The organism is Buttiauxella sp. B2 (genome assembly GCF_006376615.1).
Taxonomy (GTDB): Bacteria; Pseudomonadota; Gammaproteobacteria; order Enterobacterales; family Enterobacteriaceae; genus Buttiauxella.
In genome coordinates, this window is sequence record NZ_VEXQ01000001.1 from 397,652 (window position 1) to 512,994 (window position 115,343).

Annotated in this window: 109 protein-coding genes and 1 pseudogene (1 of these 110 cut by a window edge); 34 read left to right on the forward strand and 76 right to left on the reverse strand. The window is 48.4% G+C overall.

The genetic code is table 11. The annotated features are described in order from the left end of the window. The first annotated feature begins 204 nt into the window (after positions 1 to 204). Genes FH968_RS02115 through FH968_RS02135 form a run of 5 tightly spaced genes read left to right on the forward strand, consistent with a single transcriptional unit; the run spans position 205 to position 3,594 of the window. Positions 205 to 1,680: a RecE family exodeoxyribonuclease gene (locus FH968_RS02115; RefSeq protein ID WP_139876758.1), complete on the forward strand. Its 1,476-nt coding sequence runs from the start codon at positions 205 to 207 to the stop codon at positions 1,678 to 1,680. Then, the gene (locus tag FH968_RS02120) at positions 1,677 to 2,042 is read left to right on the forward strand and encodes an Rrf2 family transcriptional regulator (RefSeq protein WP_139876760.1); all 366 of its coding nucleotides are present in this window, start codon (positions 1,677 to 1,679) and stop codon (positions 2,040 to 2,042) included. Before FH968_RS02115 ends, FH968_RS02120 begins: the two co-directional genes overlap by 4 nt. Beyond that, positions 2,030 to 2,215, forward strand: coding sequence for a DUF1187 family protein (locus FH968_RS02125; protein WP_139876762.1), 186 nt, complete (start codon positions 2,030 to 2,032; stop codon positions 2,213 to 2,215). Before FH968_RS02120 ends, FH968_RS02125 begins: the two co-directional genes overlap by 13 nt. A gap of 46 nt (positions 2,216 to 2,261) precedes the next feature. Next, positions 2,262 to 2,537: an excisionase gene (locus FH968_RS02130; protein ID WP_223271266.1), complete on the forward strand. Its 276-nt coding sequence runs from the start codon at positions 2,262 to 2,264 to the stop codon at positions 2,535 to 2,537. Then, a complete protein-coding gene (locus FH968_RS02135) occupies positions 2,515 to 3,594 on the forward strand; it encodes a tyrosine-type recombinase/integrase (protein ID WP_139876766.1) in 1,080 nt (359 codons plus the stop codon). The genes FH968_RS02130 and FH968_RS02135 overlap by 23 nt, the downstream gene beginning before the upstream one ends. A gap of 344 nt (positions 3,595 to 3,938) precedes the next feature. On the opposite strand, the gene FH968_RS02140 is transcribed toward FH968_RS02135, so the two are convergent. From FH968_RS02140 to yobA, 3 genes are read right to left on the reverse strand one after another with little or no spacing between them, the layout of a single operon-like run. After that, a complete protein-coding gene (locus FH968_RS02140) occupies positions 3,939 to 4,280 on the reverse strand; it encodes a YebY family protein (protein WP_139876768.1) in 342 nt (113 codons plus the stop codon). A gap of 26 nt (positions 4,281 to 4,306) precedes the next feature. After that, positions 4,307 to 5,179, reverse strand: coding sequence for a copper homeostasis membrane protein CopD (gene copD / locus FH968_RS02145; protein WP_139876770.1), 873 nt, complete (start codon positions 5,177 to 5,179; stop codon positions 4,307 to 4,309). A 5-nt stretch (positions 5,180 to 5,184) separates the two neighbouring features. Beyond that, entirely contained in the window at positions 5,185 to 5,559 is a 375-nt protein-coding gene (gene yobA / locus FH968_RS02150) for a CopC domain-containing protein YobA (RefSeq protein ID WP_139876772.1), read from the reverse strand. 263 nt (positions 5,560 to 5,822) lie between these two features. Between yobA and FH968_RS02155 the strand changes: the two genes are divergently transcribed. From FH968_RS02155 to exoX, 3 genes are all read left to right on the forward strand, one after another. Further along, the gene (locus tag FH968_RS02155) at positions 5,823 to 6,053 is read left to right on the forward strand and encodes a DNA polymerase III subunit theta (RefSeq protein WP_034495983.1); all 231 of its coding nucleotides are present in this window, start codon (positions 5,823 to 5,825) and stop codon (positions 6,051 to 6,053) included. 129 nt (positions 6,054 to 6,182) lie between these two features. Further along, on the forward strand, positions 6,183 to 6,914 hold the full coding sequence (locus FH968_RS02160) for a carbon-nitrogen hydrolase family protein (RefSeq protein WP_139876775.1): 732 nt from the start codon (positions 6,183 to 6,185) through the stop codon (positions 6,912 to 6,914). Positions 6,915 to 6,952: 38 nt separating this feature from the next. Then, a complete protein-coding gene (exoX, locus tag FH968_RS02165) occupies positions 6,953 to 7,615 on the forward strand; it encodes an exodeoxyribonuclease X (RefSeq protein ID WP_139876777.1) in 663 nt (220 codons plus the stop codon). A 16-nt stretch (positions 7,616 to 7,631) separates the two neighbouring features. On the opposite strand, the gene ptrB is transcribed toward exoX, so the two are convergent. The 3 genes from ptrB to FH968_RS02180 form a co-directional block, all read right to left on the reverse strand. After that, the gene (gene ptrB, locus FH968_RS02170; protein ID WP_139877258.1) at positions 7,632 to 9,680 is read right to left on the reverse strand and encodes an oligopeptidase B; all 2,049 of its coding nucleotides are present in this window, start codon (positions 9,678 to 9,680) and stop codon (positions 7,632 to 7,634) included. Positions 9,681 to 9,773: 93 nt separating this feature from the next. Beyond that, the gene (locus tag FH968_RS02175) at positions 9,774 to 10,457 is read right to left on the reverse strand and encodes a tellurite resistance TerB family protein (protein WP_139876779.1); all 684 of its coding nucleotides are present in this window, start codon (positions 10,455 to 10,457) and stop codon (positions 9,774 to 9,776) included. A gap of 117 nt (positions 10,458 to 10,574) precedes the next feature. Next, positions 10,575 to 10,925: a YebG family protein gene (locus FH968_RS02180; RefSeq protein ID WP_139876781.1), complete on the reverse strand. Its 351-nt coding sequence runs from the start codon at positions 10,923 to 10,925 to the stop codon at positions 10,575 to 10,577. Positions 10,926 to 11,063: 138 nt separating this feature from the next. Here FH968_RS02180 and purT point away from each other — a divergent pair, with 138 nt between their 5' ends. After that, a complete protein-coding gene (purT, locus tag FH968_RS02185) occupies positions 11,064 to 12,242 on the forward strand; it encodes a formate-dependent phosphoribosylglycinamide formyltransferase (protein ID WP_139876783.1) in 1,179 nt (392 codons plus the stop codon). 33 nt (positions 12,243 to 12,275) lie between these two features. On the opposite strand, the gene kdgA is transcribed toward purT, so the two are convergent. The 3 genes from kdgA to zwf form a co-directional block, all read right to left on the reverse strand. Beyond that, entirely contained in the window at positions 12,276 to 12,917 is a 642-nt protein-coding gene (kdgA, locus tag FH968_RS02190) for a bifunctional 4-hydroxy-2-oxoglutarate aldolase/2-dehydro-3-deoxy-phosphogluconate aldolase (protein WP_139876785.1), read from the reverse strand. Between the two features lie 64 nt (positions 12,918 to 12,981). Further along, positions 12,982 to 14,793: a phosphogluconate dehydratase gene (gene edd / locus FH968_RS02195; RefSeq protein ID WP_139876787.1), complete on the reverse strand. Its 1,812-nt coding sequence runs from the start codon at positions 14,791 to 14,793 to the stop codon at positions 12,982 to 12,984. Between the two features lie 447 nt (positions 14,794 to 15,240). Then, on the reverse strand, positions 15,241 to 16,716 hold the full coding sequence (zwf, locus tag FH968_RS02200; protein WP_139876789.1) for a glucose-6-phosphate dehydrogenase: 1,476 nt from the start codon (positions 16,714 to 16,716) through the stop codon (positions 15,241 to 15,243). Positions 16,717 to 17,075: 359 nt separating this feature from the next. Here zwf and FH968_RS02205 point away from each other — a divergent pair, with 359 nt between their 5' ends. Further along, a complete protein-coding gene (locus FH968_RS02205; RefSeq protein ID WP_139876791.1) occupies positions 17,076 to 17,945 on the forward strand; it encodes a MurR/RpiR family transcriptional regulator in 870 nt (289 codons plus the stop codon). Positions 17,946 to 18,076: 131 nt separating this feature from the next. After that, positions 18,077 to 19,519, forward strand: coding sequence for a pyruvate kinase (gene pyk, locus FH968_RS02210; RefSeq protein ID WP_139876793.1), 1,443 nt, complete (start codon positions 18,077 to 18,079; stop codon positions 19,517 to 19,519). Between the two features lie 40 nt (positions 19,520 to 19,559). On the opposite strand, the gene lpxM is transcribed toward pyk, so the two are convergent. From lpxM to znuA, 3 genes are all read right to left on the reverse strand, one after another. Then, a complete protein-coding gene (gene lpxM, locus FH968_RS02215) occupies positions 19,560 to 20,534 on the reverse strand; it encodes a lauroyl-Kdo(2)-lipid IV(A) myristoyltransferase (protein WP_139876796.1) in 975 nt (324 codons plus the stop codon). Between the two features lie 123 nt (positions 20,535 to 20,657). Then, a complete protein-coding gene (gene mepM / locus FH968_RS02220; protein ID WP_139876798.1) occupies positions 20,658 to 21,980 on the reverse strand; it encodes a murein DD-endopeptidase MepM in 1,323 nt (440 codons plus the stop codon). Between the two features lie 15 nt (positions 21,981 to 21,995). Beyond that, positions 21,996 to 22,940 (reverse strand): zinc ABC transporter substrate-binding protein ZnuA, encoded by a 945-nt coding sequence (znuA, locus tag FH968_RS02225; RefSeq protein ID WP_139877260.1) that lies wholly within the window; start codon positions 22,938 to 22,940, stop codon positions 21,996 to 21,998. Between the two features lie 79 nt (positions 22,941 to 23,019). Between znuA and znuC the strand changes: the two genes are divergently transcribed. Then, complete coding sequence (gene znuC / locus FH968_RS02230) at positions 23,020 to 23,775, forward strand: zinc ABC transporter ATP-binding protein ZnuC (protein WP_139876800.1); 756 nt, start codon at positions 23,020 to 23,022, stop codon at positions 23,773 to 23,775. Continuing rightward, positions 23,772 to 24,557 (forward strand): zinc ABC transporter permease subunit ZnuB, encoded by a 786-nt coding sequence (gene znuB, locus FH968_RS02235; protein WP_139876804.1) that lies wholly within the window; start codon positions 23,772 to 23,774, stop codon positions 24,555 to 24,557. Before znuC ends, znuB begins: the two co-directional genes overlap by 4 nt. 316 nt (positions 24,558 to 24,873) lie before the next feature. On the opposite strand, the gene ruvB is transcribed toward znuB, so the two are convergent. From ruvB to aspS, 6 genes are all read right to left on the reverse strand, one after another. Continuing rightward, positions 24,874 to 25,887 carry a Holliday junction branch migration DNA helicase RuvB gene (gene ruvB, locus FH968_RS02240; RefSeq protein ID WP_139876806.1) on the reverse strand — a complete coding sequence of 338 codons (1,014 nt, stop codon included), beginning with the start codon at positions 25,885 to 25,887 and terminating at the stop codon, positions 24,874 to 24,876. Between the two features lie 8 nt (positions 25,888 to 25,895). Continuing rightward, on the reverse strand, positions 25,896 to 26,507 hold the full coding sequence (ruvA, locus tag FH968_RS02245) for a Holliday junction branch migration protein RuvA (RefSeq protein ID WP_139876808.1): 612 nt from the start codon (positions 26,505 to 26,507) through the stop codon (positions 25,896 to 25,898). Between the two features lie 71 nt (positions 26,508 to 26,578). Beyond that, positions 26,579 to 27,100: a crossover junction endodeoxyribonuclease RuvC gene (ruvC, locus tag FH968_RS02250; RefSeq protein WP_139876809.1), complete on the reverse strand. Its 522-nt coding sequence runs from the start codon at positions 27,098 to 27,100 to the stop codon at positions 26,579 to 26,581. Positions 27,101 to 27,143: 43 nt separating this feature from the next. Continuing rightward, entirely contained in the window at positions 27,144 to 27,887 is a 744-nt protein-coding gene (locus tag FH968_RS02255; RefSeq protein ID WP_139876811.1) for a YebC/PmpR family DNA-binding transcriptional regulator, read from the reverse strand. 23 nt (positions 27,888 to 27,910) lie between these two features. Continuing rightward, positions 27,911 to 28,354: a dihydroneopterin triphosphate diphosphatase gene (nudB, locus tag FH968_RS02260; protein ID WP_139876813.1), complete on the reverse strand. Its 444-nt coding sequence runs from the start codon at positions 28,352 to 28,354 to the stop codon at positions 27,911 to 27,913. Continuing rightward, positions 28,354 to 30,126, reverse strand: coding sequence for an aspartate--tRNA ligase (gene aspS / locus FH968_RS02265; protein ID WP_139876815.1), 1,773 nt, complete (start codon positions 30,124 to 30,126; stop codon positions 28,354 to 28,356). The genes nudB and aspS overlap by 1 nt, the downstream gene beginning before the upstream one ends. Before the next feature lie 260 nt (positions 30,127 to 30,386). On the opposite strand from aspS, the gene FH968_RS02270 reads away from it, so the two are divergent. The 5 genes from FH968_RS02270 (at position 30,387) to cmoB (ending at position 33,985) form a co-directional block, all read left to right on the forward strand. Further along, positions 30,387 to 30,953, forward strand: a complete 567-nt coding sequence (locus FH968_RS02270) for a hydrolase (protein WP_139876816.1) — start codon at positions 30,387 to 30,389, stop codon at positions 30,951 to 30,953. Beyond that, a complete protein-coding gene (locus FH968_RS02275) occupies positions 30,950 to 31,768 on the forward strand; it encodes a DUF72 domain-containing protein (RefSeq protein WP_139876818.1) in 819 nt (272 codons plus the stop codon). The genes FH968_RS02270 and FH968_RS02275 overlap by 4 nt, the downstream gene beginning before the upstream one ends. Before the next feature lie 70 nt (positions 31,769 to 31,838). Next, positions 31,839 to 32,234 carry an MAPEG family protein gene (locus FH968_RS02280; RefSeq protein ID WP_139876820.1) on the forward strand — a complete coding sequence of 132 codons (396 nt, stop codon included), beginning with the start codon at positions 31,839 to 31,841 and terminating at the stop codon, positions 32,232 to 32,234. A 39-nt stretch (positions 32,235 to 32,273) separates the two neighbouring features. Continuing rightward, complete coding sequence (cmoA, locus tag FH968_RS02285; protein ID WP_139876822.1) at positions 32,274 to 33,017, forward strand: carboxy-S-adenosyl-L-methionine synthase CmoA; 744 nt, start codon at positions 32,274 to 32,276, stop codon at positions 33,015 to 33,017. Beyond that, on the forward strand, positions 33,014 to 33,985 hold the full coding sequence (gene cmoB, locus FH968_RS02290) for a tRNA 5-methoxyuridine(34)/uridine 5-oxyacetic acid(34) synthase CmoB (protein WP_139876825.1): 972 nt from the start codon (positions 33,014 to 33,016) through the stop codon (positions 33,983 to 33,985). The genes cmoA and cmoB overlap by 4 nt, the downstream gene beginning before the upstream one ends. 34 nt (positions 33,986 to 34,019) lie before the next feature. Here cmoB and fumD read toward each other — a convergent pair whose 3' ends face one another. The 7 genes and pseudogenes from fumD to cutC all read right to left on the reverse strand — a co-directional run bounded on the left by fumD (position 34,020) and on the right by cutC (position 40,210). Next, complete coding sequence (fumD, locus tag FH968_RS02295; RefSeq protein WP_139876827.1) at positions 34,020 to 34,232, reverse strand: fumarate hydratase FumD; 213 nt, start codon at positions 34,230 to 34,232, stop codon at positions 34,020 to 34,022. Between the two features lie 79 nt (positions 34,233 to 34,311). Further along, positions 34,312 to 34,575 (reverse strand): annotated as a pseudogene (gene tolA / locus FH968_RS02300) (cell envelope integrity protein TolA); the annotation flags it as partial. A 457-nt stretch (positions 34,576 to 35,032) separates the two neighbouring features. Beyond that, complete coding sequence (locus FH968_RS02305; RefSeq protein ID WP_139876831.1) at positions 35,033 to 35,251, reverse strand: acyl carrier protein; 219 nt, start codon at positions 35,249 to 35,251, stop codon at positions 35,033 to 35,035. 18 nt (positions 35,252 to 35,269) lie between these two features. Further along, positions 35,270 to 36,706, reverse strand: coding sequence for an AMP-binding protein (locus FH968_RS02310; protein ID WP_139876834.1), 1,437 nt, complete (start codon positions 36,704 to 36,706; stop codon positions 35,270 to 35,272). Continuing rightward, on the reverse strand, positions 36,703 to 37,824 hold the full coding sequence (locus FH968_RS02315) for an MBOAT family O-acyltransferase (RefSeq protein ID WP_139876836.1): 1,122 nt from the start codon (positions 37,822 to 37,824) through the stop codon (positions 36,703 to 36,705). Before FH968_RS02315 ends, FH968_RS02310 begins: the two co-directional genes overlap by 4 nt. A gap of 127 nt (positions 37,825 to 37,951) precedes the next feature. Further along, positions 37,952 to 39,091 (reverse strand): D-alanyl-lipoteichoic acid biosynthesis protein DltD, encoded by a 1,140-nt coding sequence (locus tag FH968_RS02320; protein ID WP_139876838.1) that lies wholly within the window; start codon positions 39,089 to 39,091, stop codon positions 37,952 to 37,954. 381 nt (positions 39,092 to 39,472) lie between these two features. Then, positions 39,473 to 40,210, reverse strand: a complete 738-nt coding sequence (cutC, locus tag FH968_RS02325; protein ID WP_139876840.1) for a copper homeostasis protein CutC — start codon at positions 40,208 to 40,210, stop codon at positions 39,473 to 39,475. Between the two features lie 215 nt (positions 40,211 to 40,425). Here cutC and FH968_RS02330 point away from each other — a divergent pair, with 215 nt between their 5' ends. Next, positions 40,426 to 41,568 carry a MalY/PatB family protein gene (locus tag FH968_RS02330; protein WP_139876842.1) on the forward strand — a complete coding sequence of 381 codons (1,143 nt, stop codon included), beginning with the start codon at positions 40,426 to 40,428 and terminating at the stop codon, positions 41,566 to 41,568. Position 41,569: 1 nt separating this feature from the next. Here FH968_RS02330 and FH968_RS02335 read toward each other — a convergent pair whose 3' ends face one another. Further along, a complete protein-coding gene (locus FH968_RS02335) occupies positions 41,570 to 42,133 on the reverse strand; it encodes a VOC family protein (protein WP_139876844.1) in 564 nt (187 codons plus the stop codon). A gap of 250 nt (positions 42,134 to 42,383) precedes the next feature. Here FH968_RS02335 and argS point away from each other — a divergent pair, with 250 nt between their 5' ends. Then, positions 42,384 to 44,117, forward strand: coding sequence for an arginine--tRNA ligase (gene argS, locus FH968_RS02340; protein ID WP_139876846.1), 1,734 nt, complete (start codon positions 42,384 to 42,386; stop codon positions 44,115 to 44,117). A 46-nt stretch (positions 44,118 to 44,163) separates the two neighbouring features. On the opposite strand, the gene lpxA is transcribed toward argS, so the two are convergent. From lpxA to FH968_RS02355, 3 genes are all read right to left on the reverse strand, one after another. Further along, positions 44,164 to 44,955: an acyl-ACP--UDP-N-acetylglucosamine O-acyltransferase gene (lpxA, locus tag FH968_RS02345; protein WP_139876848.1), complete on the reverse strand. Its 792-nt coding sequence runs from the start codon at positions 44,953 to 44,955 to the stop codon at positions 44,164 to 44,166. A gap of 294 nt (positions 44,956 to 45,249) precedes the next feature. After that, the gene (locus tag FH968_RS02350) at positions 45,250 to 46,389 is read right to left on the reverse strand and encodes a glycoside hydrolase family 105 protein (protein WP_139876851.1); all 1,140 of its coding nucleotides are present in this window, start codon (positions 46,387 to 46,389) and stop codon (positions 45,250 to 45,252) included. Then, positions 46,389 to 47,978: an MFS transporter gene (locus FH968_RS02355; protein ID WP_139876853.1), complete on the reverse strand. Its 1,590-nt coding sequence runs from the start codon at positions 47,976 to 47,978 to the stop codon at positions 46,389 to 46,391. Before FH968_RS02355 ends, FH968_RS02350 begins: the two co-directional genes overlap by 1 nt. Before the next feature lie 131 nt (positions 47,979 to 48,109). Between FH968_RS02355 and FH968_RS23620 the strand changes: the two genes are divergently transcribed. Continuing rightward, a complete protein-coding gene (locus tag FH968_RS23620) occupies positions 48,110 to 48,256 on the forward strand; it encodes a hypothetical protein (RefSeq protein ID WP_189388966.1) in 147 nt (48 codons plus the stop codon). On the opposite strand, the gene FH968_RS02360 is transcribed toward FH968_RS23620, so the two are convergent. The 15 genes from FH968_RS02360 to FH968_RS02430 form a co-directional block, all read right to left on the reverse strand. Beyond that, positions 48,243 to 48,635, reverse strand: coding sequence for a flagellar protein FlhE (locus FH968_RS02360; RefSeq protein ID WP_139876856.1), 393 nt, complete (start codon positions 48,633 to 48,635; stop codon positions 48,243 to 48,245). The two genes, FH968_RS23620 and FH968_RS02360, sit on opposite strands and share 14 nt — an antisense overlap. After that, a complete protein-coding gene (gene flhA / locus FH968_RS02365) occupies positions 48,635 to 50,716 on the reverse strand; it encodes a flagellar biosynthesis protein FlhA (protein ID WP_139876859.1) in 2,082 nt (693 codons plus the stop codon). The genes FH968_RS02360 and flhA overlap by 1 nt, the downstream gene beginning before the upstream one ends. Next, the gene (gene flhB, locus FH968_RS02370) at positions 50,709 to 51,860 is read right to left on the reverse strand and encodes a flagellar biosynthesis protein FlhB (RefSeq protein WP_139876861.1); all 1,152 of its coding nucleotides are present in this window, start codon (positions 51,858 to 51,860) and stop codon (positions 50,709 to 50,711) included. The genes flhA and flhB overlap by 8 nt, the downstream gene beginning before the upstream one ends. Before the next feature lie 166 nt (positions 51,861 to 52,026). Next, positions 52,027 to 52,671 (reverse strand): protein phosphatase CheZ, encoded by a 645-nt coding sequence (gene cheZ, locus FH968_RS02375; protein ID WP_139876863.1) that lies wholly within the window; start codon positions 52,669 to 52,671, stop codon positions 52,027 to 52,029. A gap of 10 nt (positions 52,672 to 52,681) precedes the next feature. Next, positions 52,682 to 53,071, reverse strand: a complete 390-nt coding sequence (cheY, locus tag FH968_RS02380) for a chemotaxis response regulator CheY (RefSeq protein WP_139876865.1) — start codon at positions 53,069 to 53,071, stop codon at positions 52,682 to 52,684. Positions 53,072 to 53,088: 17 nt separating this feature from the next. Next, the gene (locus FH968_RS02385) at positions 53,089 to 54,138 is read right to left on the reverse strand and encodes a chemotaxis response regulator protein-glutamate methylesterase (protein WP_139876867.1); all 1,050 of its coding nucleotides are present in this window, start codon (positions 54,136 to 54,138) and stop codon (positions 53,089 to 53,091) included. Beyond that, a complete protein-coding gene (gene cheR / locus FH968_RS02390; protein ID WP_139876869.1) occupies positions 54,135 to 55,001 on the reverse strand; it encodes a protein-glutamate O-methyltransferase CheR in 867 nt (288 codons plus the stop codon). Before cheR ends, FH968_RS02385 begins: the two co-directional genes overlap by 4 nt. 19 nt (positions 55,002 to 55,020) lie before the next feature. Then, on the reverse strand, positions 55,021 to 56,628 hold the full coding sequence (locus tag FH968_RS02395; RefSeq protein ID WP_139876871.1) for a methyl-accepting chemotaxis protein: 1,608 nt from the start codon (positions 56,626 to 56,628) through the stop codon (positions 55,021 to 55,023). 48 nt (positions 56,629 to 56,676) lie between these two features. Beyond that, complete coding sequence (gene tar, locus FH968_RS02400) at positions 56,677 to 58,338, reverse strand: methyl-accepting chemotaxis protein II (RefSeq protein ID WP_139876873.1); 1,662 nt, start codon at positions 58,336 to 58,338, stop codon at positions 56,677 to 56,679. A 178-nt stretch (positions 58,339 to 58,516) separates the two neighbouring features. Then, the gene (locus tag FH968_RS02405; protein WP_139876875.1) at positions 58,517 to 59,842 is read right to left on the reverse strand and encodes a carbohydrate porin; all 1,326 of its coding nucleotides are present in this window, start codon (positions 59,840 to 59,842) and stop codon (positions 58,517 to 58,519) included. 310 nt (positions 59,843 to 60,152) lie between these two features. Next, positions 60,153 to 61,124 carry a spore coat U domain-containing protein gene (locus tag FH968_RS02410; RefSeq protein WP_139876877.1) on the reverse strand — a complete coding sequence of 324 codons (972 nt, stop codon included), beginning with the start codon at positions 61,122 to 61,124 and terminating at the stop codon, positions 60,153 to 60,155. After that, on the reverse strand, positions 61,121 to 63,517 hold the full coding sequence (locus FH968_RS02415) for a fimbria/pilus outer membrane usher protein (protein WP_139876879.1): 2,397 nt from the start codon (positions 63,515 to 63,517) through the stop codon (positions 61,121 to 61,123). The genes FH968_RS02410 and FH968_RS02415 overlap by 4 nt, the downstream gene beginning before the upstream one ends. Beyond that, positions 63,493 to 64,245 carry a molecular chaperone gene (locus tag FH968_RS02420; RefSeq protein ID WP_139876881.1) on the reverse strand — a complete coding sequence of 251 codons (753 nt, stop codon included), beginning with the start codon at positions 64,243 to 64,245 and terminating at the stop codon, positions 63,493 to 63,495. Before FH968_RS02420 ends, FH968_RS02415 begins: the two co-directional genes overlap by 25 nt. A gap of 14 nt (positions 64,246 to 64,259) precedes the next feature. Continuing rightward, a complete protein-coding gene (locus FH968_RS02425) occupies positions 64,260 to 64,733 on the reverse strand; it encodes a spore coat U domain-containing protein (RefSeq protein WP_139876883.1) in 474 nt (157 codons plus the stop codon). Between the two features lie 101 nt (positions 64,734 to 64,834). After that, on the reverse strand, positions 64,835 to 65,383 hold the full coding sequence (locus FH968_RS02430) for a spore coat U domain-containing protein (RefSeq protein ID WP_370451463.1): 549 nt from the start codon (positions 65,381 to 65,383) through the stop codon (positions 64,835 to 64,837). A gap of 428 nt (positions 65,384 to 65,811) precedes the next feature. Here FH968_RS02430 and FH968_RS02435 point away from each other — a divergent pair, with 428 nt between their 5' ends. Next, a complete protein-coding gene (locus FH968_RS02435) occupies positions 65,812 to 67,074 on the forward strand; it encodes a dicarboxylate/amino acid:cation symporter (RefSeq protein WP_139876887.1) in 1,263 nt (420 codons plus the stop codon). 115 nt (positions 67,075 to 67,189) lie between these two features. On the opposite strand, the gene cheW is transcribed toward FH968_RS02435, so the two are convergent. The 6 genes from cheW to flhD all read right to left on the reverse strand — a co-directional run bounded on the left by cheW (position 67,190) and on the right by flhD (position 72,623). Continuing rightward, on the reverse strand, positions 67,190 to 67,693 hold the full coding sequence (cheW, locus tag FH968_RS02440; protein WP_139876889.1) for a chemotaxis protein CheW: 504 nt from the start codon (positions 67,691 to 67,693) through the stop codon (positions 67,190 to 67,192). A gap of 14 nt (positions 67,694 to 67,707) precedes the next feature. Next, positions 67,708 to 69,732 (reverse strand): chemotaxis protein CheA, encoded by a 2,025-nt coding sequence (cheA, locus tag FH968_RS02445; RefSeq protein WP_139877262.1) that lies wholly within the window; start codon positions 69,730 to 69,732, stop codon positions 67,708 to 67,710. Positions 69,733 to 69,742: 10 nt separating this feature from the next. Then, positions 69,743 to 70,672, reverse strand: coding sequence for a flagellar motor protein MotB (motB, locus tag FH968_RS02450; protein ID WP_139876892.1), 930 nt, complete (start codon positions 70,670 to 70,672; stop codon positions 69,743 to 69,745). Continuing rightward, a complete protein-coding gene (motA, locus tag FH968_RS02455; RefSeq protein ID WP_139876894.1) occupies positions 70,669 to 71,562 on the reverse strand; it encodes a flagellar motor stator protein MotA in 894 nt (297 codons plus the stop codon). Before motA ends, motB begins: the two co-directional genes overlap by 4 nt. A gap of 127 nt (positions 71,563 to 71,689) precedes the next feature. Then, a complete protein-coding gene (gene flhC, locus FH968_RS02460) occupies positions 71,690 to 72,268 on the reverse strand; it encodes a flagellar transcriptional regulator FlhC (protein ID WP_139876896.1) in 579 nt (192 codons plus the stop codon). Positions 72,269 to 72,272: 4 nt separating this feature from the next. Then, a complete protein-coding gene (flhD, locus tag FH968_RS02465; RefSeq protein ID WP_223271274.1) occupies positions 72,273 to 72,623 on the reverse strand; it encodes a flagellar transcriptional regulator FlhD in 351 nt (116 codons plus the stop codon). 805 nt (positions 72,624 to 73,428) lie between these two features. On the opposite strand from flhD, the gene uspC reads away from it, so the two are divergent. Beyond that, positions 73,429 to 73,851 carry a universal stress protein UspC gene (gene uspC, locus FH968_RS02470; protein ID WP_139876901.1) on the forward strand — a complete coding sequence of 141 codons (423 nt, stop codon included), beginning with the start codon at positions 73,429 to 73,431 and terminating at the stop codon, positions 73,849 to 73,851. Positions 73,852 to 74,011: 160 nt separating this feature from the next. Here uspC and otsA read toward each other — a convergent pair whose 3' ends face one another. The 10 genes from otsA to FH968_RS02520 all read right to left on the reverse strand — a co-directional run bounded on the left by otsA (position 74,012) and on the right by FH968_RS02520 (position 86,763). After that, positions 74,012 to 75,436 (reverse strand): alpha,alpha-trehalose-phosphate synthase, encoded by a 1,425-nt coding sequence (gene otsA / locus FH968_RS02475; RefSeq protein ID WP_139876903.1) that lies wholly within the window; start codon positions 75,434 to 75,436, stop codon positions 74,012 to 74,014. Beyond that, the gene (gene otsB, locus FH968_RS02480; protein ID WP_139876905.1) at positions 75,411 to 76,214 is read right to left on the reverse strand and encodes a trehalose-phosphatase; all 804 of its coding nucleotides are present in this window, start codon (positions 76,212 to 76,214) and stop codon (positions 75,411 to 75,413) included. Before otsB ends, otsA begins: the two co-directional genes overlap by 26 nt. Positions 76,215 to 76,367: 153 nt before the next feature. After that, positions 76,368 to 77,633, reverse strand: a complete 1,266-nt coding sequence (locus FH968_RS02485) for an HAAAP family serine/threonine permease (RefSeq protein WP_139876907.1) — start codon at positions 77,631 to 77,633, stop codon at positions 76,368 to 76,370. A 201-nt stretch (positions 77,634 to 77,834) separates the two neighbouring features. Further along, positions 77,835 to 78,824, reverse strand: a complete 990-nt coding sequence (gene araH, locus FH968_RS02490) for an L-arabinose ABC transporter permease AraH (RefSeq protein WP_139876909.1) — start codon at positions 78,822 to 78,824, stop codon at positions 77,835 to 77,837. 14 nt (positions 78,825 to 78,838) lie between these two features. After that, complete coding sequence (gene araG / locus FH968_RS02495; protein WP_139876911.1) at positions 78,839 to 80,353, reverse strand: L-arabinose ABC transporter ATP-binding protein AraG; 1,515 nt, start codon at positions 80,351 to 80,353, stop codon at positions 78,839 to 78,841. A 152-nt stretch (positions 80,354 to 80,505) separates the two neighbouring features. After that, complete coding sequence (araF, locus tag FH968_RS02500; RefSeq protein ID WP_139876914.1) at positions 80,506 to 81,495, reverse strand: arabinose ABC transporter substrate-binding protein AraF; 990 nt, start codon at positions 81,493 to 81,495, stop codon at positions 80,506 to 80,508. Positions 81,496 to 81,830: 335 nt separating this feature from the next. After that, complete coding sequence (locus FH968_RS02505; RefSeq protein ID WP_139876916.1) at positions 81,831 to 82,388, reverse strand: DJ-1/PfpI family protein; 558 nt, start codon at positions 82,386 to 82,388, stop codon at positions 81,831 to 81,833. A 45-nt stretch (positions 82,389 to 82,433) separates the two neighbouring features. After that, positions 82,434 to 83,639: a glycoside hydrolase family 88 protein gene (locus FH968_RS02510; RefSeq protein WP_139876918.1), complete on the reverse strand. Its 1,206-nt coding sequence runs from the start codon at positions 83,637 to 83,639 to the stop codon at positions 82,434 to 82,436. 14 nt (positions 83,640 to 83,653) lie between these two features. Then, positions 83,654 to 84,934, reverse strand: coding sequence for an oligosaccharide MFS transporter (locus FH968_RS02515; protein ID WP_139876920.1), 1,281 nt, complete (start codon positions 84,932 to 84,934; stop codon positions 83,654 to 83,656). Next, positions 84,931 to 86,763 carry a DUF2264 domain-containing protein gene (locus tag FH968_RS02520; RefSeq protein ID WP_139876922.1) on the reverse strand — a complete coding sequence of 611 codons (1,833 nt, stop codon included), beginning with the start codon at positions 86,761 to 86,763 and terminating at the stop codon, positions 84,931 to 84,933. Before FH968_RS02520 ends, FH968_RS02515 begins: the two co-directional genes overlap by 4 nt. Before the next feature lie 228 nt (positions 86,764 to 86,991). Between FH968_RS02520 and FH968_RS02525 the strand changes: the two genes are divergently transcribed. Continuing rightward, complete coding sequence (locus FH968_RS02525) at positions 86,992 to 87,870, forward strand: AraC family transcriptional regulator (RefSeq protein WP_139876924.1); 879 nt, start codon at positions 86,992 to 86,994, stop codon at positions 87,868 to 87,870. Positions 87,871 to 88,139: 269 nt separating this feature from the next. Further along, positions 88,140 to 88,643, forward strand: coding sequence for a non-heme ferritin-like protein (locus FH968_RS02530; protein ID WP_139876926.1), 504 nt, complete (start codon positions 88,140 to 88,142; stop codon positions 88,641 to 88,643). A gap of 100 nt (positions 88,644 to 88,743) precedes the next feature. On the opposite strand, the gene FH968_RS02535 is transcribed toward FH968_RS02530, so the two are convergent. The 5 genes from FH968_RS02535 to FH968_RS02555 form a co-directional block, all read right to left on the reverse strand. Further along, positions 88,744 to 89,880 (reverse strand): alginate lyase family protein, encoded by a 1,137-nt coding sequence (locus FH968_RS02535; RefSeq protein ID WP_139876930.1) that lies wholly within the window; start codon positions 89,878 to 89,880, stop codon positions 88,744 to 88,746. Between the two features lie 10 nt (positions 89,881 to 89,890). Beyond that, a complete protein-coding gene (locus tag FH968_RS02540; protein WP_139876933.1) occupies positions 89,891 to 90,979 on the reverse strand; it encodes an ABC transporter ATP-binding protein in 1,089 nt (362 codons plus the stop codon). A gap of 10 nt (positions 90,980 to 90,989) precedes the next feature. Continuing rightward, positions 90,990 to 91,829, reverse strand: a complete 840-nt coding sequence (locus tag FH968_RS02545; RefSeq protein WP_139876936.1) for a carbohydrate ABC transporter permease — start codon at positions 91,827 to 91,829, stop codon at positions 90,990 to 90,992. 10 nt (positions 91,830 to 91,839) lie between these two features. Further along, the gene (locus FH968_RS02550; protein ID WP_139876939.1) at positions 91,840 to 92,718 is read right to left on the reverse strand and encodes a carbohydrate ABC transporter permease; all 879 of its coding nucleotides are present in this window, start codon (positions 92,716 to 92,718) and stop codon (positions 91,840 to 91,842) included. 76 nt (positions 92,719 to 92,794) lie between these two features. Beyond that, the gene (locus FH968_RS02555) at positions 92,795 to 94,087 is read right to left on the reverse strand and encodes a sugar ABC transporter substrate-binding protein (RefSeq protein ID WP_139876942.1); all 1,293 of its coding nucleotides are present in this window, start codon (positions 94,085 to 94,087) and stop codon (positions 92,795 to 92,797) included. Between the two features lie 558 nt (positions 94,088 to 94,645). Between FH968_RS02555 and FH968_RS02560 the strand changes: the two genes are divergently transcribed. The 3 genes from FH968_RS02560 to FH968_RS02570 all read left to right on the forward strand — a co-directional run bounded on the left by FH968_RS02560 (position 94,646) and on the right by FH968_RS02570 (position 99,409). Beyond that, on the forward strand, positions 94,646 to 95,860 hold the full coding sequence (locus FH968_RS02560; RefSeq protein ID WP_370451464.1) for an alginate lyase family protein: 1,215 nt from the start codon (positions 94,646 to 94,648) through the stop codon (positions 95,858 to 95,860). 20 nt (positions 95,861 to 95,880) lie between these two features. Beyond that, a complete protein-coding gene (locus tag FH968_RS02565; RefSeq protein ID WP_139876947.1) occupies positions 95,881 to 97,905 on the forward strand; it encodes a heparinase II/III family protein in 2,025 nt (674 codons plus the stop codon). 160 nt (positions 97,906 to 98,065) lie between these two features. Further along, the gene (locus tag FH968_RS02570) at positions 98,066 to 99,409 is read left to right on the forward strand and encodes an anaerobic C4-dicarboxylate transporter (RefSeq protein ID WP_139876950.1); all 1,344 of its coding nucleotides are present in this window, start codon (positions 98,066 to 98,068) and stop codon (positions 99,407 to 99,409) included. A gap of 42 nt (positions 99,410 to 99,451) precedes the next feature. On the opposite strand, the gene FH968_RS02575 is transcribed toward FH968_RS02570, so the two are convergent. The 7 genes from FH968_RS02575 to azuC all read right to left on the reverse strand — a co-directional run bounded on the left by FH968_RS02575 (position 99,452) and on the right by azuC (position 105,521). Continuing rightward, positions 99,452 to 99,703, reverse strand: coding sequence for a DUF2766 family protein (locus FH968_RS02575; protein WP_139876953.1), 252 nt, complete (start codon positions 99,701 to 99,703; stop codon positions 99,452 to 99,454). Positions 99,704 to 99,768: 65 nt separating this feature from the next. Further along, on the reverse strand, positions 99,769 to 100,749 hold the full coding sequence (locus tag FH968_RS02580; protein WP_139876956.1) for an ABC transporter ATP-binding protein: 981 nt from the start codon (positions 100,747 to 100,749) through the stop codon (positions 99,769 to 99,771). After that, complete coding sequence (locus FH968_RS02585) at positions 100,736 to 101,719, reverse strand: ABC transporter ATP-binding protein (protein ID WP_139877264.1); 984 nt, start codon at positions 101,717 to 101,719, stop codon at positions 100,736 to 100,738. Before FH968_RS02585 ends, FH968_RS02580 begins: the two co-directional genes overlap by 14 nt. Further along, positions 101,712 to 102,557 carry an ABC transporter permease gene (locus tag FH968_RS02590; protein ID WP_139876958.1) on the reverse strand — a complete coding sequence of 282 codons (846 nt, stop codon included), beginning with the start codon at positions 102,555 to 102,557 and terminating at the stop codon, positions 101,712 to 101,714. The genes FH968_RS02585 and FH968_RS02590 overlap by 8 nt, the downstream gene beginning before the upstream one ends. A 4-nt stretch (positions 102,558 to 102,561) precedes the next feature. Beyond that, complete coding sequence (locus tag FH968_RS02595) at positions 102,562 to 103,515, reverse strand: ABC transporter permease (RefSeq protein ID WP_139876960.1); 954 nt, start codon at positions 103,513 to 103,515, stop codon at positions 102,562 to 102,564. 128 nt (positions 103,516 to 103,643) lie between these two features. After that, entirely contained in the window at positions 103,644 to 105,236 is a 1,593-nt protein-coding gene (locus tag FH968_RS02600; RefSeq protein ID WP_139876962.1) for an ABC transporter substrate-binding protein, read from the reverse strand. Positions 105,237 to 105,437: 201 nt separating this feature from the next. Further along, entirely contained in the window at positions 105,438 to 105,521 is an 84-nt protein-coding gene (azuC, locus tag FH968_RS02605; RefSeq protein WP_015386592.1) for a stress response protein AzuC, read from the reverse strand. Positions 105,522 to 105,736: 215 nt separating this feature from the next. Here azuC and FH968_RS02610 point away from each other — a divergent pair, with 215 nt between their 5' ends. Together FH968_RS02610 and FH968_RS02615 are read left to right on the forward strand one after the other, a co-directional pair. After that, the gene (locus FH968_RS02610; RefSeq protein WP_139876965.1) at positions 105,737 to 107,155 is read left to right on the forward strand and encodes an MFS transporter; all 1,419 of its coding nucleotides are present in this window, start codon (positions 105,737 to 105,739) and stop codon (positions 107,153 to 107,155) included. 70 nt (positions 107,156 to 107,225) lie between these two features. Further along, a complete protein-coding gene (locus tag FH968_RS02615; protein ID WP_139876967.1) occupies positions 107,226 to 107,495 on the forward strand; it encodes a hypothetical protein in 270 nt (89 codons plus the stop codon). 67 nt (positions 107,496 to 107,562) lie between these two features. On the opposite strand, the gene FH968_RS02620 is transcribed toward FH968_RS02615, so the two are convergent. Together FH968_RS02620 and FH968_RS02625 are read right to left on the reverse strand one after the other, a co-directional pair. Beyond that, a complete protein-coding gene (locus FH968_RS02620; RefSeq protein ID WP_139876969.1) occupies positions 107,563 to 108,201 on the reverse strand; it encodes an RpiB/LacA/LacB family sugar-phosphate isomerase in 639 nt (212 codons plus the stop codon). A 162-nt stretch (positions 108,202 to 108,363) separates the two neighbouring features. Beyond that, a complete protein-coding gene (locus FH968_RS02625; protein WP_139876971.1) occupies positions 108,364 to 109,518 on the reverse strand; it encodes a methyl-accepting chemotaxis protein in 1,155 nt (384 codons plus the stop codon). A gap of 341 nt (positions 109,519 to 109,859) precedes the next feature. On the opposite strand from FH968_RS02625, the gene yecR reads away from it, so the two are divergent. From yecR to galE, 4 genes are all read left to right on the forward strand, one after another. Beyond that, positions 109,860 to 110,204, forward strand: coding sequence for a YecR family lipoprotein (yecR, locus tag FH968_RS02630; RefSeq protein ID WP_139876973.1), 345 nt, complete (start codon positions 109,860 to 109,862; stop codon positions 110,202 to 110,204). Between the two features lie 216 nt (positions 110,205 to 110,420). Continuing rightward, on the forward strand, positions 110,421 to 110,918 hold the full coding sequence (gene ftnA, locus FH968_RS02635) for a non-heme ferritin (RefSeq protein ID WP_139876976.1): 498 nt from the start codon (positions 110,421 to 110,423) through the stop codon (positions 110,916 to 110,918). A 624-nt stretch (positions 110,919 to 111,542) separates the two neighbouring features. Next, positions 111,543 to 112,466, forward strand: coding sequence for a hypothetical protein (locus FH968_RS02640; RefSeq protein WP_139876978.1), 924 nt, complete (start codon positions 111,543 to 111,545; stop codon positions 112,464 to 112,466). 110 nt (positions 112,467 to 112,576) lie between these two features. After that, positions 112,577 to 113,593, forward strand: a complete 1,017-nt coding sequence (gene galE, locus FH968_RS02645) for a UDP-glucose 4-epimerase GalE (RefSeq protein ID WP_139876980.1) — start codon at positions 112,577 to 112,579, stop codon at positions 113,591 to 113,593. Positions 113,594 to 113,652: 59 nt separating this feature from the next. On the opposite strand, the gene FH968_RS02650 is transcribed toward galE, so the two are convergent. Then, the gene (locus FH968_RS02650) at positions 113,653 to 115,047 is read right to left on the reverse strand and encodes a DUF4832 domain-containing protein (RefSeq protein ID WP_139876982.1); all 1,395 of its coding nucleotides are present in this window, start codon (positions 115,045 to 115,047) and stop codon (positions 113,653 to 113,655) included. An 84-nt stretch (positions 115,048 to 115,131) separates the two neighbouring features. Continuing rightward, positions 115,132 to 115,343 carry the 3' portion of a hypothetical protein gene (locus FH968_RS02655; RefSeq protein WP_139876985.1) on the reverse strand. 196 nt of this gene lie beyond the right edge of the window, so only the last 212 of its 408 coding nucleotides appear in the window; its start codon lies off the right edge, out of view — the gene reads right to left on this strand; it ends in the stop codon at positions 115,132 to 115,134.

Below are 115,343 nucleotides of genomic sequence, written 5' to 3' on the forward strand. Positions count from 1 at the left end.
CTCTAATTGTAATAAACAACATGACGAATCAGAAATGCTTTCATGTCAGGAGCGCGGTCGAATGGGTTTTCACACCAAATATTTTTGTCGCGACACCAACTGTTATAAAGAGCATTTAAGAAAAAAATCAGTGCGTTCAGTATATCGTAAAACTATTTACGCTCGCGCCGGAATCTCTCGCTACTAACATCAAAGGGTAATCAAATGGAAGTTTTTTCTTATCTAATCAAAGCAAAGAAAACTAGCGGCAAAAAACATCTCTTTATCTGGATTGAGGCCAAGAATGAATTAGCCGCAGAACGCAAGGTTATGGTTATTCTGGATGATGCTGATATTGAGACGGGTAAAGGTGGAGACTATTTCTCTCCAACTCGTACGGAATATTGCGCATTTGATGATATGCCTCTGGCAGAAGTGTTGGATGATACCTGGTGCGACCGTTACCAGTTGGGTGAAGATAATATTACGTGGAACCTGCTCCAACCCAGTGTAAGCGGCGAATGTTCAACAGCAGTCGAGACAGTCAAGGAATCCAGCCCCCCAGTCTTAAAAACAGTCGCGACACTCTCCTTTCGTCATCGTGTGCTGGCTCATTACATCAGCACAGGATATCAATATCATGTGGATCAACAGCAACTGACCGCCATCGTTGCTCTTGAGATGGATACAGATAATAAATTCACTCAAAACCTGATGCTGGCTTGTGAGAATACCAATGAGCTGAAGGACTATAGCGACTTCAATCTTTTCACCATCATCGATAGCGTTAAAACCATCTTCCCTTCTGATAAGCCAGCTCCACCATTCAATGACATGCTCACTTTCATGAAGAAGTACGCTAGTACTGAACACATCGATCGTAGCCTGATGATGCAAGCCTGGATAAAGGGGAACCGCGACTTTAAATCAGAACAAAAATTGACGTCCCCGGATGCTAAAGGCCTGAATAAGACAGATCGAGGCACGGGATTTACCATGACTCATGACATTTTGGCACTTGAAGTTGCACTCGGGCTCCTCGGCCGAACAATGGATTTTGATATTTACAACTTGCCCGGCAGCATCGTTAACCGCGCACGTGAAATCATCAATACAAAAGAGAAACCCTTTCCACAGTGGCAAGACGCGTGGCGCAACGTGCCAGAATGCCTGCAGTATTCTCGAGCCTCCGTCATCCAGTCAGTTAAATGTGCTCCGGAAGGTCTACCACTTGCCCCGGGCAAACTGATGCACTACCTAAACAAAACACTCACTGAAACCGATCATGAGCATCCTGCAGCAGGCATCGTTGCAGCAGCGTGCGGCATCGAGCAAATACAGACAGCCAGTAATGATCCAGCACTTTCTACAGGAACAGCGGTTGAAGAGCTTAATGCTGGCCCTGATAAAACCGCTACGGTTATTGAAATGGACCAAACTGGCCAGAGTAGCGCCCCTGCGGACAAGAAACAGGTAAATGGCAACCAAAAGGAGCCAAAATCCGGCAACGTGATACCAGTATTTCCTACCAGCACACCAGTTACTGTAAATATGGCCACCTTATCTTACCAGCAGCAGTTAACCATCGCGGCTTTGAAGGGCTTATGTGCTAACCCAGCTTGTATCGGTACTTTTGATGATATTGCCGCCATGGCTATGACCCTGGCTAAGTCGATTGGGAAGGTCGAGGCAAGCGTATGAAAATCTCAAGCAAGCACGATGCAGCTACAGCAATTTTGCTGGCCCTAACTGACAAACCGCAAACGCTAACGGCAATCTCCAGGGTGACCTGTCTTTCGATCAGCTACCTGGAGCAGTTGGCATCCGATTTACGCAAGGCAAAACTCATCGTTCCTCATCGCGGCCCGGGTGGTGGGTATACCCTTTCCCGCCCACTGTCTGAAATTACTGTTGCGGATATTTTTTCAGCTATGGACACCGGCTCCCAACGTAAAAGTAGCGGCTTATTTGCTGAAATAAGGCGCCGTGTGGCGCTTGTAGTTTTAAGTGATTTCAGTGCCGGGGATAAATGCAACGCTGAAGCTCAGCCATGTACAAAGTAACCGCGACAATCTTAAAACCGGGTGGTCTGCCTGTCACATGGACGCACATGACGAAGGAACGGCTGACGAGCGCTCAGTGTGAAAAGATGCTTTCCAAAGGGAAAGAGGCAGGCAAGACCGCCGGTGAGATAGTGAAAGTTTCTGACTTTAAGTGCGTGAGTGATTTTCAATAATCAGATTTAAACCGGCTCAGCTTGTAGAGTTTGAGTCGGTCATGAGGTGAATATGTCTAAATACGTTTCTCTGATTACCTGGGCTGGCATGTACTACGAAAATCCTCCAAGCCGGGACACATTGCGCCGCTGGGCGCGTAACGGAAATATTTACCCGGCTCCTGAATTACAGGGAAGGGAATATCTGGTTTTACCGGAAGCTTTTTACATCAAACCGAATAAATGTGCGATAAGGCTGGAACAGCATCAGCCTAATGGTCGCATCGGTAGAAAAAGCTCGCTGCTGGAAAAGTTGATCAATGAGTCGGAGAAAAAACTATGACGCCAATTTGCCGAGAAATCTTACCTATCGGGCTAAATACAAAGCTTACTACTGGCGAAATCCTCTGACAAAAAAGGAAATTCCTCTTGGCCAAATCTCCCGCCGCGACGCGGTTACTCAGGCTATAGAAGCGAACAATTTCATTGAGCAACAATTTACGCCGGTGGCGTTGATGGAAAGGCTAACGGGTGAGCACGAATTTACTCTCACCGAATGGCTGGAACGATACGAGGCTATCCTGTTACGCCGTGAGTTGGCTGTTAACACGTATAAAGTGAGATCGGGACAAATCAAAACTATCGGGGAAAAATTGGGGGATATGGTGTTATCGAAGGTCACGACTCTACATGTCGCAGAATTTCTAGAACCATGGATTATTGAAGGGAAGAAAACGATGGCGGGGGCTATGCGTTCAGTTCTTTCTGATATTTTCAGAGAAGCCATTGTGGGGGGACGAATTACCATAAATCCGGTAGAGCCCACTAGAGCACCGAAAATAACAGTGTCGCGCCAGCGACTTTCGCTTGAACAATTCCAGGCTATTCGGCATGCAGCTGAGCACCAACCAGCATGGTTTGGCCTGGCAATGGATCTGGCGCTGGTAGCCGGGCAGCGGCGTGAGGATGTTACAAAGATGAAGTTCAGCGACATTTACGATGACCGGCTGCATGTAACTCAGGTTAAGACCGGAGCAATGATCGCCATTCCGCTATCACTGACGCTGAATAGCGCAGGATTAAAACTCGGCGCCCTGATTGATTGCTGTCGCCTGGCCAGCCGCAGTGAATTTTTGGTCAGTGCCGGAATCCGGAAAAACAGCCCAGATGGTTCCGTTCACCCGGATAGTTTGACCAAAGGTTTTGTCAAAGCGCGCATTAATGCCGGAATAGAATTAAGCGGCACACCTCCAACATTTCACGAGATCCGCAGCTTGTCCGGACGGCTTTATGAGAAAGTATTTGGAAAGGAATTCACTCAAAAGTTGTTAGGACATAAGTCAGAAAAAATGACTGAAAAGTATTTGGACTCGAGGGAAAAAGCGTTTACATTGCTTTAAGAGGGAAAAAGACCGAATACGGGATTTCGTGGATTTTTCGTGTAATTTCGTGCATCAGGCAGTAACCATTTGATTTATAAGAAGAATAAAAAAAGACCGAATACGATTCCTATATTCGGTCCAGGGAAATGGCTCTTGGGAGAGAGCCGTGCGCTAAAAGTTGGCATTAATGCAGGCAAACATCGCCTTGCCTTCTAAGAATAGATTACCGGAGCAGGTTTTCCAGTCCGGCGCAAAAGTGTTCGGAAAAAAACCGCGTTACAGGTGACATTTTAGAAAAAGACCGCAATGCCCGTACTACGGATATTGCGGTTTTTTATTATTGATGAATAGCTTAGCGCGTTTTAACTACATAACTTCTCTGCACGTTCAATAAACGGAGTAAGACTCATTTTTTGCCCTGGCTGCTTAGGATCGTCTATTTGAATCACAGAAATTGGCTGGCCAGTCGTTTTGCCGCTGCTAACTTGTTGCTGGGCTGCATCGTTCAACGGGTATTGCATCAGCGTACTAGGGTTGATCGCAAATAATGCATGTCCCGGACGGCAACTTAGCATCACCTCTTCACGGTTAAATGCCCAGTTATCTTTACCCATTTCAAAACGGCTAACAGTGATAATTTGTGGTGCTGCCAATGCACTACCCGCACAGGCCAGCAATAACAACGTCAGAATACTTTTTTTCATGAATATCTCTTGAGCTAACAACGCCTTCAGTACGGTTCCCAGGTAGCGAATACGCTAACCGCCATGAGTACCAATGCTGACAAAATAACTTCCAGCCAGGTCAACTGGATAAACTGTTTTGTTGCCGTTGGCGCCCGGTTAAATCGTGGCACCAAAAAATAGCGGTTATAGAGTGCGATGATAACCATCATTGCGACAAAGACAACTTTCACGCCCAACAAGCGAACGTAGTTGCTTTCCATTGGCAATGACCAACCCAGAATCATCAAGCTATTAATTAATCCGCTCAGTAATACGGCAGCAACGGCTATATGTCCGTAACGAGAAAAGCGCATCATTGCAGTAATAGCAGCTCTCTGCCAGCGTGGTTTTCTCGCCATACGCATACACATCAGCAACGGCAATAACCCCCCCACCCACCAGCCTGCGCTAAGAAGATGTACGGCGTGGTTCATTCGTTGTAAACCGCCAACAGTCCCTTCTCGCATCGCAGCATGCCCTACACCCGCCAGCAAAATCAGTTGCGCGGCCGCAAGAATGAGTAGCATCGCTTGTAAAGTTCGCGGTTTGAGCAGTAACACCACAACCGTCACCACACCGAGCAATATCTGCCATAGCCAAACTGAGCCAAAACGCGTGCCCAGGACTGCCTGCCAAATTTGCGGGTTGATTGCATCGTGCCATCCGCTCCCCATTATCCCGGCCTGAGCACATAACAGCAAAGTTGCACTCAGCATTGTCATCCACACGGCAGAGTGCCACAACCATTTCAGCCTGCGAATGAGTACCGGTTTAAACGCTTGCGGGGCTAATAATGAGCAAGCTATGGTGCTACCCAGCAGCACCATGAGAGCAGTGAAATGAATGAATCGCAGCGCGATATAGAAACCAGATAACATTCGGTTTATTTCACCGAGAAGTGATACTTCCCTTTAGTTTTGTGGCCATCAACAGACACCACATGCCAGTTAACCTGGTAGTCACCCGGTTTCAGAGGTTCTTCAACCGGAACAATAAGTTGTTTTTCATCTTTCTCATTACGCTTTGCTGTACCGGTTTTCACCGCAGCTTGCTGTGGCCCGGTAAGCGTGAGTCCGCTAAAATTCGCCTCAACACCTTCGGAGAAATTAAGGGTAATAGCCTGTGGTGACGCGGTTACCGCAGCATCTGCCGCAGGGTATTGATGCTTTAAATGTGCGTGTGCAATAGCGGAGCCGGAAGCTGTCAGAGCGGTAAAGAGTGTAGCGATGGTAAAGAGACGAGAGCGAGTGAAAGCCATATCAACTATTCCTTTTTCTTATTCGAGACGGCAAAAGGATAACCTTGAGTCCTGGCTAAGTCGAGATGAGAACAGCTATCAATGAATGTCTATCCTAAATAATTTACATTACGACAAGGGGGCAAATCACCAGAAGCGACTTTAGTCACTGATTGGGTTTGTGAGTGCAAACAACGCAGCGGCAACTTAAAATATGACGGGTATAAAGACTTGTCATCAACGGCATCACAAAGTACCTTTGCGGCACAAAACGGGAGGCCAATATGAATCACAACCTAGCTGAATTACCCCAGGACGAAATGGATAAGATCAATGTGGATCTTGCAGCGGCAGGCGTCGCATTTAAAGAACGCTACAATATGCCAGTCATCGCCGAAGTGGTGGAACGCGAGCAGCCAGCTCACCTGCGTGACTGGTTCAGAGAAAGATTGATTGCGCATCGTTTGGCATCGGTCAATTTGTCGCGTTTACCGTACGAACCTAAGGTTAAATAAATTTCTGCAGCATTAAGTTTCCTTACATAATTGATGTTAAGATTTTTCTAGGTTTTAGATAAAAACACAGAATTATCTGTTACGTCCATAGGATGATGGCCGTTGGGTTGACTGATTAAGGAAGAACGTATGCCTGTCTGGAATATTGCCGCGGCGCAGTATGGCGCCACGCAAAATGACCTCGATGCAAACATTTTGCATCATTTAGATTTTGTTCGTTGTGCAGTTGCTGAACAAATAGATCTCCTGATTTTTCCCGAACTTTCTCTCTCCGGTTTCAACACAGAAAATCACCACGATTGTGCTCTTGCCTTCACTGATGAACGTTTAAATCCCCTGCAAAATGCCGCTGTTGAGCACCATATGACTATCGTCGTAGGATTGCCTTTGCGTTGCGAGAAAGGGGTTTCACCAGGCTCTGTAGGCTTTTTGCCTGATGGTTCCCGAGTTGCCTGTTGTAAACCGTTTAGTTTTGATATGGATGCTCCAGTGCAACACACTCCGCTGGTCGGGCTGCATAATCGCAGTGTCGCAATGGGTTTTAGTACCGGCAGTGATGAAGAAACCTGGCCACGAAGTGCCGCCGAAATGGGGGCCAGTCTTTATGCCACCGGAAAATTCATCAACGAAATCAGTTATCAGCATGATGAAATGTATCTGCAACGTTGGGCCCATAAATACAATTTACCCGTTTTGCTGGCTAATCATGCCTACTCCACAGGGAAATACCGTTCGGCCGGGCGTAGTGCATGCTGGGATGATCGCGGCGAATTAGTGGTGCGCGCCGATCATGGCGAGTTATTAGCTGTTGGCAGGCGTGATGAGAAAGGTTGGCACGGCGAAATCATTCCATTACGCTAACGCATTAATAAAACCCGCGAAGGTGAGATGGAGTAAGTATGCTGCGCATTATTGATACGGAAACCTGTGGCTTGCAGGGTGGCGTGGTGGAAGTTGCGTCTGTCGATATTGAAAACGGCAAAATTGTGAATCCGATGAGCGACCTGGTGCGTCCGGATCGCCCAATTAGCCACCAGGCCATGGCAATCCATAAAATTACCGAAGCTATGGTGGCGAATAAGCCGTGGATTGAAGATGTCATTCCACGTTATCACGGCAGCCCATACTACGTTGCCCACAACGCCAGTTTTGACCAACGGATGTTACCCGACTTGCCCAACAGTGAATGGATTTGTACGGTAAAACTGGCTCGCCGTTTATGGCCCGGCATCAAATACAGCAATATGGGTTTGTATAAATCACTCAAGCTGGAGGTTGAAACGCCAGCGGATCTTCATCACCACCGCGCGTTGTTTGACTGCTATATCACTGCTGCCTTGCTGCTGCGTATTATGGAAGAATCAGGCTGGACACCAGACCAGATGGTGACAATTACCGGCCGTCCGGCATTAGTGAGTACCATGGCTTTTGGCAAATATCGCGGTAAACCTATTTCCGAAATCGCCGAACAAGATCCGGGTTATTTACGCTGGATGTTAAACAACATCAAAGAATTAACACCGGATCTCAGAATGACGTTGAAGCATTATCTCGAAGGATAAAAACAACGAATCCCGATTACCCTGGCAAAGTTCCTTGAGCCAGGGCAATCAAGAAAGCAAATTCTAGCGCGACCCCCTCGTAAGATTTGAATCGCCCCGATTTCCCTCCATGCCCCGAATCCATATCGGTACACAGCAACAGCAAGTTATCATCAGTACGCATTTCGCGCAGTTTCGCCACCCATTTTGCCGGTTCCCAATATTGCACCTGCGAATCATGCAACCCGGTCGTCACTAAAATATGTGGATAATCCTGTGCCGTGACTTGATCGTACGGACTGTATTGTTTGATGTAATGGTAATACTCAACATCTTGCGGATTCCCCCACTCCTCAAACTCGCCAGTAGTTAACGGAATTGACTCATCAAGCATTGTGGTGAGGACATCAACAAACGGCACCTGGGCTACCACACCGTGGAATAGTTCAGGTCGCATATTGATTGCCGCCCCCACTAATAACCCACCGGCGCTACCCCCCATCGAATACAGCAAGTTTTCGTCACCATATCCCAGTTTTAGCAAACCATCGCAGACATCCAAATAGTCATTGAAGGTATTCATTTTTTTGAGGTATTTTCCGTCTTCGTACCATTGTTGGCCGAGTTCACCGCCTCCACGAACATGCGCAATAGCAAAGACAAAACCACGATCTAACAGGCTTAAACGGCTGCTGCTAAAATCAGCATCCATGCTACTCCCGTATGAACCATATCCGTAAACAAGTAACGGATTTTTCCCACGCTGGAAATGTTCACGATGATAGACCAGTGAAACGGGTACCTGCACACCATCACGTACCGTAATCCATAAATGTTCGCTGCGATAATGGCTGGCATCAAAACCCGCTACTTCAGTTTGTTTAATGACGCGCCGCTCGCCAGTATCCATATCCAGCTCAAACAACGTATCGGGCGTTGTCATTGACGAGTAACCATAGCGCAGGCGAGAAGATTCTGGCTCCGGGTTGTGGCCAATCCAGGTTACATAGGCAGGGTCATCAAACGCAATACCCGTCACTTCGCGGGTTTTGCGATTAATTTGTCGTAAGCTGGTTAGCCCTTGTTGGCGTTCCTGTACAACCAGCCAATCAGTGAACAGCGTAAATCCTTCCAGCATGACCTGTTCGCGCGGAGCAATCAGCACTTCCCATTGATTTTCATCACGCACTTTAGAGCGATATAAACCAAAGTTTTTGCCATCACGATTAGAGCGCAGGTAGAAATTGTGTTGGAAATGATCGAGAGTATATTCGTGATCTTTGCGGCGCGGTGCAAAACACTGCGGCTGTGCATCCACCAGTTCGGCGTCCATCAATAGCACTTCGCTAGTCGTGGAGCTGCTGAGGTAAATTAAAACGAAGTGTTTCGAGGTGGTTTTATGAACGCTGACGTAAAACATTTCGTCTTTTTCTTCGTAGACAAGCTGATCCTCGGAGGAAGGATACCCCACGGTGTGTCGCCAGACCTGGTATGGCAACAACGTCTTAGGATGTTTACGGACGTAGTAAAGTGTGGCGGAATCATTCGCCCAGACAAAACTGCTGGAGACATTTTCCAGAACTTCCGGATACCAGTTCCCGGTCTCCAGATTACGGAAACGCAAACCGTATTGGCGACGTGAAAGAAAGTCTTCCGCCAGCGCCATTACCGCGTTGTCCGGCGTAATGCTCATACCACCCATGGTGTAAAACTCGCTGTGGGCGGCTCGGTGATTGCCATCAACCAGCGTGCTCCACTCTTCCCACTCGGATAACACTACGGACTGGCGTTGATAAATGGCGTATTCATTACCTGTTTCAAAAATCTGGCGGTAGCGGTAGCCATTTTGTGTAAAGGGCGCGGAGATATCGCGTTGAGGGATACGGTCGATCATCTCTTTGAGCAGACGTTCTTGTAGTGCCTGCTGCGAACTCATCACTTGGCGACCGTAGTCATTCTCCTGATGGAGATAATCAAGTACCTGCGCATCAGCACGATCATCATCGCGCAACCAATAATAGTTATCGATGCGAGTATCACCATGCACGGTCATGGTATGCGGAATTTTTTTGGCTTTTGGTGGCATGTCGATTTTCATTTTTGAGTTAACACCCTGTAAGGGTGGCAAATTCAGACAGCCTTGCAAGCGAAACGTGGGATTTTGGGGAAAAAGCCGGGTTTAACCCGGCAGGTTGAGTTTTTGTTGCTGGATATCTTGTTCAATACCTTCCTGCACATCTTGAGGGATTTTTAGAGCATCGCCCAGTGCGTTTAAATAACTGCGTTCCATGAAGTGGTCGATATCGATTGCCGCACAGCTCAGGAAATAAAGCTCCAGAGCTTCTTCTTCGTTATTAACGCCTTGCACCAAACGTTGCGGGTCGAGTGGTTGGTCAATTGCCTGCTGGATAAGGTTGCGTCCAGGCCCTTCAATCCCCGCATCACGCAATTGCTGCTCGATAACCTGGCGTTCTTTGTCATCAATGTGACCATCACTTTTAGCGGCAAATACCAGTGCCGTTATCAAACGTTGTGTACGCACATCAACTGGTGTCTGTTGTTGGCCAAACTGCGGTTCGCCTTGATGGGCATCGCGTACGCGATCTTTATATTTGTTCCACAACACGCTTCCCGCTACCGCTCCGCCGCCCACCAATAGAGCACTAGTACCATATTTAGTTAGCAATTTACGGGATGATTTACTTGCCAGCAGCAAACCTGCCAAACCACCCAATGCGCCGGGAACCAGCAATTTACTCAGCCCCTGAGGACTATTCCCTTGAGGGCTGCCAGAAGATTGATTTTGACCGGATTGCGTCGCTTGTCCCAACATGGATTGAAGCTGCTGTAACCAATTGCTCATAAGACACACCCTTTATTAGGTACTTAACATCTGAGATTAAGCTAAAGGCTGTCAAGAAGTGTCTGATCAGGCTAAAGATGGGAAAAGAATCGCGCCGGGGATCCGACGCGAAAAAACTCAGGCGGCCTTGGTGCGCTTGCGTGGATGCTCAGCAACTTTATCGTCGGATGCGATCTCTTCGGTGTTCACGTCTTCAGCGACGGTTGCATCAACAGTCTCGGTGTTTTCCAGCTCAGGCAGTTTGCCGCTTTTCAGCACGGTAGAAAGCACATCTCTATTTTCTGCCATCCACATCGCCAGTACATCATTTTGCCCTTCCTCGAGAGCAACAGGGCTATGAATAAGCCACTCACTCAGCACTTCTGCCAGGTCGAGCATTTTGTCATAGGCGTCTGCATCCTTCTTATTTGCGAATGACATTTTTTCTTGCCCCTCTCGTACTACGACGTATTTGATTTCAACCGCCATTTTGCAGCTCCGATTTAACTGTTTATTTAAACAGTATAATGATATTACCCCTGCACCGCAAGCGGGAAAACCACTGCGAACGCAAACGTTTTCGTTTATAATCCGCCAGTCTATTTTCTCCGTTCGGGTATACAGATTATGTCAATTTTGGGAACAGCGCTTCGTCCTTCAGCTACACGTATCATGTTGTTAGGTTCAGGCGAATTAGGAAAAGAAGTGGCTATCGAATGCCAGCGTCTTGGTCTGGAAGTGATTGCCGTAGACCGTTACGCCGATGCCCCTGCGATGCATGTCGCACACCGCAGCCATGTCATTAATATGCTGGACGGAGCTGAGCTTAAAAAGCTGGTTGCCGCTGAAATGCCAGACTTCATTGTTCCCGAAATTGAAGCCATTGCTACAGATATGTTGGTTGAGCTCGAGCAGCAAGGCCAGTGCGTTGTGCCTAGTGCAAGAGCCGCGAAACTCACCATGAACCGTGAAGGCATTCGCCGTCTGGCGGCAGAAGAATTATGCATTCCAACGTCCAGCTACCGTTTTGCTGATAGCGAAGAAGCGTTCTTGCAAGCGGTTGAGGAAATAGGACTTCCCTGTATCGTTAAACCGGTCATGAGTTCTTCTGGCAAAGGGCAGAGTTTTATTCGCACGGCGGATCAACTGGCGCAAGCCTGGGAATACGCACAAATGGGTGGCCGCGCAGGTAAAGGACGTGTGATTGTCGAAGGTGTGATTAATTTTGATTTTGAAATCACCCTGCTGACCATTAGCGCTGTCGATGGCGTGCATTTCTGTGACCCAATTGGCCATCGTCAGGAAGATGGCGATTATCGTGAATCCTGGCAACCGCAAAAAATGAGTGATGCTGCACTGACTAGTGCGCAAGAAATCGCTGCAAAAGTGGTAAAAGCGTTAGGGGGTTATGGACTGTTTGGTGTCGAGCTGTTCGTATGTGGCGACGAAGTCATTTTTAGTGAAGTCTCCCCTCGTCCGCACGACACTGGCATGGTAACGCTGATTTCTCAGGACTTGTCAGAGTTCGCATTGCATGTTCGCGCTTTCCTCGGCCTGCCAATTGGCGATATTCGTCAGTATGGACCGGCTGCTTCTGCGGTGATTCTTCCTGAGTTGGTCAGTGATAACGTGCAGTACAGCAATGTGGGTGCAGCGCTTGGCGCAGGTTTACAGGTGAGATTGTTTGGCAAACCGGAGATTAATGGCAAACGTCGAATGGGTGTGGCACTGGCGACAGGGACGAGTGTGGAAGATGCTATTGGACGTGCAATTGCGGCAACAAAAGCTGTGAGCGTCAAAGGATAAAAAACCGCTCCCTTTTTAGGGAGCGGTTTCGAATTACAGTTTTGCGCCTTCTACAGCTTCACGAGCAAGCTTGGTGATACGATCATAATCACCTGCTTCCAGTGCGTCTGCCGGCACTAACCATGAACCACCGATACACAGAACACTTTTCAGCGCCAGGTAGTCACGGTAGTTAGCAGGTGAGATGCCACCAGTTGGGCAGAAACGAACCTGAGAGAATGGGCCTGCGATAGCTTGCAGTGCTTTGGTACCGCCGTTCGCTTCAGCCGGGAAGAATTTGAATTCCTTCAAGCCGTAGTCCAGACCCAGCATCAACTCAGAAACAGTGCTGATACCTGGGATCAATGGGATAGAGCCTTCGGTTGCTGCTTTCAGCAATGGTTCGGTCAGGCCTGGGCTAATTGCGAACTGTGCACCAGCTTCGGTAACTTCAGCCAATTGTTGTGGATTCAGAACAGTACCCGCGCCGATAATCGCTTCAGGTACTTCTTTAGCGATTGCACGAATTGCGTCCATCGCACATGGAGTACGCAAAGTCACTTCCAGAACTCGCACGCCGCCAGCAACTAACGCTTTAGCCATTGGTACTGCGTGTTCCAGTTTGTTTACTACGATAACCGGAACGACCGGTCCTGTTTTCAGGATCTGTTCCGCAGTAGTTTTCCAGTTTTTCATCTTAAGAGCCTCTTCAACCAACTTTATAATTCGTTTCCAGTGCAGCAATTGCTACGTCCGGTCCTTAAAATTTAATGCAGGTCGCGCCTTGTTCCGCGCCAGATAACTGTTCGCGTAACGCGCTAAATAATTCACGGCCTGTTCCAACGCGATCTGCGCTGAGATCCGGGTGGTATGCAGTGCGTTTTGCAAGCTCAGCATCGTCGACCAGCAACATCAATTCACCCGTTTGACCGTTCACGCGAATCATATCGCCATCACGGACTTTTGCCAGCAGCCCACCATCATAAGCTTCTGGGGTAACATGGATTGCAGAAGGCACCTTACCTGAAGCACCCGATAGTCGTCCATCAGTCACTAACGCAATTTTGAAACAGCGGTCCAATAATACCCCAAGTGGCGGCATAAGTTTATGTAATTCTGGCATGCCGTTCGCTTTTGGCCCTTGATGACGCACAACAACGACGCAATCACGGTCAAGTTTGCCCGCTTCAAACGCCGGTAAAACATCGTGCTGGCTTTCGAAAATGACGGCTGGGGCTTCAATGATTTGATTTTCTTCCGGCACCGCAGAGGTTTTCATCACTGCTCGGCCCAGGTTACCGCTGAGCACTTTAGTGCCGCCGTGTTTGGAGAATGGTTTTTCGAATGTCGCGATAACGTCGCTATCCAGCGCGGTGGTTGCACCTTCACGCCATGCCAGCTGGCCGTTATCCAGCCACGGCTCCATGGTGTAGTGATGCAGACCAAAGCCCGCGACGGTATTCACATCTTCATGCAGCAAACCACCTTTGAGCAATTCGCGCATCAACACGGGTACACCGCCCGCAGCCTGGAAGTGGTTAATATCGGCCGGACCATTCGGATACAGACGCGCTAACAATGGCACCACATCAGACAGGTCAGAGAAATCATCCCAGTTGATAATAATGCCCGCCGCACGTGCCATTGCCACCAGATGCATGGTGTGGTTGGTTGACCCGCCGGTCGCCAGCAATGCAACAATGCCGTTTACCACAACTTTTTCGTCAATCATTTTACCGATTGGCATCCACTCATTACCGTTTCCGGTAAGACGAGTCACCTGGCGTGCTGCCGCGGCAGTCAATTCGTGGCGTAATGGTGCATCTGGATGAACGAAAGAAGATCCGGGCAACTGCATGCCCATAAACTCAACCACCATTTGGTTGGTATTGGCTGTGCCGTAGAAAGTACAAGTACCCGGTGCATGATAAGACGCAGCTTCCGATTCGAGCAGCGCCAGACGGTCAACTTTACCTTCCGCATACAGCTGGCGAATTCGCACTTTTTCTTTATTTGGCAAGCCACTCGCCATTGGGCCTGATGGCACAAAGACCGCTGGTAAATGGCCGAAGGAAAGTGCTGCCATGGTCAGGCCTGGGACAATTTTGTCGCACACCCCAAGATATAGCGCGCCATCAAACATATTATGTGACAAGCCAATCGCCGTAGACATCGCAATAATTTCGCGGCTCAGCAGTGACAACTCCATCCCATCCTGCCCCTGAGTCACTCCATCGCACATCGCAGGCACACCACCAGCGACTTGCCCTACCGCGCCAACAGAGTGCAATGCTTTACGAATCTGGTCAGGGTAATACTCATATGGCTGATGAGCAGAAAGCATATCGTTGTAGGACGTGATGATCGCAATGTTGTTACGCAGCATGCTTTTCAGCGCGGCTTTATCTTCAGGCTGACAAGCAGCAAAACCATGAGCCAGATTCCCGCAAGCTAACTCTGAGCGATGGACGGTTTTGGTCTTCGCTTTTTCAATGCGTGCCAGATAATTTTCGCGAGTCTGGCGGGAACGTTCAACGATGCGTTTTGTTACGCGTAACAAATTAGGATTCATAACAAGTCCTCAAAAAGTGGCTGCCGTCGCTTTGGGCAGGTGGTCGACGTTACCGGCTCTATTTTCTTCTCAGGAGGCGGCAATCCGTACCATCAGGGCATAATCGCTTCAGCTAGTGTAAATAAAAAAGCCCCGCTGGTGAATCCAGTCAGGGCTTTTAAATTAAAAAATTTACACCACTTTGGTGTTAGATCATGTTACCGGTAAAATACAAACCTTTTGTTACACGGTTTTTGCACAATTACACCGATTTCATCCGCTAAATCATTCGTGTTGCATTGAGGCCGCGAAGCAGTGACAAATTCGTCGGGAACGAATTTGACCAGCCAAAGGCTGGCCTCCGGTGAGAGACAGGAGTCTCTCATTAATTCCCAGGAGCTTACATTAGTAAGTGACTGGGGTGAGCGAGGAAAGCCAACAAAGAGGCAACTCGAAGGATGACACGGATTATTCGAACTCATTCCATGAACGCCCATCACGGGTGATCATCGCAACTGATGCTACTGGGCCCCAGGTGCCGGCCTGGTAAGGTTTAGGTGCATCGTTGTCTGCAGCCCATGCTTCGGTGATGGAGTCGACCCATTTCCATGCTTCTTCTACTTCGTCACGGCGCACGAACAGTGCCTGAATACCACGCATAGTTTCCAGCAGCAGGCGCTCATAAGCATCTGCCAGATGTGTTTCATTGAAGGTTTCGGAATAGCTCAAATCCAACTTGGTCGTTTGCAGATTGTGCTTGTGTTCAAGCCCTGGCACTTTGTTGAGCACCTGAATATCCACGCCTTCGTCCGGTTGCAGACGAATGGTGAGCTTGTTTTGTGGCAAATCTTGCCAGGAGTCTTTAAACAGATTCAATGGTGGGCTTTTGAAATAGACCACAACTTCAGAGCATTTGGTCGGCAGACGTTTACCGGTACGCAGATAGAACGGCACACCCGCCCAACGCCAGTTATCGATATCAACACGGATAGCGACAAATGTTTCGGTGCTGCTGTTTTTATTTGCACCTTCTTCTTCCAGGTAACCAGGGACTTTTTTGCCCTGGGCGAAACCAGAAGTGTACTGACCACGAACGGTTTTCTCGCGAACATTGCTGCGATCAATACGACGCAGTGATTGCAGCACTTTTACTTTCTCATCGCGGATATGATCAGCAGTAAGGTCAGATGGCGGGGACATCGCAATCATGCACAGAATTTGCAGCAGGTGGTTTTGAATCATGTCGCGCATCTGGCCGGCCTGATCAAAGTAACCCCAACGCCCTTCGATACCAACTTCTTCAGCCACGGTGATTTCCACATGATCGATGGTTTTGTTATCCCAGTTATTCGCAAACAGGGAGTTAGCAAAACGCAGCGCCAGCAGGTTCAGTACAGTTTCTTTACCTAAGTAGTGGTCAATACGATAAACCTGACACTCTTCAAAATACTCGCCAACCTGGTCATTAATTTCCTGAGATGTCGCGAGTGAAGTACCGAGCGGTTTTTCCATGACAACACGAGCAGGTTTAGCGTTCAGCTTCGCCTTGCCCAGGCCTTTACAGATTGCGCCAAACGTACTTGGTGGCATGGCAAAGTAATTAATGGTGACGCGATTTTGCTGGTCGAGCATCTTACCGAGTTTGGTAAAAGCTGCGGTGTCGTTAACATCCAGGTTGCAAAAATCGAGACGGCCGCTCAATTTATCCCACAGGCTTTCATCGATCTTTTCCTTCATGAAGGTTTCAATCGCTTCACGCACCACTTTGGTGTACGCCTCTTTATCCCAGTCTGCGCGGCCCACACCCAAAATGCGTGTATCAGGGTGGATCTGCCCAGCCTTTTCTAACTGATACAGGGATGGCAGCAGTTTCCGGCGCGCAAGGTCGCCTTTTGCACCGAAAATCACCAGGTCACATGCCTGAGCTGTCTGTGTTACCGCCATTTTTGTCTCCTCGTTTCGGATGTCCGGGATTCTGCACCGGCCCGTTTGTAATTTTATTACAGAACAATGTACTGCTTTTGATGAATCCTGGTAAACCACTGCCCATTATTTGATCGCTTTGGTGCGCAGCATTTGCCCGTCAGTGCCACTTTTAGCGATGAATCGTGGAATTCTCTGACGTTTTGTAGTCGATGTATATCATGCCTAAAGTTAGACACTGATCATGTAATGAAAAAAAACAACATCATTACAGCTGTTAACTTCCCCTTTCGTTTATGGGCAAGCGTATATTCTTGCTAAATCGTGCCACGATTTCTCCATTTGTTGAAATCGACAAAATCCATGAGTGCCGGACACCTATGAATATGCTGGACAAAATCCAGTCTCAACTGGAACACCTTAGCAAATCAGAACGTAAAGTCGCAGAAGTGATTCTTACCGCACCGCAAGATGCCATTCACTCAAGCATTGCCACGCTCGCCCGCAGTGCTGACGTTAGCGAACCGACAGTCAACCGTTTTTGCCGCCGCCTTGAAACCAAAGGCTTCCCTGATTTTAAATTACATTTAGCGCAAAGTCTGGCGAATGGCACTCCCTATGTAAACCGGAATGTTGACGAAGACGATAGCGTTGAAGCTTATACCGGCAAAATCTTCGAATCCGCCATGGCAAGTCTGGACCAGGTTCGGCAATCACTGGATATGGCCGCAGTCAATCGCGCGGTAGATTTGCTAACCCAGGCCAAGAAAATTGCCTTTTTTGGTTTGGGTTCTTCTGCTGCCGTCGCCCATGACGCAATGAACAAATTCTTTCGTTTTAATGTGCCGGTTATCTATTCCGACGATGTTGTTTTGCAGCGCATGAGCTGTATGAATTGCAGTGAAGAAGATGTCGTTGTGCTCATTTCACATACCGGGCGCACTAAAAATTTAGTTGAACTGGCACAACTGGCCCGCGAAAACGATGCCATTGTGCTGGCAATAACCTCAGAAGGCTCACCGCTCGCCCGCGAAGCAACGCTCTCTTTATTACTTGATGTGCCAGAAGATACCGATATTTATATGCCGATGGTGTCACGCCTTGCGCAGTTAACGGTGATTGATGTGCTGGCAACTGGTTTTACTTTGCGTCGCGGAGCGAAATTCAGAGATAACTTGAAGCGAGTCAAAGAAGCACTAAAGGAATCGCGTTTTGATAAGGACCTGTTTATCTCGCTCGATAAACCTTAAGACTTTATAACAAAGCTGTAACTTTTTAGGTCATTCGGTTAAGTTGTTGCTTTGCGTTTTTCAGCGCATCCTGATTTACCGAATCTTTTGTTAACACAACACCAAAGTTGTTTCAGTCAACGGAGTAATACATGTCCAGACGGCTACGTAGAACCAAAATCGTTACCACTTTAGGCCCGGCTACCGATCGCGACAATAATCTGGAAAAGATTATCGCAGCTGGCGCTAACGTGGTACGTATGAACTTTTCCCACGGTACCGCAGAAGATCATCAGATCCGTGCTGACAAAGTTCGTGAAATTGCTGCGAAACTGGGTCGTCATGTCGCTATTCTGGGCGATTTGCAAGGACCAAAAATTCGTGTTTCTACCTTCAAAGAAGGTAAAGTTTTCCTTAACATCGGCGATAAATTCCTGCTTGATGCCAACATGGGTAAAGGCGAAGGCGACAAAGAAAAAGTCGGTATCGACTACAAAGGTCTGCCTGCTGATGTCGTCACCGGTGACGTCCTGTTACTCGACGATGGCCGCGTACAGTTAAAAGTGCTCGACGTTCAGGGTATGAAAGTCTTTACCGAAGTCACTGTTGGTGGCCCGCTGTCGAACAACAAAGGTATCAATAAGTTGGGTGGTGGCCTTTCTGCTGAAGCGCTGACCGACAAAGACAAAGCGGATATTCTGACTGCCGCGAAAATCGGTGTTGATTATCTGGCCGTTTCCTTCCCGCGTTGTGGCGAAGACCTGAACTACGCCCGCCGCCTGGCGCGTGAGGCAGGCTGTGACGCTAAAATCGTCGCTAAAGTTGAGCGTGCTGAAGCAGTATGCAGTGAAGAAGCAATGGACGACGTTATCCTGGCATCCGACGTTGTGATGGTTGCACGTGGTGACCTGGGCGTTGAAATCGGTGATCCTGAGCTAGTTGGTATTCAGAAAACCCTGATTCGTCGTGCTCGTAAGCTAAACCGTGCGGTAATCACCGCGACTCAGATGATGGAGTCAATGATTACCAATCCAATGCCTACCCGTGCTGAAGTAATGGACGTGGCGAACGCCGTTCTGGATGGTACCGATGCAGTAATGCTTTCTGCTGAAACTGCAGCAGGTCAATACCCGGCTGAAACCGTTGCCGCAATGGCACGTGTTTGCCTGGGTGCTGAAAAAATCCCAAGCATCAACGTTTCTAAACACCGTCTGGACGTACAGTTCGACAACGTAGAAGAAGCGATTGCAATGTCTGCAATGTATGCGGCAAACCACCTGAAAGGGGTAACTGCAATCATCACCATGACAGAATCAGGTCGTACCGCGTTGATGACTTCACGTATCAGCTCCGGTCTGCCGATTTTCGCCATGTCTCGCCATGAACGCACACTGAACCTCACCTCTTTATATCGTGGTGTGACGCCGGTGCACTTTGACAGCTCAAGCGACGGCGTTGCCGCAGCAAGCGATGCTGTGAATCTGTTACGTGATAAAGGCTACCTGGTTTCTGGCGATCTGGTTATCGTTACCCAGGGCGATGTGATGAGTACTATTGGTACAACCAACACCACGCGTATTCTGTGTGTTGAGTAACTCATCTGCATGATGACAAAGGGGCCAGTCGGCCCCTTTTCTATTTCTTCGGATACAACTCTTTGCGTCGGTAAGGTTCAGTCTCCCCTTCCTTGCGCGTTTTGAGCAGTTTAAGAATCCAGGTGTATTGTTCAAGATTCGGCCCTACCAAAATCTCAACTTCTTCATTCATGCGCCGGGCTATGGTCATGTCATCAGCGTCGGCTAAATCGTCCATCGGTGGGCGAATATGAATATCCAGACGATGCGTCTTGCTGTTATAAACCGGGAACAGTGGTACGACACGAGCTCTCGACACTTTCATCAATCGGCCAATCGCAGGCAATGTCGCTTTGTAAGTGCCGAAGAAATCGACGAACTCACTGTGTTCAGGGCCGTGATCCTGGTCTGGCAGATAATATCCCCAATACCCCTGACGGACTGAGCTGATAAACGGTTTAATCCCATCATTACGTGCATGCAGGCGGCCACCAAAACGGCGACGCACTGTATTCCACATGTAATCAAATAGCGGATTGCCCTGGTTATGGAACATCGCAGCCATCTTCTGGCCCTCTGATGCCATCAGCATTGCAGGAATATCCACTGCCCAACCATGGGGAACGAGAAAAATCACGTTTTCTTCGCGCTGCTTTAGTTCATCGATAATTTCTTTACCGTGCCAGTCAACGCGCTGCATGATCTTTTTCGGATCTTTAATTGCCAGCTCAGCCATCATCACCATCGCTTGAGGCGCTGTGGCAAACATCTCGTCGATAACGGCTTCACGGTCGGCTTCCGGCATATCCGGGAAGCAATACAGTAAGTTAATTTGCGCACGACGACGGGCACTTTTACCCAAACGCCCGGCAATACGCCCCACTTTACCCAATAACGGGTCTCTTAATGATGGCGGTAGCATCGCGAGGCCTGCAAAAGCACCCACACCTAACCAGGCGCCCCAAAACTTCGGGTGCAAGAAGACCTTTTGAAATTCAGGAATGAACTCACTGTGACTTTTTTTTGCTTTTTCCATGCATATTCTCAGTACAGCATCAAATCATTGATGACATGAATTTGTAAGTATCTTAGCGGGGTAATGCTCATCAGACAAAGAAAAAGCCGGTAACTGAGTACCGGCTTTTTTCATAAGACTTAATTAATCAAACTTAAGCTGTGGTGTGACTTCACGAACCTGCGCCAGGTAATCGGTACGGTCCGAGCCAGTCAGCCCTTCGGTACGTGGTAATTTCGCATTTAACGGGTTCACCGCTTGCTGGTTAATCCACACTTCATAATGCAAATGCGGCCCAGTCGAACGCCCTGTGTTGCCTGAAAGTGCAATACGGTCTCCACGTTTAACTTTCTGGCCTGGTGTTACCAGTAATTTCTTCAGGTGCATATAACGAGTGGTGTATGTGCGACCGTGTCGGATAGCAACGAAATAACCCGCAGCCCCGCTACGTTTTGCCATCACAACTTCGCCATCACCCACTGCCAGTACCGGAGTGCCCTGTGGCATCGCAAAATCCACACCTTTATGTGGTGCAACTCGCCCGGTTACCGGATTCAGACGGCGCGGGTTAAAGTTTGAGGAGATACGGAATTGTTTGGCTGTTGGGAAGCGCATAAAGCCTTTCGCAAGACCGGAACCGCTGCGATCGTAGAATTTGCCATCTTCCGCGCGAATTGCGTAGTAATCTTTACCGCTGCTGCGTAGACGAACACCCACCAATTGGCTCTGTTCGCGTTTGCCTTCCAGCATTTCACGAGACATCAGCACCGAGAATTCATCGCCTTTCTTCAGCTTACGGAAGTCCATTTGCCACTGCATCGCTTTAATCACTGCGCTGATTTCGGCACTGGTCAATCCTGAATCTTTTGCGCTGCTGACAAAGCTATTACCCACCGTGCCTTTGAGCACGTTGTTCACCCACTCACCTTGCTGCATTTCGCTGCTGAGTTTGAATGTGCTACCTGAACGGTCATAGGTACGCGTTTCGCGGCGCGACATTTCCCATGTCAGACGCTGTAATTCGCCGTTATCGTTCAACGTCCAGGAGATCTGTTGGCCTATTTTCAGGTTACGTAGGTCTTTATCCACGGCGGCAAGCTGGCTGATATCACCCATATCAATGCCGTACTGGTTCAGAATGCTGCTAAACGTATCCCCTGTAGACACGACATATTCGTGAACGCCCGTTTCACCGGCTGTTTTATCATCCAGTTCATCTTGTGGAATAGTGTCGTCTTCGGCGTCAGGAGATTGATCCAATGGTTCACTGGCTTCAGGAAGTAACGAATGAATTTCGCTTTTCTCAAGCTCAATGGTTTTAATAATGGGGCTGGCTTCAGGATGATAGACGTACGGTCGCCAGACAGCGACCGCAAGTGTAAGAACTGTAAGAGACCCCAACATAACGCGATGGGGTCGGGACAAATTGTCGAATGCCAGGGCGACAGAGCGGGCTATCTGTTGCACGTATTCACTTCCTCATTAATCTCCTTTCAGGCAGCTTGCATATTGATTCGCAAGCCCGCTCAAAAACTGCATATAGCTGTCTTTGCCGAGCTTAATGTCAATCCCCAGCGGGTCCAGCGTTCCGGAACGAACGTTAGTACCTCTGGCAACGGCATTAATTACTGCTGGCCTGAACTGTGGTTCAGCAAATACGCACACGGCTTTTTGCTCAACCAACTGTGTTCTGATGTCATGTAAACGCTGCGCGCCGGGCTGGATTTCAGGGTTAACGGTAAAATGACCGAGTGGCGTTAGACCGTAGTGTTTTTCAAAGTAGCCATAAGCGTCGTGAAAAACGAAATACCCTTTACCTTTTAGCGGCGCGAGCACGCTACCAACTTGCTTATCGATGTTGGCTAATCCTAACTCGAAAGTTTGCAAGTTGGCGTCAAGTTTGGCTCTATTTTGGGGCATAAGTTCCACTAATTTATCGTGGATTGCAACCGCTGACAGGCGCGCTACCTCTGGCGAAAGCCAAATATGCATGTTGTATTCACCGTGATGGTGATCTTCGTCACTATTTTCGCCTTGATGGTCATGTCCTTCATGGCCATGATCGTCGTCATCCACCCCCTTCATGAGCAACGGTTTCACACCTGCAAGTGCAGACAATTGTACTTGTTTTTGTTCAGCTAATTGATGAACCGACTTCTGCATGAAGGCTTCCATTTCTGGTCCGACCCATACCACTAAGTCCGCGCTTTGTAAGCGTTTTACATCAGATGGACGAAGTGCATAATCATGCTCAGAAGCACCATCCGGTAACAAAACTTCGGTTGGCGTGACACCCTCTGCAATTGCAGCGGCGATGAAACCCAAAGGCTTGATAGAGGCAACCACAGCGGCTTGAGCCGGGGTGACAGAAGTGCCTAAAAATGCAGTTGTTAAAGCTGCGCAAAGAAATGCGTTTTTATGTAACATAATGCGACTTTTCATCGTTATGAATTCGAGATGTGTGATATTATAACATCCGCTAACTTCTGCAACCCCTGAAATTGTCATGACTAATCTGGTATCACTGGAAAATATTTCTGTTTCATTCGGACAACGCCGCGTGCTGTCTGATATTTCTCTCGATCTTAAGCCGGGCCGAATTTTGACGCTGCTTGGCCCAAATGGTGCTGGGAAATCAACGCTGGTTCGCGTGGTGCTTGGCCTGGTAGCACCTGATGAAGGTGTTATCAAGCGTGACCGCAATTTGCGTATTGGCTATGTCCCGCAAAAATTGCATCTGGACGCCACTCTGCCGCTAACCGTTAGCAGATTTATGCGCCTTCGCCCAGGTGTGAAGAAAACGGATATTTTGCCCGCACTCAAACGCGTGCAGGCAGCCCATCTTATTGATGCCCCAATGCAAAAACTCTCCGGTGGTGAAAACCAGCGTGTGCTGTTGGCGCGTGCGTTGTTGAACAACCCGCAACTGCTGGTACTCGATGAGCCAACTCAAGGCGTTGATGTCAACGGTCAACTAGCACTCTATAACCTAATCGATCAGCTGCGCCGCGAGCTTGATTGCGCGGTGATGATGGTTTCTCACGATCTGCATCTGGTGATGGCGAAAACCGACGATGTGTTGTGTCTCAATCACCACATCTGCTGTTCCGGCACGCCGGAAGTTGTTTCAATGCATCCAGAATTTATATCGATGTTTGGTCAGCGAGGCGCCGAAGAGCTGGGTATCTATCGCCATCATCATAACCATCGTCACGATCTTACTGGACGTATTGTGCTGCGCAGAGGGAATGGTCAGTCATGATTGAATTGTTGTTACCCGGTTGGTTAGCCGGGGTTTTGCTGGCCTGTGCGGCTGGTCCGCTGGGTTCGTTTGTGGTCTGGCGTAGAATGTCCTATTTTGGTGATACTTTAGCTCACGCTTCCCTGTTGGGTGTGGCGTTCGGCTTGTTGCTGAATGTAAATCCATTTTACGCAGTGATCGCCGTTACGCTGATGCTGGCGCTTGGGCTGGTGTGGCTGGAAAAACGCCCTCACCTTGCGATTGATACTCTGCTTGGCATTATGGCGCACAGCGCGTTGTCGCTCGGCCTGGTCGTAGTGAGTTTGATGTCCAACGTACGCGTTGATTTAATGGCGTATCTGTTTGGCGATCTACTTTCCGTCACCTTTCCCGACATTATTTCTATCGCTCTTGGCGTAGCCGTGGTAATTGGCGTGCTGGCATGGCAATGGCGCAACTTGTTATCGATGACGATAAGCCAGGATCTCGCCCACGTTGACGGCGTTAATATCCAGCGCACCAAAATGCTGTTGATGCTGGTCACCGCGCTGACTATTGGTGTGGCGATGAAGTTTGTTGGCGCACTGATCATCACCTCATTACTGATTATCCCCGCAGCAACTGCCCGTCGTTTTGCCCGTACTCCGGAGCAGATGGCCGGTGTTGCCGTTATTGTTGGGATATTAGCGGTCACCGGCGGCCTGACTTTTTCTGCGTTTTACGACACGCCAGCCGGCCCTTCTGTTGTGCTGAGCTCGGCCGTGCTGTTTGTCATGAGCATGATGAAAAAGACAGCAAGCTAATCTTTAACGTCGGAATAGCCCTTAAAGGTTATTCCGACGACTCCTCGATTAAATCCCGTTCATCTATTGAATTGTGGGTTTTATCCGCGAATATTATTGGTATTACCGGGCAACAAACCTCTTCACTTATGAGTTTATGCCAGCATATTTTGCCAATACGTCATGTTGCACACCCAGTCGACCTCAATAAAATAACCGAGTCTTTTTCTATTTCATGGGTGTTTGATTATATTTATCTGTCATTACTAAAAGAGAATTACAGTGCAGATTAACTGTGATGACATTCAGAACCTGGCGTTACCAGGCCCTCAAATAATCACATCGGTGTGGCTGGAGGAATTATTCCAAAGTGCGTCCACGCTCTTGGCGTGGCGATACGTCCACGTGGAGTCCGTTGCAGGAAACCTTGTTGGATAAGAAAAGGCTCCAGCACGTCTTCAATGGTTTCACGCTCTTCACCAATTGCCGCCGCCAGGTTATCCAGCCCTACTGGGCCGCCGAGAAACTTATCGATAACCGCCAGCAACAGCTTGCGGTCCATATAGTCAAAGCCTTCGGTATCGACGTTGAGCATGTCCAGCGCCTGCGAAGCAATATCGCCATTGATCGTGCCATCATGTCGTACTTCCGCAAAGTCGCGCACACGACGCAATAAACGGTTGGCAATACGTGGCGTACCGCGCGCGCGCTGGGCAATCTCAAGCGCACCCTCTTCGCTAAGCTCCAGTCCCAATACACCAGCGCTGCGGCCAACAATGTGCTGCAAATCCGCAACCTGGTAAAACTCAAGGCGCTGCACGATACCGAAACGATCGCGCAACGGTGACGTCAAAGACCCCGCACGCGTAGTGGCACCAATCAAGGTAAAGGGTGGCAAGTCGATTTTTATCGAACGCGCCGCAGGGCCTTCGCCAATCATGATATCCAATTGGTAGTCTTCCATTGCTGGATACAGCACTTCTTCTACAACCGGCGACAGACGATGGATTTCATCAATGAACAGCACGTCATGCGGCTCGAGGTTAGTCAGCATTGCCGCCAGATCCCCAGCCTTTTCGAGCACCGGACCGGACGTAGTACGCAGATTCACGCCCATTTCGTTGGCGACAATGTTTGCCAACGTGGTTTTACCAAGCCCTGGTGGGCCAAAAATTAACAGATGATCGAGCGCATCCCCACGCAGTTTCGCCGCCTGGATAAAAATCTCCATTTGCGAGCGTACCTGCGGTTGGCCAACATACTCCGCAAGAAGTTTTGGGCGAATCGCCCGGTCAATCAATTCATCTGGAGTAATGGTACCTGGCGAAACCAGGCGGTCTGCTTCAATCATCCTTTACCTCATAACGCCGCGCGGAGCGCTTCACGGATCAGGGTTTCACAATCGGCACCGGCACGGCCCACTTTGCTGATCATACGGCTGGCTTCCTGTGGTTTATAGCCCAGTGAAACCAGTGCAGCAACCGCTTCTGATTCTGCATCGTCTGTTACGCCGCTTTCCGGAGCCATCAGTACCAGGTCAGTTGCAGGGGTAAACAGATCACCATGCATACCTTTGAAGCGGTCTTTCATTTCGACAATCAAGCGCTCAGCGGTCTTTTTACCCACACCCGGCAACTTAACCAGCGAACCAATTTCTTCACGCTCGACAGCGTTCACAAACTGTTGTGCAGACATACCAGAGAGGATCGCCAGCGCCAGTTTCGGCCCAACACCATTCACTTTGATAAGCTCGCGGAACAACGTGCGTTCTTGTTTATTGTTGAAACCGTAGAGCAATTGCGCGTCTTCACGCACCACAAACTGGGTAAAGACTACAGCTTCTTTACCGATTTCCGGTAACTCGTAGAAACAGGTCATTGGCATATGAACTTCGTACCCTACGCCACCAATTTCCATTAATACCAGCGGCGGCTGTTTTTCCAGAATGATGCCTCTGAGTCTTCCAATCACGTTGTGCCCCTACGGTTATGCAAAAATTTTGCCTATCATATAAAAAAGGCTGGATGAATATCCAGCCCTATTTATTTTAATCTTCCCCGCGCCAGATTGAGCCTCGACTCACTCATCTGCATTGAATTTTGCGTAACGTGGCAATGCGTGATGGCAATTGCCAGTGCATCCGCCGCATCAGCTTGCGGATTTGCAGAGAGTTTAAGCAACGTGCGCACCATGTGCTGCACCTGGCTTTTCTCCGCGCTTCCGATACCGACAACCGTCTGTTTGACCTGACGGGCAGCATATTCGAAAACAGGAAGGTCATGGTTTACTGCCGCAACAATCGCAGCACCACGAGCCTGGCCGAGTTTAAGCGCAGAATCGGCATTCTTTGCCATAAACACGGATTCGATAGCGAAATACTCAGGCTGAAATTGGGTAATGATTTCGCTCACCCCCGCGTAGATAAGCTTCAAACGCGAGGGTAAGTCGGTAACCTGAGTACGAATACAGCCACTTCCCAAATAGGTTAGCTGCCGACCAGTCTGGCGAATAACGCCGTAACCGGTAACGCGTGACCCCGGATCAATGCCGAGAATAATCGCCATCACGCGTCTCCCTTATACAGGTGTACGGTTTCAGACAACGCCATTACAGCGTCGCCGCCACCTCGTCAGAGATCTCACCGTTGTGGTAAACCTCTTGCACATCATCACAATCTTCAAGCATATCAATAAGACGCATTAACTTCGGTGCTGTTTCTACGTCCATATCTGCTTTGGTAGATGGGATCATAGAAACTTCTGCTTCGTCGGCTTTCAGACCCGCAGCTTCCAGTGCGTCACGCACGGCACCCATTTCTTCCCAGGCAGTGAACACGTCGATTGCGCCGTCGTCGTAAGAAACAACATCTTCGGCACCGGCTTCCAGAGCAGCTTCCATCAGGGTGTCTTCATCTTTGCCTGGAGCATAAGAGATGACGCCTTTTTTGGTGAACAGATAGGCTACCGAGCCGTCAGTACCCAGGTTACCGCCACATTTGTTGAACGCGTGACGCACTTCTGCCACGGTACGGTTACGGTTGTCACTCAAGCATTCAACCATCACAGCTGAACCGCCAGGACCGTAACCTTCATAAATGATGGTTTCCATGTTCGTGTCTTCATCACCACCCACACCACGTGCAATCGCACGGTTTAAGGTGTCACGTGTCATGTTGTTGGATAATGCTTTATCAATCGCTGCACGCAAACGTGGGTTAGAACCCGGATCACCGCCGCCCAAACGGGCAGCTGTGACCAGCTCACGGATAATTTTGGTGAAAATTTTACCGCGTTTGGAATCCTGTGCTGCTTTACGGTGTTTCGTGTTGGCCCACTTACTATGACCTGCCATAACAATCTCCAAAAGCGCCCTTTTCAGGCGACATCAATTACAAACTCTTCTATCGCTTGCCGGTTGCTCCACGATTTAGTCATAGCAGCCGCAATCTTTGCGTCTGTCCACTTCCAGGCCAGATGTTCCGAAATGGTAATCTGGCGTTCGTGAGGCAGCGCAAGGCAGAACCAATATTCTGTATTGCGCGTGATGCCCGGTGCATAGCGATGACGCAAATGTGTAAAAATCTCAAACTCCACACAACGTTGGCAGTCCATCAAGGTCAGTTGCTCTGAGACAACGTCAATATCAACCTCTTCCTTTACTTCACGTTGTGCTGCGTGCAACGCGTTTTCACCTTCTTCCAGGCTGCCGGTAACCGACTGCCAGAAATCAGGATCGTCACGCCGCTGTAACATCAGCACCCGCCCGGTGTCCTGGGCAAAAATAACTACCAGTACCGAAACGGGACACTTATAGGTCATTATTCTTTCTCAGCCTTTTTAATTACGGCTACACCCAGTTCAGCCAGAGCCGTTGGGTTAGCGAAGCTTGGGGCTTCTGTCATCAGACATGCTGCTGCTGTTGTTTTCGGGAAGGCGATAACATCACGGATGTTGTCGGTGCCGGTCAACAGCATAGTCAGACGGTCCAGACCAAATGCCAGGCCCGCGTGTGGCGGAGTGCCGTATTTCAGGGCATCTAACAGGAAGCCAAATTTCTCGCGCTGATCTTCTTCGGTAATGCCCAGAATGCCAAACACGGTTTGCTGCATCTGGCCGTTGTGGATACGTACAGAACCACCACCCACTTCGTAACCGTTAATAACCATATCGTAAGCGTTCGCAACAGCCGCTTCTGGATCTGCCGCCAGTTGCTCTGGGGACATATCTTTAGGCGCGGTGAACGGATGGTGCATCGCGGTCAGGCCACCTTCGCCATTTTCTTCAAACATTGGGAAGTCGATAACCCACAACGGAGCCCACGCTTTTTCATCGGTGATGCTCAGATCTTTACCGATTTTCAGACGCAGTGCGCCAAGCGCATCGGCAACGACTTTCTTATTGTCTGCACCGAAGAAAATCATGTCGCCATCTTGCGCACCGGTACGGGCCAAAATAGCTTCAACGATTTCTGCATTCAGGAACTTAGCAACTGGGCTGGTGATACCTTCGATACCGTTAGCACGCTCGTTTACTTTGATGTAAGCGAGGCCTTTCGCGCCGTAAATCTCAATGAACTTGCCGTAGTCGTCAATCTGTTTACGGCTGATTTGTGCGCCACCCGGCACGCGCAGTGCTGCAACGCGGCCTTTAGCATCATTTGCTGGGCCTGCGAACACTTTGAACTCAATGTCTTTAAGCAGATCAGCAACATCCACCAGCTCCATTGGGTTACGCAGGTCTGGTTTGTCAGAACCGTAACGGCGCTCTGCTTCTGCAAAAGTCATGATTGGGAAATTGCCCAGCTCAACGTTTTTCACATCAAGCCACAAATCGCGAACCAGTTTTTCCATCACTTCACGCACTTGAGGTGCAGTCATGAAGGAGGTTTCGACGTCGATCTGAGTAAATTCAGGTTGGCGATCGGCACGTAAATCTTCGTCACGGAAGCATTTAACAATCTGATAGTAGCGATCAAAACCAGACATCATCAGCAACTGTTTGAACAGCTGTGGGGACTGCGGCAACGCGTAGAACTTACCTTTATGAACGCGGCTAGGTACCAGATAGTCACGAGCACCTTCTGGTGTTGCTTTGGTCAGCATTGGGGTTTCAATATCAAGGAAACCGTGGTCATCCATAAAGCGACGCACAAAGCTGGTGATTTTAGCGCGAGTCTTCAGGCGGTTCGCCATTTCAGGGCGACGCAAATCCAGGTAGCGGAATTTCAGACGCGCTTCTTCAGTATTGACGTGGTTAAAGTCAAGCGGTAATGCTTCAGAACGGTTGATGATGGTCAGGTCGGTTGCGAACACTTCCACAGCACCAGTAGCCATATCTTTGTTGATGTTTTTTTCGTCACGCGGGCGCACGGTCCCGGTGATTTGAATGCAGAACTCATTACGCAGTTCGGAAGCAAGCTGGAACGCGTCTTGACGATCCGGGTCGAAAAACACCTGCACGATGCCTTCGCGATCGCGCATATCAATAAAGATAAGGCTACCGAGGTCACGACGACGATTGACCCAACCACACAGTGTTACTTGTTGTCCCACATGGGATTGATTGAGCTGCCCGCAATATACTGTACGCATGAGATATCCCTTAAATTAGCCGCACACTGTCTGTTACCTGCAACGGTGGCCACTATTTTGTATGTCACATTTGGATGAAAAAAGGGGGTCATTATACTGGAAATAATGCCCGGAGATAAGTCCGTTACGCCTGACTGGCGCGTTTCAAAGCGCCTTGTTTGGCTTATTCTCACAAAAATTAACAAAATTTGTAAACTGCAGTGCTCCAGTTCCATCGTAAGGTATTACCCGATAACCTAATTTTGATCTGGAGTCACCGAATGTTAGAACTGAATACTTCCCGTACAGCACTGGTAGTGATTGATTTGCAGGAAGGCATTTTGCCCTTTGCGGGTGGCCCGCACAGCGCACAGGATGTGGTGGCTCGTTCTGCAAGGCTTGCTACTAAATTCCGCGAAAATGGCTCACCAGTCGTCATGGTTCGTGTTGGTTGGTCAAAAGACTTTGGCGATGCGCTCAAACCACCGGTTGATGCACAACCCGCGGCACATGCATTGCCTGAAAACTGGTGGGTTTATCCGCAAGCACTGGGCAAAAAAGACAGCGATATTGAAGTAACCAAACGCCAGTGGGGCGCCTTCTACGGCACAGATCTGGAATTGCAACTGCGCCGCCGCGGTATCGACACCATCGTGCTATGCGGCATTGCCACCAACATTGGCGTGGAATCCACCGCCCGTAACGCCTGGGAGCTGGGTTTTAATCTGGTTATTGCAGAAGATGCCTGTAGTGCCGCAAACGGCGAACAACATCAGGGTAGCATGACGCATATTTTCCCGCGCATCGCCCGCGTACGTAGCACTGAAGACGTCCTCTCCGCGCTGTGATATACGTTGGACTTCCACAATGGTCGCACCCGAAATGGGTGCGCCTTGGCATCACTTCTCTTGAGGATTACGCCCGCCATTTCAATTGCGTGGAAGGTAACACCACATTGTATGCCTTGCCAAAAGTGGAAACCGTGTTGCGCTGGCGCGAAATGACCGGCGACGATTTCCGTTTCTGCTTTAAATTCCCAGCAACAATCTCCCACAATGCAGCGCTGCGCCAATGTGGTGATTTGACCACCGAGTTTCTCGAGAGAATGTCTCCGCTGGCAAATCGCATCGGCCAATACTGGTTACAGCTTCCGGCCTCGTTTGGCCCTTCCGATTTATCAGCTTTGTGGAATTTCCTCGACTCTTTGCCGAAAGATTTCAGCTACGGCGTGGAAGTCCGCCACCCTTTTTTCTTCAATAAAAGTGCCGATGAACAAGCTCTCAATCGCGGCTTATATGAACGCGGAGTCAATCGAGTCATTCTCGATAGTCGCCCCGTTCATAGTGCAAAACCCGACAACGAAGCCATTCGCGAAGCACAACGTAAAAAGCCCAAAGTACCCGTTCATGCACTTGTCACTGCCCACAATCCGCTGGTGCGTTTTATCGGCAGCGACGATATGCAACAAAACAAAGCATTGTTTGATGTCTGGCTTAAGACATTACCCAAATGGGAACAAAACTCTACGCCCTACCTGTTTTTGCACACCCCAGATATTGGACATGTGCAGGATTTGGTTCATACGCTCTGGCCTTCACTACAACTGGCATTTCCCGCGCTAGGCAACGAACCAGCTATCCCAAAACAAAACTCCCTTTTTTAGGAATAGCGACAGCTTATAGGTTGCGCTGCTATCATATGCAGTGCTGGAACTATCTCTAAAGGATGTGAGTATGGTAAGCGCGCTCTATGCCGTTTTGGGTGCTTTGTTGCTGATTAAGTTCTCTTTTGATGTTGTTCGTATGCGTTTGCAGTACCGCGTCTCGTATGGTGACGGTGGTTTTAGTGAACTTCAGAACGCAATCAGAGTTCATGGTAATGCGGTGGAATATATTCCTGTCGCGTTACTGCTTTTATTGCTGATGGAAATGAACGGAGCCGAAACCTGGATGGTTCATGTTTGCGGACTTCTACTGATTGCCGGGCGCCTGATGCATGCTTATGGTTTTCATCATCGTTTAATCAGCTGGCGCCGTTCAGGAATGAGTGCCACCTGGAGTTCTTTAATCCTGATGGTGCTGGCTAACCTATGGTATATGCCATGGGAGTTGGTTTTCTCGCTGCATTAACGCAAAATATGCCCCTTTCGAATTTCCGGATTTAACGTTATGTCTGACCGCGATACGCTGTTTTCCGCCCCGATTGCCAAATTAGGTGACTGGACCTTTGATGAACGCGTGGCTGAAGTGTTCCCCGATATGATTCAACGATCGGTGCCAGGTTATTCCAATATCATTTCGATGATTGGCATGCTGGCGGAACGCTTTGTTGCTCCCGGAAGCCAGGTTTATGACCTCGGCTGTTCGCTTGGCGCGGCTACGTTATCCGTGCGTCGCAACATTCAGCATGACAATTGTAAAATTATCGCGGTCGATAACTCCCCAGCCATGGTCGAGCGCTGCCGCCGCCATCTCGATGCATTCAAAGCGCTAACACCGGTAGAAGTCATCGAAGGGGATATTCGCGATATCGTTATCGAAAATGCTTCGATGGTGGTGCTGAACTTCACCCTGCAATTCCTTGAGCCCGAAGACCGTAAACTTCTGCTGGAAAAAATCTATTGTGGACTCAATCCAGGCGGTGCATTAGTGCTGTCAGAAAAATTCAGTTTTGAAGACGGCGAAGTAGGTGAATTGCTGTTCAATATGCACCATGACTTTAAGCGTGCAAATGGGTATAGCGAGTTGGAAATCAGCCAAAAACGCAGCATGTTGGAAAATGTCATGCTCACCGACTCTGTCGAAACACATAAAAAACGCCTCAAGCAAGCCGGATTTGACCACGCAGAATTATGGTTCCAGTGCTTTAACTTTGGCTCTTTAGTCGCACTGAAATCAGGAACTTCTGCATGATCGACTTTGGTAATTTTTATCAGCTTATCGCTAAAAACCCTTTGGCTCCGTGGCTCGAAACGCTGCCTGCGCAAATTGCCACCTGGCAGCGTGAAAACCTGCACGGCCAGTTCAAGCATTGGTACAACACAGTCGAATATTTGCCTGAGCTAGCGCCATATCGTCTGGATTTATTGCACAGCGTGACTGCCGAATCACAAATACCGCTGAGCGAAGGCCAACGTTTGGGAATCGAAAAGTTACTTCGTAATCTGATGCCGTGGCGTAAAGGCCCATATTCACTGTATGGCGTGAATATCGATACTGAGTGGCGTTCAGACCTGAAGTGGGATCGTGTACTACCACATATTTCCCCGCTGACCGGGCGTACCATCCTGGATGTCGGCTGCGGGAGTGGTTATCACCTGTGGCGTATGATTGGCGCTGGCGCGCATCTGGCCGTAGGCATCGACCCAATGCAACTGTTTGTCTGCCAGTTTGAAGCTGTGCGTAAATTGCTGGGTAACGATCAACGTGCGCACGTACTGCCGTTGGGCATTGAACAACTCCCGGAACTGAACATCTTTGATACCGTGTTCTCAATGGGCGTGCTCTACCACCGCCGTTCCCCGCTTGACCACCTTTACCAGTTGAAAAATCAACTGGCGAAAGACGGTGAACTGGTGCTGGAGACGTTAGTTGTAGAAGGCGATGAAAATACCGTATTGGTGCCAGGCGAGCGTTATGCACAAATGCGCAACGTTTACTTTATTCCTTCCGCGCTGGCGTTGAAAAACTGGCTTGAGAAATGTGGCTTTGTTGATGTACGCATCGTCGATCATTGCTACACCACAAGCGAAGAGCAGCGTAAGACAAGCTGGCTGACCACTGAATCGCTGGCCGATTTCCTCGACCCGAACGACGATCGTAAAACTATTGAAGGTTACCCTGCTCCGCTGCGTGCCGTTTTAGTGGCCCGTAAGCCGTAAATTCTCTTAATAAGGCCACACTTTGTGGCCTTCGTTATTTCGCTGCAAAACCCAACGCGCGAATGACTTTTTCCATTGCAGCACTTGTTAGCTCCGAACGCTGAATTTTACTGTTGGCAGACATTGTCCTGACCACACCAGCTATCACAACGTGTTTCGGCTCCTGGCCAAGGTCACGCATCTCAAGCACTACCTTTCCAACAATACGGCACATCTCATCGTAAAGCTCTTTGTCTGATATGTTCATTTTGCTCTCCGTTATTTTAAGGGAGCCTAACACGTTTAATTCATCAATTTAATAAACCTGATTGTGGTTGTAGGTTTCATTAGAGTTTGAAATCAAGCACTGCATTCTTGAAAACATCATAGATCTTTTGATTCGGAGGGGCAGGAAACTGATTCACCGCAGTCGTTGCAGAAATGGCCGCCTGACAAAGTTCGGGGTCGCCCTCTTCAGATTTGACACCCATCAGCATACCATTTGGGGCTAATTTCAAACGTAACGTGCAGTGCTTACCGGCATACGATTTTTTGTAATTGAACTTACTTTCGATGTTCGAGCTTATTAGCTTTGCGTAATGGGTGATATCGGGGGATGGGTCCGTTGTAGGGGATTTAGTCATCGGATGCGGTTTTACACATCCAGTTAATGGCAATATCAGCGCAATGAATAATAAAAACTGCGCGCTTGTCTTAGAATAAAAATGAATTTTTCTCATATTCCCTCATCCTTGAAATAGTTGTAAAAATTAATAATTAATCATTCAAAGTAAATTTTTGTAGACTTAAATCATTTTCTGTACATCACATTGTATTTACTCTGTTTTCTACTTTATAGCAGAGAAAGAACTCCATGAGAAAAATACTTTCACGAATGCTCCCCAAGCTAAAGCAACTCTTGAACAATGTGATCCTCGGAATGTGCATCTTTGGACTGAAGAATTAAGCAAAGCTTATTTAGACGGATATCATGGAATCGAGTGATCCCGGCGTGACGAAAATATAGATAAAAAACCCCGGTAAAATACCAGGGCCAATTTTTTAGGTTTACGCGTTTTCTTCAAGCCAGGCCGCTAAAGTTGCTGGTGTTTTCAGGACACTTGCCACTTCTGTCGGTGGAATAGCGCACCCGAATTCCGCCTGCACTTCCAGTACAACATCAACGGCTGTAATAGAATCGAGAATATCGGATTCGATCAACTCATCGTTAAAGGCAACTTTGCGCGACAAGACATTTTCAAATAATGCTAAAACTTTCTGTTCCATTTTTTTGCCCTTAGATGATTAGCAGGTACGGGCCTGCGCATCGAGTAATTTACGGTCAATCTTCCCGTTAGGGTTGAGAGGTAATGCGTCCATGATGACAATCTGAGATGGCACCATATAAGACGGTAAAGTTTGTGTGAGATTAGCTTTGATCTCTTTTTCAGAAAGCTTTGATGTGCAAAACGCGGCCAGGCGTAAAACGGCGCCATCTTTTTTAGTCAGCGGTAACACAACCGCTTCACTGATGCCCGAAAGCGCTAACAGACGGTTTTCTATTTCATGGATTTCAATACGGTAACCATTCATTTTGATCTGGCTATCGTTACGCCCCTGGCAATAAAGATAATTAACTCCGATGCGTCCCAAATCACCGGTTTTATAGCCGCGCAATTGTTTGTTTTCATCCCATAAAAGTTTTTCAGCATTCTCTTTGGGCAAACCGAGATATCCGCGCATAACATTTTTTCCCCAGATAATTAATTCATTATCTGCGGTAACTTCCATTTCTGAATATGGCATCATGTAGCCTATCGGTAAGAGATCACATGCTTCATTCAGTATTTCGTCACTGATTTCTACCACCGTTGTTGCAACTGTCGCTTCGGTTGGACCGTATGAATTCAGTATTTTCGCCTCTGGGAATAAACGGCGCAGATGTTTTACCAATGTTTTACTGAGCACCTCACCGATAAAAATAAATACTTTAAGATCGGACAAATAATCTGCTCTAAATTCTGGTAGCAATAATTTCTGATAGGCAAATGAGGGTGTAGAAACCCATACAGAGACTTTCTCTTGCTTGAGTCTTGCTAACCAGTTTTCGGCTGTAATATCTTCTTTTGCATTTAGAATAAGATGCCCAGCCGTAACAAGGTTTCCGAGCAGTGGAATTAATGATAAGTCGAAACTGAATACGGCATGGTTCATCAATACCGGGTTTGCTGGCAGAGAGAAATCAGAACGTAGCCATTGCATGAAATTCCACACACTTTCCCGGCCAATTTGGACACCTTTAGGTTTACCTGTACTACCAGAAGTAAACATAATGTAGGCAAGATTCCTTTGTTCCAGTTGTTGTGCAGGAATACCCGTTGCTACAAAACAGCGCTGCTGTACGTCGTAGTAATAAGGTGCGCTGGATAATTCGCAGATCTCTTTCAAACGCTCTTCCGGATAGATATTATCGACCGGTATATAAGGAATGTTGTGCAATAAGCAGCTGTAAATTGCGCAAGCAAACTCAGCTTGCTGGTGACCATAAAGCACCACTGGAACGTTAGGTGCCAAATTTAATGCTGAAAAACATTCCACCCAATTAAGAACTGCAGTCCTGGTCTGCTGCCAGGTCAGACTGGTGTCACTACCAGTGATTGCCAGTTGTTGGCCATTTTGTGGGTCGAGCAACATCGCTCGCAGATAATTATTGAGTTGCTGTAGTTCAGAGTTAATAGTCATACAGGTGACATTCCGCTAAAAATATAAAGAGAGACTGCGGCACTTACCAGCGTCAAAATACGCCCTACAAATGAAATAATCGGGTTATTTAACCATAAGGTCATTACCGGACTGCGCTTTGCAAGCCAAAGAATCATATTATGAATAACTGAAATTCCGCCAAACAGAGCTCCGCTAACAACGTAATTGAGCTCCAACCCGTTCCACGCACCCATACAAAATAAAGTGCAAAAAACACCGATATTTTGTGCGGTAGCTTTGTGGCTCCTGAAGAAATCCACCTTCATCAAATTCATATAAATTGGCATGAAAACCACATCACGCAACCACTCAGAAAGACTAATATGAAATCTGCGCCAGAAATCCTGTGGATTTTTTGCCAAAATAGGCAAGTTGAAATTAGCAGGTAAGTTAAGGCCAAATAAACGCCCTGCACCTATAGCCATATTACTGTAACCAGCGAAATCGAAATAAAGATAAAAGCTATAGGCTAGTGACATCACAATGCCTACGGTCATTGTAAAAGGACGGTGACTCCAGTGACTGATAATAAAGTTATCAATCAACATCGCAAACAGGAATTTTTGCACGATTCCATAAAAGATTTGTTCCATAGATTGCAAGAACACATCAGTCGTTAAGCGAAAATTGGGTTTAGTAATATCCTGAACCCAATTTCTCCAACGATACATCGGCCCTGCCAGTATAATAAAAGGCAAAAAGAGATAGCTGAAATACTGGAAAAAATCACGGGAATCCTTCTTGTTGCGATAAAGTAAAACATCCACCGCCCTGAAAGTCATAAAAGAAAGACCCAACATACCCCAATGATTATTAAGGTGTAACTTCACCAGAATTAGAGGCAACAAACTCAGAATCACCGACTGCCAGGTTTTAATCCAGGTTTTGTCTTTTAACGTGGCAATGCTGTACAAATAAACAAACATCAGCAATGGGATAATTATCTGACTTTTGAAAATGTATCCCCAGACAGCAAACATCGCAAAAGCAGAAAACAGTGATGCATAGGTCAACCGGTTCCCCACCAGGCGATTAAGTCCGGTGAAAAGTAGCGAACAGGCAAACAACGCAGCGAAAAAAGGTGCACTTGTATACATTATCTTAGCCCTTAGAACTGCTGATATTCAAAGTGCAGCTTTAAATTCATACTGTTATCAATTGATGACCAGGCGATTACCGTTGTCAGCAAAAACAAATAGAGGAAAAAAAGTCTGATTGCTTTTTTCATTTGTTAAATGCCTCTGCTATATAACGATCCATTGCAACCCACGCCACTTCAGTTGGATGAAGACGATCCCAGTTCCATCCCTCCTGATATTTTTGGCTATACATATCAAAGTATGGCGTGTCGTATTTTTGTAATATCAACTGAATGTTGTGGTCAGTCTTTGCAAATTTATCCGTATGCTTTAATGCCCACGGATTAAGAGGATCGATGATGACAACCACATTGACCTTGCGCTCATGCAACAGCTTCATCATGTCATCAAATGCCTGCATTTCCTGCAATGACGGTGGAGTTGAATACCATTCATCCGCTGTTTTATCATCGTCAAATACTTCTTTATCCATCCATAATGTGGCTGCACTTTCATGACGTGCACGATTAAGTTGCCGTGCCTGCTGAAGCTGCACATTCCAGTCAATCTTGTGCCAGCTTTTATTTAAAATCGGCCATGGTTGCAGCTCTGAATGACGAATATGAGACAACGACAAGTAATAATCTCGAATCAATTCACAAAATGAAGAAAACTGATATTTGATTTCTCGCCAGACAATATTGTGATTCCAGCCAAAAATGCGCATCTGCCTGAACGTCAAATGATCCACATCTTGCGCATCAATATGCGTTAGATAATGCGTTAGTATTGGTCGCATAGTTTTATCAGACATTAATGGTTTGAATATGGTGTCTGGAAAGTGGTCCGCAAAGATGGTCGGCGGTATGCCGTTAAAGTAAAAGCTATCCGGTGCCAGTAACAATACCAGTTTCGTTTTTGGCGAAAGGTTTTGTTTAAAGCGAGTGAGCAATGCAAGCTGCGTCATGTTATCGACGTAGCTGTCTCCATAAGCCACTGTGGGTTGGTGTAGCTTGGTGTTAAAGAAATTATAAACCGCAAAGTGTTCATTTTCTGAGGTCGAAACTTCTGATGCCCCAAGGAAAAAAATCGCATTCCCATCCAGAGCGTGTGAAATAGTTGCGACTTTTTCGGCCTGAACTTTGCGCGTCCCTTCCATTGTTTTAATTAATGGTTGGAATGTTAATGCTGGTTGCAGGCTATTGATAAACGGAGGGAGAGTCAAAACCAAAACTGCAAGAACAACCATAGAAATATGCAAAAAAAGAGTTTTGTTTATTTTCATAATTAACACTACTTTTCAGGCTACTAAATAAAAATAAAAAATAGAAAATTTTACTCTATCAACATATTTTTAAAGGGATTTTAATAATAAAGAAGTGCGTCAGGTTATTCCTTAAGTGATTAGTATCCGTATGTAACCTAATGTACAGCACAGCAACAGAACCGCTTATTACAACGAAATCGTCAATTTATTAACAAGTTCACTACAAATAATCCACCTGATTATTTTTACGCACCCTCAATATATATTAAAAAACTCTGAGAATAATTTGTCTGAGTTTTGGATAAAAAAAGCCCCGATAAAACATCGGGGCCTGGTACGAGCAACATCACATGGGCGACATGATGCGCGGGCAAAACTCTTTGACTGTCAGCTTGCTACTTAGCTGGCAACCAACACAGCTTTCATTGCTGCTACCACATCGCCATCAACGCAGTAACGGTTAAACTCATCGGCTTCGGCATCAGCACTCATTGAGACTCCCGCCTTGCGATAACGCATGGGTGAAGCCACGGTCTGGCCTGCTGAGCTATGCATTTCATCAATCCCTTGATCGGCAAACTTTTTCAGGTTGCTCAGCCGCACACCTGCACCCGCCATAATGATTGGAGCGCGGGAATGCTGTTTTAGTTCCCTAAGCAATGAAAGTCCTAACTCAGCCGTCTGTTGTTGGCCCGATGTAAGGATGCGCGCGACGCCTAAATCAGTGAGTTGTTCGAGCGCCTGATGAGGGTTATGGCACATATCAAACGCACGGTGGAAAGTGACTGCCATATCCTGGGCTTGTTCCATCACCCGCTTCATGCGCGGTATATCGATATGCCCTTCACCATCTAACATGCCGATAACCAGCCCCGGATATCCCAGTTCGCGTATGAACGAGATATCTTCGAGCATGGTGTCAAATTCAGCATCGGTGTAACAAAAATCACCGCCGCGCGGGCGAATAATAGGATGTACGGGAATAGAAACCCGTTCTTTAACTTTGCGTAGTACACCAGCAGAGGGTGTCAGGCCGCCTTCTTTTGGCGCTGCACACAATTCAATTCTGTCCGCTCCGGCTTGTTGTGCTGTGACTGCACAGTCAATTCCATAACAACATATCTCAAGCAAAGGCATCGATTGCTCCTTAAATATCTTTAGCCTGGCGGTTGTGTCACCGGTTCAGAATGATAATCTGAAATGACGATCACAAAAAGGTAGCTGTACTCTAAATACTTCGAGTTGCAGGTAGGCGGCAAGGGAACATATCCCGATGAGCTTACTAAGCTAAGTGATTCGGGTAAGTGAGTGCAGCCAACACCCCTGCAGCTTGAAATATGACGAGTATAATCATGGCATTCAATTTTGATGAAGGCATCGACCGCCGTCACAGCGACAGTTCGAAGTGGAATAAATATGGCAATGACGTATTGCCTATGTGGGTGGCAGATATGGATTTTCGCTCACCGCCCTGCATTCTCGAAGCCCTTCATAAACGGGTTGAACACGGTGTTTTTGGGTACGGAGCCAAACCGCAAGCATTGATCGATGTTATCGTTGAAAGGATGGCCAACCGCTACCAGTGGCAGATAAAACCTGAATGGATTGTTGTTTTACCAGGTGTTGTTGCCGGGCTGAATTTAAGCGTTCGCGCCTTCACCACGCCAGATGAATCAACTATTGCTCCAACCCCTATTTATCCACCTTTCAAAAAATCATCGGCTTTTGCACAGCGCCCACAACTTAATGCGCCACTTCGTCTTGAAAATGGCCGTTGGGTTATGAATTTGCCCGCACTTGAGCCACAGTTAACCGGCAAAGAAAAATTGCTGATGCTGTGCAACCCACAAAATCCTGGTGGCACCGTTTATACTCGCGATGAGTTGCACCAGCAGCTTGCTTTTGCCCAGCGCCACAATCTTATTGTTTGCTCTGATGAAATTCACTGTGATCTGCTGTTAGAACCCGACGCTACACATATTCCTTTCGCCACCTTAAGTGCCGATGCCGAACAGCGCTCCATCACCCTGTTTTCGCCATCCAAAACATTTAATATCGCCGGTCTTGGTGCGTCACTGGCCATTATCCCCGATACTGAATTGCGTAAGCGATTCAACACAGTGCGTGAAGGAATTGTGCCAAGTGTCGACGTATTAGCATTGACGGCTGCAACCGCTGCCTGGCGCGATGGTGAACCGTGGTTGCAAGAATTACTGCCGTATTTGCGCCACAACCGTGACCGATTAGTGAATGCCGTTAGCGATATGTCGGGACTTACAATGACCGCACCGCAGGCAACTTATCTGGGATGGGTGGATGCCTCAGCTTTGCCGGTAGATAACCCAACGCTGTGCTTCCAAAAAGCCGGATTAGGCTTCTCGCCGGGTGCTGATTTTGGCGAAGCCAAATTCGTACGTATTAATTTTGGCTGCACCTCAGCAATGCTTGATGAAGCCATTAAACGCATGGAGGCCGCTGTTAAATCAGTCAGCTAGCTTATTCCTGCTCACTGGCAACAATCTCTTCAATACTCCACGGATGGAATTTGATAGTCACTTTGCCATCGGTTACAGCGAGTGTTGGATTAGGTAAACGTTCACGTTCACCTTTTGGCGAACTGGTTTTCAGCGAAATCCCTGTCTGGCGCAAACCGGCGTCAGACATTAAATCCAGCGCTCGTGCATTCAATGTTTCAGGTTCGCCCGGCAGCACAATTTCTACGTGCTCCCAGCCTTCATGCGGATAACGCTTCTCACCCGGCCACGGCAATTCAATCACAGTAAATTTCCAGTGCGCCACGCAAACCGGCTCCATGAGTTTAAACAGGCAAATTGGCCTTTCATTAATGATATTTTCAGAGAGCAAAGTGCCACATTTTTCTAAACCCACACGCCAACGTTCAGCGGTTGTATTTTGATGGCAACGCAGAGAAATGTGATCGGCGTCTAGTGGTTCGAGCTCAAGATCAAGCCGAGCGGCAAGTTCTGTTAACGCTTGTGTAAAACGCGGGAGATCCGCTGAAATATCATTCAGTTCTGCAATTGTCTGCCAGTTGGCCATCACCCTATCCTCTTAAGTCGCAATTGGAGGCTAATCTACCTTTTTCGACAAACTTCACCAACACCTGTTAAGCGGCTAATTTCCTGAATGGTTATTCACTATACCGTTGATATTAGTTCAAGGCGCGCAGGGCAAGGCTTTTGCTGACTCTGGGGGTTAAATACAGTTATACTTACGCCCTAATTTTATCCCCCACGATACGGCTGCTGTAAACGTCACGGCAGCCCTTAGCAAAATGTAAGGTATCCCGGTGAATATTCAGGCTCTTCTCTCAGATAAAGTCAGTCAGGCACTGATTGCCGCAGGTGCGCCTGTGGATTGCGAACCACAGGTTCGTCAGTCAGCAAAAGTTCAGTTCGGTGACTACCAGGCCAATGGCGTGATGTCAGTTGCGAAATCACTGGGCAAGCCACCACGACAAGTCGCCGAGTTGGTGATCGCCAATCTGGATTTGACCGGAATTGCCAGCAAAGTTGAAATCGCCGGCCCTGGCTTCATCAACATTTTCCTTGACCCTTTGTTCCTTGCGAAAAATGTTGATTCCGCAGTCGCCTCCGACCGCGTGGGTGTCAATACCGTTGCGCCACAAACCATCGTTGTCGACTATTCCGCACCAAACGTGGCTAAAGAGATGCACGTGGGTCACATCCGCTCCACCATCATTGGTGATGCAACGGTACGCACCCTGGAATTCCTTGGCCATAAAGTTATCCGCGCCAACCACGTCGGCGACTGGGGCACGCAGTTCGGCATGCTTATCGCGTATCTCGAAAAGCAGCAGCAAGAAAATGCAGGTGAGATGGCACTGGCCGACCTTGAAGAGTTCTATCGTGCTGCCAAGAAACACTATGATGAAGACGAAGCCTTTGCGGAGCGCGCACGCGCATACGTGGTAAAACTGCAAAGCGGCGACGAATACTGCCGTGAGATGTGGCGCAAGCTGGTCGATATCACCATGACGCAGAACCAGCAAACTTACGATCGCCTTAATGTGACACTGACTCGCGACGACGTAATGGGTGAAAGTCTTTATAACCCAATGTTGCCGGGCATCGTGGCAGATCTCAAGGCTAAAGGCCTCGCGGTCGAAAGCGAAGGTGCAACCGTGGTGTTCCTGGACGAGTTCAAGAACAAAGATGGCGACCCGATGGGCGTTATCATCCAGAAAAAAGATGGCGGCTATCTGTATACCACCACCGATATTGCCTGTGCGAAATACCGCTATGAAACCCTGCACGCTGACCGCGTCCTTTACTTTATCGACTCCCGTCAGCACCAGCACCTGATGCAAGCATGGACCATCGTTCGTAAAGCCGGTTACGTTCCAGAATCCGTCACCCTGGAACACCAGATGTTCGGCATGATGCTGGGTAAAGACGGCAAGCCATTCAAAACCCGTTCTGGTGGCACCGTAAAACTGACTGACTTGCTCGACGAAGCCATGGAACGTGCGCGTAATCTGGTAACCGAGAAAAACCCGGACATGCCTGCTGATGAGCTGGAGCAGCTTGCGAAGTCCGTGGGGATTGGCGCGGTGAAATACGCCGACCTGTCGAAAAGTCGCACTACAGATTACATCTTCGACTGGGACAACATGCTGGCCTTCGAAGGCAACACCGCTCCGTATATGCAATATGCATACACTCGTGTGCTGTCTGTATTCCGTAAAGCCGACATCGACGAAGTTGAGTTGCTCAAAGCGCCAGTGGTTATCACTGAAGATCGCGAAGCACAGCTGGCTGCACGTTTGCTGCAATTCGAAGAAACCCTGAACGTTGTTGCTCGTGACGGTACGCCACACGTGATGTGTACTTACCTGTATGACGTTGCAGGTCTGTTCTCTGGTTTCTACGAGCACTGCCCGATTCTTGCTGCGGATACTATCGAGGCGCGTAACAGCCGCCTGAAACTGGCTCTGCTGACGGCGAAAACGCTGAAGCTGGGTCTGGATACGCTGGGTATCGACACTGTAGAACGTATGTAATCGCAAAAGACTCGCCGCTCATGGCGGCGAGTCTTTTTAATTTATCTTAACGAACAATCCCGCGCGCCGAGTGCGCAAAAAACCGCTCAAAAACAGCCGCGATGGCATAATCGCTTAGCAATGTTTTCACCGTAAGCTTCACTTCCTCAATCGATAAAGACTGCTGATAAAGCATGCTGTAAAGCAAATGTACAAAATCCTGCTGATGAGTCTCTAACGCCAGAAAAGCCTGCGCATTAACATCTATGCCGGCTGGTTTCGCGTGATTGCCATTGGCAATCACAAAGGGTGGCACATCCTGCACCACACCTGACTGATCGACAATTTTGGCATGTGCACCCAGTACGCAAAACTGGTGTATAGCACACATAAAACCAACCTGCCCTCCATCATCAAGCAGTACATGTCCAGCCAACCCGCTGTTATCGCCAATCAGCGTATTGTTACCCACCACGCAGTCGTGCCCGATATGCACATTGTTCTTAAAGTGGTTATTGTTGCCAATCGTCGTACAGCTCCGACCTTGAACCGTGCCGCGATGCAGCGTGGCATTTTTGCCGATGATATTTCTGTCGCCAATAACCAGTTTAGTCGGTTCATTGGCGTATTTAAGATCCTGATTAACTTCACCAATTGAGGAAAAGTGCCCAATAGTATTGTCACGACCAATCGTGGTCAGGCCGTTAATGACACAATGAGAACCGATAACTGTTCCTTCTCCAATCACAACACCTGCGGAGATAACACAAAACGGACCAATACTTACGTTAGCGCCAAGCACCACACCGGGCTCAACCACGCTATTACTGGCAACCCGAGCTAACGGGGAAATAAACATCAATTTATCCTGATGAAGGCACAACTGGTACAACGCGATCATCGGTTAATTATCAATCCAATGAGTGGATCAACAAACAGGTAGGGGAGAACGTGAAGCCAGGCTTCGCCATTCAGAATATCGCTAAGGAGGGTGAATACCGTGGAGGGCTTATCGACAGCGGCAGCATAATGAATTGTTCTGCACAATACGTCTTTTATTTATTATTAAATTGGAGGAACTTTACAGGATGTGCCTGCAGGATTGATTTTGCAGTAGTTTGCAGGCCCGGTCTTCCAGGCCTGCGGTGTGGGCCTACAAATAAATCCGCAGATATTCACCCAAACACAGAATAGCCATAGCCTGGCCATATGGCATAGAAGTCAGCGGGATCTGGCGATAGAACTCCAGATTGCTACCCATTCCGGTGCCGAACGAAACCTGCAGCAACTCACCTTCCGGGGAAATGTTTTTCACGATTCCCTTCATCGCTTTTTCAGCAACCTCTTTATACTCTTTGCTGATATAACGTTTACGGATCCCTTTCAGAATGCCGTAAGCAAAGCCTGCGGTCGCTGAAGCTTCCAGATACGAATGGGGATCGTCCAGTAACGTATGCCACAAGCCACTATCGTCCTGGCATTTCGCCAGAGCTGCAACCTGGCTCTCCAGTACCTGCACCAGATAACGACGCACCGCATTATTTTCAGGCAAATCCACCAGTTCAAGGAAATCAGGGATAACGATAGTCAGCCAGCTATTGCCTCGTGCCCACCGCGCGTGAGCAAAGTTATGATTACCTTCATAGTTCCAGCCGTGGAACCACAATCCGGTTTCTCTATCCATCAGGTTTTGCACATGCAGCAGGAACTGATAAGTCGCTTCTTCCACGTATTCCGGGCGATTAAGCAACTTACCAATTTTCGCCAGCGGTAACACAGTCATCATCAATGTGTCGTCCCACATTTGCTGATGGTTTTCTTCCGCCAGCGTAATGTGCTGCATGCCGCCGTGTTCGGTGCGCGGCATGTCGTACATCGCCCATTCAGCCCAACTTTCCAGCCACGGCAAGTACGATGGGTCACGCGTTTCTTCGTAGCGATAAGCCAGCGTCAGGAACGGGGCCATGGTGTTAACATTTTTGGTAGTCGCCCCTTCCGCGAAACGCTCGGCAAACCAGCCATCAATAATCTCACACATTTTCTTATCGCCAGTCTGGCGATAATACTGATACATGCCGTACAAACCGACACCGTGAGTCCACTCCCAGCCGTCCCAGCCTTTGGTATCAATGACTCGCCCGTCATCCAGACGCAGCAAGAATTGGCCCGTTTCATCCTTAATATTGACCAGATTGTCTGTCACCTTATGGATCAGGGTTTTCAGTTCATCCCGGGCAATAAAATGCTCCGGCTGACACAGTAAAGAGCTGTGTTTGACGGGATAAATAATCATTAGCTTAACCTCTGAGTAGCATTCGAATTCATTGCGGCCGCCTGTTTCAACGAAGGTGCAGCAGGTTTGTTGTGGTTGAGGTAACCAATATTGTTATTACCCCAAAGATTCTCGTAAGGGATGCCTGCCAGCATTTCTACAGTTGCACGAGCTTCTGGCGTTGTCGCCTCCGGAACCGGTCGCCCGGCTTCGCGCATCTTCGCGGTTTCTTCACGTAACACGCTATGAGTCTGCAAATTAAGTTTAAAGCGCAGGGAAACTAAGAAGCCGCATGCCAGTACCGCGACAGTGCCAAAACTTAAAATCATCAGAATGGTATGGCTAACCGCAGGAGGTTGCGTGGTCTGGCCGGAAACAAAACCGGAAAGCTGCATCACGATACCCACCAACATCACCGCACCTGCCTGTGAGGCTTTACGTGTCAGCGTCATGATCCCCGCGAAGATGCCTTCACGGCGTTGGCCTGTAATCACTTCATCTACATCAGCAATGTAGGTGTAGGTATTCCACGGCACATAGTTGATACCGCCACGGCCAAGACCCGCAACAGCAGAAACCAGCATCAGCAGTGAGAAAACATCGCTTAGTCCCGCGTAATACAGCACCGCATAAGAGACAGAACTGAGGCCAAACAACACAACCACCATACGATAAGACGGTGCCGGGCCGTATTTGATACACAACGGAATCATACCGATGACCGCAATAAATTGCAGAATCGCCATCGTGCCGAGCAAGCTTGATGCCATGCTCGCACTTTGCATCAGCACAAACACCACATAGTAAGTAAACACCGCGTTGAACACGTCTTGCGCAATATAGCCGCCCAAATACATGCCAAGGTGCTGGCGGAATATCTTAACGCGCAGTGTGGAAGTCAGCTCCACGTTCAGGCGTTTCATGCTCTGCGCAAACGTCAGCGTTTTCTTCTCTTCTTCTGCTCGCAATGCGGCTTCTGTCCACTCAGAACGAGGACGTTCCCATGTGAAGAACCAGACAAATATCAGCACGATGGCGCACAGCGTGGCGAATACCAGGCTTGAATAGAAGAATGAGATGGCGTTGTCTTTACCAAAGTGATTCAACAAAATACCCGGCAGGAACGCAGCAAGGATGGCTGACAGTTGCGCCATTGATATACGTGCGCCGGAGAATTTTGTTTTCTGTTTAAAGTCATCCGTCATTTCCGGTACCAGCGTTTCGTACGGTACCAGGATCATGGTGTAAACCACGTCGAAGATCAGGTAAGTCACCAGGTAGTACCAGTAACTCATCTCTCCAACCCACATGAAGCTGTAGCTGAAGACTAATGGGATCCCTAACAAGATAAAGAACTTACGACGGCCAAAGCGTTTTCCAAGCCATGTAGTACCAAAGTTATCGGTCAGGAAGCCCATCAATGGGCTGACCACTGCATCCAGAACCCTTGCCATGGCAAAAATAAACGTCGCTTCAATCGGTGTCAGCCCACAGAACGTGGTGTAGAAGTAAAGTAGCCATGCGGCTGTGAGTGCGGTCGTTCCTGCTCCCAGAAAATCCCCTGCGCCATAGGCAAGATAATTTGCCAGTCCAATCTTACGTGTTTTCATCACCGTCAACCCCGCTTGTTTTTGTTATAGGAGATTGCGCGCCAGCCCTTACTGAGCTTACGAGAATCTTATCCGCTAAGGTAAAATGACAAGACGAAGGTTACCTTTGCATTTTTGCCACGGCTTGCAGAATGCTGGCAGAATCACAAAGAGTTCCGGTACTGGCATCACTGATTTATAAAACAGTGGTTTGTTTTTATCAAAAGCAGATGTTAGAAATGAGAGGTAGAGAGGAAGATGCCGCCAAATCAGGCGGCATGCAGATTACTGATAATTGACAATCACCTGATTACTGCGCACTTTCAGCGCAGGAAAAAGCGCACCACCACCGGGAACTTCCCAGACAAAACGCAGGGGCTCGCTTGCCGCCACGTTCGTCAATCCCCGCGTCGTACCGCTCTGCCCTTCTATCTCAACACAACGCGTTACCGAACATAGTCTGACGTTAAGCCCTGCAGGTGTCGGGCCAATTAGCTCATATCGCCAGGCGACTAACGTCATCACACCGCTGACGGGTTGCGTAGGTGCTAAAGCGCGGGACGACGCCGCAACACCACGGTGGCTTAGCGTTGCGCCCATACTACTCGCCTGCCACGCTCCTTCGCCTCCAGCATGGGCCATGAAAGGTAAGAACATCAGCATCAACAAGCGGCTCATTATTTTGCTCCAATCGTCGCAGTCATACGAATATTACGATTCTCGGAAAGCTCGAGGCTTGAAAGCACCATTAGCTGCGGCAAACTGCGGCGTAAGAAGCGTGCCAGCAACGGACGCAACGCATGGTTTACCAGCAACACTGGCGGCGCGCCAAGCATCTCCTGGCGCTTCAATGCTTCCTGAGCCTGCTCAAGCAAGCGGTCTGCCAGGCCTGGTTCAAGACCGCCACCGCCCTGCAATGCCTGCAATAACAAGCGCTCTAAAGACGCATCAAGTCCAATAACCTGAACCTCACCGTTGCCCGGGAACCACTGCTGGGTGATTGCTCGACCCAGCGCCACACGTACCACCGCCGTCAATTCATGCGGATCGTTTTGCACTGGAGCGTGCTCTGCCAGCGTTTCAAGAATGGTGCGCATATCGCGAATGGGTACTTTCTCGGCCAGCAAGTTTTGCAGCACCTTATGTAGCGTGGTTAACGTCACCACACCTGGCACTAAATCCTCGGTCAGCTTCGGCATTTCCTGCGTTACACGGTCAAGCAGTTGCTGGGCTTCCTGGCGGCCAAACAGTTCTGGCGCATACTGGCCGATAAGATGGTTAAGGTGAGTTGCCACCACGGTACTGGCTTCCACTACCGTAAAGCCTTGTATTTGTGCCTGCTCTTTTAGCGCGCTTTCAATCCAGGTGGCGGCAAGGCCAAACGCCGGGTCGATGGTTGTTTCACCCGGTAGCGTGCCTGCTGCTGTACCTGGGTTGATGGCGAGCCAGCGGCCAGGATAAGCATCACCACTACCAATCTCGACACCTTTCATCAGGATTCGATAACGCGCAGGTGGCAAATCCATGTTGTCGCGAATATGCACAACCGGGGGTAAAAAGCCCATATCCTGAGCGAATTTCTTACGGATACTGCGGATACGCCCCAACAATTCACCGTCCTGCTGGAAATCCACCATCGGGATCAGGCGATAACCGACTTCCATGCCAAGCGAATCTTCGAGCTGAACATCATTCCAGGTCGCTTCTACGGCTTGCGGGTTTTCCTGTGGTTTTACAGGAGCCGCCGGAGCCGCTGCGGACTCCATCTGGCGTCCACGCATCCACCACGCTAATCCAAGCAATGCTGCGGTAAACAGCAGGAATACAAAATTTGGCATCCCCGGCACCATACCGAGCAAACCCAGAACGCCAGCACTGAGCACCATTACGCGCGGGTTATTGAACAGCTGGGTCACCATCTGTTCGCCAACGTCCTGGTCGGTCGCTACGCGAGTTACGATAACACCCGCAGCAGTTGAGATAACCAATGCCGGAATCTGTGCAACCAGGCCATCACCGATGGTCAAAAGCGTGTAACTTTCAGCCGCAGCGCCCACTGCCATGTCATGCTGGAGTACGCCGACTAACAACCCACCGACCACGTTTATCACCATGATCATAAGCCCCGCGACGGCATCACCACGCACGAACTTACTGGCACCGTCCATCGAACCGTAAAAATCGGCTTCCTGAGTCACTTCCGAGCGGCGTTTTTTCGCTTCCTCTTCACCAATCAAACCGGCGTTAAGATCGGCGTCAATCGCCATCTGTTTACCCGGCATCCCGTCCAGCACAAAGCGCGCGCCTACTTCAGCAATACGCCCAGCACCTTTGGTGATAACCATGAAGTTGATGATGACGAGGATGATAAATACCACGATACCGATGGCAAAATTGCCGCCAACGAGGAAGTGACCGAAAGCTTCAACCACTTTACCCGCTGCTGCGGCGCCAGTATGACCATCCATCAAGATGATACGCGTTGAAGCTACGTTCAGCGCCAGGCGCAGCAACGTAGTAAACAGCAAAATTGTCGGGAAGGCAGCAAACTCGAGCGTGCGCTGAGTGAACATCGCCACCAGCAATACCATGATCGACAGCGCGATGTTAAAGGTGAACAGCAAATCAAGTACAAACGCAGGCAGCGGTAGCACCATCATCGACAAAATAAGCAAGATCAGTATCGGCCCGGCAAGGATCTGCCATTGTCCGGATTTCATCGTGCTCGGCAGGCGCAGTTGCGCCAACAGGTTAGCCATCGGAGTCCTTGTCATTTGCAAAATCTAGCGCTTCAGGCACGGGTAGATTTTCAGGTTTTTTCGGGATTAAACCGCCGGCGACACGCCAGCGACGCAGCTGCCACACCCACGCCAGCACTTCGGCCACGGCGGAGTACAACTGCCCAGGAATTTGTTGTCCAATTTCGGCATGGCGGTACAGCGCACGTGCCAGCGGCGGTGCCTCCAGCATCGGAATGCGGTGCTCGTTGCCAATTTCTCGAATACGCAGCGCCACCAGTCCTGCCCCTTTTGCCAGCACTTTTGGCGCGCTCATTTTGTTTTCGTCGTACTGTAGCGCCACCGAATAGTGGGTTGGGTTGGTCACAATCACATCGGCTTTTGGCACATCTGTCATCATGCGGCGGCGAGCTGCCGCACGCTGTTGTTGACGAATACGCCCTTTAACGTGCGGATCGCCTTCTTGTTGTTTAAATTCGTCGCGGATATCCTGGCGGCTCATGCGTAACTTTTTGATGTTACTGAAAATCTGGAAGAATACGTCAAAGCCAACCATCGGGGTCAAACCGAGTACAATCAGCAACCCGCATACCGCCACCATATTCAACGCATGTCCTAACGCCGCCAACGGTGGTTCACTCATCAGACGCATCATTTCTGGCCATTTGTGCAGCAGATACCAGGTTGTCACGCTGCCCACCAAAATGGCTTTGAGGAATGCTTTGAGTAACTCAGATCCCGCCTGTGCGGAAAACATCCGTCCGAGTCCTGCTATAGGGTCCATTTTGCTGAACTTAAACTGTATCGATTTCCCGCTAAATAACAGGCCGCCAAGCAGCATTGGGGCCGCAATCGCCACAATCACCAATCCCATAATCAGTGGCAACAACGCCCAGACGGCCTGTTTTATTAACAAACTGATTTGACTAACTATCAAGTTGGGATCGTTAATGATGCTGTGGTCAAAGTGCAAACCGGCAGACAACATGGCGGCCAGGCGTCGTGCCAACGGCTCACCGCCCATCCAGATAATGCTTATCCCCGCCAATAGCATCAGCAGTGAGGTCAATTCACGGGATCGGGGGATCTGCCCATCTTCTCGCGCTTTTTCAAGTCGGTGGGGTGTGGGGGCTTCTGTTTTATCGTCGCTGCTTTCTTCAGACACCGCTGCAATCTCGTGGCCGCAATTACCAGCACAGCATGCCAGAGGGGGGTAAAGCTAATGGGAGGAAAACGGGGGGATTTGTGGGTTTAATTGCGCCGTTAGCTCGCCTTCACACTCTCAACCTTCCCCCAGGTAAGGGAGAAGGTCAGAGCGTACGGATAACGATTTAGAACCCTAAACTATCCAGCAGATCGTCAACTTGATCCTGGCTTGCCACCACACCGGCAGCGGTGGAGTTCATTTGCGGGCCGTTAAGCAGGCTGTCGGCAGGACGCTTAGCGCGGGCATCCAGCTCTGGCATATTTTCCATCAACACCATCAACAGCTGGCGCTCAATTTCCTGGATAACATCCATCATGCGTTTGATAACCTGGCCGGTTAAGTCCTGGAAATCTTGCGCCATCATGATTTCCAGAAGCTGAGCATTGGTGAAACTGGTATGGCTCGGGACACCGGACAAATAGCTGCGCGTATCGGTCACCAGTTCGCGTGCATCGCCCAGCTCGATTGGGTTTTCAAACCAGGCATCCCAACGCCCGTTCAATGCTTTGGCATCGGTTTCCAGTTTGTTCTGGTGAGGCTGTGCCAGCTCCACGCAGTTCAATGCGCGTTCGGCGGCCTGCGCGGTCATCTGCACCACGTAGTCCAGGCGGTCACGCGCGTCTGGAATCGCTTCCGCCGCTTCAGCAATCGCCTGGTCAAGACCCAGTTCGCGCAGGCTATCACGCAGCATACGAGTCAAGCTGCCTATCCGAACGATAATATCGCCGGTTGAATGTAACTCTGTCGCGGGATTTGTAGATGAGTGCATGTGCCTCTCCTTACATGCCGAGCTTTTCGAAGATTTTGTTCAACTTCTCTTCAAGTGTTGCTGCGGTGAACGGCTTCACCACATAGCCACTCGCCCCGGCTTGTGCTGCGGCAATAATGTTCTCTTTCTTCGCCTCAGCAGTCACCATCAGCACTGGCATCGCTGCCATTGCGCCATTGGCACGAATGGTTTTCAGCAATTCCAGACCATCCATGTTCGGCATGTTCCAGTCAGAGATAACGAAACCAAAGCCGCCACCGTTGAGTTTGTTCAGCGCATCGACGCCATCTTCAGCTTCTTCAACGTTGTTGAAACCCAGCTCTTTTAGCAGGTTGCGGACAATGCGGCGCATGGTAGAAAAATCATCCACCACCAAAAATTTGAGTTCTTTATCTGCCATAAATCGGGTTCCTTCAGTTAGATACGTATTGCCTGTCCGGCACTAATTTTCGCCAGCATTTGCTGGCTTATTTGGCTTAAATCGACCACTTCGCTGACGCCACCACTGTTAATGGCTTCACGCGGCATGCCGAACACCACACAACTTGCTTCGTTTTGGGCGATAGTCCATGCCCCGGCTTTATGCATTGCCAGCATCCCGGCGGCGCCGTCATTCCCCATTCCAGTCAAAATCACGCCCACGGCATTACGCCCGGCGAATTTCGCAACGGAGTGAAACAGCACATCCACGGCCGGGCGATGCCGGTTCACGGGTGGGCCGTCATGAATTTTGATTTGGTAGTTCGCCCCACTACGGGCAAGCTCCATATGTTTATCGCCTGGAGCGATGTAGGCATGTCCCGGCAGCACACGCTCACCGTCTTCAGCTTCTTTCACCGCTATCTGGCATAACTTGTTGAGCCTGTCAGCAAATGAGCGGGTAAAACCAGGCGGCATGTGCTGAGTGATTAATACCGCTGGGCTTGATAGCGGCAATGGTTGCAGCACATGGCGAATGGCCTCGGTGCCACCCGTGGACGCACCTATTGCAATCAATTTTTCTGAACTCAGCAACGGCCCTGCTTTGAGCACTGCAGGTGCCGCGCTTGGCGCACGAGCCGCCAGTTTCGCCTTCGCCGCAGTACGCACTTTTTCCGCGATAGTTTCGCTGTACGCCAGCATGCCTTCACGAATGCCCAACTGCGGTTTGGTGACAAAATCAATCGCGCCCAATTCCAACGCGCGTAATGTTACTTCTGACCCCTTGCCCGTAAGCGATGAAACCATTACCACCGGCATCGGGCGCAAACGCATCAGTTTTTCAAGAAAATCCAGCCCGTCCATGCGCGGCATTTCGACGTCAAGGGTCAACACGTCGGGGTTGAATTTCTTAATCAAATCACGCGCCACCAGCGGGTCGGGCGCCGTCGCCACCATTTCCATGTCGTCGTGACTGTTCACAATTTCTGTCATGATCTGGCGCATCAGGGCGGAATCATCGACACAAAGCACGGTTATTTTTGTCATGATCTTTCCTTACTCAGTCCGTACACGGTCTGCCCACGCAGCAAAAACTCCCGGCTGAGGTTACTGAAGTTTTCCGAATGTCCGGCAAACAGTAATCCCCCTGGTTTTAGCAGCGGGACAAAGCGCTGCAAAATTTGTTGCTGCGTCGCTTTATCAAAATAAATCATCACGTTGCGACAAAATATTGCGTCAAATGGCCCAGGAATTGGCGCTTGCTTGTCCAGCAAGTTGATTGGCGCAAATTCAAGATGGTTCGCGAGTTCATTGCGTACCCGAACCAGCCCTTCGTGTGGCCCGGTGCCACGCAAGAAATAGCGCTGCAACTGTAACGGGGCCAGCGTTTTCAACTCATCCTGGCGATAAACGGCACTTTGGGCTTTTTCCAGCACCTGGGTGTCAATGTCGCTTGCGAAGATTTTCCAGCGCCCAGGTGTCATACCCAGCACATCCGCAAGCGTAATAGCGATGGAGTACGGTTCTTCCCCTGTAGATGCCGCTGCACTCCAGACTTTGTATTCCCCATTCCGTTTACGTGCATGTTCTGCAAGGATCGGAAAATGGTGGCCTTCACGAAAAAACGCCGTCAGGTTGGTGGTCAAGGAGTTAATAAATGCCTGCCATTCGGCGTTAACCCCATTGGCCTCAAGCATGTTCAGATAGTGCCCGAAGTCCTCCAGCCCAAGGGTGCGCAAACGGCGCACCAGACGGTTGTAAACCATGTCGCGTTTGTGATCGGCCAACACGATACCTGCGCGTTGGTAAATCAACTGGCATATCCGACGAAAGTGCACATCGGATAGCGGCAGACGCTGTGTCATCTGTAACATTAATGACGTTTGTCCAGTGGACAGAGGTGATGTCATAGCGCCTTCTCAATCACAATCAGGAGGTGACCAGCACCCCGTTGGTTACTAAATCTCTGGTGGCATCTTCGTGGCTTGCGACACCTTCCAGATTAAACACCGATACCACACCGCTCAGGTGTTCGGCCTGGTTTGCCAGAGCATCGGTTGCTGCTGCCGCTTCTTCTACCAGTGCGGCGTTTTGCTGAGTCACTTGATCCATCTGGCTTACCGCCTGTGCAACCTGTTCAATGCCACGGCGTTGTTCGTCAGACGCAGAGGCAATTTCACCCATAATGTCGTTAACCTGAGTTACCGAACGCACAATTTCAGCCATGGTGCTGGCGGCGGTATCGACCAGTTGCGAGCCTTGCTGCACGCGGTCGACCGACTCCTCAATAAGTACTTTTATCTCTTTTGCCGCCTGCGCACTGCGGCTTGCCAGATTGCGTACTTCACCTGCGACTACGGCAAATCCACGCCCCTGTTCGCCCGCGCGTGCCGCTTCAACTGCGGCGTTCAGTGCCAGGATGTTGGTCTGGAAGGCAATACCGTCAATCACGCTGGTGATATCACCAATTTTCTTCGAACTGCCGGCGATGTCGTGCATGGTGCGAGCAACGTTTGCTGCCTGTTGGCCACCTTGCTGCGCGGTATCTGCTGCTGTACGCGAAAGCTGTGCAGCCTGTCGTGCGTTGTCGGCATTCTGGCTTACCGTCGCAGTCAGTTGCTCCATGCTGGCGGCGGTTTCTGCCAACGATGCCGCCTGCTGTTCGGTTCGTGAAGACAGGTCGTTGTTACCAGCGGCAATTTCGGCAATGCCGGTGTGCATCGCACTGCTACCCTGCCGAACCTGGTGTACCGTCTCTTTTAACGCTTGCTGCATGTTTTTCAGGCTGCGGAAAATCTCAGAGATTTCGTTACGCCCATACACGCTTATCGGTCGCGCCAAATCACCAGCGGCAATATGTTCGAAGTGACTGCGCACAATTTCCAGCGGCTGCACCAGCATCCGGCGTGACCAGACGATTGAACCAACCAGCATCAGGATAGCTATCACCGTTACGCTGGCAAAAATAATCGCCGAGGTCTGGTAGTTCAGTTTGCTATCGGCACTCGACGCCGCCACGGTGTCATTGATGCTTTGCTGCCAGGCATTAAAGTAGGCGTCAAAAATGTCCTGTGACTTCTGAATCGGCGCACCCAGGAAATCAGAAAGTTGATTGCTTTCAAGCCAGGTGGCCTGATGCTGCAAATCATCCCGATAGGCGGCGTAACTCTGTTTAGTCGACACCACCATATCCTCACCTTCTTTATTCAAAGGTGGGATTTCCAGAAACTGGTTAAACAGCATGTCAGCTTGTTTCAGGCTGCCACGGGCATTTGCCATCAGGCGTTTAATATCTTCTGCCGGGTAACTTAATGCTGTCAGCGTACCGGCACGGCTCAGAGCGGTGCTGGCTTGTAACAACGCCGCACGGCTTTGGGTTAAGGTGTCGCGCTGTTGGTTTCCGACTTCAACCATGTTTAGATTCTGAAAATCATCCCTGAATGCCCAAAAGGACAGTCCATTACTACCAATCTGCAATACGCCGCAGACGATCAAGATTAACAACAGAGTGGTCGAAATTCGGATACGGTTGAACATCAAGACAGCCCTCAGCCGGCACGTCTACCGGCTATTCATTAGTGATTCTTAGAAAGTTTCCCAGTTATCGTCATTCCCACCTACCACCGCTTTGCTCGGTTTGAGCGTTGGGGCGATCGGAGTCGATGCAATAATGGGAGACGTAACCGCAGGTTCAGTCGTTAAGCGGAAGGCCGCGACCAGTTGGCTCAACATGCTGGCTTGTTCTTCAAGTGCTGCCGCCGCAGAGGCTGACTCTTCAACAAGCGAAGCGTTCTGTTGGGTGACGCGGTCCATTTCAGATACGGCCAGCGCAACCTGATCGATACCCCGGCTTTGTTCATCGGAGGCCGAAGCAATTTCGCCCATGATGTCGGTGACGCGGGTGACCGCATTGACGATATCGCTCATGGTTTCACCCGCACTCTCCACCAGTACTGAACCGGTATCGACGCGGGAAACGGAGTCTTCAATCAGTGATTTAATCTCTTTGGCGGCCTGCGCGCTTCGTTGCGCAAGGTTTCGCACCTCACCTGCAACGACGGCGAATCCGCGCCCCTGCTCACCCGCACGTGCAGCTTCAACCGCAGCGTTGAGTGCAAGAATGTTGGTCTGGAAGGCAATACCGTCAATCACGCCGGTAATGTCAGCGATTTTCTTCGAGGAGCCCGCGATGTCGTGCATGGTTTTCACTACACCATCCACCACTTTTCCACCACGTTGGGCAGTTTCGGAGGCGCTTAATGCTAATTGAGATGCTTGACGCGCGTTTTCCGCATTCTGTTTTACGGTCGCCGTAAGCTGTTCCATGCTGGCAGCGGTTTCTTCAAGCGAAGCCGCCTGCTGTTCGGTACGGGAAGAAAGGTCGTTATTTCCGGCCGCGATTTCTGTAGCACCGCTATAAATGGCATCAGATCCATCACGTACGCTGCCCACGGTAATAATCAGCTCTTGCTGCATGTGGCGCACGCTGGAAGTCAGTTCGCTGATTTCGTTGCGACCACTGGAAACAATGTTTTCAGTCAGGTTGCCATTGGCAATCTCACGAATATGACCAATCACCACCGACAGCGGTCGCAGCAGGATGCGGCGCATACCGAACCATACCAACAAGCAAACCGCGAACAATGCAACTGCAAGACCACCAATCTGCCACTTAGCAAAGTTGTAATCACTGGTGCTGGCGATGTACGACTGTTCGTACATGCGGTCGTTCAAAGCGATGTAACCGCTGTATTCTTTTTCGAGTGCGTTTTGCAGGCTTTGCGTGGACTGCGCAAAATAAGCGTCCATATTGCCACTTTCCAGATAACCCACCAGTTCGCTTAACGCCTGATTGTAGTTCTGGTAGTCGTCATCAATGCCTTGTACCAGAGTTTCAATTTCCGGATTAATGGCGGGGACTTGTTTGAATAAGGCGTAATGTTTTTGCGCATCGGCAAGGGATTTTTTGGCGTTACCCAGTAGCTCAGTTTTTGCTGAACTTTGCCCATTGCTGGCATCCATCATCATACGGGCAGCCGATCGGCTCAGGTTAATGCGCGTTTGCAGCATCAATTCCCAGGTGTTAGCCAGTTCGGATTGCTGAACGCGTAACTCCCTTGAAACTTTAAAACTGTCGTTATTGTCTTTGAGTGAGTTAAAAAACATTCCGCCTGAGATGAGTTGGAGGAGCGCGAACACCACCAGCACCATCATTAGCATGGTGACAACGCGAATACGGTTCAACATATAACACCCTTTTAATGATTTCTTATCGGTGTTATCGGCATGATGAAAAGTAACTTTAACGGAAACTCTGGCGGGGAATATAAAGAGAGGGGTGTGTCGTGACTTAGCGGAAATTATTTCACTGCGTTGTACTGCTGCGGGCGGCTTTAGCCTGGTGCCCGCAGCGAATAAATAGTGATTACCAGAACACGTTAGCCTGAATACCTACAGCCCAGGTATTGTTGGAAAGGTTATTTTCGAAGGATTGAGTATTATCGTCCCAGTTATCCTTGTTGCTATCGTAGTGGCTGGCGAATAAGCGAATTTCTGGCTTATCGCGACCGAAGGACAGAGCCTGAGCAATGGTGTATTTCGCACCGCTGCGGTCATAGTCAGAACCGTTAACGGACTTCTGGTCTTCGAAGTAGCCCATTTCAAGATAAGTACGCGTGTAATCAGACCAGTGATAAGTGACCCTGGCGCTGGCAGAGGCCGTAGACGCATCGCCTTTATCGCCATTCCACATCTCAATATCGTTGGCTCCTGCCAGGTTGATTGCGTGGCTCACATCCCAGTCCGCTGCTACAGGGATATTACCGTAGTTACGCAAAGCCCAACCCTCGCCCTCTTTTACACTGCCATTCAGAGTGTCTGCTGCCCCGAAGGTCACACCCTGCAGAGCCGAACCTTTGCCATAGTACTGGATAACAGTGTTGTTAACGCCCTTGTCGAAGATCTCTTGTTTCAAAACAACCATCGCGGTTTGACCATCGGAATAATCGTGGTTAACCCGATTTAGCTGTTCATCGTTAGCATCAGCGTTGAGGTACTTATAACCCACAGCCAGGGTAGCGCCATCCCACAGAGGTTGACTGTCATACATGACTTCCAGTTGATTGGAGTCAATCAACTCTTGAGTGTCTACGTCACCTTCGGACAGGGCTGAAAGATCTTCATCAATATCACGATGTAAAAATGCGAAAGAAAGTTTCCCTTGGCCCAGCGACATCTTTTCAATACCGCCACCGACGTTGGTATGGTTCCAGTAATCATAGTCGTTAGCATCGATGCTATATTTATTATACTGACGAATACCGGCCCAAGTCGTTTCACCCATTCCCATAAAGTTGCGGAACTGGATATTCATGTTTTCCCAGCCAAAGTTATTTTCGTGATTACTATTGGAATCACCATCGTACATGTTAATCATGGTCTGAATATAAACAGACTCACTTCCAGTGTTATATAACTCTTTACCAAAACCGACTTCGGCATAGGTGTCAAATTCATTACCCATACGGCCGAGTTTATTTTTCTCAAAGCTGCCACCCACGGCATCTTTCATAGAACCATTGTCACCCGCTGCAATGCCTGAGCGAAAATAACCATAAAAATCAATACCTGATAGCGTATCAGCACCGATTATCGTTTTAGATGGTGCATCTGTTTTTTCGCTTGCGTATACGGCAGTAGAAGCCAGTGAAAGCGCTGCTGCAATAGCAAGGGGCAATAAAGATTTTTTCATTACATATCCTCCTGATTTTAAAATATAAATTCCATATCAAATCGCACTGGATTTAAATATTAATTTTTATCGGTCATTGTTGGTAATTAGAATGCAAAATATTTCAATTACTCTAAATGAAAGTTATTTATTCAAACAATATAGAACGTTTAACCATAGTGTATGGCGTTACCTACTCCCCTAAAACTGAGCATTTGTTTAAAAGTAAATATTGCCGTTGAGGGATATTAATTTGTGGCTTAGCTCACAATAAGTGACCTGGGTGTGTTCATATTTTCGACAATAAAGCAGTGGAAAGTATCACGAGTATTTAGAACGCAACATCAACTACGAGTGTGTCGGTATAACTCCCGGCGGGAGGTGTGGTTTGAGTGGTCAGCACTTTTGCTACGTAGTTGTAGTTGCGCAATAGCCCGTCACTGCTCAGCCCTGACGATGCCGTACTGGCCCAGCGTTCCGCTCCCAGACTACCCCAACGGTCAGTCCCGTTGGATTTGTAGAGTTCATAATTCATATAGTTGTTGCCACTTTTCATTCGCCGCACATTGCCAGAGGCATTAGCGCCATTGTTGACGCCGACGGTATAGGTGCTGCCTTTGGTACAAGTGACGGCAATACTTTGCGAAATACTTTTAAAGTTTTGCACCAGCGGCGCACTATCGAAATTGACTGCGGGCGCCGTGATGGTGCTGCAATCATTAGTGACGGTAAGCGTGACCGCCATATTCGCAGTACCGTTACCCGTCTGATAAGCCAGGCAAACCGCCACACCAAGGCTACAAATATTCCAGTCGATACGCAGATTAAGCACTAACTGATACGGACCGGCGCTAACGTTTTGCCCGGCGACAGTGCGCAAGTAAAGTGGCAACGTATAGCGTTTGCTGGCCAATAAATTCAATAACGTACTGCCGCTCCAGGTATAAGTTCCCCCAACTTGCACTTCGCTGCCTGCGGCACATCCTGACTGCACGCAAACCACAACGGGCACATTATCAGTATTGGTGGTGTCATCGGTGCGCTTGAGTAACCCTCGAACACCCGTAGTGACTGGCGTTGCCCCAAGATAGGTGAGCTTTATCGAGTCAGAAGTCAGCAGGTTAAGCACCGTGTCGCAATCAAGAGTAAAGGCCGCGCTGGTGTTCTGAACGGTGGAGTTGATAACAAACGAACTCTGGCTGCCAAACGCACCATTTTGCCCGCCCTGAGTGCAGGCTGAATGTGCGGACGTGGCAATAAGCAGCAATAGCACCGCCAATATCCACACCCCGCGCCCTATCATCTCGCCCCCTCACGACAAATCAGCGGACCGTAAGTTTTCAGTTTGCGCTCAGGGTTATTCTCCAGCTGTAACATAGCGCTACAGTGCTTGCCGTCAGGCAGGGTAACCGTCAGAGGATTTATGTCGCTCAGGTTTTCAAGATAGACAATCCCGTCGTAACCCACGGGGGCTGGAGGTTGTAATGACCGATACACCTGGCTTGATACGGGAAGCACCTTGCCGTTGCCGTCTTGCAAGATAACACTGGCGACACGCTGCTGTTCCATCGGAAAATCAAGCAGATAACCACTATTACGGCGTAATGCCACGCGGCGTTCAGTATCTTTAATGCGCGTGTCGGCAGGGAGATTTAGCGTGTTGATACTGTAGTTTGCCGGGTAATACGATGAAACACCGCTGATGAGCAAATAGCCATCTTTGTCAGTGGTGCCGACCGGTTGGTTTTCAAAGTTCACCGTCACATCGCTAAAACCTTCTGTGCTGACCACCATAAAAGCATCGTTTATCGTATTGGCTGCCAGCACGGTGTTATCCATCATGACCAGCGATCCGGACATTTCGCCCCATTGGGTATAGTTATTACTCTGCCCGTATACACCGCCCTGAAGTTCTACTTTATTGTTGCGCCAGCCAAGCGTTGCCTGCTGGTAATCGTCATTTTTGCTTTGATGTGCGTAGGCCATGTTCCAGCTAAAACCGCCGTTGCCTGGCATCGCATGGTTGTAGTTAACTCGCTGCGTGCTACCCGCATCAGGTGTGCTTTCGACGCTAAACGCAGCACTACTTAGCTCCCCAAACGGGACTTGCAACGATAGCGCCATACTCCAGCCGTTTTGCGCGGGATCATGGCTGGCTGCCAGATAAAAACTGCTGTTTCCCCACAGATTTTTGCTCCACGAAAGGTTGAGCAATTGCGTTTTCTCATTGTCAAAACTGCGCACGTCAATCCATGCTGCGCCCACGTTGCCGTAATTGCCAAGGTTAAAAGAGAGCGAGTATTGATCGGTGCTGCGACTGAGGCTGGCGATGGGCTGGTTGTTTTCGTCATACATGTCGGGCGAGTCGTAGAGCGCCAGGTTACCAAACCCACGGTCGCGATGGCTGTGTTGCGTGCCGATATTGAACCAGTTGGTGTTGTACTGATAGCCCCAATTAACCTGCTGGCCACCCTGCCCACGCATTTCACTGTGCGACCAGGCACCGTTGACCACGCCAAAACGCCCTAGTTTCACCAGCGTTCCCACACCGCCCAACACCAGTGATTGCGCGCCTTCAGCATGGCTTTCCAGCGTCCAGAAATCGTTTACGCCGTAGCGGTATGAACCACTTGCCGCCGCTGGGCCATAAGAAAAATTATCGATGCCGTAATCACGCCGCAGGCTGCCGAGCGTCAACGCGCCGTCGCTCAAACCCGGTTTGAGCAATTCACTGGCAACATAAAACGGCAGCGTGGTAGAAACCTGGCGACCCAGCGCATCGGTGGTTACCAGCACCGCATCGCCGGAGCCATTAATATAGGGAAGATTGGTCAGGGTAAACGGACCCGGTTGCAGTTGGGTGCTACCGCTGCGATAGCCGTTAATAAACACATCGACCGTGGAAGGCACTGCCGCTTCACCGGAAAAAGCAGGCAACGGATAAGTGATGAGGTCGGGGCGTAGCGAGAAATCACGCCCAATAGAAATGCCGCCCATGCGCACGCTGTTGCTCCAGCTTAACGCGTCGCTCACCACATCCCCCACAGACCAGCTGATAATGTCGTCTTCGTCGGTGCCGGTTAGTGTGGTGTCGTAACGCCGATAACCTTCGCCGCTTCCCGCGTCGTAACCCGCAAAGCCCTGGCGAAATGTTCCGGTAGATGAAAGGCTGAGGTTGCCGCCGAACATCCGTAACTCATGCCATACCGAGGCCTGGCTGCCGCTGTTTTGTGTATGACTTGAGTAGAAATCGTAGTTGAGCAGTGCCCCGCTGCCGCTCAACGGTGTAAAACTGGCGTCGCGTTTACCAAGAGCGATCGCCTGGTCGGGCAACCATTCGTTAGGAACCGTCATTAACAGACGTTGCCCGGTGCTATCGTATTGGGTTTGAACGCCTTTAAGCACCGAAACATTGACTTCGTCGGTGCTTAATTTATCGCCTGGTAATCCGGCACGTTGTAAATCGGCACGGCTGACAAAAAACTGTCCGTTGCGCGAAGTGACCGGCACTACCAATCCACTGTCCCACTGATTAAAAACCAGCGATAAATGAAACTGCGCTGACTGATTCAGCGCTTGTGCATCCGGCGGTGGTGGTAATGCATCATCTTCTTGCGCTGCATCACTGCACAGCGGCAAAGAAAACAGAAGCATCACCATCGGTAATCGGCTCAATTGACCGGAGAAGATTGCCATTGTTCGGAACGGGCATTGATCGTGGCGGACATTTGGTCAGGCCGGGTAAACGATGCAGGTAACGGCCATTCACGCTGGCTGTTGGGCAATACATAGCCCATCAGCCCGTCGGTCAATACTCGTTTTTGGCTCCCCTGGCGCAGGCTGACATTACTTAGTCGCGCATGAACGTTACCGCGATTGGTGATTTGTAGCGTCGATTGACCATTTTCATTCTTCACCTGCCACGACAATTTCGCCGGTTCAGTATTGGCATGGTTGCTGGCGGCGCTGAAGGTTTCCATACCTGCACCATACGAAAACAACGGTATGGAATAGCGCATTTGCAATCTTAGGCCCATTTGTGGTTTGCGCTCATCAACGGGCTGGGGAATTTCATCCACCACGATGCGATAAGCCTGTTCCTGGCCCGGTGGCACCACGTTTTGTTTGATCAAACGAATAAGCTGCTTGCCACCGCCTTCAATACGAACTATCGGTGGGCTCGCGACAACATCCTGTTGCGGCTGGTATTTTTCATGGCCTTGTAGCTGCTGCCAGCCGACCACGCGCACCTGCATAGTCGTCGCCGTATCACTTTGGTTTTGTATCCACAATTCTGCGGCTTTGGCATCGGCATCAAGGTAGGGGTCGATGGGCCAAATCAGTATGTTTCCTGCCGCTAACGCCTGAGCGCTGGCAAGACAGCCAGCCGCTATCAATAATTTACGCAAGAACCATGGCTTCATTGTTTTCTCCCTTTTTACCATGACAACGTCACAGTGAGTTGGTCGGTATAAGTACCTGCCGGGCTAAAACCCGTTAATTGCGCTGCGCCATAAATTGGCAATGTGATGTTGTTACTGTTGCTGTAGGTGACTGCTACCGCCTGATTGACCATGATTTCAGTGTTGGCGGTTAGCGCACCGCTGGTGTAAAGCCGATAAGGCACTACCTCGCTGCTGCCGGTGCGCACCATATTGCGTACCGAGGTGTAGTTTTTGCCGCCATCAATGGTCATGCTTAACGCCACACCCGGCGTACAGGCCAGTGCCAGCGAGGTATCAGGTATTAATGCATTGCTGGTAATACCGTTTTCTACACCACTGTGGCTGCCAAAATTCAATGTGCCAAACAGGCCACCACTACCACTAGCTATGGAGCAACCCGGTGTTATCGTCGCGCCAACCTGAAATGATTGTGTCGTGACCGCACTTGCCGGAAGCGCAATCATCATCCCCCCTATCCAGGCGTGAATTTTATGCAAAGCGCGGCCCTCAGCAGTGGCAACTGCCTGCTGTTAAATTCTAAGAATGGCTTACAAGGAATGGAGCTTGTTTAGTAGGTCACACTGACATTGATAATGTCAGTGTATGTGCCCGGTTTGACTGTCACGCTGTCCCCTCCGCCCTGAATACGCCCGTAGACAATGTAGTTGTCTACGCCAGCAGTAGTGGACGCTTTCGGAATTGCCGCATTGTTGGTAATCACATTATTGAACGCGTTGTCGCTGTAGATGCTGTACGCCACACCTTGTGTCGTATCACTGGTATTGACCAAATAACGGGCTGGAGTACCGGGTGTGCCGACCGTCGTCGTCGGAGCAGCATTAGTGCTGCCTGTCACCTGTACGGTGTAAATTGCACCCGATGTGCATTGAATACCGAAGCTGTTGCCACCAGAAGCGCCTGCCAGCTCAGTAGTCAACGTAGAGAATGTTGCGGGATGTTCGCCGAAATCCAACGTACCAAAGTTAATGCCGTTTTGTGCCGGTGAACCGTTGATCAGGCAGCCATTCGTCAGGGTCAGGGTCGCATTGATTGTACCGCTGCTGGTTACCGCCTGCGCCTCGCTAATGCCACAAAGTAAACCACTACCACAGAGCATTAAGAGTGTGTGTGCTTTCATTGTTTAGCCCTCATTGTGCACATCCGTCACCCTTTGACTGCCAGGGCGTTGAATACGCTAACTTATTGAAATTTAGTTTATGTATGACGAAATAACCAGGAGTTGAGCGAACAATCACCCTTACAGCGTATTGCAAAATATTTAGTTTATTAATCAAGTAATTAATAAAATAACGATGGAGAGAATGCAGAGTTTTTGCGGAAATATTAATATTGTTTTCGTGATGGTAATCACGTTGTTACATAAAGGTCTCTGTATTAACAAATGCGACAAAAAGTAAAAAATAGTTGTATCTGTGCTCGCTTTGCTTCAATTTATGGGCCGAATGTATATTGGGCAAACATAATTATTATATATAGCTCAATGAGTTAAATATATGTTAACGCACAGATGGGGATATCAGGTCAGTGTCAAATTCAAACAAACTCACGTTGTTCATTCTTCTGTTCATGTTCGCCGGCATTCTCTCCGGCGCTGCAATCCATGAGTATGCTGCTGCGGACAACGTAAAAAGTTATGCCGAGAACATCACGCTGTTCACCGACATCTTTTTACGCCTGATCAAAATGGTGATTGCACCGTTAGTGTTTAGCACGCTGACGGTAGGCATTATGAAGATGGGTGAAACTTCTACTATTGGCCGCGTAGGTGGCAAAGCGATGGTGTGGTTTATCTCATCTTCCATTCTGTCCATTCTGGTGGGTTTGTTCATCGTCACCCTCCAGCACCCTGGTGCTGGCATGAATCTGCAGGTACCCGCCGGTGATGTTCAAACTGGTCTTGCCGTAAGCGGCATGAACCTGAAAGCATTCATCTCACACACCATCCCGACCAGCATTGCGGGCGCGATGTCGAACAACGAAATCCTGCAAATCGTGGTGTTCTCTTTGTTCTTCGGTATTGCAGGCGCTTCGCTTGGTGAGAAATTCAATACACCGTTAGTTGCCGCGTTGGATGTCGTTTCCCACATCATGCTAAAAGTGACTGGCTACGTGATGTACGTTGCGCCGCTGGCTATTTTTGCCGCCATCTCTTCTGTGATTGCCACGGAAGGTTTGGGTATTTTGCTGAACTACGCCGCGTTCATCGGCGGTTACTATCTCGCCATTATTTTGACCTGCATGGTACTTATCGGCGTGGGTTATATGGTGCTCAAGCGCGATGTATTCCGCTTGATTGCGATGCTCAAAGATCCGGTTCTGGTGGCATTCACCACGAGCAGCTCTGAAGCGGCTTACCCTAAAACACTCGACCAGCTCACGCGCTTTGGTTGTTCACGTAACATTGCTTCCTTCGTGCTACCGATTGGTTATTCGTTCAACCTGGTCGGTTCGATGGTGTACTGCTCCTTTGCTTCCATGTTTATCGCCCAGGCTTATAACATCCATCTAACGTTCTCCGAGATTGTGGTGTTAATGCTGACGTTAATGCTGGCATCGAAAGGAATCGCGGGGGTGCCGCGTTCTGCACTCGTGGTGCTTGCTGCAACCATTCCGAGCTTTAATATTCCGGTAGCGGGTATTTTGTTACTGATGGGTATCGACCACTTCCTCGACATGGGTCGTTCAGCGATTAACGTGTTGGGTAACGGTGTGGCAACGGCGATGCTTTCGAAGAATGAAGGTGAGATGGAAGAACAGGTGGAGATTGGGGAGCAAGCGGAAGCGTAAACCTCCTGAATCGAATGAAAAGTGGTGGATGTCGCTCACACTAATCCACCCTACACATGCCAAAGTTTCGTAGGTCGGATTAGCGTGAGCGACATCCGACATTAACGATTAAACTCTACGCCACGCGGCTTGCAGCGCTATCCACCAGTTCCATTTCTTCACTATTGAGCAGCTTCTCAATATTAACCAGAATCAACATACGGTCGCCCAGTGCGCCAAGGCCTGTCAGGTATTCTGTTGAAAGTGTCACGGCAAATTCTGGTGCCGGGCGGATTTGCTCAGCGGTCAATGAAAGCACATCAGACACACCATCCACCACAATACCTACGACACGTTGGCCGAAGTTAAGCACAATAACCACCGTGTTATCGTTATATTCCACGTCATCTTGCGCAAACTTAATACGCAAGTCGAGGATGGGTACAATCACACCTCGCAGGTTAGTCACGCCTTTGATAAACGCAGGTGTGTTAGCGATACGCGTGACCTGGTCGTAGCCACGGATTTCCTGCACTTTCAAAATGTCGATGCCATATTCTTCGTCACCGAGGGTGAAAACGAGGAATTCTTGCCCTACCGTTTCCCCGGTCAGTTTTGTCACATTGGTTAATCCAGTCATTTCTTTTCCTGTTCTCAAACCTGAGGAAGGGCGGCGTGGCCGGCCATACGTTGTTCACGATTCAAACCTTGCAGCGCTGAAACATCGACAATCAACGCAACACTGCCATCACCGAGGATGGTTGCGGCGGAAATACCCGGTATTTTGCGATAGTTGCTCTCAAGGTTTTTCACCACGACCTGATGCTGACCAATCAGCTGATCAACCAACAGCGCGTAACGTCGTCCGGCGCTTTGCAAAATCACCACAATGCCTTGCGTTGCTTCGGTTTTAGCCCCGGCAACATCAAACACTTTCCACAATTCAACCAGCGGCAAGTATTCACCGCGTACTTCAAGTACCCGTTCGCCACCTGCCAGCGGATGCAGGTCATCTTCTTTTGGCTGCAACGATTCCATCACCGCGTTGAGCGGCAGGATAAAGACTTCGTTACTCACTTTGACCGACATGCCGTCAAGAATAGCCAGGGTCAGCGGCAGCATAATGCGAATAGTCGTGCCGACATTGGCCTGGGATTTAATTTCAACGTGGCCACCCATTTCCTGGATGTTACGCTTCACCACGTCCATACCCACGCCACGTCCGGACACATCGGTCACCTGTTCGGCGGTCGAGAATCCGGGTGCGAAAATCAACATACCCACTTCATCGTCAGACATGTTTTCGTGCACCGGCATGCCTTGTGACAGCGCTTTGGCAAGAATACGTTCGCGGTTCAAACCCGCACCGTCATCGGAGACTTCGATGCAGATATTCCCACCCTGATGCTCAGCAGACAGAATCAAATTTCCGACTGCAGATTTTCCAGCCGCGAGGCGTTTTTCCGGGGTTTCGATACCATGATCGAGGCTGTTACGCACCAGATGGGTTAACGGGTCGATAATGCGTTCAATCAAGCTTTTATCCAGTTCAGTGGAACTGCCCTGAAGAGTGAGCTCAACTTGTTTGTTCAGTTTGCTTGCCAAATCACGCACCAGACGCGGGAAGCGACTGAAGACATATTCCATTGGCATCATACGGATAGACATCACCGACTCTTGCAAATCACGGGCGTTACGTTGTAACTGGCCCATGCTGGTAATCAGTTCGCCGTGCTCCACTGGGTCTAATTCATTAGAGCGCTGTGCCAACATTGACTGGGTGATAACCAGTTCACCAACCAGGTTTATCAGTTGGTCTACTTTTTCTACCGCCACGCGAATACTGCTCGATTCGCTAACACGCGTCGGTTTGCTTTCTCGTTCTGTACGCGCAGAGGCTGGCGCAGCAGTTACCACTTCGGCAATCGTTGGCTGCGGTGTATTTACGCTAACGGCAACCGGTGCTTCTACTCTTTCAACGTCACTTTCTACAGTCGGATTATTTGCCGGTAACGGAAGAAATTCGATTTGTTCCGGTTCGATAACAAAACAGAGTACGGCGCTGATGTCATCGGCACTGACGGTGGTTTCTATGGTTGCGGTGACTGAGTTTTCGCCTTTTTCCACATCGCTTAATGTGCCAAGGTTCCCCAGTTCTTCCAGCAGCAAATCGAGTTCACTGGTTTTCAGTCCGGTTATCGCAATGCGCAAATCACCGTTGCTGGCAGGCGCTGTTGCGACAGAGTCTTTTTCCACAACCGTCAGTTTTGCAGGCGGCGCAGCTGTTTCGCCTTTGGCTTCCAGAGCCAGTTGGCGCAACGCTTTGCAGATATAGTCGAAACTCTCAGCGTCCGGTTCCTGTGAGTTTTTATAAGCGTCCAACTGTTCTTGCATAATATCTTTGGTTTCCAAAAACAGGTTGATGATGTCGGTGTTAAGGTGCATCTCCCCACGCCGTGCGTCGTCGAGCAGGTTTTCCATTAAATGCGTGGTTTCCTGCAAAATGGAAAAGCCGAAAGTCCCTGCGCCCCCTTTTATCGAGTGTGCGGCGCGGAATATGGCGTTTAGCAGTTCTGAATCCGGTGCTTCAGGCAGCAAATTCAGCAGGTGCTGTTCCATATCGGCCAGTAACTCGTCGGCCTCGTCAAAAAATGTCTGGTAAAAATCACTGATATCCATACTCACGCTATCACCTCGTACCGGATTGCGGCGGTAATGTGTTCTGTGCCGGTTCCACGGCTCCAGGTTGTTGGAGAATACTTATTGGCTGATTTTCGCTTTCTGCGTTTTCGTGCACGATGGCCTCTTCAGCTTGCTTATTCAGTACCAGTAAACTAATGCGTCGGTTGATGGCATCTTCCGGCCCGCGATTAGTCAGGCGCATAGTTGATGCCATCCCCACAACACGCAGAACTTTGCCATCGATAAGCCCACCCGACATCAATTCGCGACGCGAGGCATTTGCCCTATCTGCGGAAAGTTCCCAGTTGCTATAACCGCGTTCGCCCATGGCGTAAGGCAAATCATCAGTGTGGCCAGATATGCTAATTTTGTTTGGAAATTCATTCAGTAACGGCGCGATGCTGCGCAGGATGTCGCGCATATAAGGCTCAACTTCAGCTCTGCCATTTTTAAACATCGGGCGATTCTGGCTGTCGATGATTTGTATCCGTAGCCCCTCTTGAACCAAGTCAATTTGCAGATGAGGGCGCAATGCGCGCAACTTAGGATCGGCTTCAATCAGCTGATCCAGTTTGTCGCCCAGACGTTTGAGGCGACTGGCTTCCATCCGTTTTCTGAGATCTTCAATATTGGGCTGTCGTTTCACTTCGCCTTGTTGCTGGGTGACATCATCACCGCCGCCAGGAATCGGGCTTTGGCTATCGGCGATGCGTTGTCCCCCGGTAATAGCGGCAGAAAGTGGCGTACGGAAATAGTCGGCAATTTGCGCCAGTTCTTTAGGGCTGGAGATTGAAATCAGCCACATAACCAGAAAAAAAGCCATCATGGCGGTCATAAAGTCGGCGTAAGCAATTTTCCAGGAACCGTGCGCACCGCCGCCGTGGCCTTTGTGCTTGCGCCTTTTTACGACAACAATGGGGCGCGCATTGTGCTTCATACTTCTTCTTCCGTTGCGCGTTGTTGCGCATTCGGGGAACGAACGGCACGAACATGTTCTTCAAGTTCAACAAACGATGGGCGTTCACTGGAATAAAGGGTTTTACGGCCAAATTCAACGGCAATTGGCGGGGCATAACCGTTAAGGCTTGAGAGTAATGTGACTTTAACGCACTGCATCATTTTGGTTGTTTCGGCACTTTTTTGGCGTAAAACCGTCGCCAGTGGCGAAATAAAACCATATGCCAGCAAAATACCCAGGAAGGTTCCGACCATGGCATGCGCAATTAATACCCCAAGTTCCCCCGCAGGCCTGTCAGCCGAAGCCAACGCGTGAACCACGCCCATGACTGCTGCTACGATACCAAATGCAGGAAGTGAATCCCCCATTATTGCCAGGCTATTCGCGGGTATTTCCGCCTCACTTTCGTGAGTTTCAATTTCTTCGTCCATCAGCGCTTCAATTTCAAACGAGTTCATATTCCCGCTGATGATCAGACGCAGATAATCAATAATAAAATCCAGCATCAAGCTGTCGGCTAAAATACGCGGGTAGCTGGCGAAGATTTCACTCTCTTTAGGATTTTCGATATCACGTTCCAGCGAAAACATCCCTTGCTGGCGTGACTTCGCCATCAAGCGATAAAGCAGGGCCATGAGATCCATATACATGCTTTTGGTATATTTCGAGCGACGGAAAAGCAAAGGCAACGCTTTTAACGTCCCTTTAATCGCCTTACCGTTATTACCAACGATAAAAGCCCCAATTCCCGCCCCACCAATGATGATAAATTCAGCTGGTTGATAGAGCGCACCGAGATGACCCCCGGTCATCATATAGCCGCCGAATACTGTCGCAATTACGACCAGATAACCTATTACAATCAGCACGAGTACATCCTTCTGCTGTTAAATGTGACGAGGATTCACAAATCAAGGGTGAAAACAGCTGAGTGCGGGGCAAAAAAAAGCAGCGATAATTGCTTATCGCTGCTGGAGTGTTATCCACACCGAACTGTTAAACGGCCTGTTTGACCTGTTCATCCAGCAGTTGTGGAATAATATCGGCAGTATTCGTAGAAAGTTTACGTCTTTTTACTGCTCTTGATGGTGGTTGGCACAAACTGCAAGCAAAGCTGCCTACGGGTTGGTGCGCGTGCGTAATAAAGTTACCGTCACAGCAGTTGCAACGGCTCAATTCAAGCATATTACTTTCAACAAAACGCACCAGCGTCCAGGCACGAGTCAGCGCCAGCAAAGGCCCGCCCTCTTGTGGTGGACATTGTTCCAGATACAAGCGATAAGCCTTGATGACCGCATCAACACCGGTGCACAAACCGGTACGTAACAAGAACTGCCAGGCATTGCAAAACATGGAAGCATGGATATTTTGCTCCCAGGTCATAAACCAGTCGGTAGAAAAAGGCAGCATTCCTTTCGGAGGGGGGCTACCACGGAGCTCTTTATACAGTTTGATCAGTCTGCCGCGACTTAATTGCGTTTCGCTTTCCAGCATCTGCAATCGTGCGCCTAGCGTGATTAATTCCATCGCCAGTTGTATATCGCGTGCTTCCTGAACAATACTTTTTTCGCTCATTTTGTTACGCCCTTTTTTTGCGAGGTGCCTCGTCTATTGCGGACGCCTCATTTAATAAGCGGGTGGATAACAAAATGCCTGTATGAATTTGCTGTAAATCATCCACACGAGAGTCTTGCGTTAAGCGGGTAATTGTTTGGTTATCATTAAAACGGAACTGGCAAATCAATTGATTGGTTTCCGCTAATTTTACCATTTGTGGCAATGTTAATTCGCTCAGAGAATTAGCCATATCCTCGGTCACACCCAAACGAAACATTGCTGAGGGTTTATCACTGCTAATAAGACGTTGCGCAAGTAACAAGTACGACAAATTAATATCGTAGATGTGTTTTAACAACTCGGATGTATGCATTGTGTTCATCCTGAAATACTATCTTTTATACATGCGGCTAAGCCGCACCCCGTGAGTCGCCGGGTAGCCCCGGTTAAAACTAAAGCAACAAAAAAGCCAAAGTACATCAATTGAAAACACGCACTAAATCCACTGACAAAAAATGCCGTGGAATCATCCTTGTTGGTACGTTCTTATCTGGGCTTAAATTTCTTATATGAAATTAAGATTTATCCTAATTGCGAGCAAACTCTACTCGTAGCCCTTTAGACATACAATGCGGATCCCGTCGAATTTTAGGATTTATGTGACACGGATCACATATATTTACTTTATGTATCCCATGGAAACATCAGCAAGACTTTTCAATTGTTTATTTTATCGGCAAACTCGAAATATCCGTTACGTTAATATGGAAAAACCTTATCGTTTGACTAACAATTTAATGACTTACTTTCAATATCGTTTCGCGACACTGGCTTAGCTATGTGATTTATATCGCATTTTTTTTCCAACCAAAGATTACACTACGCTAAAAAGCCCTTTCAGCATATAACACCTTGAAATATTGCATTTTATTGCGGATAAGATATAAATTCTCGCTTAAAGCTGACATTAACTATATCCATACAAAATAATACGAAAGTTTGATGGAAAAATGAGCGACAGATGCATCCCGGTATCTTCATAAGCCGCTTACATTAGCGCTATTAATCATTTTTCATGAGCATGCTCACAATTCCCATTGGTACTATTCTTGCGTAATTATGAGTGTTGTAGTAAGAAAAATGTTAACAGTCTGGTTATCAGGCAACAGGAGGTTGTAATGAGTTACCAACACATACTGGTTGCGGTCGCTGTCAGCCCACAGAGCCATTTACTGGTGGGAAAGGCTGTATCAATTGCCCGGCCCGTGAATGGAAAGATAACGCTGATTACGCTCGCCTCAGACCCCGAGCTTTATAATCAATTTGCTGCCCCTATGATGGAGAACTTGCGAGAGTTAATGCTTGAAGAGACTCAGCTTTTTATTAATGAATTGGTTGAGCAGGCCAATTACCCTATAACTAAGACGGTCATCGCCACGGGCGAATTAAGTGAGCATATTCTGGCGATTTGTAATAAAAGCGCGGTGGATTTAGTTATTTGCGGTAACCACAATCAAAGTTTTTTCAGTAAGGTAATTTGTTCAGCAAAAGCAGTAGTAGCGTCAAGCCAGGTGGATGTTTTGTTGGTGCCGCTGAGTTAAGCGGAGTTTAAGTTATCCCGTCATACTTCAAATGGTGGGGATTGATGAACCTCACCTGGAGGTTCACCCTTCGGGTCAAAACGATACCGCTTACCCACAACTTGAATTATTTAGGGTACCCAAAGATTGGGGGGATCGTTCCATAATAGTCAGTGACCCGTTATGCAAGCTTAGGAAACGTCGCCACTTTCTTCCCCAAATGAAACGCATCACTCCTTGGCGCTGCTTGCTTTAGATCCTCGATAAACCTCTGCTGCCAGTGATGAATATCATTCTTCTCTATTACCGCCATCATTTCACTGTGGCGTGATATTCGCTCTGTGAGCGGCATGGTTAATGCGCGGTCCAGAGCCGCGGCGACGTCATCACGATCGTACGGATTCACTATCAGTGCGGACGACAACTCATTAGCCGCACCGGCAAATTTCGACAAAACCAACACCCCAGGATTTGCCGGATCTTGTGCCGCAACATACTCTTTCGCAACCAGATTCATGCCATCGCGTAGCGGCGTGACTAACCCAACATCCGCGTGACGAAAGACTTTCATCACTAATTTCCGATCAAAATGCTGGTTTAAATAGTACAGCGGTGTCCAGCCCAATTGCCCGTATTTACCATTAATTCGTCCTGCTTCGGTTTCCAGTTGATGACGAATGTCCTGATAAGCTTGAACATCGCCACGTGAAGTCGGTGCGATTTGCGTATAACGAATTTTCCCGTGATGTTGCGGATAATTCTCAAGTAGCGCTTCAAACGCGAGGAAACGTTCCGGTAACCCTTTGGAATAATCTAGTCGCTCTACTGAAAAGATATTTTTGATACTGCCCAGTTCAGCTTTGAGCTGAGCCAGTTTCGGCGGTAACGGACCTTGCGCACTTTTTTTAATTTCCGCAGGCTCAATACCTATTGGATAAACCTCGGTACGAAACGTATTACCGAATGCCAGATGCTGATTTTTCCCCTGATTATCCAGACGTGTGATGCTGGCGATACAGTCGAGGAACGCCAGGCGATCATTTTCAGTCTGGAAACCCAGTAAATCGTATTCACACAGCGCTTCGAGTAACTCATCATGGGGCGGCAGTGCGTTGAATACTTCCGGCGTTGGGAATGGAATATGTAAGAAGAAACCGATGCGATGATTTAACCTCTGTTTACGGCATTCTGCAGCGAATGGCAGCAAATGGTAGTCATGTACCCACAAGATGTCGTCTTTTTCTAACAGCGGCTTTAGCTTATTTGCCAGCAAGGTATTCACCCGGCTATAGCCTTCCCACGCATCACGCTGGTAGTCGACCAGGTCAAGACGATAGTGAAATGCCGGCCAAAGTACGGCATTAGAAAATTGCAGATAATAGCTTTCGTAGTCTTCTTTGCTGAGGTTGAAAGAAGCCCAGGTGATGTTACCTCGTTTGGTCTTTTTTAATGCCGCATTGGGGTCCCCTACCTCGCCGCTCCAGCCAAACCATAATCCACCCGCCGTTTTTAACGCGCCTAAAATCCCCACAGCCAGGCCACCGGCACTGCTTTTTTTATCATCCGGTGGCGCAATGCGATTAGAGACTACCACTAAGCGACTCATAATCTTCTCCCCGTAAAATGTCAGACTTTTGTTGTTCTATGTGTTGCGTTAATTTGCCAAGCCAGTGATAAACCATGCGTACATTTGCCAACCGATAGTTAGCAATGGTGTCGCCGTTCCCGACTTTAATAGTCAGCCCGCCAAGGGCATTGACCTGCTTAAACCCTGCTTCATCAGTCAAATCGTCGCCGATAAATATCGGTGTGCGGCCTGCAAAAGGTGCCTCCTGCATAAACGTGCGGATAGCCGCGCCTTTATCGATTCCCAATGGTTTCAACTCCACGACACATTTCCCCGGCTGCAACGCCAGTTCTGGATAACGCAACGCCATTTGCTGGGCTATTTCCAGAATCGCCTGTGCCGCCTCTGGTGCCTGGCGGTAATGCAGTGCAAACGCCATTCCTTTGGCCTCAAGTTCCGTACCGGGAAATTGTGAGAGCGCTTCGGTTAAATGCTGATGCAATGCCACAACGACTGGCTCAGGGAGTGTCACAATATGGGTTTTATCATTGATGTCGCGGCGTTCCGCCCCATGTACGCCCGCAAGCGGAAAGTGAAATGGGGTAGCAAGCTTATCGAGCTCAGCCATTGAACGCCCTGAAATCAATGCCAGTGCACCGTCGCTCATGACAGACATTTTCTGCAGTAACGTGCGCACTGCTGCCGGAATGTAGACTTGATCCGGGTGCGGTTTGATTTCTGCCAGTGTGCCATCGAGGTCGAAGAAAAAGGCAAAGTTTCCTGAAAGTAGAGGCGGTACAGATGATGCTTCAGCCACCAGTGGCTCCTCCTTACATGATGAGTTTCGCCACCGTGACGGTAACGAAAATTAATGATTAGCCATGTAAGTATAGACAGGGTGACGGGTGTCGCAATTTTCCAGGATAAAACGCCAGGCCGCATATGGCCTGGCGCTTGGGTATTGCAGAGTTTAGAAGAAGCTTGCGATCAGACCTGAAATTGCCACAAGCCCCATAACCGTAACGAATATATTGCTCGCTTTTCCACGAAATTTCGCCAGCGCAGGCATCTTATGGATGGCGTACATCGGCATGATGAACAGAATCATTGCAATGATTGGGCCGCCCAAGGATTCAATCATCCCAAGGATGCTTGGGTTCAGTGTTGCCACCAGCCACAAGCTCAACAGGAAGAACAGCGAAATGGCTTTATTGAGTTTGCGGTCGTCAAAACGTTTGCCGTTGTGACGGGCGATTTTTTTCACCAGACCATGCAAACCTTCACGCGCGCCGAGGTAGTGTCCAAAGAATGAGCTGGAAATTGCCAGAATCGCAACCAGTGGGCCAAAAATGGAGATCAGCGGGTTATCGAATTTATTGGCAAGGAAGCTCAGCATCGAAATGTTTTGCTGTTTTGCCGCCATCAGATCAGCCGGAGTGACGCTTAGCACACAGCTAAAGACAAACAGCATCACAAATATCAGCAGAATGGTGGAGGTTTTGCGCAGTGTCTGGCTGGCTTTTTCATCTGCCAGATTGCCGTATTCACGACGTTGAGACAGGGCAAAAGAAGAGATCGCAGGAGAATGGTTAAAGGCAAACACCAGAACAGGAATTGTCAGCCACATCGTTGTAGTGAAATCCATCGCGGTCGGTACTTGCGAAATTGCTGCGGTATTCCAGTGCGGTATCAAATATAAAGAGAGGAACAGTAGAATACCGACTAACGGATAAACCATCCACTCGGTGATTTTCAGCATCACGCGTTCGCTGGTCAGCATAACTGCCATTAACGCGACAATGAGTACAACCGACAAAATAATTCGCGGTGGTGAAACCATGCCAAGTTGGTTAACCATAAGCGAATCAATGGTATTAGTGATACCCACACCGTAGATAAGCAGAATTGGATAGATGGCAAAGAAGTAGAGTAGCGTGATTAAGATACCGGCTTTAGCGCCGAAATGTTCTTCAACGACTTCAGTGATATCGCTGCCTGGATTACGTGATGACAACACAAAACGTGCCAATCCACGGTGAGCAAGCCAGGTCATCGGTCCTACTATTACTGCCAGAGCCACTAACGGCCAGAAGCCCCCCATCCCGGCGTTAATCGGGAGAAATAACACCCCTGCCCCGACTGCCGTACCAAAAAGACTTAGAACCCAGGTGGTATCAAATTTCCGATTACCGGGAACACGCACTTTACTGCTGGTGTAGTTAACATCACTGCTCATTAGCTCATCTCCTTGAGACCGAATTCAACGCGGCAGACTCTACTTTAGCCACGTGACTATTGCAGTGATTAACATCCTGGTTTGAATTAGTTCATGGAGGGAAATACTAATAATCTAAGCAATATCACAGTTAAACACTGGGCTACTGAATTAAGGAAATATTAAACGGGTGCATATGTTAATTGCACCCGTTTACCTGGGTTAAACGCTACGTTTCGCTTTCTGTTTGTAGCGGTCGAAGATAACAGCTGCCAGCAGTATCAAACCGCGCACCACATATTGCGAGAAAGGAGAAATATTCAGCAAGTTCATGGCGTTTTCTACTGTGCCAAGGATCAAGATCCCGGCAATGACATAGGAAATTTTACCAATTCCGCCTTTGAGTGACACACCACCCAACACGCAGGCAGAAATCACGATTAGCTCGTAACCGATAGATGTCATCGGCTGGCCGCTGGTCATACGCGAGGCAAGTATTATCCCCGCTGCCGCAGAGACTAAACCTGAAAGCATGAAGATAATGATTTTAGTACGCACCACCGGTACGCCCGCCAGACGCGCCGCTTCTTCATTACCGCCAATCGCCAACGTATTGCGTCCAAAGGTGGTTTTATTAAGTAGGAAACCAAAGATTATCAGGCAACCGACCGTCAACCAGATTGGCGCTGGCAACCCCAACCAGTTGGCGTAACCCAGCGTAAAGAAACGCTCATCTTCGATGCCAACCGCTTTACCATCAGAAATGATGTACGCCAAACCGCGCACAATTTGCATAGTAGCAAGCGTGGTAATCAACGCATTGATTTTCAGTCTTGCAATAACAAAACCGTTCACCAGACCACTTAACATGCCGAGCAGCAACCCTGCCGCCACGCCAATCCACAGGCTTTCAGTCATGTTAATAACGACGGCGGTGGTAACGCCTGCGCAAGCAATGACCGACGCTACGGATAAATCGAAATCACCGGACGCAAGACAAAACAGCATGCCGCACGCCACCATCCCTGACATCGAAATAGCTAGCCCTAACCCCTTCATGTTCACAAAAGAAGAGAAGTTCGGCACAAAAATAGCGCAAGCGATAAACAGCACCGCGAACACGACCAACATGCCGTAGTTATCCCAGATACGCCCGAGACTCAAAGACGACTTTTTCTTACTGTCGCCCGATGATGTAGTTAATGCAGACATTTTTCTCTCCTTACTCATGCGACAGCGGCGCTGGTTTTCGGCATCGCCAGACTTAATGCTTGTTGCTCACAGGCTTCGCCATGCAGCAATTCACCGGCTATTTCCCCTTCGCGCATGACGATAATGCGGTCGGCAAGGCCCAGCACCTCAGGCAAATCGCTTGATGCAAACAGCACCGCCACGCCTTGTGCCGCAAGGGCATAAATCACGTTATAGATTTCGTGTTTTGCCCCAACATCGATGCCACGCGTCGGCTCATCGAGCAAAATCACTTTCATATCTTCTGACAGCCAGCGTCCCAAAATCGCTTTTTGCTGGTTGCCGCCGGAAAGATTCATAATTAACTGTTCGGCAGAAGGGGTTTTGATATTCAGAGAACGAATATGTGCAGCCGCGTTGTCGGTTTCCCAGCGGTTGTTAATCAGACAACCTGCACTAATGTGCTTACGCCGCGCACTAATGTTGATGTTGTCGCGCACTGAATGCACAGGAATAATCCCGTCAGCTTTTCGGTCTTCCGGGCACAGCATCATTCCAGCCCGAATCGCATCTGCGGGCTTATTGATGCTGATAACCTCACCATCAAGCGACACTTTTCCATCGGTAATGCGCGTGCCGCCAAACATACCTTTCATCAGTTCGCTGCGACCGGCGCCCACCAGACCAAACAGCCCAACGATTTCGCCGCTGCGTACCGAAAGTGAAATTGGCGTGCGTACGCCTTGCGCTTTCACGCCATCGAGCCGCAAACGTTCTGGCCCGTGATCACGCGGCTTCCAACCGTAAATATCACCTAAGTCTCGTCCAACCATTGCCTGCACAAGCGAGTCATGATTGACCTGCTGCATGTCTTCAAAAGTACGCACATAGCGCCCATCTTTAAACACGGTAATAGCATCGCTGAGGGCGAAGATTTCTTCCATGCGGTGCGAAACATAGAGGATTACGCGGCCTTCGGCACGTAATTCGCGAATGACCCGAAACAGGTTGTCGATTTCGCGACGCGACAAAGAACTGGTTGGTTCATCAAAAGCGATGACTTTTGCATTACGCGCCAGCGCCTTAGCAATTTCGACCATTTGCCATTGGCCGATGGATAAGTATTTGAGCGGCGTGCTTGGGTCGATATCCAACCCCAGGTGTTCAAGCTGCAATTTCGCTTCGTAGTTCAATAAAGAACGGTTAACAAACCCCGCCTTATGAGGAAGTTGCCCGAGATAAATATTCTCTGCCACCGACATTTCCGGCACCAGATGGAGTTCCTGATAAATAATCGCGACCCCAGCATTGAGTGCTGCGGGGGTGTTCGCAAAAGTGACTTCTTCGCCGCGAAGTATAATGCTGCCCTGGGTCGGGGCGTAATTGCCGCTCAGGATTTTCAGCAGCGTTGATTTCCCTGCGCCATTCTCCCCCATTAGTGCGTGAACTTGCCCGGCATAACAGTCGAAACTGATGTCCTGTAAGGCTTTCACGCCGGGGAAAGTTTTGCCTATACCACGAAAAGAGAGATACGGTGTGTTCTGTTGCATGATTTACCCTTTGTTTTACACAGGGTTGAAACGCTGAAGCCGGGTGGCGAACATCAATTAAAGGTTGAATGTCGCTAACGCTAATCCAACCTACGAAATGCCGTTGTAGATTGGATTAACGCAAGCGGCATCCACCACCAGGTTATCCAGGATTACTTACCGCCGAGACCTTTTTTAGCCAACTCTTCTTTAAAGTTGTCACGAGTGATCAGAACCACGTCGGTAACTTCGGTGAATTTTGGTGGTTCAGCACCTTTGGCGACCCAGTTGTAGAGCATTTCGCTGCTCTTATAACCGTGTACGTCCGGGCTTGGCAGCAGAGAACCGTAGAAACCAGTGGCCTGCGCTTTCGACAATTCACTTATCGCATCCACGCCGTTGATACCCACACCAATTACATCCGGCGCTTTGAAGCCCTGGCCTTCAGTTGCGCGAACGCCGCCCAGCACGGTGTTGTCATTCATACCGACAATCAGCCAGTGTTTGACTTCGGGATGCTGAACCAACATAGAGTTAGCGGCATCGAATGCCCCTGGAATATCGTTAGATTTGGTTGGTACTTTATAAATTTGTTTTTCCGGGAAACCAGCAGCTTTTAGGGCGTCCATTGAGCCGGAAGTACGGCGGCGCGCGGTATCAAGTTCATCAGCAGTAATCGCCATCACAGCAGACTCTTTCACATCCCAGCCACGTTTTTGCATCTCTTTGTACAACTCTTGCCCCTGTCGCTCACCAATTTTGGTCGCAGCCATCATGACCAATGGAACAGTGTCCATCGGTTTACCTTTCGCGGTGACAAACTGGTCATCGACGGCAATAACTTTCATATCGTAGCTTTTCGCTTTGGCGACAATTGCGGAGCCGAGTTTTGGATCTGGGGTGCAGATGACAAAGCCTTTCGCACCGCTAGCCGCCAGGCTGTCGATGGCATTAAGGGTTTTTTCGCCGTCTGGAACTGCAATTTTAATCACTTCAAAACCAAGATCCTTCCCGGCTTTATCGGCAAATTTCCATTCGGTCTGGAACCATGGTTCCTCTGGTTGCTTGACCAAAAAACCTAGCTTCATTGTTTCTGCAATAGCGGATTGTGACATAACCGCGGCAATGCCAATGGCTGCCAGCGCTTTAGTAAATTTGTGCATGGTTCACTCCAGCTCGATTTTATTATGTGTAGGGTAAGGTTTAGTTAAAACAAGCCATTAGTCGTATTGGCTTTTGCTTTCGGGGCTGGAGATAGTTGTAGCGGGAAATTAATAATCCATAGGAGAGCCGAATCACACGGCAGAAATACAGTAAAACCGTGCATGTATTCAGCAATTAAAGACATAAAAAGGGCGGCATATGTCGGACAAATGAAAAGAGAGTTAGCTTATTTGTCCATAAATTTAGCGGGGGGGGGATAAATAAAAAGATTATGTAGGCGAAATTTCATGCAGGCGGGAAAGCATTACACTTCCCCGCCAGAAAATGGGGTCGGTCACCAGGGGTAATAAATATGTTCCGCGTGGTCGCGCGCTGGCGCTTCATCACCATCCAGACGTGCCGCTACGGTAAGTGCAAAATCAAACACTTTTCCCAACCCTTTACCACTTATCAGGTTGCCGTCTTCTACCACGTCAGCATCCACATACACACCGTCCGTCACTTGCTGCCATAAATCACCGGAACAAACGTAACGGCGGCCTTTGAGCAAACCGTTGCCACCGAGCACGCGCGCGGCTGCTGAACAAATCGGGCAGATAAATTTGCCCAGTTCATCATGGCGGCGCACAAAAGCAATCACGTTGACGCTCTGGGCTAAAAAGAGGCTGCCTTCCGGGCCGCCGGGTAGTACAACGGCATCAAAGGTGTCATCAAAACATTCACTTAGTGTGGCATCAGCCACCATTGGAATATCGTGATAACTCACCACCGCGCGCGTATCTACGCAAGACAGTGTACGGACATTAATTTTCAGGCGACGCAGAATATCAATGGTAACAATAGCTTCCCCTTCTTCAAAACCCGGGGCCAACAGGACTGCAACAGTTTTCATCACGGCTCTCCATGTATCCCCCGTTGTTTAACGGGGGTAAAAAACTTACCAGTAGAGACTCCACACCTGGCGCACACGCGCCAGTGCTTCAAGGTAGAAATAGTCTCCCCAACTACAGCATTCATCCACGCCTTTGCCGCTGGCCATGTGATACACCGAATGTTTCAGCAAACCTTCACAGGGTTCATCGTCCCGCGCTAAATAGTTATCGGTTAGCGACTGGATAATACGCAGTGCCATCTCTTCATAATGGGCACGATGTTCATCCAGCGCAGGCAGCACTTTCACCAGTTCCAGCAAACCGCAGGCGGTAATCGCCGCCGCAGAGCTATCGCGCACCGCATCGGTGCCCAACAACGCCAGATCCCAGTGGCAAACGTCATCTTCTGGCAAACGGTTGATGAAGTAATGGGCGAGGCTGCGGGTCAGATCAACCATGCTTTTGTCACCGGTGTACAGGTATGTGAGCAAGAAACCATAAATGCCCCATGCCTGTCCGCGCGACCAACATGAAGTGTCGCTGTAACCCTGATGCGTATTACCAAATCTCGGCTCACCGGTTATCACATCCATATAGTAAGTATGGAATGTGGAAGCATCTGGGCGAACGATGTATTTCGCTGCCTGCTGCGCGTGCGCTGTAGCCGCTTGCGCATAACGTGCATCACCGGTTTGCTGGCTTGCCCAGTAAAGCAGTGGAAGGTTCATATTACAGTCAATAATCATCCGTCCCTGTTGTTGCGGATCATTCAAATCCCCCCATGCCTGAATGATGTTTGCCACAGGGTTGAAGCGTTCCATCAGGATATCTGCCGCCAGCAACGCTGTTTTTCGAGCTTCTTCATTACCTGTTAAACGCCAGGCATTGATGCAGGAAAGTGTATATAAAAAGCCCAGGTCATGAGTCGCCGTTTCGATGCGTTTATTTAAACGTTCAGCAAAAGATGGCAGATAACGCTCTGCTGCCTGGCGATATTTGTCATCACCCGTCATCTCCCACGCAAGCCACAGTTGGCCTGGCCAAAAACTCGTCGTCCACTCTACGTTGCCAGTAGGTTGCCATTTTCCATTTTCACAGGCTTCATTTGGGAATTTATCGCCCACCGCGATAATGGTTTTATCCAGCTTTTTGGTCACGCTTTCTAAGGCATTATCTAGCTTACGTTTCAGCGCCAGGCGGTCTACTTGATGTAATTCAATTGGGCGCAGTGGCTCGGTCACCACGTTTTCAGTGACTAAAGTACGGGTCATAACGTTTCCTTTAATTAATGTTTAACCGGCTCGACCGGTGCGGTGTCTAAGGCGGGTGCAAAAATGCGAGATTCATCGCGATTTGACTGGCAGCGCGAAAGAGTGAACGCTGAAATCAAGGTGAACAGCAGCGCGCAGCATCCCATCATCAAATAGGTGTGCTCGAAGCCAATTTTGTCGTACAGGTAACCGGCTGGCGGTGCGACGACAACCGAACCGACATAAATCATCGCCTGATAACCCAGTAAGTACATGGTAGCGTTTATTTTTTTGTGGAAATGCTCGGCAATATATTTGAAGACCGAGATCAGCAGCAGCGATATCTCAACGCCATAAAGCGGTTTGATTATTGAGATAATCATCGGATCGTTTGTCATGCCAGACGCAATCAGGCGCAAACCCACCACACAGCCACAAAGCAGCAATCCTTTTTTGGCACCGTAATGGTTTACCAGCACGGGGATGAACATCATCATCACGAATTCCATGCCGGACTGAACCGTGCTCAGATATCCATACCAGGCATTGCCCTGCTCTTTGGTCTCGAAGAACGAAACGAAGTAGCGCGGGAATTGTTGCTCGGCAACAAACATCATCCAGGCCACGCCCGCTACATACAGGCTGAACATCCAGAATTTTTGGTTTTTCAACAGCATCACAACATCGGCAAAGACAATTTTGTTTGCTGAGATAACGTTGTTATTACGCAGTTGTTCGTCACCAATCTTGAGGCTAATTAGCACCAGTAGCATCAAAACAGACGTTGTACTGCTGACAATGAAATTCGCCAACGGCGTGTAGTTGAACAGCAAACCTGAAACGGATGCCGCCATCGCCCAGCCGAGTGAACCCCACATGCGGATACGACCGAATTCCAGACCATATAAGCGACTAAAACGGTCGGCATAAGATTCGGAGGCCGCAACACCTGCGTACCAGCCGAGGCTCAGATAAAATGCGCCGATAATGATGCCTATCGTCGTGTGTGTTAGCAGCAGTGGTTGGTAAACAATGACGAAGAACGGTGCCATTAATGCAGAGATTGCGCAGACAAAATAGAGCAACCATTTGCTCATCCCTATTTTGTCCATGATGTAGCCATAGACCGGCTTCATCACCACGGCAAAGACACCGTTGATGGCAAAAACGCTACCGATGGTGATGCTGTCTAACCCTACTTTTTGGCTTAACCAAAGGGCATACAGCCCAAAACTTGAAGACCAGGTAAAAAAGTAGAGAAAGATAAAGCTGCTCATTTTTATTTGTGCGGTACGTGTGGGTGTCGACATGCTCATTGGATACTCTCCAGAATGACGTGTTTTTCATGGCGGCCCATCACCAGGCGCACAACGCCATCGCTGATAATGGCTTGAGGACAAGCGTGCACGTCGAACTTGTGCGTATCTCCCGCCCAAATGGCACTTATTAGCAAATGTGTTCCTGCATTCAGTTCGCCACGCAACAGCGGAACAGCTGCTCGTTCGGCAAACAGCAGGTTGCTATTCGGCGGTGTTAAAACTTGCTCGCCCTGTCGCTGCTGCGGACTTAAACAGTAAATGACACTGGTATCGGTGGCCGTTGTGAGCAAACAACTTGTTAATTGAATCTGAGCTTGTGGAAGTGGGCGATTTGGCAGGCTAAAACCGCCTTCGGCAATATCGAGTTCACGCGCGGTTTTGAGGTTATGCACTCGAAGTTGCCAGTCGCCTAATGCCAATAACCACATATCAATAGTGACGTCGAACCATGGCTGCCAACGGCTGAAAATCATGCCATCAGCAGTGTTTACCTGCTGGCAATCACGACGCCCACGCCAGTAGCCGTCTTTCTCTGATAACAGCAGCATTGAATCTGGAGCGGCATGGTTTAAGCCATAGCGCCCACGTTCAATGGTGAAACCGTAGCGCGTGGAATAAGCAAATTTGCAGTATTTGGCTTCGGTATTAACGAAGTTGTTTAACTCGAGTTGTCCGGAAGTCAGCATCCATAAATGGTTATGCTGATGAACCAAAATCTGTGATGCGTGGGGAATGCAGTGCTCCATTTCACGACGTGGTAACGGCAATTCAGGGGCTTGCCAAAATGCATCTTGCTCACCAAGCGCCAGCACCAGCATGGTTTTTAGCCCCCAGTATGGGGAACCCGGCGCGTTGTAATCTTCAGCCATAATCAGGTTGGGATAGCTGTAGCCAACGCTTAGCACTCCATCGCGATCAAACAACGGCTGTTGCAGCCACCAGCGCAAATGGCGCAGCACGATACCTTTCACCACTCCGGGTTCGTAGACTTCCAGGCCTGCAAATGCAGCAGCACTCCAGAATGCCGCCTGCGCGAAACGATAAGTCAGGCTGCGGCCAAAAGGAATGGCGGCACCGTCATCGGCAAAGAAATGGATAAAATCGGCAGCAAATTGCGTAGCGCGCTGGCGTAATTTGTTGCAACGCTGAGGATCGACGTCGGCCATTAATTTGGCGTAAATAAGGCCATAAAAATGGAAACCCATCGAAATATAGTAATCACGCGGGCGGCCTGGGCCATCTGAATACCAGCCATCGCCGAGATAATAAGCCTCCATTGCCGCGAAATGCTTTTCCAGGGCATCTGCATTGTTTGGCATTCCACAGTGGTGGAAACCCACTTGCACCAGAATCGGGAAGAAATGCCAGTTGTTGTCCGGAATGTCCTGGTTTTCGCTCTGCTTTAGCCATTGCCAAAGATTTTGTTTCTCTTGTTCATTAAAATGCGCCAGCAGTGGCTGGTGTGCGACAGCCAGCAATAACCCGTAGGCCGCCATTTCTACGATACGTTGATCGCAAGGTGCAACTTCTCCCCAATAATCAGCGTGCGCCGGATTGGTGCCATTTTTTATCGCCTGAATGTAAAAAGAGAATTGTTCTGGCTCGTGTCCCCCCGCCAGCAACGGTGTGACACCCCACAGCAAGCGAGAGAAAGTTTCCATATTCGCTACTTGCTGCCCGTAATGAGCAGTGAAATTAGCAAGGTCGACACGACTGGCATCTTTTTTAAAGAATGGTGAAACAGCACTCAATAATTCATTCACCAGTTTATGAAGATCAGACCTACTTTTTAAAGGGTTGCTCAGTGTAATGTTTTCAGGTTGCATGATGTCCTCCCGCCAGACACGAGAATATTATAAGTTGTTGTTATTCATATTTTCTTAGCGCAACTTCTGCGCGTTGGTGCAAAGAATAGTCCCTTTTATTACAGGCTCCGAGTGAGCGACATCACAAAAATAAACCGTCATTTCAATTTAAGTGGATTTTTCTCTTCAACGGAGCAATAAATTACAAATCATGGTGTAAAAACTTAAATTGGTTGTCCTGGAGGGGAAATGAGTGAACCACAATGGATGGAACGAATTACGCTCGATAGCCAGGTTATCTCATTTCATCGTCTGCAGGCTTCCAGTGCCCAGTATTACCATTGGCATCAGTGTGTTGAGTTTTTATATATTTCAAAAGGATATGGGATAGTAGTGGTGGATAACCAACATTACACCGCACGGCCTGGGCGACTTTTTATCTTTCCGCCGTTTCGGTTGCATAAGGTGCACGTTGATGCTGACGACAAAAATCAGTACCACCGCACCGCAATGCACATTGAACATTCATCGGTGATCAGTACACTGCACGCTTTTCCGCGCCAGCAATCCCAATTTTCGGCCCTCGCCGCGAGTCATGTTCCTGCCCAAATTTACGATTTGAGCGAACAGGCTGAGTTTATGGAGGTGATACTCGAACAGTTCGATAAACTGGATCCCACCGACCACTCGACGGCTAGTGATGTCGCATTTATGATGATGCAAATCATGGCCTTTTTACCTGATCAACCTCAGAAATATATTCAGCAAAAACAAACTGTTGCTTCTCGCATCATGCAATGGATTGAGAACAATTACAGTGACAAGTTTTCACTTGATGAACTGGCGCAATCCGTCGGATTATCGCGCAGCTATACCTCACGTATTTTTCGCCAGCAAACGGGTGGCAGCATTCAGGAATACTTGCTGACGCGTCGTATCAAGAAAAGCTGTGATTTGTTGCGAACCTCACCGTTAAGCATCGACGCCATCGCCCAGGAAGTTGGATTTATCGAGGTGACTTACTTTATTACTTGTTTCAAAAAAATGATGAGCCAGACTCCGTTGCAATATCGCAAGCAGTCACGAGCTCAATTAGTGATGGCCGAAAAATATGATCTAACACAATAAACCACTTGTTAGCACATTAATTATTAATGTGTAAATCACACTTCTGATAATTATATTTAAATAACATCCAGGTAACCCTGACGGTAGTGATTATTAAGTTTTTCAATATTAATATCCCACAATAAATTAGGTTGTAAATAAGGGTAAAACAGCAGAATTAGCCGTTCTCCTGATACCTCAAAAGAGGTACTCTTTAAATAACGGTGGTATCTCTTCTACTGCAATATTCCAGTCTTAACCCGACATTCCAACCTAATAAGGGAATTATTATGGCAACTTCCGGTATGGTTCAAAGACTTAACTTGCAGATTAACCGCGACTTCTATTCATCAAATCTGTATTTACGCCTAAGTAGCTGGTGCTCAGAAAAAAGCTTAACCGGTACCGCGACATTTTTAAGAAACCAGGCGCAATGCAATGTGACGCAAATGATGCGTATCTTTACTTTTATGAAGCAAGCGGGGGGCACTCCCATTGTGAAGGCCATGGAGGCACCACAAAGCGAATGCGACTCTTTAGAAACATTGTTTGAAAAAACGATAGAAGATCATCAGCAGCGTTGCGCAATGCTAACTAAATTGACTGCTGAAGCGACAGTATTAAAAGATTATCCGACACTCACTTTCCTGAAATCGATGGACCAGGAACAGCAAGAAGAAGGTTTGCTGCTGAGTACTATCCTTGACGAAGTACGCAACGCACATAAGGCTGGGCTGTGTATGAGCCAGACCGACGTGCATCTGACTAATTTAGTAAATCACCAGCAGCATTAAGATTCGTTGGGTCGGGCGCACAACGCTTACCCGACCTACGAAACCGTTGCAGAGTAGATTAGCGTTGTGCGATATCCACCGTTTGTATCCGTTTTGTACCTTAGGCGCACCACATCAATTGCTCACGCAAACTCAGCGTATCTTCCGGGAAGCTCGCCAGCACCGTTTTATATCGGACAGCTTCTTTCGGATAGCCACGCATTGATTGCAACAGCAAACGTAAAGCACTGTCCCAAACGATGCCTTGTAAATCGCTGTACGGCCACAGATCTGGGTCAGCGATAAACGGCATCAGGTAGTCAATTCCCAGCTTCACGCTTCTGCCGTCCCGCACTTCGTTCCAGCGGTCAAATTCGATGTGCTCGGCGTAACGATTAAGCAGCAAATGGGCTTCCAGGTTAAACAAGGAATAGTGGAAAGGCACTGGGCGTTCCAGTTCCATCGTCTGTTTGCCTTCCTGATCGATTTGCGCCGCCATCCGTTGGGTGATCCCCTGCTGGATAATTCTTGCGACCAACCCTTTATCGCCATAGAACAGCGCATTGACTGCACGCTGTGCGTCATACCAGGTGCCGTGGTTGTTATGCCACACATATTCGGAATGGCCGACATCGCTGAAAAACATCCACTGGTTGAAATCCCTGAACCACTGGTGCAAACCAATAATGTCGTCAGTATCCAGCACGCCCGCAGGGCTAATCAAACCGATGGTGTCTATCACCATCCATAACAAGCGTGTATCGATAAGCCCGGTGCCACGCCCGGAAACAATGCCCGGAATTGCCTGGCCATAGTTGAGATGCGGGTTCATACGCGTTTGTTCATCAAGAAACCAGCATTTGATTTGCTCTGCTGCTGCCTGTGCATACTTGCGGTGCCCGCTAAAATACCAGGCTAGACCGAGTGCCAGGCTGCGTTCGCACATGCGAATAATACGCGTGGTATCGGTATCATTATTTTGGCATTGCGGATTGGTATGCCCGTCCCGACGGATATAAGGCAAGCCATTGGGTCTGCGCGGGTTGGGCCACCAGTATGTCCCCAGGCTGTAGTAATCATGTGGGTCACCACTCACCGGGCACAACTTCTTATGCACCACGCTTTCCGGGGGTTGTCCGCGGAGTTTATCCGCCTCACTGATCAGGCGGCCTAGGGCCAACTGTAACGGAGAAAAAGGTTGCTGTAGGCCACGGCGGGCATTTTCCAGACAAGTCACATCCAGGGTGTACAACTTCATTCTCGACTCCTTAATGGCACGCGACACGCAACCCGCTTTCGGCATCAAAAATATGAATACCGGTTAATTTGGGTTGTAGCCATACCGTTTCACCTTCCTGCACATCCAGGCGTTGCTTAAACACCGAAGTAAATGAGCCTCCTCCTGTGTTGCAGAACAATTGCATATCAGAACCGGTATTCTCAATGGCGGTAATGGTCGCTTTTAGCGCCCCACCGTTTTCACTTTCACCCACCACATTGACCTGTTCCGGGCGAATAGCATAAACCACGGTTTGTTGCGGTTTGACCTGAACACCTGCCGGCAAGTTTAACAGGGAGCCATCAGCGAGGCGCAGCATCATCTCCCCATTTTGCACAGTCACCTCACCTTTTAATTGATTGATTTCAGGCGAGCCGATGAAGCCTGCGACAAATAAATTTGCCGGTCGGTCATACAATTCCAGCGGGCTGCCAACCTGTTCGATACGCCCTTCTCGCAGCACCACAATCATCTGTCCCATGGTCATGGCTTCGATTTGGTCGTGGGTAACATAAACAGAGGTCGTTTTCAGACGGCGATGCAGTTCACGAATTTCCCCACGTACCTGAGTACGCAATTTGGCATCCAGGTTAGACAGCGGTTCATCGAACAAAAATACCTGCGGATTACGCACAATCGCACGCCCCATCGCAACGCGCTGGCGCTGGCCGCCGGAGAGATCTTTTGGTAGCCGGTCGAGTAAAACTCCTAACCCCAACAGATCGGCTGCAGCATCGACTTTGCGGTTGATTTCCGCTTTCGGCAATTTTGCCATTTTGAGCGCAAATCCCATGTTTTCGCGCACTGTCATCTGCGGATAAAGTGCGTAACTCTGGAATACCATTGCGATGTCGCGAAGCTTTGGCTCGACGTCCGTTACATCTTTTTCATTGATTGCCACATCACCGCCGGTTATCTCTTCAAGCCCTGCAATCATGCGCAGTAGCGTTGATTTACCGCAGCCGCTCGGGCCGACCAATACACAAAACTCACCGTCAGGAATGGTCAGAGAGACATCTTTAATGACGTGCACATCGCCATAAGATTTACAGACATTATTCAGTACCACGGAACCCATGTGTCGCCCCTTATCCTTTGACCGCGCCGGACATAATCCCGCGATTGAAATGTTTTTGCAGACCGAGATAAACAATGATGCTTGGCAGCATTGCCAGTAGTGTGATGGCAATAAAAATGTTTGGAGTGATGCTTTCATCAGTACGCAGCCGTCCAAGAATCACAGGAATGGTATTCAGGCTGTCACTGTTAACGACGATCAGCGGAAGCAGGTATTGGTCCCAAATCATGATGAAACCAAACGTCACTACCGTACCCAGAGCCGGTTTCACCAGCGGCAAAATAACGTGGAAGAAAATTTGCCATTCATTCGCACCGTCAATTCGTGCGGCCTCTTCCAGTTCTTTAGGAATGGCGGCCATAAACTCACTTAACACGAAGATAGAAAATGCCCAGCCCACCACCGGCATAATCATGCCCAGGTAAGTGTTGTAGAGGGACGAGTCAATCAATGGCAACTGCCAGTTGATAATCATGTACAGCGGAATGGCGATGACTTCTTCCGGCAGCATCATGGTGGAAAGAATGATGAGACTCACCAAGGAGACGCCGATGAACTTTTTACGCGCCAGCGCGTAAGCCGCCAGCGCACTGACTGAAACCTGCAAAATGGTGCCAAAAAACACCACCACCATCGAGTTCAGCAAGTATTGCCAGACACCGATGTCCTGCCAGGCAAAAATAAAGTTTTCCATTGAAAACTCATTTGGCCACGCCAACAGCTCACCTGGCTTAACCGGTGCACCGCTAAACGCAGTAGCAACAATGCCCCAGAATGGCCCGACGAAAACTATCAACAGCAGGCCATAAATCATCCAGCGGCCTGCGGTATCCCAACGTTTGCTAAGCATCGGCAGCTCCTTAATAGCGGGCAATGCGCTTTTTCAGCGTGAGATGACAAATTGTCAGCACCACGGTGAAGGCGAATAACAGGAACGACACCGCCGAAGCATAGCCGTAGTCAAATTGCTCAAAACCGAGCTTATAGATGTGGGTCATGATCATTTCGGTGGCGTTAGATGGCCCACCGCCCGTGGTCGCATACACTTCAGCAAACACGCGGAATCCACGAATAAACGACAGCATTAACACCACTGATATCGCCGGGATCATGCCAGGTAGCGTGACGTAACGCAGGCGGTTCCACCAGTTAGCACCATCAACGTTTGAGGCGTCGTACAAATCACGGCTAATGCCTGCAAGGCCTGCGATAAAAATCACCATGTTGTACGGTACGGCTTTCCAGATATGCAACAGCATGATGACCCAAAGCGCCTGGTCAGAACTGGCCAGGAACCCCTGATCGGCAATACCGAACCAGCTCAGAATATGGTTCACCACTCCGTTAGGCGTTGGGTTAAACAGGATGCGCCACATTTCAGCAACGATTGCCGCACTGGTTACCGCTGGCAAAAAAATGGCAGTACGGATAAAACGCAAATGGCGAGCAGGCCCTTCAAGCAACATGGCAAGGAAAAACGCCAGTACCGCGCCGACCACCATGGTCACCACAACATAAAGAAAGGTGTTGAAGACAGCCGCATGCAGTTCAATATCTGCGAAAGCGCGGGTAAAATTGGCAAACCCAACCCATTCGTCAGGTTGATTAAAGTTCACCTTGTAGAAACTCATCACCAGGCCTTGTAGCATCGGGATGAATTTAAACCAGGTGAAGATGACCAATGCCGGGGCCAGGAATATCCACGGCACCAGATTCCGTTTCTGGCGGGAAGTTAACATCGTCTTATCGCTCTTCCATTAAGATCAACAGGGTGGATGTGCGTGCGACATCCACCGGACGTACAAAAACCAGCGCTTACTTTGCCAGTACCTGCTGTTTAGCCAACTCAGCGTTAACCTTCTCGTTGGTGACTTTGAGTTCTGCGGCAATATCCCCGTTGCAGTCAGCCATAATGCGGTTAAAACCATCGGCTGTTATTTGGCGAATTGGCGTCCAGTTTGGAACCTGTGGCACATAACGGCCTTGTTCAGCGTAGAGTTTGGCGAAGGTTGCCCAGCGTTCGTCGTTATACACCGCCTGGGTATCCACCTGTTTGTTGACAGGCAAACGCACCACTGGCATATGTTTGCTGCCTTTACCCATACCGATTTCTTGCCCTTCCTGAGAAATCATGAATTCGATGAACTTACGCGCAGCTTCCTTGTTTTTGCTGCTTTTCATCATGAATACCGTGGTTCCTTCTGCAAGAGTGGCACTGTTTTTTGGCCCCTCAAGCGTAACAACTTCGAACTTATCTTTGCCTGGGTCTTTGTCAAATAGAGCAATGTGATAAGGCCCGGTGAAAAACATGCCGGTTTGCCCGGAACGGAATGAAGGGATGATGTCGGCGGTAGTGGCGTTAATTGCCCCAGGTTGTACGACTTTTTCGCACAACATGCCGCGCATAAACTGCAACGTTTCCGTAGCGGCTGGTTCGTCGAGCGATGCTTTAAAGGTACCTTTCGCGCCTTCACGAATAAAATCCCCCCCTGCTTGCCACAAGAATGCGCTCATGAACCAGCTAGCGTAACCGCGTGTGGTTGAACCTGGCAGCAAGAAGCCGTAGGTATCATTTTTGCCGTTACCGTCCGGGTCTTGTGTAGTAAAGGCTTTCGCCAGTTTTTCCACATCACTCCAGGTTTTTGGCGCAGGCATTCCTAGCTTTTCGCGCCAGTCTTTACGCACAAAGAGCGCGAAAGTTTGAGCTGAAGTGGGGACGCCGTAGAATTTTCCGTCGGTATAGCGTGTGCTTTCCCAGGCGGTTGGGTAAATGTTTTCGCTTCCTTCAATAGTTTTCGGATCAATTTCTTGTGCGATACCAAGCTGGATAAACTGCCCAATAGCTACCGCATCATTGAAGATAAGATCGGGTAATGCATTCCCAGCGGCCGCTCGCGCCAGGCGCTGTTCGAAATCTGTTGTGGCATTAAAGTACTCGATTTTAATGCCCGTTTTTTTCTCAAAAGTTTCAGCTTCTTGGGTGTAAATATTTTTAGAATCATTGCTGGCGCGAATCCATACATTCAATGTTTCGGCAGCAAACGCTTGTGAGAAACTCACACCCAGGGCAGAGATCAGTAATACGGATTTTAATTTTTTAGAAAACATTTATATTCACATCCTTATTTTATTAGAGATTCACTTATTGAAGATATGGTGTGAAGCAGGTTATTTCCATAAAGGGAAAGGCTGCCCGGTAATTAAATAGAAGCCCACAAATAAACACAACGCTCCAAAACAGAAATGTCGTTTCATAATTTAAAAACGTGCTACCCATCACGCATTAACACAACCCAAAAAACACGAATATTAAAATAACAATTAAATTCAAATAGTTAAAATTATCAACAAAATCAGCAACTGATAAAAAATAATTTAAAATCACTCATTTTAGTGACGACCTGCACATTTCAGATGGGTATTTCGTGTTGAGAGCATTAACTTGATATAAGTCACATAAAATTTAATTCCGTCTCTTACACTGCGCACTCAACATCATAAATATTAATTCCAGCCTCATGTTTAACGAGAGCTAATAACACCATGAGTGAATGAAAAGTATATTTCGACGCCTGAGCGTCTGATTTGTAATGCTTATCACCCAAGTATTATTCGATAAATTTACCGATTGACGGAGAAAATATGCGCCAGACAAAACCCACTTTATTGTCTTGCTTGTCATTACTTTCGCTGGCTGTTGGCGGTGTATTGAATGTCACCCCGTTGTATGCCGCCGATGCACACCCACTCCAAATTAAACTCGATGATTTGCGCTACAGTCAGCAACAGGTGAAGGCACAAAATCCTGAGTTTGTAGGTGCGTATCAAAAATTAATTACCGGAGCCGATAAGGCGCTGACCAAACCCCTTTATTCAGTAATGGATAAAAGCCTGACCGCCGCCAGCGGCGACAAACACGATTACTACAGTTTCCCACCTTACTGGTGGCCAGATCCGACTAAAAAAGATGGTCTGCCCTACATTCGCAAAGATGGCCAAACCAATCCTGATGCCAACAGTGATGCCACGGATAAAAAACGCCTGGTCAATATGAGTAATGATGTCTGGACGCTGGCACTGGCGTGGCAATTCACCCAAAACCCGGCCTATGCTGATAAAGCCCGCGATCAGCTATTAAACTGGTTTGTAAAACCTGAAACACGTATGAATCCCAACCTGCAATTTGCACAGGCTATTCCTGGAATTAATGACGGACGTGGGATCGGCCTGATTGACAGCCGTGCACTGGTTGAAGTGATTGACGCCGTTGAGCTGCTGCGCCCGGCAAATGTTCTCAGTGAGGATGATTACAAGAACATAAAACAGTGGTATGGCGATTTTTACCACTGGATGACCACCAGCCAAAACGGTTTTGAAGAAGATAACTGGCACAACAATCACGGGACATATTTTGATTTACAGGCCGCATCGTTTGCCCTGTTTAGTGGTGACACTGCGGGTGCAAAAAAACGTCTGCAAATAACCCAGTTGCGCCGTATTCCTTCTCATTTTGATAGAGAAGGCCGCCAGATGGCAGAAATTGAGCGTACTCGCCCATGGCACTACAGCAACTTCCATCTTGAGGCGTATAACAAACTGGGACGTTTAGGGGAACTCGCCGACGTGGATGTCTGGAACTTCTCGCTGGATGACCATAATCTGCGCAAAGGTTACACCTACGTCGCGAACTACATTAATAGCAACGAGCAATGGCCGTGGAAGGATATTGATAAAATGGATGATAAAAAAGCATTGGTTAACATGGTGAGTGCCGCGCGTGCATGGCCTGACGACAAACTGTTTACTGAGAAAGCCCAATGGCTTATGGCGAAATATCCGGATGATATTTCTCATCTTATTACCCCTTTGAAACAACACTGATTGAGAATAAGGATCGAGCGATGAAGCAGTTCACCACGCAACAACTTATTCTTCTCCGGCAACGGGTTTCAGAGCAGCCAGAAATACTTGAGCTGTTGATAGCAGATAATGCGGTAGTGCTTAATAACCCAGTGAGGGTGCCGGAAACTGCACTCGCAACCTGGAATCTCTATTATTACTGCCCTGAACACGCGGTAAGACTGGTGTGGGACCGTGACAACCCCACTTCTCATTGTTGCCCAATAGACGGGAAGCGGTTTAGCGGTGAGCCTTACGACGGTGCCTGGTGGCGCGAACTCAATGGGCTAAACGCTAAAGCCTGTCACCAGTTAGGTTTATTGTGGCAACTCACAGGGGAAAGCCATTATCTGGATAAAGTCAGCGAGTTGCTGATGCGCTATGCCGAGTTTTATCCAGGATATGCAATCCACGGTGGCATCCCCTACAACGGGCCGGGCAAGATGAATGCCCAGACCTTGTGTGAAGCCAACTGCCTGCTTGATTTTACCTTAGGTTACGATTGCATTAGTGAAGCGCTAAACACTGAACAACGTGAATACATCACCACGCGCCTGTTACGTGAAGGCGCGCAGTTTTTGATGGCCCATCGCACTGCGCAATTGCATAACCACGAAGTCAAAATCGGCTGCGCGGTAGGCGTTTTGGGCTTTGTTCTTGAAGATGAATCATTGCTGGAATTTGCACTCAACCAACCTTATGGGCTGCGTTATCAACTTGAGCATGGGTTGTTCGAGGAAGGTTTATGGTTCGAGGGGTCAATCCATTATCACTTCTACGCCCTGCAAGGGTTCCTGGCATTTGAAAAGATGGCGATAGGTACACGCTGGAGCCTGTTGGATGAGCCGTACTATAGAAAAATGCTCAGCTTCCCGCTAACACTGCTGATGCCTGACGGCTCATTCCCGCGTATTAACGATTGCATCTACGGCCAGGAAAAACTCGACCACAGTTACCTTTATGAATTTGCCTGGCATTACTATCAGGACCCGCAGTACGCCGCGGCCCTGAAAGCTATCAATCAGCGTAAGCCGCACCCTCATCTTGATACATTTCTTTACACCACACCGCTGCCGGAACAGGTTCCTGAGCTGATTCCAACGAGTCATCTTCATGCCCCGGATTGTGGCCTGACTATCTGGCGTGATGCGCAAAAGAAAAGAGCGTTATTAGTAAAACATTCACCTTATGGTGGCGAACATGATCACTACGATCGCCTGAATATCGTGCTTTTTAATGGTGCAGAAGAAATTCTTCCTGATCTCGGCACCACCGGCTATGGCGCACCAATGCATTATGCGTATTACAAAAATAGCGCCACACACAACACCATAACGGTTAACCAAACCAACCAGCCACCCGCGATCCCTGTCGTGCAGCAATATCATGAAAGTGATGCTTTCTGCTGGCTGGATACCCAAGTGGACTGGCGGCAAACACCACCTGAACTTGATAGCCATACCCGAGTGCAGTGGGACAGCGAAGCCTGGAAAGATGTGCGTTTTCGCCGCCGTTTACTATGGCTGGATAACGTATTAATCGATATCAGTTGCGTGCAAAACCCACATAACCAACAAATCGACTGGACACTACATCTGCAAGGAAAAACGCTTGATGTGGAAGGTGAACCCGCGATATTTAGTACACATGGCCCGCTGGCAATCATGCATGATGCCCATGTCGTGCAACTGACCAATAGCCAGCCGCGACACTTTTCCACCGCACAAAGTGGGCAAGCTTTATGGCTATATGGCCAGGCCGAGTTGTGGCAAGGAAATGCGCCGGATAACCCAGCCGTTCAGGACCTGAGCTATCTGGTTCTACGCAGTAAGGAGCAAAACCCCGAATTTGTTTGCGTCTGGGATTTTGACACCCAGCAACCGATAACTGATATGCAAGTCACGCCAGATACCAACGGTATACGCATTTTTCTCAAACGCGGTGAAATGACGTTAGTGGTTGATGTTGCCGAAGACTGTACAGTACTTCCTCACCTTAAAACTGTGCATATTCCCTTCCAGGACTAATGGCGGATGATGCTTGTATTAATCCGCCACTTTCTCTCAATTGTTAATTATTTGTTATAACTACATGTTTTTATTGAATTTTAACAAATAAGATCTGTGTCTCAATGGTAACCCTTACATTCTGTAATGCTAACGTGAACAGTAACGTTAAGGGATTACCATGATAACTATTGAATTCATTGTCATTATTTTATGTCTGTTGGTAGGGACACGCTTCGGTGGGATGGGGTTAGGTTTAATCAGTGGGATTGGGCTGTTTATACTGACTTTTATCTTCGGCCTTGAGCCAGGAAAACCCCCGGTCGATGTAATGCTGACTATTCTTGCCGTAATTGGTTGTGCGGCAACATTGCAAACAGCAGGTGGCCTAAATGTAATGATGCAGTTCGCCGAGCGCCTGCTGCGTAAACATCCTCAACACATCACGCTACTAGCCCCTTTCACTACCTGGATGCTGACGTTTCTGTGTGGTACGGGCCACGTGGTGTACACCATGTTCCCGATTATCGCTGATATCGCCCTCAAGAAAGGTATTCGCCCGGAACGCCCAATGGCGGTAGCTTCTATTGCCTCACAAATGGCGATTACCGCCTCACCAGTATCCGTTGCAGTGGTATCACTCATTTCGATTATTGCGGCTAATCATGGTATTGGTCAGGCATGGGGTATCCTCGATATTCTGTGCGTTTCCGTACCTGCCTCATTATTTGGCGTGCTGATTGCCGCATTGTGGAGTCTGCGTCGCGGCAAAGATTTAAAAGACGACATCGAGTTTCAGGAAAAGCTCAAAGATCCTAAGCAACGTGAGTTTATCTACGGCAGTAGCGAAACGCTGATGAACCAGGTTTTTCCAAAACAAGCTTACTGGTCAACGTGGATTTTCTTCGCAGGGATTTTGGTCGTGGTGTTATTAGGAGCAATTCCGACACTGCGTCCAGCATTTGAGATCAAAGGTGCATTAAAACCACTGTCTATGAATCTGGTTATCCAGATGATGATGCTGATTGCCGGTGCCGTGATGCTGATTGTCTGCAAAGTTAATGCCTCAGCTATCTCAAACGGTGCGGTGTTTAAAGCCGGAATGGTGGCAATTTTCTCAGTATTTGGTGTGGCATGGATGAGTGATACTTTCTTCCAGGCACATCTTGAAGAGTTAAAAATGGCGCTGGAAGGCGTGGTGAAAAGCCATCCGTGGACTTATGCCATCGTGCTGTTTTTGGTTTCTAAACTGGTCAATAGCCAGGCAGCTGCTTTAACCGCCGTCGCCCCGATGGCGCTGATGCTAGGCGTTGAGCCGAAAATGCTAATTGCCTTCTTCCCGGCATCCTATGGCTATTTTGTACTTCCAACGTATCCAAGCGACCTGGCCTGTATCGGGTTTGACCGCTCCGGCACCACGAAAATTGGCAAATTCATCATTAACCACAGTTTCATTTTGCCTGGGCTGATTGGCGTGAGTTGCGCTTGCGTTGCGAGTTACTTGCTGGTGATGACGTTCTTCTAACCATGAATCGCCCTTTTCACAAAGGGCGATTAACTTGCAGATTTAATGCGTTTCGCCCTGTGGCGTAAACTTCAACTCAATCAACGAAATCGCTTTTTGAATCGCACGGCGGGTCACCGGATCTGCCGCTGCTGGATGCGTGGCGAAATCAATGGTCTTCAATTGTTTTGCCATTTTTTCGCGCACTTCAACCGGAGCAATCACATCAATTACATCCAGAATTTGTTTAATCACCAGTTGGCATGCCACCACGTCGGATACCAGTTCCTGGTCGGCAGATAATTGTTCAGACATCATTTCTCTCCTGTTTAGCAATGGGCGCCATAGTACATTTCTGCAAGCTGAAACGGTATCGGTAATCATTGCGACTCGTTGAACAACCAGCAAGCAACCCGATGACCAGGGGAAATCTCCTGCATTATTGGCGAGTGGCTCTGACATTTTTCCATTGCTCTTGGGCAGCGATTACTAAATTTACAACCGGGCCAGTCGCTCATGGCACCCGGCAGTTCACCTTTGATGCCGCCCTGCTCCAGCATTTGCACATGCGGGTCAGCAACTGGGATGGATGCCAGCAGCGCCCGGGTATAGGGGTGTGCGGGTTCGGTATAAAGTGTCTCCGCCGGGGCTTCTTCCACCAGTGTGCCGAGGTACATCACGCCAATACGGTCAGAAATATGGCGAACCATCGATAAGTCGTGCGCGATAAACAGGTAAGTCAGCCCAAATGCCTGCTGTAAATCCTGCAAAATGTTCACCACTTGCGCCTGCACTGAAACATCCAGTGCCGAAAGCGGTTCATCACACAGCACAAATTCAGGGTTAACCGACAATGCTCGGGCAATGCTAATACGCTGACGCTGACCGCCACTAAATTCATGTGGAAAACGGTTTAGATGTTCGGCTTTTAGCCCTACTTTTTCCAGCAATTCAAGCGTACGCGATTCACGCTGTTCTTTGCCATAACCGTGGATTTTCATCGGTTCGGCAATTAACTGCGCCACCGTCATACCTGGATTGAGCGATGAGTATGGGTCCTGGAAAATTGCCTGCATGCGACGTCGCAGTGGTTTAAGTTGCTGGTCGCTCATTTTGGCAATGTCCTGACCGGCGAACTCAATTTCACCGTCGGTAATATCAAACAGGCGTAATACGCTGCGCCCTAAAGTCGATTTCCCACAACCTGACTCCCCCACCAGCCCATAGGTTTCGCCAGGGAAGATGTCAAAACTCACACCATCAACGGCTTTCACCGGCGGCGTTTTGTTAAACCAGCCCTGATGGCTATGGAAGTATTTGCGCAGCCCTTTCACGCGAACTAACGGCTTAACGTCCTGCATTATTCACCTCCGAATCCCATAACCAGCACATGGCTTGATGTCCTGCGCCTGTTTGGTACATCGGCGGTAAAGTATTGCAGCGTTCCATGCGCTGTGGACAACGTTCGGCAAACGGGCAGCCCGGAGGCGGATTGAGCAGCCCCGGCGGGGAACCTTCAATCGGAGACAAACGAGCGCTCACTTCACCCTGGCGTGGCAGCGATGCCAGCAGCCCGCGGGTGTAAGGGTGCGCCGGACGATAGAAAATATCCTCCACGCTGCCCTGCTCCATCACCAGTCCTCCGTACATCACTACCACGCGCGAGCAAACCTGCGCCACAACACCAAGATCGTGGGTAATCAGCATGATTGCCGTGTCAGTTTGCTGTTGCAGTTGTTTTAGCAGACGTAATATTTGCGCTTGAATAGTCACATCCAGCGCGGTCGTTGGCTCATCGGCAATCAATAATGCAGGGTGACAAGACAGCGCAATCGCTATCATCACGCGCTGGCGCATTCCACCGCTGAATTCGTGTGGATACTGGTTATAACGCTGTTCGGCGTTACCAATCCCCACTTGTTGCAGCATGGTGATAGATTTTTCTTTCGCCGCTTTTTTATTGAGATTCTGATTACGAATCAGGATCTCGCTCATCTGCTTGCCAATAGTCAGCACGGGATTGAGTGCGGTCATCGGATCCTGGAAGATCATAGCAATGTCATTGCCGCGAATATGGCGCATTTGCTCTGGTGTTTTACGGGCCAAATCTTCGCCCATAAAATGGACATGCCCGCCCACTACTTTGCCGTTGCTGCCCAGCAGTTTGAGCACCGATTTACAGGTGACACTTTTGCCACAACCAGATTCGCCGACAATACCGACGACTTCGCCACGTTTCACCGCAAAGCTCACGCCACGCACCGCCTTCACTTCCCCTTCACGGGTGAAAAAGGAGGTTTGCAGGTTGTCGAGTTCCAGTAAGTTATTCATCACGATTCGCTCCTGGCTCAAAGGCGGTTCGCAATACGTCGCCAAGTACATTAAAACTCAATACCGTCAGCAAAATCAGAACGCCAGGGAACATCGCCAGCCATGTGGCTTCACCGATGAAAGATTGCGCATTGTTCAGCATGCTTCCCCATGACGCATTGGGTTGCTGCACGCCAAGTCCAAGGAAACTCAACGTCGATTCCATCAAGATCGCAGAGGCGATATTCAGCGTTGCCGCCACCATAATGGTGGGCAATATGCTTGGGATAATGTGACGTGCAATAATGATTAACGGATGTTCACCACAGGCACGCGCATAAACCACGTATTCTCGCTCTTTGACCGACAAGGTTTCTGCTCGCACCAAACGCGACATATTCATCCAGGTCAGCGCGCTGATAATAAGAATAATGTTGGCGATCCCAGGCTTCAAATAAGCATTTAAAACTAACAATAAAAAGAACGCTGGAATCGACAACAAAATATCGACCACCCGCATCATTAGGTTGTCAATTCGCCCGCCAAAATAGCCACTTACTGTGCCCACCAGCGTGCCAATCAAAGTTGAAAATAGCATTGCCAAAAAACCGACCATCAGAGAAATCTGCCCGCCGTACAATGCGCGGGTGAAATAGTCACGCCCGTAGTCATCGGTGCCGAACCAGTGTGTGGCATCAGGCGGCAGTAGCCTTGCAGTCAGCGACATCTGGTTGGGATCCCACGGGCTAAGCGCCGCCAATAATGCGGCAATGCTGAAGATTATCAGTACCAGTAACGAAAATTGAGCTGGACGATTACGTTTCAGGCCATGTTTAACTTGTTGCCAACGTCTACTCATCGTCTTACCTCAACGCCTTAATGCGCGGGTCAGCCACGCGATATAACAAATCTGCCAATAAATTACCGACGATAAGCATCGTCGAAGAAAGCATGATCATCGCCATGATCAACGGGTAATCCAGCGATGTAATCGACTGAATCCCTAGCAGGCCCATCCCCGGCCAGGAAAACACGCTTTCTGTTACATACGCCCCAACCACCAGCTCACCAAAAGAGAGGCCAAACAAGGTGATAACAGGTAGCAACACGTTTTTGAGAACGTGGCGGAATAAAATTGAGCGACGCGTAGCACCGTATGCCAACTGTGTTTGCACGTAATCGGCCGAAAGCTGGGTAATGGTGTTAGAGCGGATGTAACGCACGTAGTTTGATAGGTTATAAAAAGTCAGTGCAATACACGGTAAAATACCGTGGCGAAATACATCCAGCCACGAATCGTCCACACCAATGGTGCGCATGCCCATGCTTGGTAACCAATTTAGCTGCACGGAAAACACCGTTATCAGCAAAATACCAAACCAGAAAATGGGTACAGAGATACCGATATAGGCAAACATGTTCAGAAAATGATCGAGCCAGCGGTGTTTAAACGCCCCAGCCAACAAACCCAGCGGGATAGCCAGCACTATCGCCAGAACCAGTGATGCTCCCATCAGACCGAGGGTTGCCGGAATACGCTCGGCAATCATGGTTAACACTGGGCGATGGTATATCAGTGAATAACCTAAATCCCCTTGCAGCACGTTTTTCAGCCACAACAGGTATTGCATAAACATGGGTTTATCAAGCCCCAGGCTGTGACGGATACGCTCGATATCCTCCGGGCTCATACGCGGCGTAATGTACGCCTGCACCGGATCGCCGGGTGCCAGTTTGACCAGCAAAAACGACACCAGCGAGATGAAGAATAGCATCGGCACCAGTTGCGCCAGGCGTCGTACTAACACATTGTTCATACAGCCTCAAAATAGCGAAGCCGGGAGAGGACTGGCGCCCTCACCCGGCCTTCTTTCAATGAAAGAAGAAAAAAGCACATACTCAAACCTGGCCGCCTCAATAAAAGAAACCAGGGAGAGGTGATTAATTATTGTTGATGGATTTTCGACAAGTCCTGGAACATGTAAACCGGCTTAGGTTCAGCTTCTTTCGTACCGCCAAAACGTTTATCCACTGCCACAATCGCATTGGTGTAGGCAATTGGATACCAGGCCATATCGTTTGCTACGGTTTGCTGGATTTGCTTATAAATATCAGCACGCTTGGTTTTGTCGGTTTCTGTTGCCCCCTGGTTCCACAACGCATCGAACGCAGGGTTCTTATAATGCGCGTAGTTATAAGCTTCATTGCTCATATACAAAGACTTATAGCCGTCAGGTTCCATGCCCATGATGTAGCCGCTAAGGCTCAATTCATAAGAGGTATTTTTCATATCCAGGCTGCGCTGTGACATGGCATTAGCGTCCATCGGCAATAACTCTACTGCGATACCGACATTTTTCAGCTGCTGCTGAATATACAGCCCCATGCTTTCCTGGGTTTTGTTGGTGTTGATATAAGCAAGACGCAGTTTCAGATTGTCCGGTACACCCGCTTCTTTAAGCAGCGCTTTCGCTTTCTCAACGTCGAATTTATAGGTTTCAACATCATTAGTTTGGTAGAGCGTGTCTGGTGTCAGAATAGATGCAGCAGGCTGCGCGTAATCCAGCGATGAGAATGCTGCCTGAACCAGTTCATCTTTATTGATGGCATATGCAATGGCCTGACGCAGCGCCTTGTTCTTCATGCTATCGACATTCTGGTTAAACGTCATATAAGCCAGACGGCCTTCGGGATAGATGACGAAGTCGAATTTGCCGCTGGATTTCAGACGCGTAACGTCTTGCGGGTCAATCATCTTCATGTTGATTTCGCCATTTTGCAACGCAAGGTTGGCGGCGTTGCTGTCTTTTGCGAAACGATAAGTCACTGCATCCAGTTTCGGTTTACCGTTCCAGTAATCATCAAAACGTGTCAGCGCATAATATTGTCCGGCACGATATTCTTTGAATTTGAACGGGCCAGAACCCACCGGAGCATCATTTTTGGCGCTCTTTTCAAGGTCACCATTTTCATTGGCAAACACGTGCTGTGGGATTGGGTAAATCTGTACCAATGTGCCAACGAATGCGGCACTTACCTGTGGCAAAGTGAATTTAACTGTCTGGTCATCAACTTTGCTGACCTGAACAGGTTTATCACCATAGACAAACATGCTACGGAAGAAACTGTGTTGTTTCTCATCAAGCAATTTATTAAAGGTAAACACCACGTCGTCTGCGGTAATAGCTTTACCATCCTGCCATTTCAGATTCGGTTTGAGTTTTAAAATATATGAGAGGTTGTCGTCTGAAGGTGTCAGGCTTTCAGCCAGACCCCATTCAATCTTGTCGCCGTTGAAACTATAAAGCGGCGCATACAGCGCTTGCATAATAGTTAGCGTGGTACGGTCGCTGGCGTACAGCGGGTTCATCGCTAACGGATCACCGGTGGTCACGCCAACAATTAAATTGCCGCCATCCTGGGATGCTTGTTTTGCTGGGGCAGGATTTACCGCAGTATCAGTTTTCGCATCATCACAGCCGGATAGGGCCAGGGCCAAAGAGGCAAACAGCGTAGATAACAACAGGGGTTTACGCATTTATTCACGGACTCCGTCTCAATTAGAGACCGCATAGTGCACCAGCCATACCCACATTGTAAATAAGTGTAAAACGCATAACGTTATGCGAAAAAGTGCTAAAGAGAAAATTGTGGGTATAAAGCAGGAACGACACGAGAGGTAAGACAAATTTCAGGCATAAAAAAACCTGCCGCAGCAGGTTTTTTTGGAGTCAGCAGATTAAAACATGCCGGCAGGTGGTACATCTTTGAAGGTTTTGCAGTAGTTCTCGAACATACTTTTTAGGATTTTGCGCAGTTTCATTGTGTGCTCCAGTTTTTATTTTTGCAGGTGTTGCTCGTTATGGGCTTAATAATATGACATCCGTCACACAAATCAATAGTTTTGCGATGCACATCACACATTCAGAGTGTGGATTTTACATCTTAGTCACACAAAATGGCTTGCATATCCAATACTTAACTGGTTAATTGGCTTCGTGAATTTTTAAAACATTATTTTAATTTTGAGTTTCCCTCATGACTGACGCCCCAACTCCGGCACCAAAACGTGGCATTTCTGCAATGGCGTTATTGGTTGCTGGTGCTTTCTTCATGGAATTTCTTGATGGAACGGTTATCGCCACGGCGCTACCGGAAATGGCACGAACCTTCGGTGTCGACGCTGTTGATTTGAATATCGGTATGAGCGCTTATTTGCTCACTCTGGCGGTGCTAATCCCCGCTAGTGGCTGGATTGCTGAAAGGTTCGGTGCACGTAAAGTCTTTACCCTGGCGTTAGGTATTTTCACATTTTCTTCGGTGCTGTGTGGTATCGCCAATACGCTTGAGCAATTTGTCGCAATGCGCGTGTTGCAAGGGGTTGGCGGCGCGCTGATGGTTCCCGTTGGGCGGTTGGCTGTTTTGCGTACCACACCTAAACATTTGCTTATCACCGCCATCGCCACACTGACCTGGCCTGCATTGGTTGCGCCTATTATTGGCCCGCCGCTGGGGGGATTTATCACCAGCTACGCATCATGGCGTTGGATTTTTTATATCAACCTGCCGCTTGGGCTTATTGCAATGGCGCTGGCATGGCGGCTAATCCCTGATATTCATGATGACGAACGCCGTCCGTTTGATGGCACCGGTTTTACCAGCACCGCAGTGTCGATGATTAGCCTGGTTTACGGCCTGGAAATGCTCGGGGAATCACAGGTCAATATGCTGCCAACCATTAGCCTTCTGCTGTTGGGGGCAGCAGCATTGTGGTTTTCGCTGTGGCACTTCAAACATACAAAACATCCGATGATTCGTCTTGAAGCCCTGAAGATTCAAACCTTTGGTGTGACGATGTACGGAGGGTCATTGTTCCGTACTTCTATCAGTGCTGTACCGTTTCTATTGCCGTTGCTGTTCCAGGTGGGTTTCGGAATGGACGCCTTTCATTCCGGTTTGTTGGTATTAGCCGTGTTTGCCGGAAATCTCGCCATGAAACCGGCCACTACTGCGTTGATTCGCGCGTTAGGATTCAAAAAATTACTGATTATTAATGGGTTGCTGAACGTCGCTTCTTTGTTGGCCTGTGCATTTCTCACCCCCACTACCGCAGTTTGGTTAACAGTGCCGATACTTTTCTTTGGCGGTATGTTCCGTTCGATGCAATTTACCGGAATCAGTACCCTTGCGTTTTCAGATGTGCCATCCGCACAAATGAGCTACGCCAATACGCTATTTAGCACGGCGACGCAGCTTTCAGTTGGGTTGGGAATTACGCTTGGTGCTATTGGGATCCGTCTTGGCGATAAAATCAGCCAGTGGCTTGATATCTCAGACATTCCAGGTATCTCGATTAAAATTTCATTTGTGCTGATTACGCTAATTTGTCTGTCAGGCTTGGTTGATTTATTGCGCCTACCGCGCAATGCCGGAAGCAGCGTGTCCAAAAAGCAATAACCCACTTCGCAGTAATAGAGTTTCTGGCCTCAATTATACTTAACGATAACGGTGAAGTGTCGTTGAGGTCATGATGAAACGCGTACCGATTTGCTTATTGCTGATGTTGTCGCTAATTGCCTCCCAGGCAATGGCTGAAGCGATCCAACCTTTTAACAGCCCTTCTTTGCATAATCCGCATCCGAAAACGAGCGCTGTGCAACAAGATTGGCCGGAGGTGATGCCAGTACAAGGGATAAACCGTGAGCATTGGGATGAGCAGCATATGGCGGCTGAACGTCAGAAATTGCCACAGCAAACGGTTCCACATTTTGGTGGGCGTATTGAAGGATGGCGCTAAAAGCGTCAGGAATTAAAACGGTGTTGGCACAAAGAGTACGGCCAGCAAAAGCTGGCCGTAAAAGATCTTATGCAAGGATTTCGCGAACGAACGCTTCAATCTCTTTATTCTGGCAGTTTTCAAAGAAACATTGCTGGAAACGTTCGCCAGTCACAGCGGTTTTCACCAGCTCACGGTCAATAGAACGCAGAGTATCCAGATAGTTTTCTTTCACAACAGCCGCTTTAACCTGGTTCAGGATACCGGCGTTACGAACCTGCGGCTCTTTACGCTCAATCGGGTAGCCTTCGCCTTTACGGCCAGTGAATGCTTTTTCGAACATGTAGCGCACGTTCAGTTCTGCACCCCAGCCGAAGCCTTTAGCAAAAGCCAGTGACAACGCGTTACCGTTGTTGATTTGTGAGAACAGGAAAGCATCTGCTGGATCGAGGCAGTAGCCGCAAACGACACCAGGGTGGATGTTCAAGGACATCATTGCCCCCTGGCCTGTGCCGCAACCAGTCACTACGAAATCGACAGCTTTAGAGTTCAACAGAATACTGGCCATAATACCGAGGTGGATATAGGTCAGGTGGTGATCCTGTTCATCGCTCATACCTACGTTGTAAACCGGGTACTCTTTTTCAGCAGCAACCGCTTGCAACTCATTAAGAATAATTGCGTTTTTGCCAGCCTGACTATTTTCCATCATCAGTGCTATTTTCATTTCCGTCTCCTGATTGGGTCACGGGATTTCCCGCGGTGAATAGCTTTGGTATGCATTAACGATACTATCTAGCAAACATACTTTCAAATTTAATGAAATTTTGTTTTAAAAAATTAAGAGGTGCTCACACTTCTGCATTTTGCTGAGAATAACCGCGCTGGTTTACGCAGGTTTGGCGATACGAAACATTGCCACAATATCGTTAAGCTGATGCGCCTGCTTTTCTAACTCACCCGAAGACAATGCTGATTTATGAACCAGACTGACGTTTTGTTGCGTCACTGCATCCATTTGCCTGACGGCAATCCCCACTTGTCCAATACCTTTACTCTGCTCACCTGACGCGGTAGCAATTTCACCCATAATATTATTCACTTGCGTAACGGCATCCAGGATTTCCCCCATCGCCTCACCCGCGTTCTTCACCTGCTCTGACCCGGTATGAATGTTATCTACAGACTCTTTTAGTAAGATTTCAATCTCTTTTGCTGCTAGTGCGCTGCGTTGCGCCAGATTGCGCACTTCGCTTGCCACCACAGCAAAACCACGCCCCTGCTCGCCTGCACGAGCGGCCTCAACTGCGGCATTGAGCGCCAGAATATTGGTCTGGAAAGAGATGCTATTAATGACCGTCGTAATATCAACAATTTTGTGCGAGCTGCTGGTAATCGTCTCCATTGTCGTCATTACTTTTCTCACCGATTCACCGCCGTTGCGTGCAGTCTTAGTCGCATTTTTTGCCAGTAAACTCGCATGGCTGGCGTTTTCAGCATTCAGCGTGACGGTACTGCTCAATTGCTCCATGCTAGCGGTTGTTTCTTCTAATGCCGCAGCAAGTTGTTCAGAACGAGTTGACAGCTCGTTATTCACTCCCGCTACTTCCGTTGCATCTCCACGAATGGCGCTGGCGCTGGAACGAATATTAGAAACGGCTTTTCCCCAGTTTGACTGCATTTTTTGGATGGGTGAAACCATAAGTCCGATACAGTTGCTGCCGAAATCCGGTAGTTCAGCTTCAAGTTCCCCGCGCGCAAGAATATGCATATGCGCCCTGATGCTCTCAACGGGTTTAACAAGGCAATGATAAAGATAGCGTTCGGTCACCAGCGTGATGGCAATACTTGCGACTACCGAAGCCCCTAATAAATACTGTACGACAGTAATCCACTTTTCTTGCCGGGCATCCAACGCAAGGTTTTGCTGTAAATCATGTAGGAACCACAGTGCAAATCCTGAAACACCAAACCAGGCAACCGACGAGAGGATAAGTATCAGCACCACCATGACGCGGATTTTGATATTACGAATAAACTTCATGCTATGTGTTTCCCTGGTGAAAAAGAAAAGGTCTTCCTGCACAAGTGGACAAGATCCCGGCCCCGTTTATTCGGTTTATGTATGCCAATATTGAGATCAAGTTGTGCATTAGCAGTATTGTCGGCACGATTCAGCTAAACTTGATGCCATTTGCGATCAAAATTTAATCAACTCATAAATATTACTGAAGGTTACTTTTCACCTGATATAACACTTAAATTTGCGATAGGGGTAATCGGATTGAATAATTTAAGTAAAATTAAGAAGTTTTATATTGTTGATAATTCCCTGTTAATACTGCGTGCTAACATTATAAAAAATATCATTTGAGCACCAACGTGATGAAAACTGTTTATTTAATTTTGGCGGCTGCGTTATTAACCAGTTGTACCATCAATAAAACACCTCAGCCCGTCAAAAGCAGCGAAATGGCTGGCGTGGTTCGCCTGGGTTTTGATCTTGCCCCGCTTCAAAATGCAAAAGTGGATAGCTACATTGCGCAATCAACGGCTAGTCACCAGTGCCAGCAATGGGGATATGTCGCCGCATTCCCTTACGGTGAGCCGATTAAAACTTGTAGCCTGACCAGCGGTGCAGTGTGTCTGAACCAGAAAGTGACACTTGAGTACCAGTGCCGCGGTGTTGGCATGGAGAAATACTTAAGAGATGAGGCTGTTGTCCAATAATAGTGCGATAACTTTCAGAAATTGAAAACACGCTGGTTGATATATATCGACCAGCCTCTCACATCAAATAGTAATCATTCTTATTCCAGTTATAAAAAATAATAATATTAGCAACCATTCTCATTACAATAATATAATTAACAATTTCTTTGCATTATAGAAATAATAAAATTAAAGTAACGCTATTGTTAAATCACAATTATCCCGGAGCACACCATGCTTAAAGCTGAAATGATCGAAAAACTTAACGAACAAATGAATCTTGAGCTTTACTCTTCCCTGCTTTATCAACAAATGAGTGCCTGGTGCAGCTATCATAGCTTTGAAGGGGCTGCCGCTTTCCTGCGTCGCCATGCTCAGGAAGAGATGGAGCATATGCAGCGCCTGTTTGCTTACTTAACTGACACTGGAAGTTTGCCACGCATCAATGCAATCCCTGCACCAGACCATGATTACTCCTCTCTGGATAACCTGTTCAGCGCCACTTATGAACACGAACAGTTAATTAGTCGTAAGATTAATGAACTGGCTCATGCCGCGATGACATCACAGGATTATCCAACCTTCAATTTCCTACAATGGTATGTTTCTGAGCAGCATGAAGAAGAGAAACTGTTTAAATCTGTACTGGATAAATTAAGTTTGGTCGGGAAAAGTGGTGAAGGCCTGTATTTCGTAGATAAGGAATTATCTACTCTGGATACTCAAGCTTAATTAAACACTACCGGCAAGGTTCAATTGTGCTTGCCGGTTTTCATTAGTAAATAACACTACACTTTCCCATTTGTCATTCCTGCTAAATTCATCCCTGTTTAACTCTTTATTAATACTGCCTTTATTCCGGTAGCCTACTGTTACCTACCAGTTTTTGGACTGTACTTCTTACTGCCAGAACGCATAGGATTGGCATAGCTCAGAGACTAATACTATTTTTTAATTATCAAAGGCGAATACTGGCTGAGTGGCTATACTGCTAAACAGCAGCATCTTCGTGTTTTCCACGTACAACGACTGAGCTCTGCTAAACACGGAGGGATGGCTGAGTATTTTGCGATATAACCAAACAAATTGAACACACAGAACCGCGGAAGGGCTGACGATATCGCTCTTTCGCATGGTGTATTTCTATGCTCACTGCATGATATTACTGACATTTCTTTACAACAGTACTTTGGTTGCTGATAAGCCAGGGGCGGTAGCGTGTTTTGTTTCCTGGATTTAAATCAACATCTACAAACTCACAACCCACCGTTTGTTAATCATTTCTTATAACTATAAAAGAATAAGCATCATGTTTTTCCTGATTCTAGTAATAACTAATATGGACAATATGATAAAATGTTAAACAAAAACAATAAATTAATCAGGAAGTTATTTTTTCATGAATCATGGGATATCATGATCATTAAAAATAACTCTCATTCGTTTCCTGAAAATACTCTGGATATACTACGTAATTCAAAAGCACAGTTACTTAATAAAAAATACACCTTCCAGGCAGACCCATTTATTATTGAGAAAGATGACAAGCTCTATGTTTTCTATGAGGCATTTAGCTTTCTTAACTCGAAAGGGATTCTGAGGTGTCGTACTCTAAACAATAATCTTGATGAAATTGAAGATATAAAGCTGGAAGGATTTGATGCACTGAAATGTCATTTGTCATTCCCCTACTTATTTTACCTTGATGGCAACCTGTTCATGATCCCAGAGTCATCAGAACGCAAAGAGGTCATCTTATTTAAGTCCACCGAATTCCCTGTGCGCTGGGAAAAAGTGAAAGTATTGATATCCGATGCGGAGTTTACCGATAATATATATTTCACTTTAGATAATACTTGTTACTTAATTTCCACAACGCTGAAAAATGAAATGGTCATTCATACAGCAAGTGAAATACTCGGTGAGTGGAAAAAAATAAACCCTCTATTAAAACTGTGTAATTATCACCATCGCGGTGCGGGAACTCCCTACTCGGTCAATAATAAAAATTACATTCTTACGCAAGAGTGTTATCCAGGATCTTATGGTAAATCTGTATTTATCAAAGAGTTGGTAAACATAAACTCATCAAACTTTGAAGAAAAGCTAGTTGCAAACATTGATCCAAAAATCAATAATAGCGAGGGTATTCATACTCTTAATTTTTCGAATAGCTATATTGCCTACGATACAAAACACTTGATATTCAGTATTTTGTCTCCATTGAAAAAAATATCATTTAAGCTTCTGGTCAAATACAGAAAACAATTCTTTGCTTGAAGCTTCTAATGTATAACCTGTTGAATCCTGATACTATTGAACAACTTGACTGAGAGCGACAGCGGTACAGAATCGAGAGTTCGATTTTGTAATCCTTATCTGGAGATATTATGGCAATTCTTGTAACTGGCGGGGCTGGCTATATTGGCTCACATACCGTTCTGGCATTACTGGAGAGAGGCGATGAAGTCGTCGTCGTTGACAACCTTTCTAACTCGTCTAAAACATCTCTGGACAGGGTTGCAGAAATAACCGGAAAAGAACCCACATTATACGTTGCTGATATTTTAGACAAATACGTTCTAAAGGAAATCTTCTCAAACCATACGATAACTGATGTTATTCACTTTGCTGGTTTAAAATCCGTTGGCGAATCAGTACGCAAACCACTGGAATATTATGAAAACAACGTCGTTGGGACGTTGGTTTTACTTAATGAGATGTTGCTCGCCGGCGTGGATAGCCTGATCTTTAGTTCTTCAGCAACGGTATACGGTAATCCAGAAAAAGTACCATTGAGTGAAGAATGCCAGACGGGCGGTACCACAAACCCTTACGGTACCTCTAAATTCATGGTTGAGCAGATTTTACGTGATTTTTCTCACGCGCAACCAGAGTTCCATATCACATGTTTACGCTATTTCAACCCGGTTGGCGCCCACCCATCAGGTCGTATTGGTGAAGATCCAAACGGTATTCCTAATAACCTGGTTCCTTATATCTCGCAGGTCGCAATCGGTAAGCTTGAATGCTTGTCGGTCTATGGCAATGATTATCCGACACCAGATGGTACTGGTGTTCGTGATTATATTCATGTACTGGATTTGGCGAGTGGCCACCTGGCGGCGTTGGATCATAAAAATGAAGGTTCGGCTTTCAAGGCTATCAACCTCGGTACTGGTGTTGGTTATTCCGTTATTGACCTGATCAAGGCATTTGAAAAAGCCGCTCAGACTAAGATCAATTACCAAGTAGTAGAAAGAAGAGCGGGCGATGTTGCAGAATGTTGGTCAGATTCATCGCTAGCAAAACAAAAGCTAGGATGGAAAGCAACAAGAACACTTGATGAAATGATGCGTGACACCTGGAACTGGCAAAAAAATAACCCTAACGGTTACGGTTCTTAATATCGTTCCCAGACACATTTCACGCGATGAACCTGCCTAAAAGGTTCATCGCGATATCGTTACTCAATACTAAACTTCGATACCCGATACCAACTGTCACTCTGCTTCCATTCATTCGCCAGATTAATCCTCGATTTCCCCTGCCCATCAAGCATAGCCACTTCAATATAGTATTGCCCTGTTGCTAACATTGCGGGTATTTGCAGGCGATAATTCGTCGAACGGGCCCCAGGCAGCCAGCTGCGAATATCATCAGCAGTTTTCCCCTGCGCTACTACTTTATTTAATGGGCTAACCACGCGATACGCTAGATCATATTTTAGATAAATCGGCGCAATTCCGTCATTAGCCCAGTTGCTGTTAAGAGTCAGACTACCTCCTCTTGCCACGACAGATTCATGACTCAGAGAAGTTAAGCGAAAGCGATAACCTAGTTTTACCAGCGCCTTATCGACAATGCTGCGATATTCTGATGGCACCGCCCGTGATTTCAAATTTATCGTGCTGGCATGTTGCTCAATCGCCCAGTCAAACGTTCTTTGTACTTCGGCCAGGCTGTAATGCTGCTGCGTTTTCCATTCCGTCATATAGCCACAGATTTCTAAGCTGATTGGAGCACGTTTCCAGGCATCATTAAATCCGGAATAAGCTTTCTGTGCAGCCTCTAAACGCTGGGGATAATCGTCTTCCATCAGGTTCCAGGTTGTCGAAAAGTTACGCCAGTCACCCAGACAGTCTGCACGCCAACCTGCACCTTGTTTTACCGCGCTGACCAGATTATCTCCGCCGGCAATCAACATAATTTTGGGTGTTTTAGGAAATGCAGCAAAATGCATTTTGACGTACTTTTCCAACTGGGCTGGCGTGTAGCGCTTTTCAAGCGGCTTCATTGATGGGAAATTGCTGTTGTGCCACTCCCCCCACGAACCCACCATCCCAATATCAACGTAAGCCAGGTTTTCATTACCATCGTAACGTTTACCGAAAGCGTTGAGCAGGCGCTGGCTGTACTCAAGAAAAATGGGATCATCCAAATCTGGCGCGAAGGTTTTTTTATCTGCTGTCCAGACGCCTTTCACCCCTTTCTTAATTAGCCAGTCAGGAATTTTTGACCCAGCTTCTGGGCCATCAAGCGCCATAAAACGCAGCCCTACATTCATGGCTGGCTGATGCATCGCCGCGAACTTAAAGGCCTCATCAACAAGAGCATAGTTATACTGTCCTTCTACTGGCTCTAGTTCTTGCCAGTAAAAACGCTCATATTCAATACCCGTATCAGGATATTGAGCCTGGGTCAGTTGTTCACCATAACCTTGATGAAAACTAGCGATACCAGTACCCGGGTTGGTGATAGGGCCAGACAGTGCTTTCGGCGTGGCAACTATCAAAGAGCCAGCCATTACAGCCCCCGGAAATACCATGCACATCAACGTAGCTAAGACTTTAATATTCATTGGGATTCCATTTTCCGTAGGCGATTAATCATTGGAATTACAGTCAACGTACCTGCAACGTGAAGTATGAAGGATAAAGATGACCTATTTATTTCTCAGGCTAAGCCACCAATCCCAAATACCGACGTGGTAATCGTGAATAAGATCAATCCCCAGCGCCGATTTGATCATGTACAGCGTTAATAAAACACAAAGTGTGGCGAACAGTACGCCAAAAAGGATCAAGAACGTCATCACAACGCGTGTTATTGCCGATTCTTTACGCAGTCGTTTGCGCAAATCACGCCCCAGCAAGA

Coding starts and splice junctions, on each gene's coding strand:
- FH968_RS02115 (WP_139876758.1), top strand. CDS start 205: ATGGAAGTTTTTTCTTATCTAATCAAAGCAAAGAAAACTAGCGGCAAA.
- FH968_RS02120 (WP_139876760.1), top strand. CDS start 1,677: ATGAAAATCTCAAGCAAGCACGATGCAGCTACAGCAATTTTGCTGGCC.
- FH968_RS02125 (WP_139876762.1), top strand. CDS start 2,030: ATGTACAAAGTAACCGCGACAATCTTAAAACCGGGTGGTCTGCCTGTC.
- FH968_RS02135 (WP_139876766.1), top strand. CDS start 2,515: ATGAGTCGGAGAAAAAACTATGACGCCAATTTGCCGAGAAATCTTACC.
- FH968_RS02140 (WP_139876768.1), bottom strand. CDS start 4,280: ATGAAAAAAAGTATTCTGACGTTGTTATTGCTGGCCTGTGCGGGTAGT.
- copD (WP_139876770.1), bottom strand. CDS start 5,179: ATGTTATCTGGTTTCTATATCGCGCTGCGATTCATTCATTTCACTGCT.
- yobA (WP_139876772.1), bottom strand. CDS start 5,559: ATGGCTTTCACTCGCTCTCGTCTCTTTACCATCGCTACACTCTTTACC.
- FH968_RS02155 (WP_034495983.1), top strand. CDS start 5,823: ATGAATCACAACCTAGCTGAATTACCCCAGGACGAAATGGATAAGATC.
- FH968_RS02160 (WP_139876775.1), top strand. CDS start 6,183: ATGCCTGTCTGGAATATTGCCGCGGCGCAGTATGGCGCCACGCAAAAT.
- exoX (WP_139876777.1), top strand. CDS start 6,953: ATGCTGCGCATTATTGATACGGAAACCTGTGGCTTGCAGGGTGGCGTG.
- ptrB (WP_139877258.1), bottom strand. CDS start 9,680: ATGCCACCAAAAGCCAAAAAAATTCCGCATACCATGACCGTGCATGGT.
- FH968_RS02175 (WP_139876779.1), bottom strand. CDS start 10,457: ATGAGCAATTGGTTACAGCAGCTTCAATCCATGTTGGGACAAGCGACG.
- FH968_RS02180 (WP_139876781.1), bottom strand. CDS start 10,925: ATGGCGGTTGAAATCAAATACGTCGTAGTACGAGAGGGGCAAGAAAAA.
- purT (WP_139876783.1), top strand. CDS start 11,064: ATGTCAATTTTGGGAACAGCGCTTCGTCCTTCAGCTACACGTATCATG.
- kdgA (WP_139876785.1), bottom strand. CDS start 12,917: ATGAAAAACTGGAAAACTACTGCGGAACAGATCCTGAAAACAGGACCG.
- edd (WP_139876787.1), bottom strand. CDS start 14,793: ATGAATCCTAATTTGTTACGCGTAACAAAACGCATCGTTGAACGTTCC.
- zwf (WP_139876789.1), bottom strand. CDS start 16,716: ATGGCGGTAACACAGACAGCTCAGGCATGTGACCTGGTGATTTTCGGT.
- FH968_RS02205 (WP_139876791.1), top strand. CDS start 17,076: ATGAATATGCTGGACAAAATCCAGTCTCAACTGGAACACCTTAGCAAA.
- pyk (WP_139876793.1), top strand. CDS start 18,077: ATGTCCAGACGGCTACGTAGAACCAAAATCGTTACCACTTTAGGCCCG.
- lpxM (WP_139876796.1), bottom strand. CDS start 20,534: ATGGAAAAAGCAAAAAAAAGTCACAGTGAGTTCATTCCTGAATTTCAA.
- znuA (WP_139877260.1), bottom strand. CDS start 22,940: ATGTTACATAAAAACGCATTTCTTTGCGCAGCTTTAACAACTGCATTT.
- znuC (WP_139876800.1), top strand. CDS start 23,020: ATGACTAATCTGGTATCACTGGAAAATATTTCTGTTTCATTCGGACAA.
- znuB (WP_139876804.1), top strand. CDS start 23,772: ATGATTGAATTGTTGTTACCCGGTTGGTTAGCCGGGGTTTTGCTGGCC.
- ruvB (WP_139876806.1), bottom strand. CDS start 25,887: ATGATTGAAGCAGACCGCCTGGTTTCGCCAGGTACCATTACTCCAGAT.
- ruvC (WP_139876809.1), bottom strand. CDS start 27,100: ATGGCGATTATTCTCGGCATTGATCCGGGGTCACGCGTTACCGGTTAC.
- FH968_RS02255 (WP_139876811.1), bottom strand. CDS start 27,887: ATGGCAGGTCATAGTAAGTGGGCCAACACGAAACACCGTAAAGCAGCA.
- nudB (WP_139876813.1), bottom strand. CDS start 28,354: ATGACCTATAAGTGTCCCGTTTCGGTACTGGTAGTTATTTTTGCCCAG.
- aspS (WP_139876815.1), bottom strand. CDS start 30,126: ATGCGTACAGTATATTGCGGGCAGCTCAATCAATCCCATGTGGGACAA.
- FH968_RS02270 (WP_139876816.1), top strand. CDS start 30,387: ATGTTAGAACTGAATACTTCCCGTACAGCACTGGTAGTGATTGATTTG.
- FH968_RS02280 (WP_139876820.1), top strand. CDS start 31,839: ATGGTAAGCGCGCTCTATGCCGTTTTGGGTGCTTTGTTGCTGATTAAG.
- cmoA (WP_139876822.1), top strand. CDS start 32,274: ATGTCTGACCGCGATACGCTGTTTTCCGCCCCGATTGCCAAATTAGGT.
- cmoB (WP_139876825.1), top strand. CDS start 33,014: ATGATCGACTTTGGTAATTTTTATCAGCTTATCGCTAAAAACCCTTTG.
- fumD (WP_139876827.1), bottom strand. CDS start 34,232: ATGAACATATCAGACAAAGAGCTTTACGATGAGATGTGCCGTATTGTT.
- FH968_RS02305 (WP_139876831.1), bottom strand. CDS start 35,251: ATGGAACAGAAAGTTTTAGCATTATTTGAAAATGTCTTGTCGCGCAAA.
- FH968_RS02310 (WP_139876834.1), bottom strand. CDS start 36,706: ATGACTATTAACTCTGAACTACAGCAACTCAATAATTATCTGCGAGCG.
- FH968_RS02315 (WP_139876836.1), bottom strand. CDS start 37,824: ATGTATACAAGTGCACCTTTTTTCGCTGCGTTGTTTGCCTGTTCGCTA.
- FH968_RS02320 (WP_139876838.1), bottom strand. CDS start 39,091: ATGAAAATAAACAAAACTCTTTTTTTGCATATTTCTATGGTTGTTCTT.
- cutC (WP_139876840.1), bottom strand. CDS start 40,210: ATGCCTTTGCTTGAGATATGTTGTTATGGAATTGACTGTGCAGTCACA.
- FH968_RS02330 (WP_139876842.1), top strand. CDS start 40,426: ATGGCATTCAATTTTGATGAAGGCATCGACCGCCGTCACAGCGACAGT.
- FH968_RS02335 (WP_139876844.1), bottom strand. CDS start 42,133: ATGGCCAACTGGCAGACAATTGCAGAACTGAATGATATTTCAGCGGAT.
- lpxA (WP_139876848.1), bottom strand. CDS start 44,955: ATGTTTATTTCCCCGTTAGCTCGGGTTGCCAGTAATAGCGTGGTTGAG.
- FH968_RS02350 (WP_139876851.1), bottom strand. CDS start 46,389: ATGATTATTTATCCCGTCAAACACAGCTCTTTACTGTGTCAGCCGGAG.
- FH968_RS02355 (WP_139876853.1), bottom strand. CDS start 47,978: ATGAAAACACGTAAGATTGGACTGGCAAATTATCTTGCCTATGGCGCA.
- FH968_RS23620 (WP_189388966.1), top strand. CDS start 48,110: ATGCTGGCAGAATCACAAAGAGTTCCGGTACTGGCATCACTGATTTAT.
- FH968_RS02360 (WP_139876856.1), bottom strand. CDS start 48,635: ATGAGCCGCTTGTTGATGCTGATGTTCTTACCTTTCATGGCCCATGCT.
- flhA (WP_139876859.1), bottom strand. CDS start 50,716: ATGGCTAACCTGTTGGCGCAACTGCGCCTGCCGAGCACGATGAAATCC.
- cheZ (WP_139876863.1), bottom strand. CDS start 52,671: ATGCACTCATCTACAAATCCCGCGACAGAGTTACATTCAACCGGCGAT.
- cheY (WP_139876865.1), bottom strand. CDS start 53,071: ATGGCAGATAAAGAACTCAAATTTTTGGTGGTGGATGATTTTTCTACC.
- FH968_RS02385 (WP_139876867.1), bottom strand. CDS start 54,138: ATGACAAAAATAACCGTGCTTTGTGTCGATGATTCCGCCCTGATGCGC.
- cheR (WP_139876869.1), bottom strand. CDS start 55,001: ATGACATCACCTCTGTCCACTGGACAAACGTCATTAATGTTACAGATG.
- FH968_RS02395 (WP_139876871.1), bottom strand. CDS start 56,628: ATGTTCAACCGTATCCGAATTTCGACCACTCTGTTGTTAATCTTGATC.
- tar (WP_139876873.1), bottom strand. CDS start 58,338: ATGTTGAACCGTATTCGCGTTGTCACCATGCTAATGATGGTGCTGGTG.
- FH968_RS02405 (WP_139876875.1), bottom strand. CDS start 59,842: ATGAAAAAATCTTTATTGCCCCTTGCTATTGCAGCAGCGCTTTCACTG.
- FH968_RS02410 (WP_139876877.1), bottom strand. CDS start 61,124: ATGATAGGGCGCGGGGTGTGGATATTGGCGGTGCTATTGCTGCTTATT.
- FH968_RS02415 (WP_139876879.1), bottom strand. CDS start 63,517: ATGGCAATCTTCTCCGGTCAATTGAGCCGATTACCGATGGTGATGCTT.
- FH968_RS02420 (WP_139876881.1), bottom strand. CDS start 64,245: ATGAAGCCATGGTTCTTGCGTAAATTATTGATAGCGGCTGGCTGTCTT.
- FH968_RS02425 (WP_139876883.1), bottom strand. CDS start 64,733: ATGATGATTGCGCTTCCGGCAAGTGCGGTCACGACACAATCATTTCAG.
- FH968_RS02430 (WP_370451463.1), bottom strand. CDS start 65,383: ATGCTCTGTGGTAGTGGTTTACTTTGTGGCATTAGCGAGGCGCAGGCG.
- cheW (WP_139876889.1), bottom strand. CDS start 67,693: ATGACTGGATTAACCAATGTGACAAAACTGACCGGGGAAACGGTAGGG.
- cheA (WP_139877262.1), bottom strand. CDS start 69,732: ATGGATATCAGTGATTTTTACCAGACATTTTTTGACGAGGCCGACGAG.
- motB (WP_139876892.1), bottom strand. CDS start 70,672: ATGAAGCACAATGCGCGCCCCATTGTTGTCGTAAAAAGGCGCAAGCAC.
- flhC (WP_139876896.1), bottom strand. CDS start 72,268: ATGAGCGAAAAAAGTATTGTTCAGGAAGCACGCGATATACAACTGGCG.
- flhD (WP_223271274.1), bottom strand. CDS start 72,623: ATGCATACATCCGAGTTGTTAAAACACATCTACGATATTAATTTGTCG.
- uspC (WP_139876901.1), top strand. CDS start 73,429: ATGAGTTACCAACACATACTGGTTGCGGTCGCTGTCAGCCCACAGAGC.
- otsA (WP_139876903.1), bottom strand. CDS start 75,436: ATGAGTCGCTTAGTGGTAGTCTCTAATCGCATTGCGCCACCGGATGAT.
- FH968_RS02485 (WP_139876907.1), bottom strand. CDS start 77,633: ATGAGCAGTGATGTTAACTACACCAGCAGTAAAGTGCGTGTTCCCGGT.
- araH (WP_139876909.1), bottom strand. CDS start 78,824: ATGTCTGCATTAACTACATCATCGGGCGACAGTAAGAAAAAGTCGTCT.
- araG (WP_139876911.1), bottom strand. CDS start 80,353: ATGCAACAGAACACACCGTATCTCTCTTTTCGTGGTATAGGCAAAACT.
- araF (WP_139876914.1), bottom strand. CDS start 81,495: ATGCACAAATTTACTAAAGCGCTGGCAGCCATTGGCATTGCCGCGGTT.
- FH968_RS02505 (WP_139876916.1), bottom strand. CDS start 82,388: ATGAAAACTGTTGCAGTCCTGTTGGCCCCGGGTTTTGAAGAAGGGGAA.
- FH968_RS02510 (WP_139876918.1), bottom strand. CDS start 83,639: ATGACCCGTACTTTAGTCACTGAAAACGTGGTGACCGAGCCACTGCGC.
- FH968_RS02515 (WP_139876920.1), bottom strand. CDS start 84,934: ATGAGCATGTCGACACCCACACGTACCGCACAAATAAAAATGAGCAGC.
- FH968_RS02520 (WP_139876922.1), bottom strand. CDS start 86,763: ATGCAACCTGAAAACATTACACTGAGCAACCCTTTAAAAAGTAGGTCT.
- FH968_RS02525 (WP_139876924.1), top strand. CDS start 86,992: ATGAGTGAACCACAATGGATGGAACGAATTACGCTCGATAGCCAGGTT.
- FH968_RS02530 (WP_139876926.1), top strand. CDS start 88,140: ATGGCAACTTCCGGTATGGTTCAAAGACTTAACTTGCAGATTAACCGC.
- FH968_RS02535 (WP_139876930.1), bottom strand. CDS start 89,880: ATGAAGTTGTACACCCTGGATGTGACTTGTCTGGAAAATGCCCGCCGT.
- FH968_RS02540 (WP_139876933.1), bottom strand. CDS start 90,979: ATGGGTTCCGTGGTACTGAATAATGTCTGTAAATCTTATGGCGATGTG.
- FH968_RS02545 (WP_139876936.1), bottom strand. CDS start 91,829: ATGCTTAGCAAACGTTGGGATACCGCAGGCCGCTGGATGATTTATGGC.
- FH968_RS02550 (WP_139876939.1), bottom strand. CDS start 92,718: ATGTTAACTTCCCGCCAGAAACGGAATCTGGTGCCGTGGATATTCCTG.
- FH968_RS02555 (WP_139876942.1), bottom strand. CDS start 94,087: ATGTTTTCTAAAAAATTAAAATCCGTATTACTGATCTCTGCCCTGGGT.
- FH968_RS02565 (WP_139876947.1), top strand. CDS start 95,881: ATGAAGCAGTTCACCACGCAACAACTTATTCTTCTCCGGCAACGGGTT.
- FH968_RS02570 (WP_139876950.1), top strand. CDS start 98,066: ATGATAACTATTGAATTCATTGTCATTATTTTATGTCTGTTGGTAGGG.
- FH968_RS02575 (WP_139876953.1), bottom strand. CDS start 99,703: ATGTCTGAACAATTATCTGCCGACCAGGAACTGGTATCCGACGTGGTG.
- FH968_RS02580 (WP_139876956.1), bottom strand. CDS start 100,749: ATGCAGGACGTTAAGCCGTTAGTTCGCGTGAAAGGGCTGCGCAAATAC.
- FH968_RS02585 (WP_139877264.1), bottom strand. CDS start 101,719: ATGAATAACTTACTGGAACTCGACAACCTGCAAACCTCCTTTTTCACC.
- FH968_RS02590 (WP_139876958.1), bottom strand. CDS start 102,557: ATGAGTAGACGTTGGCAACAAGTTAAACATGGCCTGAAACGTAATCGT.
- FH968_RS02595 (WP_139876960.1), bottom strand. CDS start 103,515: ATGAACAATGTGTTAGTACGACGCCTGGCGCAACTGGTGCCGATGCTA.
- FH968_RS02600 (WP_139876962.1), bottom strand. CDS start 105,236: ATGCGTAAACCCCTGTTGTTATCTACGCTGTTTGCCTCTTTGGCCCTG.
- azuC (WP_015386592.1), bottom strand. CDS start 105,521: ATGAAACTGCGCAAAATCCTAAAAAGTATGTTCGAGAACTACTGCAAA.
- FH968_RS02610 (WP_139876965.1), top strand. CDS start 105,737: ATGACTGACGCCCCAACTCCGGCACCAAAACGTGGCATTTCTGCAATG.
- FH968_RS02615 (WP_139876967.1), top strand. CDS start 107,226: ATGATGAAACGCGTACCGATTTGCTTATTGCTGATGTTGTCGCTAATT.
- FH968_RS02620 (WP_139876969.1), bottom strand. CDS start 108,201: ATGAAAATAGCACTGATGATGGAAAATAGTCAGGCTGGCAAAAACGCA.
- FH968_RS02625 (WP_139876971.1), bottom strand. CDS start 109,518: ATGAAGTTTATTCGTAATATCAAAATCCGCGTCATGGTGGTGCTGATA.
- yecR (WP_139876973.1), top strand. CDS start 109,860: ATGAAAACTGTTTATTTAATTTTGGCGGCTGCGTTATTAACCAGTTGT.
- ftnA (WP_139876976.1), top strand. CDS start 110,421: ATGCTTAAAGCTGAAATGATCGAAAAACTTAACGAACAAATGAATCTT.
- FH968_RS02640 (WP_139876978.1), top strand. CDS start 111,543: ATGTTAAACAAAAACAATAAATTAATCAGGAAGTTATTTTTTCATGAA.
- galE (WP_139876980.1), top strand. CDS start 112,577: ATGGCAATTCTTGTAACTGGCGGGGCTGGCTATATTGGCTCACATACC.
- FH968_RS02650 (WP_139876982.1), bottom strand. CDS start 115,047: ATGAATATTAAAGTCTTAGCTACGTTGATGTGCATGGTATTTCCGGGG.